Raw genomic sequence first — 114,624 nt, 5'->3', positions numbered from 1 at the left:
CAGGCTCTGCACTTGAGGTTCTTTCAGTATTTCTGAAGCTCGGATTGACGTCGTTCGGCGGCCCCGTTGCCCACATAGGCTATTTTCGCCGCGAGTTTGTCGAGCGGCGTCGCTGGCTCAATGACGAGACTTTCACCGATCTCGTCGGTCTCTGCCAGTTTTTGCCCGGACCGGCCAGCAGCCAGGCAGGCTTCTCCATCGGCTTGCTGCGGGCAGGCTGGCTGGGCGGGATCGCCGCATGGTGCGGGTTCACGCTGCCGTCCATCGCGCTCTTAATCGGCTTCGCGAGCCTCGCACCATCGCTGAGCGGTCCGGTCGGAAGCGGCCTGATTCATGGACTGAAGCTCGTCGCTGTGGCGGTCGTTTCGCAAGCCGTGTGGGACATGGCGCGCCGTTTGTGCCCTGATCATCGCCGGGCGAGTATCGCGCTCGTTACCATCGGTATCCTCGCCGTCCTGACGACTGTCTACGCGCAACTCATCGTGATCTTGATGGGAGCAGTGCTTGGCATAGCGCTGTGCCGAACGACCACGTCGGGAAGCGTCGCTGCGACCCATGAACACGCACAGGAGTTTCGTGTGTCGCGCGTGGCCGGTGCGATCGCGCTAGTCCTGTTCTGCCTGCTTCTTTTCGGGCTTCCAGCGTTGATGACGATCGATTCCACGCACGCGATCCGGGTGTTCGATGCATTCTACCGTTCGGGCGCACTGGTCTTCGGCGGCGGTCACGTTGTCCTTCCGCTTCTTCAGCAGGAAACCGTCGCCACGGGTTGGGTTTCGTCAAACGACTTTCTCGCCGGATATGGCGCCGCACAAGCCGTTCCGGGCCCGCTCTTTACCTTCGCGGCCTTTCTTGGCTGGATCATGACCGGCACACAGGGCCACGCCTGGGGAGCGTCGCTCGCGACCGCCGGTATCTTTCTGCCTGGTCTCTTGCTTGTGCTCGCGGCATTGCCGTACTGGCAGACGCTACGGAGCCGCCCGTCGATGGCTGCCATGTTGTCGGGTGTCAATGCGGCCGTTGTCGGACTGCTGGCCACCGCCCTCTACTCGCCGGTCTGGACGAGTGCCGTGCGCACCGAGCTCGACTTTGCAATCGCTGCCATCGGCTTTTTCTTGTTGACGCGCTGGAAAGTTCCGCCACTGGTCGTGGTGGCTGTCTGCGCGCTTGCCGGAATCGCGGAAGCAGTTCTTCATTGAGGTATTGACGTCGGCGAACGGAGTAGCTCCTTCGTCCTTACATTTTCACAGCCGACAGTTCCGCGGGGCGAGCGCGGCTTCGAGCTCGTCGATGCGGCGACTGGGTGCCGGCTGCAAAATGCTGACCGTCTCCGCCTCCGCCTCCGCTGCCCCGGAACCAAGGGGACACTCGAACAGCCCGTTTATTCCCCCTTCTCACTCAAATAAATTGCCGCCCTCGCGCGGAACAAAGAGCCACCCCTCGCTGTTTTGCTTTCGACGGCCGCAGCACACCGCAGCGACCCCGAACGGCGCGATTCGTCCAGCGAACCGGCCACGCAGGAGGAATCATGCACCGCGCAATCTATGTCGTCGACCAGAGTTTCTTCAGCTTCGGCTGTTTCTATCGCGTGGACCTGCGCAGCCGCAGCGGCCGCCTCATACAAACGCACTACGTGAAACTCAGCGACATCGCGTGGTGCTAGGACGCTTGCGGCGCAACCATCGATCACTTCAGGCCCGAGGAGACCCATCCCATGACCTACGCATACGCCCGCTTGCCGGACATCGTGCCATACGATGAATGGCTGAGAGGAACTTCCGCGCTGCTTCAGGTGCGCAGCGCGGCGCTGAGGAACCTGGACGAGCAGATCCAGCTATATCATCGCGATCGCACCGTCCATCAATTCCATCTTCTGGTGAGCGCGTTCGAGTTCTGGCAAGAATCGGCCGGCACCGGAGATGACTGGAAGAAAGTCTCGCGCAACGGACTGGACTACTTCACGTTGCTCGATCAGCAACTGCGCGGCGAGGGTGACTCCGACATTGCAGCGGGCGCGCAGGATTTCATGACGCCCGCACTCATCAACTCGCGGCTCGGCGTGCTGTATCTCTTCGGCAATCTGGACATCGAGGACGACACGTTCCAGGTGTTGCTCGAAGGTGCGTTCGAAATCACCAACGCAGGTCTCGGCCTGGCGCCCGATAGCAACGACGCCGCCTCGATCGCCAGCGACGTGATCGACAACAGTATCGTGCAGAAGTCGGCGTCGCTCGCGCTGGAACAGGTGCAGAAGAAGATCAGCAAGCGCAAGAACCCCACGCTCGTCGGTTCTTCACAGCTCACGACGTCCGACATCACGCTGCCTGCGTTGAGCAGCGCGGCGCGGCGTCTCCATGAAATCATTCGCGAGAAGGTCGGCGAAGGCGCCAGAAAGCTCTGGGAGATGATCCGCGAAAAAGTCGCGGATATCCGCAACGATCCTGCGGGCTTCGCGCTCGACACGATGCCCGGCCTCTTGCGCAAGCTCGTCGACCTCCTGTGCGGAAAGCTGCTCGCCACCCTTGCGCCGCTCATCGGCGCGGGCCTCGATCTCGCCAAGGGCATCGCCAATACCGTCGACAGCAGCATCACCAAGTATCGCGAGTGGGTGCAGGGCCGCGACGTCCAGCTCATCACCGGACACCCCGGCACCATTGTTGAGGCGATCAGGCGGGCGATGAAGCTCTCCATCGGCGCGGGCGTCTACGACATGGTCAAGGGCGGGGCGAGCCTCGGCCTGCAGTTCGCAAGCCAGGGGGCATCGACAATCGTGGATGCCGTCGTCTCCATCATGGAAACGCTCGCGAAGGTCATCTGGAAGATCGTCGAGATCAAGCGCATCAAGCGCTTCTGCCAGCAGGCGAAGGCGTACTGGGACGCGCGTATGCAACGCGACGCGCTGCATACGCGCCCGATCGCCTTCAACAACTGGTTCAAAGGCTACGCCGTGCCGATACCCGCGCTTTCGGTGCTCGCGCTCAATTCGGGCATCTGCGGCGACAAGATGCATTTCCTCGCAATGTTCAAGGACAACGAAACCATCGTTACGCAAGCGGAATTCACGGCCGGCTGCAAGTACATCGACGACCTCAAGGTCTGGGGATCGGGCTATCTGGGCGATGCGGGTTTCGCGTTCAAATCCGACAATGCGACGATCAAAGGGCTGCTCGCGCTCGCCGCGAGCCACACGGAAGTGCAGACCTGGGATCTGAGACTGCGCAAAGCCATCCTCGGTTTCCTGAACGGATAGCGGTTTCGGCCGCGACGTATCGGGCGCCTTCGCATTCGCGAAGGCGTTTTTTTCGCGCGTTTGCTTCCATTGGCCTGGCGAAAGATTTCTTTGGAATAGAAGCCGGCGCTCGGCTGTTTTCGTTGCAATCCCTTCACGTTCCGAGGCATCGACCGCGATGAACGCCAGAACCACGCTTCAAGCTCTGCGCATCGGCTTCGCCATTGCGTGTCTGTGCGCGCTTCAGAGCGCGCGTGCGGGCCAGTTCATCCTCGTGCCCGAAGGCACCGTCACGCTGATTCGTGCGACGACGGTGTTCGACGTCGATGCGCCCGTCGCGCTGGAGCAAGGCGATCTGCTCGCCACCGCGGCGCAGGGCAGCGCGCAGCTCGAAGCAGACGGCACGACCGTGGCGCTCGGCGCGGACACACGCATCGCGATCGATGCCGCGTCGGGCGGCGACTCGCTCGCGCTGCTCTCGGGCTGGATCAAGATCGCGCGCACGCGGGCCGATGCAACGCAATCCTTATCGATCGATACCGCCAGACTCGACGCCGCAATGCGCGATGGCGCGGCCGTGCTGCACGCGAGCCGCGACTCAACCTCGCTCTTCATCGAGACGGGCGCAATGACGCTCGCCCTGCCCGATCATGCCGACGTCCGTCAGCCGCTCGACGGCGACCATTACGCCGCGCGCGAAGCAGGCAAACCGCTCGACGTGAGCACGCGTCCGGCGCCCGCGTTCATCGCCGGAATGCCGCTGCCGTTTCGCGATCCGCTCGTTGCGCACTCCACGCCCGCGAAGGCCAGGCTCATCGTTGCGTCGCAGGGCCGTCCGGCAAGCTTCGCCGATCTCGCCGACTGGCTGACCGCGCCGCTCGCCATTCGCGGAGGATTCGTCGCGCGCTTCCGGCCGCTGGCGCAAGGCGAACCGTTCCGCTCGCAGATACGGCAAAACCTGCGCAAGCTTCCCGAATGGCGGCGCGTGCTGTGCCCGCCTCCCGCCATGCCGCGCCGGCGTCCGGCACTGCCCGTGCACGCGCAATCAACCGAGGTGGAGTCATGAGACTGTCGCTTGCCGTCAAGTTCAATCTGGTATTTCTCGCGGTTTTCGTGGTCGGCTTCGTGTCGGCCGGGTTCGCCGCGCGCGAACTGTTGCGCCGCGCCGCCATCGAAGAGACGGTGCAGAATGCGCGCGTGCTCATGGAGGCCGCGAGCGCGGCGCAGAACTACACCGCGACGCAGGTCACGCCGCTGTTGCAGACACAGCTCAAATACAGCTTCGTGCCGCAATCCGTGCCGGCGTTCTCGGCGGTCGAAACGCTGATGAGCCTGGAAAAGCACCTCGCGGGCTACTCGTATCGCTCGACAATGTTGAATCCGACTAATCCCCGCGACCGTCCATCGGACTGGGAAGCGGACGTGATCCGGCATCTGCACGACAAGCCCGAGCTCAAGGAAATGGTCGGCCTGCGCGATACGCCGTCGGGGCAGAGCCTCTATATCGCGCGCCCGAACCGCATCACCGACGCCGCCTGCATGGAGTGCCACAGCGTGCCGTCGCGCGCGCCGAAGACGCTCATCGACAAGTACGGCCCCGACAATGGTTTCAACTGGGCGATGCACGATGTCATCGGCGCGGATTTCGTCTCGGTCCCTATGGCGCTGCCGGTCGCGCGCAGCGACGCCGTGCTGCGCACCTTCCTCGCGTCGCTGCTCGGCGTATTCGTGCTGCTGCTGGTTGCGCTGAACGTCACGGTGCATCTGCTCGTCACCCGGCGCATCCGTGCGCTTTCGGACGCCGCCGACAAGGCAAGTCTCGGTCAGCTCGACGGCGCGGACTTCACCGAGCGCGGCCGCGACGAGATCGCTTCGCTCGCCGCCTCGTTCGCCCGGATGAAGACGAGCCTCGTCGAAGCCTTCAAGATGATCGAGGCATGAGGTGAACGCCGCCGCCATCGACCCGCCACGCACGCCGGCCATCACGCAGCTCGGCAAGTACCGCATCGAGTCGATGCTGGGCGCGGGCGCGATGGGCATCGTCTATCGCGCGTTCGATCCGCATATCGAGCGCCATGTCGCGCTGAAGACCGTCCGCCAGGAGCTGTTCGAAAGCGGCGAGCGGGAAAGCCTGAAGGCGCGTCTGCGCAACGAGGCGCAGGCGGCCGGGCGGCTCGTCCATTCGAATATCGTCGGCGTGTATGACTATGGCGAGACGGCGGACACGGCCTATATCGCGATGGAGCTCGTGAGCGGCCAGGGACTGAAGCAACGGCTCGACTCGGGCCGTCCGCTCGAAGTCGCCACCGCGCTCGACTGGTTCGCGCAACTGCTCGCCGCGCTCGGCTACGCGCACGCGCATGGCGTCGTGCATCGCGACATCAAGCCCGCGAATCTGCTCGTGAATGCGCAAGCGCGGCTGAAGGTGGCGGACTTCGGCGTCGCGCATGTCGAATCGTCCACGCTGACGCTGGCGGGCGCGATGATCGGCACGCCGAGCTACATGTCGCCGGAGCAGTTCACCGGCGAGCCCGTCGACGGCCGTTCCGATCTTTTTTCCGCAGCGATCGTGCTGTATCAGATGCTCACCGGGTGCCGTCCGTTCGCGGGCGCATCGCAGGCGGAGGTCATGCGGCAAGTGATGCACGATACACCGCGCAGGCCATCCGCGTGCAACCCGGCGCTGCCGCCCGCGCTCGACGACGTGCTGATGCGCGCGCTGTCCCGCAGCCCCGAGGCGCGGTTCCAGACGGCGAACGGGCTGCGGCGCGCACTCGACGACGCGACGGACGGCACGCCCCTCACCACGACGACCACGGCGGAAGACGACCGCACGATTCTGGAAGCGCAGGCGGTGACGCTCGCCTCCGGAACGGGCTCGTGGCGCGGCGACTCCCTGCCCTCGCTGACAATGTGGCCGGCCGCCATGCTCGCGCCGGTCGAGACTCAACTCGCCGCGCAGATCGGGCCGGTGGCGCGTCTGCTCGTGCGCCGGGCGGCGGCGCGCATTCCCGATGCGCCGGACCTGTCCGCGCTCGTCGCGCTGCTCGCGCCGCATGTTCCTTCCGACAAAGGCCGCGCGCAGTTCATCGCCGCGTTCGCGGACGGGTCCCGAGCGGGCATGTCCCGAGCGGGCACGTCGCGGGGATCGTCCCCGGCTTCATCGCTCGGCGAGGACGAGGTGCGGGCCGCCGCGCTCCGGCTCGCCGTTTATCTCGGCCCGATCGCGGCCATCGTCGCGAAACGCGAGGCGCCGCGCGCGGCCAGCCTGCGCGCGCTGCACGAGCGGCTCGCGGCGGCGATTTCCAACGAATCCGACCGCGCGCGTTTCGAGCGCGACGTCGGGCTCTAGCGACACGCACCCGACGGAGCACAACCGATGGAATCCGACACGACCCGCCTTGCTGCCTGCTCGGCGTTCGGCCTGACCGACGCAGGACGCACGCGCTCCGAGAATCAGGACCGCTTTCTGATCGATTCCGTGTCGAACCTCGTCGCGGTCGCGGACGGCATGGGCGGCCACGCATTCGGCGCGCGCGCCAGCGCAACCGCGCTCGAGTGCATCGCCGCGCGGCTCGCCACTGAGGCGATGCCGTGCGCTCACGCCGGCACGACGCTCGCCGACGATCCCGACGCCACCGTCCACGATGCCTCGGCGTGCGCAATGCGCGCCGCCGCCGACGCGCTCGACCACGCCAACGCGACCCTCCACGCAATGAATCTGCGCGAGCGCCTCGCGCAGCGCGCGATGGGCACCACGTTGACGGGCATCTGGCAGCCCGCCGGCCCGGCGCGGCTGATCTCGTTTCATGTGGGCGACAGCCGGCTCTACCGCTACCGCGACGGCGCGCTGACACAACTGACGCGGGACCAGACGCTTTATCAGCAGGCGCTGGAGCACGGCGCCATCGAGCACCTGCCGCCGCGCAACGTGCTGCTGCAGGCGCTGGGGCCGCTGCCGTCGATTGCGCCAGTCGTGGAAGCGCATGCCTGGCTGCCCGGCGACCGCTATCTGTTGTGCAGCGACGGCTTGCATGGCGAGGTTGCGCATCGCGAGATCGAAGCGGCGCTCGCGGCGATGACGCCGCACGACATCGGCGATGCGTGCAGGCGTCTGGTGGCGCTCGCGCTCGATGCGGGCGGCAAGGACAACATCACGGCGGTCATTGCGTGTTTCGACGGCGCTTAGTCCGCGCCGTTATCGGCACGGTCGAATAGCTTCGCGACGAACGCGGCATCGGGCAAGCCGACGCTCACGCGCGCCGACGCCGCGTGCCACCAGGCGCTCATTCCCGGCGCACCGGCGTGCTCAGGCATCGAAACGCCGCCTGCATCGTCCACATGCGAAAGCGCCAGCAATCCGGCATCGAAATCCGAGAGACACGCGCCCTTTTCGAGCGTCGCTAGCGCGAGCGCGCTGCAACGCGCGAACCACGCGTCGGCATGCGGACGCCATAACGGCCATGCGAACGGCTCGACGGGCGCGGCGATCGTGAGCGGAAAGTGACGGCCCGCGCTGTCGACGCTCGGCATCAGCACGCCCGCCCACCCGCTCTCCCCCAGCACGCCGCCGCCGAGCGCGAAGCACCACAGCGGCGCGGTCAGGTAGGCATCGAGCCATGCACGACCGCGCGCCGCGCGGCCCGCGAGCAGGCCCGCCTGCAACATCGCGTCCCAGGGCTCGACGAAGCACGCCGGAAGGCGCCGCGTCACGAAGTCGCCGTTGCCGCGCACCTTGCCGAAGCAACCGGCGACGCCCGGCGACGTCATCACAGATGCTCCGGACAACGGAACTGTTCGAGCGGCGCGCGCCGGAAAGGATTGACGACGCTCGTCGCATCCAGCTCGAACACGGCATGGCGTCCCGCGGAATCGAGCGTGAGACGGTAGCGGTCGGGCTGCGCGGTCGCTTCGAGTTTTCCCGCATCGAGCAGATGCAGGAGCGCCCACGGACCGCTCGCATCGAGCGGCGCGGTTTGCGTTGCAGAAGGCGGGGCGAATTGCGCGCTCGCGCGGCCCGTATTCTTGCCGCTCGGCCATTGCAGCAGCATCGACTGAAGACCGTCCGGCTTCAGCGCGAGCTGCTGCCCGTCAATGTCGAGATTCACCTGCGTCAGCGCCGGATCTAAAGACAGCGCTTTCACACGGAAGCGGATGGACATGTCGTGGCTGCCATCGTGAAAGAACGCGTCGCGGATCTGCGCGGCGCGCTGGAATTGCGCGAGCGCGTCGCGCGGCATGCCCGCCGGCGGCGTGCCGGCGCGCCATTGCCAGACCGGGCCGCTCGTATCGACCAGTGCGGCGAGATTCTTCTGGAAGAAGTCGTCGATGAGACCGCCCGGCGCGAACAGCTTGCCGAAGTCGTCGGCGGCGACGTCGCGGGTCGAAGCGCGCACGAACGGATAACGGCCATCGAGCGCGCGGCGGCACAACGGCCCGGCGCTCGCGTTCCACTGCGCATCGAGACGCGCGCGCTCGCCGCCTTCCACGAGCGCGGCGGCCGACGTGGCCAGCGACGCCACGACGGGCGTGAGCGGCGCCGGAGCCGTCTGGCTCGCGAGCCTCAGCTTGCCGAGCGCATCGCCGGCGGGCGCGGGCTGGCCGGTTCTGCGCGCGGCGTCGGCGGCGTCGAGATAGACGGCGGCGTCCTTGAGCGGCGCGAGCGCGCGATCCAGCGCCGTGGCGTCGCCCGGCTTGCCCGCGAGGTCGTGCAGCGGCTGGAAATGTTCATCGACGGGCGTGGCCGCGCCCTGCTTCGACGACGACGGATTCGCCGCGAGCGTCGTCTCGCGCGCCGCCGCGACGATGAACTTCCTGAGCGGCGATTCGGGCGCGGAAAGCTCGTTCGCGACACGCGCGCCATCTGCAAGCGCGGCGACGGGCACTGCGGTCACATCGTCGAGCAGGGCGTCCCATGCGTGGATATAAGCGTCGAAATAGCGCGCGTCGAGCGCGGCGCGCAACGCAGCGACGCCATCGGGCGTGAGCGCGGCATCGTCGTGGCCGAGCACCCACGCGTCTCTCGCGACATCGGCGAGCGCCGTATCGCGCAGCCGCAGATAACGCGCGTAGCCGGCGCTCGTGTACGCGCCCGCCACACCGGCCGTGAGCGGCGCGCCGCTCGCGCGCCTGAGCAGCAGCGGCGCGTTCGGCCCGGCCGCGGCGCTCACGCTGAATGCGGGCAGATTCGCCTGCGCCAGTTCGCCGTCCACCCGGTTGCCGATGCGCTGCGACAACGGCAATTCGGCCAGACGCGCGCGCGCCGCCTTGATGAGCGCGTCGTCGAGCGGCAGCGACGGATCGAAGCGCGTCTTGTCGAACAGCGCGGCGAGGTGGGCATCGAGCGCGCTTTTTTGCGACGCGCCTGCATCGCCCGCCAGCGCTGGAACCAGATGCGCGCGCAGCGCGGCGGGGTCGAAATGATGCGCGTCGCCGAGCATCAGATAGGCGCGCAAGGCTTCGTAGCGTGACGCATCCGGCATCGACGCATTGCCGTCGCGCAATTCCTGCGTGAGCCTGCCGACCGCGAGCGGCAACAAGGTCTGATCGAGCAGACGCCGATACGTCACGCGCGCCTCCTGCCCGAGCTTGTCGCCCTGATAGAGCCAGAGCCGCGTGAGCCACGGCACCGGCTTGCCGGCATCCGCGTAGCCGCCGGGCAGCGCGCGCGCCGCGTCGAGCAAGGGCAGCACCGCGAGCGGGTCCGCGGCCGCGTTCGCTTCGCGCGCCAGTTGCGCGACGTGCCCCGTCTGCTTCTCGAACTCGGCGACATAGGCGCGATTGCGCTGATAGCTCACGGCCATGCCGGCGAGCGCGAGCGCAAGCGTCACGCCGACCAGCGCGAGCGCGCCGCGCCGCAGCCACGCGCTGCACCGCTCGAAGCGCGCGTTCGCGCCAACCAGCCCGGATTCCGCGATCACCACGTCCTTGAGCAGGCGATGGATGAAATACGCACGCCCCGACGCGTCGCGGTTGTACCCGGCTTCGCGCCGCAGGCCGAGCGATTGCGCGATGGCGCTGATCGCGCGGTCGATCGGCCGGCCGTGCTGCGTGCCGCTCGTGAAGTACACACCGCGCAACAGCGGCGACGCCTCGAAGCGCGTGCCGCGAAACGCGCCGTCGAGAAAGCGCCCGAGCGCGGGCTGCAGCCCCGCGAACTGCTGCGCGAAGCCGTACACGCGCGCGCGCCGCTGCACGTCGGTTTCACGCTGCATGCGATGCAGGACGCGCGCCTGCAGCCGCGCGCCGAGCGCATCGAATTCGGTGGGGAATGCAGCGAGCGCCGCATCCGCGCCCGCGCCCGGCGACTCGTCGAGCGGGAAGGTGATACCCCAGACCTGATTGCGCTCCGCTTCGCCGAGGTCGTCGAAGAACTCGGTGAAGCCCGCCAGCAGATCGCACTTCGTCACGACGACATACACCGGAAAGCGCACGCCGAGCCGCTCGCTCAGCTCCGCAAGCCGGCTGCGGATGATGCGGATATGCGCCTCGCGCGCGGCATCGTCCTGGCGCACGAGATCCTCCGCCGAGACCGCGACGATGAGACCGTTCAGCGGCCGGCGCGGCCGGTACTTGCGCAGCAGTTGCAGAAAGCCTGTCCACGCGGATTGGTCGGCCCGGGCGTCGCTGTCCTGCGTCGTGTAGCGGCCCGCCGTATCGACGAGCACGGCGTCGTCGGTGAACCACCAGTCGCAGTGACGCGTGCCGCCGACGCCGCCGATCGCCTCGTCGCCGAGCTTCTCGCGCAGCGGGAAGCGCAGGCCCGAATGCGCGAGCGCCGTGCTCTTGCCGGTGCCCGGCGCGCCGATGAACATGTACCACGGCAATTGATACACCCACTGGCGCCCGTTGACGCCTTTCATGCGCGCCTGCCGCAGGATCGCGAGCGCCTGCTCGAAGCGCTCGCGCAGCACCGCGAGCTCCGCAGTGCCGGCCGCCGCCTCCTGCCCCTGCTCCGCCACGCCGCTCATGAAGCGCAGATTGACGAGCCGCGCGACGGCAAGGCGCGCGCCCACCGCCAGCGCCCACGCGGCGACGAGCGCGGCCATCGCGATCCAGCGGCCGCGCGGCGATTCGAGCGGCGCGTGTCCATTGAACGCGAGCAACGGCCCTTCGAACCACACGACGACCAGCAGCGCGAGCACTCCCGCGAGGGTGAGCCACTTTGGGGTCCTGATGAGCGTTCCTGCGAGCTTTTTCATCGATGTCTCCGTGGATGCTAATGCGTTACGACGACGCGCCAGGCGCGAGCAGCGTGATCTCCACGCGGCGGTTTTTCGCGCGGCCAGCGGGCGTGTCGTTCGGCGCGAGCGGCTCCGCGTCACCGCGCCCTTCAGCGGAAAATCGCGCGGGCACGCCGGTGAGCGAAGCGAGCATCGCGCGCACGCTTTCGGCGCGCGCCTGCGACAGATGCCAGTTCGACGGAAAGCGCGCCGACACGAGCCGCTGGTCGTCGGTGTGGCCCGTGACGACGACCCGGCCGGGCACGCTCTTCAGCGCCTCCGCGATGCGTCCGATCAATGCGTCGTAGGCCGGATCGAGCGTCGCGCTGCCGGAGGCGAACAGGTTGTCGCCGGTGATCGTCACGATGGAGCGGTCCGCCGTCTCGCGCACCGAGACCAGACCTTGCCGGATTTCGGGCGCGAGGAAGGTCGCGAGCGTCGCGGCAGCGGCGGGCATCGCGGCGGGCGCGATCACGCTCGCCTGCGCGGCGGGCCGCTCGCTCACGCGGATGCGGTTGAGCGCGTCGAACACCGGGTCGGACGTGCGGTTCAAACTCAGCGCGAGCGCGACGTGCGTCGCCACGACCACGACGCCCGCGAGCGCGGCGCAAATCCACGGCGGCATGCGCTGCCCGAGCGGCGTGCGCGCGCGCTCGGCCGGCCGCCAGTGCACCGACAGCTCCGTTTCGAACGCGCCGCGCCGCGTGCGGATGATGCGCTCCAGCCGCTCGCGCACGGATTCGAGCTGGCTGCGCCCGCCGTCGATCAGGCGATAGCGCCCTTCGAAGCCGAGCGACAGGATCACGTACAGCAGTTCGAGCACATCGACGTTGCGCGCCGGGTCTTGCGCGAGCCGTTGCAGGATCAGGAAGAAGCGTTCGCCGCCCGACGCTTCGTTATGGAAGGTCACGAGCAGGCTGCGGCTCGCCCAGACGCCGCTGCCCCACGGCGTGCCCGAGATCGCCTCGTCGATGCAGGTGCACAGGCAATAGCGCGCCGCGGCGAGCTTTTCCGTGTCGATGCCGCTCGCGCGCGCTTCGGCCTCGAAGGCGCGCACCATTCGCCCGAGCTCGGCGCGCAGCCCTTCGATATCGGCGATCGCCGCGCGCTGGCGCAGCGGCAGCGCCAGTTCGAGCAGCGGATTGGCCGCGCGCACGAGCGGGTTCAGGCCGGCGGCGACCGGCAGCACGGGCGCGCGGAGTTCGCGTGGCGCGGTTTCGCCGCGATCTTCGTCACGGACGCGCGCCGCCACGCGTCCGCCCGGCTGCGGAATCAGGATGGTGTCGTCCGGGTCGAAGCCGGCTTGCGGAAAGGTCGGTGCGTTCACGATGGATTCCTTCGTCGAATGGAGCCGGGCTTATGGACGGATCGCCCAGAACTCGAACTCGATGCCTGGAAAATCTCCCGCGACGTGCAGCGCGACGCCCGCCGAAGTCGCGAACTGCCGCCACAGCTCGCCGCCACGGTCCAGCTCGAAATAGGTGAAGCCGGCATGGAACGGCAACTGGCGCGGCGCGACCGGCAGCGCGCGCAGCGCGATGCCCGGCAGCTGGAGATTGACGAGATCGCGGATGCGCTCGACCGGCCCGAGCTTGGCCTGTTGCGGGAAGCCGTTGAGCAGCGCGGCGGGCGCGAGATCGGCCTTCACCGCGAGCACGAAGTTCGCGGAGGCGAACAGCTCGCGGTCCGGCACGATCGCCACGCGCAGGCCGTACTTGCGCTCCTCCAGCGCGATCGGCACGGCGTGCGGGTCCATTACCGAACTCAGCGCGCAGCGCAGCGCGTCGATGAGCGGCGTGAAGGTTTCGTCGAGCCGCTCGTGGCGATAGACCGGAAACGCGGCGGGACGCTTGCCCGGCTGACTGAAAGTCGCGAGCTCGCCCGCAAGCTGCAACACGTGCTGATGCAGATCGTGCGGATGCAGACCCGTGGTCGACGCGATCCCCGCGAACAGCGGTTCCGCCCGGTTGAGCAGCTGCAGCAGGAGGAAGTCGGCGATTTCGGCCGCGCCGGTCGCGGCGGGACGGGCCAGGCGCGCGGCGAGCGCATCGCCGCGCTGATGCATGAGACCCGCGAGCTCGTCGACGAACGCGGTGAGCCGCCGCGACACGCGATAGTCGAGGCAAGGCGGCGCATAGGCGGCATCGAGCACGATGCTGTTGTCCGCCCGCCGCTCGACGATGCGCGCAACCCCCAGCGACGTGTGCGCATGAACCACGTCCCGCTCGAACGCGAGCCGCAGCTGAAGCTTGCCGACCTGCACGAGCGCCGCGCCGTTCGCGCCGTCGTTGCTGTCGAGCACTTCGGTTTCCGCGATGCGGTGACGCGCGAAGCCGTCGCCGGCTTGCACCGCATGCGCGGCTTCCGGCACGCCATGACGCGCGGCGGGCAGCGCGAGCACCACCGTCAGATCGCGTGCGTCCTCGGGAATGGCGAGCGGCAGCGGCAGGTCATCGTCGGCGGGCAGGCGAAACGGGCTGCCGTCGGGCAGCACGCCGGCGCACGCGGTCAGCGCGATGCGGCCGAGCTTCAGTTGCTCGACGTCGATCGCAAGCTCCGAAAAGCCGAATGCGTAGGGACGCAGCGCGGCGCAGCGCGCGTCGATCTGCGCGCGCAGGTAGCGGTCGTGCTGCTGAAGATGCTGCGGCTGCAGCAGCATGCCCTCCGACCAGATCACCTTGTTGTTCCAGGACATCGTCGCCTCGCTTTTCGGTTGCTATCGGATTGAAGGGGCCAGCGGCATCGTGTCGGCGTGGCCGTTCGCCTGCCGCTCGTAGGCGTCGTTGAAGGCGCTGCCGCACAGCGCCCGGAGGTCGTCGGCGCTCGCGCGTTCCAGCTCGGCGTGCAGCGCGACGAGACGGTCCCACTGGCGCGCCTTGCGGCGCGCGGGCAGCCAGTCGAACCAGCCGCGCCGCGTGTCGGCGCGCGCGATCGCCTGCGGGTCGAAGCGGCCGAGCAAATGCTGCATGGCCGCGCGCGTGCCCGCGAGGACCGCGAGCTCGTGGCGGCGGATGTCGTCGAACGCGCCTTCGAGCGCGGCCTGCGCGGGCAGGTAGCCGGCGCTCGCGCCGCGCATCATCTGCGCGAGCGCGCCGTCGCCGTCGGGGAAAAACTTGAGCGGGTTGTTGTCGCGCTGGACCAGCATGGTCGTGTCGAGGCTGATCTCGCGCTTGAGCACCGAGCGCGACAACAGCACGTCCACCACGCCGCGCACCGCCGTGCGCAGCATCGCGCCGGCAAGACGCGCGATCTCGGCGGCATCGCGGGCGCCGAGCGCGGCGGCATCGACGCCCAGGCCGTCGAGCAGCGCCGCGAAGGCCGATTCGGCGCTGGCGTCATTCGCAGCGTCGATGCCCGGCGCTTTCGTGGCGTGGCGGGAAGGCGCGCCGAACGCTTCGCCCGACAGCGCGGCAGCCGGCATCGTGGCGCGCGGCGCGGGCCCGGGAATCGACACGGGCGCGGCGTTTTCGGCAGGCGCGAGGGCGACATCGTCCAGCGGATCGTAGTCGTTCGGAATCCCGCCCGCCGGCGCATGCGCCATCGCGCCGGCAGGCGGCACGTAGGCGAACTGCTCGGGCGGCACGTGATCGCTTTGCGACCCGGCGAACATCGCATGTCCATCGAGCCGGGACGGTACGTCAGACCCATCGCCGAGGGGATCGAAGCGCGGCCCCGGCAGCGGGGCATCCGCGAGCACCGCCGCGTGCGCGAGCGGATCGTGCGCGCTCGCCTGCAACAACGCGCACTCACCCGCGCTTGCGATATCGAGCGGATCGAAACCGCGTCGATCGTGCACGCCGAGCGGCGCTTCGAAGGCGGCGGCGCTTGCGCGCGCCATCGCCCGAACGCCGAGCCGATACGCGCCGATTTCCAGCCAGTCGCCATCGCCCAGGCGCGCGGGCTGACCGCTCGCGAGCGGCCGTCCGTTGTGCCGGCTCGGATTGCTGCCAAGGTCGGCGAGCCGCCAGCCGTCCTCCGCCCATTCGATCCGCGCATGCACGCGCGACACGGACTTCGCCGCATCCGGCAGCACCATCGTGTTGTCGGGGCCGCGCCCGATGGTCCCGCCCGCCGCGCCGAAGCGGCATACGAGCGGCGCATCGGGCGCGTTGCCCTGATACGTGTCGACCGTGAGCGTCAGATACATGGTGACTCCTCCGTGCGCGTTCATTTCGAGCCGTCGTCGGCCTGACGGGGCTCGGTGGGTCCATCGGGCGACGCGCTCGCCGCGCCCGCCCCGCCGCCACCGCCGCCGCAGTTGATCTGCACCACCGCGCCGTCGATCGTCACCCGCCCCGCCGTGCTGATCGCGATGCCGGATGACGAGAGCACGATGGTGTTGCCGCCCGCCTTGAGCGTGAGCACCTCGCCCGCCTCGATGGTGACGTTCGTCCCGCCCTTCACATCGACGTTAACACCCGCCCCCACCGAAATATTCGCCCCGCTCTTGTGTTGCGTATCGCCGCCGACATCGAGCGAATATTTGCCGCCGATGCGCACGCGCTGGCTGCCGCGCACGTTGTCGCTGCGCTCGCCGCCGCAGCGCACAAACTCGTCCTGCTCGACGATTACATGGCGCTCGCCGCCGATGCGCGTCAGCGCGTCGTGCTTCACCCAGGTCTCCAGATCGCGCTCGGCGTGGAAGAACAACTGCTCCGCGCCCTTGGTATCGTCGAAGCGCATTTCGTTGAAACCATTGCCGCCTTTCGTCGAATTGCTCTTGAGCGTGGTGCGCGCCATCTTCCTGGGCAGTTCGCAGGGCGGCGTTTGCGCGGCGTTGTAGACGCTGCCGATCACGAGCGGCTGATCCGGATCGCCCTCGATGAACTGCACCAGCACTTCCTGTCCGATGCGCGGCAGGAAAAACGCGCCATAGCCCTTGCCGGCCCACGGCTGCGCGACGCGCACCCAGCAGCGCAGCAGCGACTCGCGCGACGCCTCCGGTTGGAGCTGCTCCCAATGGAACTGCACCTTGATGCGGCCGTATTTGTCGGTATGAATCTCTTCGCCCTTCGGCCCGACGACCACCGCCGTCTGCGGTCCCGCGACACGCGCGCGCGGCGTGCTGCGCGCGGCGCGAAAACCGGCGTCGCGCGGCAGCGCCCGAAATTGGCAATCGAACACGGGCGGCCTGGCGTGCGCGTCGAGTGTAGAAAGATAGTCATCCGAATTGATCGCGTACTCGGCCGACACGATCAGATGCTCGCGGTTCTGCGACTCCAGCGGATGCCAGATCAGCCGCACGAGGCCGCCGGGCCAGATGGCGCGCGCCGTGGTGCGCGCGTTCACGCGCACGTTCGACGCCTGATGCGCCTCGGCATGCGCGCTCGCCAGACGCTCGGCGTCGGCGTGCTGCGTGTAGCCCGGCGCGTGCTCCTGCATCGCGTAGACGGCCGGGTCGAAGCGCGTAGTGCGCAGCGCGCGCGCGACCAGACCCTGCTGCGCCGACTGCGACGGCTTCTCGAAGTCGTAGTCGTTGATCTCGACGATACCCGCGGCCACTTCGCCGCCCGTGGACCATGCATAGATGCACGCGTGCTCGTGCGGCGCGGCCGGCTGCGGGCGAAACGGCAGCTCGGCGCAATACGGCGTCGGGCCGTGCGCCTGCGACGAATCGGCGAGGATCAGCCGATGCTTGCCGCCCTCATGCGCGATGAAGTAGTAAATGCCTTCGCGCTCCGCGAGCCGGCTCACGAAATCGAAATCCGTCTCGCGATATTGCGCGCAGTGTTCGAGGCTCGGATATGTCGCCGTGCATTTGTTCTCGAAGTCGATGCCATAATCCGCGAACACATGGCCGATGATCGCGGGCACGGTCATCCGGTGAAAGAAGCGGCAGTGCGATGCGCGCGTGAGCAGCCACAGGCGCGGGCGCACCGTCGCGCGATACATCGCCGGGAGATTGGGCTGCGCGCTCGCGGGCCGCGCCAGTTCGAACGCCGTGACGATGCCGTTGTACTCGCGCCTGCCGCCGGACGGAATCTCCAGCGACAGCGAGAAGTTGCTGCCGAGCATCTGCGCGATGTCGAGATTCGAGCGGTCGGCGAGCAGTTCGAGATCCCATTGCGCGAGCCGTCCGAGCTCCTCGCGCCCCCGCATGCGATACAGCACGAGCGCGTTCTCGCCCAGCGCGCAGGTCACCCGCGCGATGCGATTGGTATCGGTGAGCATCATGGCGGGCCTCGTCGTCAGGGAATCTGCGTTTCGCGCGTCGCCGGATTGGCGATCGTCACCACGCCGCCCCAGGTGCAGAGGCAAGTGGACACGTTGTCGAGCGACGGCTGATTGCCGAGCAGCACCGTGAGCGCGCCGGGCGTCCACGGCTCCACGGTCGCGGGCACGCAGGGCGCCGGCGTCGGCGTGCCGAACGCGGCGGCGGTGGCCGCGGCGACCTCCGGATTCGCCTGCGAGGTGCACATGCCGAACGGCATGATGTTCACGAGCGGAACGTGATCCATGATGTTCGCGGCGATCGACCCTTCGCAGCGAACCCGGTTGACGGGCAGGACGACGAGCGTCGACGGCGTCATGCCGAACGAGCATTGCAGCGTCGCGCCCATGCTGACTTGTTGTGGCATGGCTGGCTCCTTAATCGAACGAATAGATGAAGTCGCCGTCACACACGCCGACTTCGACTTTTCCGATGCTGCGGCCATTGACGAGACGGCCGAGGAATTCCGCGCTCACGCGCGGCAGCAAGGTGTTGGTGAGGATCGCGTCGATCATCCGGCCGCCGCTCGCGAGCTCCGTGCAGCGCCGCGCGATCTGGGCGACCACCGCGTCGTCGAAGACGAAGCTCACGCGATGCCGTTCCGCGATGCGCCGCCCGATGCGCGCGAGTTGCAGGCGGATCACGGCGTCGAGCATCGTGTCGTCGAGCGGGTAGTAGGGAATCACCGCGACGCGCCCGAGCAGCGCGGGCGGAAACGCTTCGAGCAAAGGTTCGCGCAGCGCTTGCGCAATCTCTTCCGGCGAGGGCGACGATGAAGACGACGAAGCCGCCCGCCCGCCGCCGCACAGATGCGTGAGGAGTTCGGTGCCGACGTTGGTCGTAAGCAGGATCAGCGTGTTGGAAAAGTCGATCTCGCGGCCCTCGCCGTCTTCCATGCGGCCCTTGTCGAAGACCTGGAAGAAGAGCTTGTGCACGTCCGGATGCGCCTTCTCGAATTCATCGAGCAGCACCACGCTGTACGGACGGCGCCGCACCGCCTCGGTGAGCACGCCGCCTTCGCCATAGCCGACATATCCCGGCGGCGCGCCCTTGAGCAGCGACACCGTATGCGCCTCCTGGTACTCGCTCATGTTCACGGTGATGACGTTGTCCTCGCCGCCATAGAGCGCCTCGGCGAGCGCGAGCGCGGTTTCGGTCTTGCCGACGCCCGAGGTGCCCGCCAGCATGAACACGCCGACCGGCTTGCAGGGATCGTCGAGGCCGGCGCGCGCGGTCTGCACGCGGCGCGCGATCATCTGCATCGCATGGTCCTGCCCGACGATGCGGCGGCTCAGCGTCGCGGCCAGATCGAGCACGCTCGCGGCTTCGTCGCGCACCATGCGGCCGACCGGAATGCCGGTCCAGTCCTGCACCACCGACGCGACCGCATGCGCATCCACGCCCGGCATGATCAGCGGCGCTTCGCCCTGACGTTGCGCGAGCTCATCGGTGAGCGTCTTCAGTTCGGCGAGCGTGTCCGAGGCTTCTGCGCGTTTCTCGATGTCGCGCCGCGCCGCGAGAATCCGCCCGACGAGCACGCGTTCCGCTTCCCAGCGCGCGGTGAGTTCGGCGAGGCGTGCGCGCTCGGCGTCGAGCCGGGCGGCGACATCGGCGGCGCGTTCCTGCGTGTCGATGCCGAGCGCCGCTTCGCGCGCCACGATTTCGCTTTCGGTTTCCCATGTCTCGATGCGCCGCTTCGCGTCGTCGATGGCGGGCGGCAGCGCCTGCTGACTCACCGCGACGCGCGCACAGGCGGTGTCGAGCAGACTCACGGCCTTGTCGGGCAACTGGCGCGCGGGAATGAAGCGATGCGAGAGCTTCACCGCCGCCTCCAGCGCCTCGTCGAGCACCTGCACGCCGTGATGCCGCTCCATCTTGCGCACGAGGCCGCGCATCATCGCGATGGCGTTCGCTTCGGAAGGCTCGGGCACCTTGACGACCTGAAAGCGCCGCGTGAGCGCCGGATCTTTCTCGATGTGCTTCTTGTATTCGACCCACGTCGTCGCGGCGATGGTGCGCAGCGTGCCGCGTGCAAGCGCGGGCTTGAGCAGGTTGGCGGCGTCGCCGGTGCCGGCCGCGCCGCCCGCGCCGACGAGCGTATGCGCCTCGTCGATGAACATGATCACCGGCTTGTCCGACGCCTGCACCGCTTCGATCACCTGCTTCAGCCGGTTCTCGAACTCGCCCTTCACGCTCGCGCCCGCCTGCAGCAGCCCGATATCGAGCGTGCGCACGACGGCGTCGCGCAACGCGGGGGGCACCTCGCCCGCGACGACGCGCTGCGCGAAACCTTCCACCACCGCCGTCTTGCCGACGCCCGCCTCGCCCGTGAGGATCGGGTTGTTCTGGCGGCGGCGCATCAGAATGTCGATGACCTGGCGAATCTCCATGTCGCGCCCGACGATGGGATCGAGCTTGCCCTCGCGCGCCTCGGCGGTGAGATCGACGGTGTATCGGGCGAGCGCGTCATTCTCCGCGAGCGGCGCGGCGTGTCCGGTGGAACCGGCGGGCCCTCCGACAGGCGCGGCCTGCCCTTCGGGCGAGCCGTCGAGCAGCGCGTCGAAGCGAGCGGAGAGCGCATCGAAACTGATCTTTTCGAACTGGCGCGAGAGCGCGTAAAGCGCATTGCGCAGGTTCGGCGTGCGCAGCATGCCGACCACGAGATGCCCCGTGCGCACCTTCACGGCGTCGAACATCAGCGAGCCTGCGACCCAGCCGCGCTCGACGGCTTCGTCGACTTGCGCGGAGATGTCGGAGACGGCCGTCGCGCCGCGCGGCAGGCGGTCGAGCGCGGCGGTCAGATCGCGTTCGAGCGCGGCCTCGTCCAGCTCGAAATGACGCACGAGGCGGCGCAGGTCCGAATCCGCCGCGAGCAGGATCTGATGCATCCAGTGCGCCAGTTCGACATACGGATTGCCGCGCAGCTTGCAGAACGCCGCGCCGTTTTCGATCGCGCGATAAGCAAGCGGGTCGAGCTTGCCGAAGAGCGCCATGCGGCTGATTTCAGTCATGAGGAGTCTCCTTGCGATGGCTCGCTCCCGCCTGCCCGGCGATCACGACCCGATGGTTGTCATGGACCGGCGCACCGCTCGTGAGCCAGGTGTTCCAGCCGAGGCGTGCGCCGTTTGCCGTGCTGCCTTGCAAACGCAGCGGGGGCACTTCATCGCGCTTCAGATGCAGCGCGACGTCCCAGTCGAGCGGATCGCGCACGTAGTTGCGGACCCAGTCGGCGAGCTTCGCAAGGCTCTTCCCGCCCGGCAGGAAGCGCGCGAAATCGGCATGGCGAAGCGGCCCGATCACGATCCGGAACTTGTGCTGGCAGTCCCACACCCGCGTGCCGACGACCGTCGATACGCCGAGTTGCGCGCCGCCCAGACGCGTGCAGGCCTCGTCCGGCAGCGCGATCCAGTGGCCGCGCCATTGCTCGATCGACACGTTCACGCCGAAGAAGCGCGCGAGGATCAGCCGCAGCCCGTCGGCATGGCGCGTCGGCGCGGCGAGCAGGCCCGCGAAGTGCCGCTTGGCGGAATCGGGCACGGCGTCGCGACCGGCGAGCGCCGGCGCGCCCAGGCCGAACAGGCTGCCGACGTAATCCGCGAAGCGATCCTCGCGCGGCCGGTCGGCGCTCACGACCGGCTGGGCATCGGCCCATGCGCGATAGAAGAGCGACAGCATCCGGTGATGGAACATGTCGAGAAAGCGCGCGAGCGTAGGATCGTTCGCGTTGCGGGCGCGCTCGCGCACATAGGCGGTCAGATGCGTCGGCAGCGGGCCATTCGGTCCGAGCAGGCCGAGAAAATTCACCGCGAGCCGGCCGGGCTGCCCGTCCTCGCCCGGAACGTAGTCGCCGAGCGTCGTCGGATGGAAGATCAGCTCCGGGTCCTGCGAGAGGCGCACGGCGTCGTCGCGCGCGGAAAGCGACCGGCCGAGCCGCGGGCGCTCCGCATGCGCCTGCTCGATCAGCCGCAGCGCCTGAAAGAAGTCGAAGCGTCGGGCGTCGCGCGCGAGCACGCCGTCGATGGTCAGAGCGTCGCGCATCGTCCGGTCCTCGCTGGCCAGTGCATGAGCGGACCACGCGCGAGCGACGCGACGTGGGTCTCGGTGAACGAATTGATCGACACGTACTGGGCGAAGAACCGCGCGAGCACCGCGCCGAGCAGGAACGCGCTCGCGCCCTCGAACGCGGCGTCGTCGAAGCGCAGCGTGATCGCGAGGCCGCGACCGAAGACGATCGGCCCGGGCGTCGGCAGGCGCCGCACGACCGGCTCGCAGGACACCGAGCGCAGCCCTTCCACCTGCCGGTGCGCTGCGGCGTCGTCGGCCGGACAGTAGATCGCGAGCAGCTCGCGCAGCGCGCAGGCGCCTTCCTGTGCGTTCGTATCGACGAGCGACGCGTAGTTGAGCGAAAGATGATCGAGCAGCCGCCATGCCGCCGGCCCCTCAGCGAACGATGGCAGCGGCCGGCTCGGGCCCGCGACGCAGCGCACCGCGGTGACGGGCGCTTCGGCATCGAGCGTGAAGTCGGTCGAGCCCGCGCCGATGGGCATCGACAGCGGCAAATCGCGATTCGTGCACCACGCGCTGATGCCGAGCTGACGCACTTCTGCGCCCTGCGGCGCGTTATGCGCATCGACCAGCGCGATGAAGGCTTCGCTGCCGAGGTAACTGCTGCGCGCGCCGTTCTGCTGCTGCCGCACCGACGCGCGTCGCGCCTCGCGACGCAGTTGATAGAACGCGCCGCCCTCGCCCGGCATGTCCAGATCCTTCGCGCAGTGGAACGGCCGGTATTGCATCTGCGCGTCCGCGCCCGAGCCGTAGCCGGTGACTTCGTCGATCTGATGGATCTCGTAGTCCATCGGACGCGTGCGATCGACGACGACGTGATACTCGAACTCCGTGTCCGACAGCGCGACGCGGTCGGTGCGGCGGCGAAACAGGTTGATGGCGGGCGTGCAGTCGAGCGCGAAGTTCGACGCATCGACGGCGCGTTCGAGCGACGCGTCGGCCTGATCGAGCAGGATCACGATCTCCGCTTCCTGGCCGCGGCAATGACGCAGCGCGCCGCGCAGTCCGGCCACTTCGACGAACATGAAGCGCGGCGCGAAGGCGAAATACTCCTGCAGCAGCCGGTAGCCATCGAAAGATTGCTGGCCGACCGGCAGAAGCGCCTCGTCTTCGGCGAAGCCGAGCGGCCGCAGCGCGGTCTTCGGCAGCACGGCGAGCGTGGTTGCGGCGCTCGCGCCGTTGCCCGGCTGCATCACCGCGACGCCGACGCAATGGGCGAGCAGACGCTCGTGGAGGCGCGCGGGCAGGCCGTCCGGGCCGCGCAGATAGAACGCGAGACGATCGAGCGAAAGACGGTCGAAGCCGAGCGCGCCGGTCGCGCGCAGCCGCAGGCGCAATCCCGCCCTGACGCCCTCGGGCAACCCCGGCGACGAGGCGCTGAGGGAACTCGCATGCGTGAAGAACTTCGCCTGCGCGATCTCGACCGGCCACAGCGTCAGCGCATGCGCGGTGCGGTATTCGCAGCGCGTCGACGCGGACTTGTCGAGCATGCCGCGCAGCGCCGTGTGTCGCGGCACGACGATGCCGTCGGCGCTCGCGGCGAGTTGCGGGTTCGCGTGATCCGCCTGAAGCTGGACGACCGTCATCGAAGGCGTCGGCGCCAGATAGTGCGGATAAGCCAGTTCCAGCAGATGCTGCGTGAAGCGCGGGAATTCGGCATCGAGCTTCATCTGCACGCGCGCGGCGAGAAAGCTGAAGCCTTCCAGCAAACGCTCGACATACGGGTCCGCGCATTCGACGCCGTCCAGCGCGAGCCGCCCGGCGATCTTCGGAAACGCGGCGGCGAATTCGCCGCCCATCTCCCGCACGTGCTGCAGCTCCTGGCTGTAGTACCTGAGGAACGCGGGGTTCATGCGTACTGCTCCCCGGCCGATGATCCGGCGCGAACGGTCGATGCGTCGGCGACCCGCACCTCGCACGCCTCGAGATCCAGTTCCGTGCGCAGGAACAGCCGCTCGGGATACGGCTGCGACCACATGTCGGCCTCGATCTCGAAACGGATCACGTGGCCGCGCGTCTTTTCCCGCGAATCGCCGATCGCCGTCACGCGCACCGATTCGCGCGCGAGCCGCGGCTCGAAGGCCCACAGCGCGTCACGGATCAGGCGCTCCAGCGTGCCCGCCGTGAGCGCGGCGACGTCGCGCCCCGCGAGATCCGGCAAACCGTAGTTCAGCACGGAGGTCGCGACGTGCGGCAGGTCGGCCGCGTCCGCGCCCTCCCCGAGACCGCTCGCGTTCAGGAGCCAGCCGATATCCCGCTGCACGCTGTCGCGCAGCGCACGCGCCGAGATCACGCGACGCTCGCGGGATTCATGACGCACGTGCGGTTCGAAATCGGAAAGGCGATCCAGCAACGACGGCTGCAAGCGGTCCCGGGCGGAAGATTCGGACATGAGCGGCTCCTTTCAGAACGAATACGCGGATACGACGAAGCTCAGGCGGCCTTCGCCGTCGGCAGCTTCGACACGAGCCGCAGCGACACCGTGAGACCTTCGAGCTGGTAATGCGGGCGCAGGAAGAACTTCGAGGTGTAGTAGCCCGGATTGCCCGGCACTTCCTCCACGATGACCTGTGCGTCGGCGAGCGGCTTGCGCGCCTTGGTGTCGTCGGAAGAGTGCGTCGGATCGCCGTCGACGTACTGGAGAATCCAGTTCTGCAGCCAGCGCTCCATGTCGTCGCGCTCCCTGAACGAGCCCAGCTTGTCGCGCACGATGCACTTAAGGTAGTGCGCGAAGCGGCAGCACGCGAACAGATACGGCAATCGCGCGGCGAGGTTCGCGTTGGCGGTGGCGTCCGGGTCTTCGTATTCGGCCGGCTTGTGCAGCGACTGCGCGCCGATGAACGCCGCGAAGTCGGAGTTCTTCTTGTGCACGAGCGGCATGAAGCCGTTCTTCGCGAGTTCGGCCTCGCGCCGGTCGCTGATCGCGATCTCGGTCGGGCATTTCATGTCGATGCCGCCGTCGTCGGTCGGGAACGCGTGCACCGGCAATCCCTCGACCGCGCCGCCCGACTCCACGCCACGGATGCGCGAGCACCAGCCGGACATCCTGAACGAGCGCGTGATGTTCGCCGCCATCGCATACGATGCGTTCGCCCACGCGTATTTGCTGCTGTTCGCGCCGGCCGTGTCTTCCTCGAAGTCGAACGCCTCGACCGGATCGGTCTTTGCGCCGTAGGGTGCGCGCGCGAGAAAACGCGGCATCGCGAGACCGACGTAACGCGAGTCTTCCGAATCACGCAGCGAGCGCCACGCGGCATGCTCGGGCGTCTGAAAGATCTTGGTCAGGTCGCGCGGATTGGCGAGCTCTTGCCACGATTCCATCAAAAGCGCGGCCGGGTCCGCGCCCGCGATGAACGGCGCGTGCGCCGCCGCCGCGATCTTCGCGATCTGCGTGAGCAGGTCCACATCGGGACCGCTGTGATCGAAGTAATAATCGGCGACGAGCGCGCCGTAGGGTTCACCGCCGAACTGGCCGTACTCTTCCTCGTAGAGCTTCTTGAAGAGCGGGCTCTGATCCCACGCGACGCCGCGATACTTCTTCAGCGTCTTGTGCAGTTCGGTCTTCGAGATGTTGAGCACGCGGATCTTGAGCGACTCGTCGGTCTCCGTGCTGTTGACCAGGTAATGCAGGCCGCGCCACGCGCTCTCGACCTTCTGAAAAGGCTCGCTGTGCAGGATCTGGTTGATCTGTCCGGTGAGCGCCTGATCGATCTGCGCGATGAGCGCTTCGATGGTCGCGAGGACATCGCCGGAAATCACGCCGGTTTCGCGCAATGCCTGCTCGGCGAGCGTGCGCACGGCATTCTCGACAGCGTCGCGGGCGCGATCGGACTTCGGCTTGAATTCCTTTTGCAGCAGCGCGGAGAAATCGTCGAGTTCGGGCGCCGCTTCCATCACGGCCGCGCGGGTCTCTTGCTGGAGGCTGAGATCGTTCATCGTGTCATGCTCCGGTGGCGGGTTGGGCTTCGTCGTCGTTCGGGCGAGGCTGGGCGGCGAGCGCCTTCATCAGCGCGGGCTCTTCCAGCAGGCGTGCAATCAGCGCTTCGGCGCCGGTCTTGCCGTCCATGTAGGTCAGCAGGTTCGCCAGTTGCGTGCGCGCTTCCAGCAGTTGCCGCAGCGGCTCGACCTTGCGGGCGATCGCGGCGGGCGTGAAGTCGTCCATGCTCTCGAAGGTCAGGTCGACCGCGACGTTGCCGTCGCCCGTCAGCGTGTTCGGCACCTGCACCGCGACGCGCGGCTTCATCGACTTGAGACGCTCGTCGAAGTTGTCGACGTCGATTTCGAGAAACTTGCGTTCGGCGGCGGGCGCGAGCGGCTCGGCGGGCTGCCCCGAGAGATCCGCGAGCACGCCCATCACGAAGGGCAGATTGACCTTCTTCTCCGAGCCGTAGACTTCGACGTCGTATTCGATCTGCACACGCGGCGCACGATTGCGCGCGATGAATTTCTGACTGCTTTCCTTGGCCACGATGTCCACTCCTTTGGGTTTTGCCTGAGTCGGGTCAGACGACCCCGCCCAGATGCCTGAATTGATGCGCGCCGTCCGGCGCGACGTCCTCGATGATTTCGATGAAGCTCTTGCCGACCAGCCTGCGGGCGCGCTGCAGCAACACCGGCAACGGACTCGACGGCTCGCATTCGGCGTAGTAGGCGCAGATCGCGTCGAGCGCGTCGCTCACGTCGCGTGCGCTCGCGATGCGCCGGGGCGTGGCGGGTCCCGTCGCGGCGGCGACATGCGCCGACGCACCGAAACCCGCGCCCTCTTCACTGCTGCTGGTCTCCATCGCGCTTCCCCGCTCCCCCGTGTCCGGACCGAACACCGCGATCCGCGCCGCCACGAACTCCCCGATGCGTTCGAGCGGCCTTGCGAGCGGCCCGAAATCGAGCGCGCGCGCCGGCCCCACGCGCCCGGTCAGCGCGCTCTCGATCTTCGCGAGCGAGGCCCGCGCCGACGAAAGCGCCTCGCACATCGCCCGCCCTTCGTCGATGCCGGCCTGCGCGAACGCTGCATCGATGGCCGCGAGCGTCGGCATCTCGTCGCCTTCGTAAAGCGGCGCTTCGCCCGCCAGCACTTCGAGATCGCGCAGCGCGAAACCCCGCTGACCACGCGGCGCGACAAAGGGCACGTCGCGCAGTTCGCCCACGATCCCCGCGCCATCGACGAGCGCCGACAGCGCATTGACCCGCGCGGTCGGATCGTCGCCGTCGCTGGCGTCGAGTTGCGGATGCACCCCGTTCCAGTGCTCATCGAGCAGCCCTTCGATCAGCGCGAGGCCGCGCGCGAGACCGGCGAAGCCCTCGCGCGCCATGCTCGAACGCGCGTAATGCACCGCCACCCGCAGATCGCGCGTGCGTTCGAGCAGGGTGATCGACAACTTGCGGGCGAGCATCCAGTCGGGCGGCGTCGCGGCAATCACGGTGCCGCCATACTGGGCGTCGGGCTTGCCGGCGATCGCCTCTTCCAGCGCCCGGAACTCGGGGCTGTACTCTTCGTCCTCGCCGCACGGGGCATCCGGTGCGAGGGCGGTAAGCCAGGCTTCGATTTCTGCGAGGTTCATGGCGATGTCCGCGACGAGCATGGAACGGAAGGCGGCCTATCAGGGCCGCGGCGACGACGACGAACGCGAGCTGGAGCTGGAGCTCGCGCTCGGGCTGGCGCCCGGGCCGGAGTCGCAATTCGCCGTGTTCTTCGGGATGTTCCATTTGCCGGTCACGACGCCGCCCTTCTTCGCGCCGTTGTTGTCCTGCGGCTGGTACTCCACGCAGAATTGCGCGAAGTTCAGCGTGATGTTCTCGGCGATCTGATCACCGCCGCCGGAACCCACCGAGTGACGGCTGATCAGCACTTCCTTGAGGGTGATCTTCAGATACTCGACAGGATCGTTACCGCCCGCCTTGCGCAGCGTGAGCACGGCCTCCGGCATGTGCACGCCCTGACAGCACGACTGCACGATAGTGGGCGAGCTTTTGTCGACGTACTTGCTGATCGTGAGGTCCTGCACCGATGCGGTCCCGGTGCCGCCGCCCGTGCCGGTGTGCGTCGTGCCCGTCTGCGAGCATCCCCACGACCAGCTCAGTACATCGATCTCATCGGTGTGGCCCACCGCCTGAGATTCACCCTTGATATCGCCCAGCTTGAGAAACATGTCGACAGCCATTTCAGTCTCCAAAAATTGCGCGCCCTGCGGCACTGGTAAGTTCGCGTCGCGTTGGTTCGCGAAGCGGGGTTTGCGAGCTTTCCGTTGATTACCCGCGTTACTTCGGATTGCGAATTGATTGAAATGCCTTGACGCGTTTTTTATCGCCACGCATCAGTCTGAACTCATCCGACGGCTCATTCGCCGAGCGCCTGCCGGATCGCCGCCGCGACGGCCCGCGTGTCGCCGCGCTCGCACAGCGCCGCCCAGTTCACGAGCGTGTCGCGACTCACGGCCGGCTTTTCGCAAAGCTGCGCAAAACGGTCGAGTGTCGCCGCCGAACCGGCTATGCTATGAAAACGTTCGCGTCCGATGCACGCGTCCAGCATGACCGCCATGCCTGCCTGCCGGGCCCGGTCGAGGAGGGTCTCCATGATCTGTCTCCTATTGCGTGATTCTGGTGGTTCGAGTGCGCTTCGATGCGCGATCCGTGACCCGAAAACAGCCGCCCCCGCCGGCTTATTCCGCAAAAAAACTCGAAAAAATCGTGGAATAGATTCGCGTCTGGAGTGTTGTCAATCATGAGCGCGCCCATTTCAGGAGCTGCCCCGATGAACGACGACGACCTGCCGACCGTCTTGCCGACGTTATTGCCGCGGCTCTGGCGATTCGCGCTGCGGTTGACGCAGAATCCGCACGACGCCGAGGATCTCGTTCAGCGGGCGTGCGTGCGGGCGCTGGAGCGGCGCAGCCAGCTTCAGCCGGGCACGTCGGCGCTGAGTTGGCTCTTTTCGATCGTGCATTCGACGTGGATGAACGAATTGCGCGCCCGTTCGATTCGTAATCGCGGGAGCATGGACTGGCAGGACGAGGAAATCGAACAGTTCGCCGATCCTTCCGGGCGCAATCCGGAGCTGGATTTGCTGCATCGCCAGGTGATCGACGCCGTCGAGGCCCTGCCCGAAGCGCAGCGCGTCGTGATGGTGCTGGTGGCGATCGAAGGTCTGAGTTATCGCGAGGCGGCCGAAGTGCTCGACGTGCCCATCGGCACGATCATGAGCAGGCTGTCGCGAGCGCGGCTGACGATCGGGCAGAAATTCAGCGTGCAGGCGCCGGCGTCGGCCAAAAAAGGAGAATCCTTATGATGAATGTCGATGATTCGCTGCTGATGGCCTATGTGGACGGCGAGCTTTCGCCGGAGCAGCGCGGGGAAATCGAAGCAGCGATTGCGCACTCCGACGAACTCGCGGAGCGGGTCGCGGCGTTGCAGGCCTCAGTGCTGCCGTATCGTGCCGCGTATGACCGGCAGACGGTGCCGCCCGTGCCGGAGAGCCTGACGCGCCGCATCGAAGAGCTCGTCAGCGTCAGCGCGCCGCAGGAGCGCAGCGCGCCGCGCGGTGGCAACCGGCGTTTTTCGATGCAATGGGCGGCTGCGGCGTTCGTCGCCGGTGCAATTTGCTCGGGCGTGCTCACGGGCTATTTCAGCGGCGTGAATCCGTTGAAGCCGGGTGTCGATCCCTGGGTGAAGAGCGTGGCGGAATACCAGGTGCTCTATGGACGCGACACGGTCGCCAATCTCCGGGAAGACAAAACCAGCACCGAACAGGTGATGGCCGATATCCATCAGCGCGACGGCATGCCGGTCGAAGTTCCGGATCTGCGTCAGGTTGGCTTGAAGTTCAAGCGCGTGCAGCGCCTGAATTACCACGACCGCCCGCTCATCCAGATGGTGTATCTGCCGGAGCGCGGCGATCCGGTGGCGCTGTGCGTGATCGAGGAAAACGAGAGCGATGCACCGGTGAAGTCGAGTCAGGTCGGTGAAATGAAGACGGTCACGTGGCGCGCGAACCGGCTCGCCTATGTGTTGCTTGCGAAAACTCCGTCGCTCGACTTGCAGGCGATCGGCAGCAGCATCGCCAATGGGAAGACCGCGCCGCTTTATAGCAGCGCGGATCGGGACTTGCGGCGCGATAGCTAGGCGGACGCGGGCGTGGCGCCGCACGCGTTCGTTGCGGCGAGATCGTCCGCGCCCGATGGCACGTTGGCCCCGTTGAACACGGGCGCCAGCCCCAGATGCTCGAGCATGCGGCCGAACGCTTCGAGCCGGCTCTTCACATAGGCGGCCGTATCCACATCGCCATAATCGTAAAACCCCGCGCCGTCGAGCAGGCCCTTGCGTGATTCGTGCATGTTGCTGCTGACGATCCGCGCTGGAAGGAAGCGCTCTCCTTTCTCCTTCGCAAGATAGTGCGAAGCATAGTAGAGAATGTCGCAGCCACCCCAGTCGATGAATTCGAGCAAGCCGAGCACCGCGAAGCGCAGGCCGAAGCCTGTGCGTATCGCCGTGTCGATCTCTTCAGCGCTGGCGACACCCTCCTCGACCATGCGCGCCGCCTCGTTCATGGCCAGCGCCTGGATGCGCGGAACGATATAGCCCGCCGAGGGCGCGCAGACGACGGGCGTCTTGCCGATCCTTTTCAGCAGTTCGACGAGTTGCGAAACCACGCCCGCGTCCGTCGCGTCGCTGCGGCTGACTTCGACGAGCGGCATCAAATGCGCGGGATTGAGCCAATGCGCGTTCAGCAGCCGGTCCGGATGCGTGACGATGCGCTGCAGGTCGGTCACCAGGAAAGTCGAGGTCGTCGATGCGATGATCGTCCTCGTGTCCGCGCACTCACCGAGCCACGCGAAGACGTCCCGCTTCGCATCGAGCACTTCGGGGACGGCTTCGAACACGACGCGCGCCTGACCGAGCGTACTCGATGCGCGCGCCCGGTCCACGATATCGATCCGGCTCAGCGCTTCGTCGGCCTGTTGTTGGGTGATACGGCCGAGCGCCGCCTGGGCGTGCAATTGCCTGGCGATTCCGTCGAGCGCCGAGCGCGCGAACGCTTCGCGCGCAATCGCGTCGCGCTCCTTGAAATCGATGAGCGTCGCGCGCAGGCCGGCGAACGCGAACGCAAGCGCGATGCCCTGCCCCATGCGCCCCGCGCCGACGACATGAACATGCCCGATCTGTGTCGCGTCCGTCATGACGTGATCCCGTCGTTGAGCAAGGCGGTCATCGCCTCGCGGGACAGCGCGGCGAGCCCGAAGCGTTCCAGCGTGCGTCCTTCGCCAAACAGATCGCGCTCGGCCACAGCGCTCGCGATGCTCAGCAAACCCTGCGCGACGGGCGTCGGCACCCCGGCGAAGCGCCCGCACGAAACGATGAACGACAACCCGAGCCGGGTGTCTTCGAGCATGTAGCGGTGCGCTTTCAGATCGATATGTTCGCGCCAGTCGCCGCTATCGGTCAGCTTGCCGTGCGCGCCTCGCCCGTACATCCATTCGTCGCCTTCGCTCGCGTAGTGATCCGCGAGCGGAAAATGCGGCGCGCCATAACCCAGCGCCTCGCGCACGGCCATTCGCTCGGCGTCGAGCGCGCTCGTCACGCGGCGAATGGAAGGCTGCGTGCCTTCATTGTGGATATCCCATGATTCGAAGTGTTCGAGCGGGCCCGCGTTCATCATGATGAGCGGCGGATGAATCACGGGACCGGCGTTCATCAAAGCCCCCGACAAGGCATCTTCGATCGGCTCGATGGAAGGATACGCATCCTTCAGCAGCGGCATGGCCCATTCGGCGGCCCGGGCGGGAAACACGCCCGTTGGCAGACGCGTCGCGTACGCGCTGATCACGACGTCGTTCTCGCCGTGCTTGCGCACGAGATACGGCAGCGTGCCGGTTTCGGCAAACGCCGCGCGGCTGCGATTGCCGGCGTCCGCCATGGCCTTCGCGAACACGTAACTGCCGAACGTGCCCGGCGGAAGATAGACCACGTGCCCGTCGCGCAAGTGCGGCGCGAGTTGCGGCGCGAGCGCGTCGTGCGTCACCGACGGCAACGGGATCACGATGAGCGACGCCGAGTTCGCCGCGTCCGCCAGATCATCGACGATGCGGATCGTGCCCGCGCCCGCGCCAACCGGCACGCGCCGGCTGCCGCGATAATCCCTCACGCGCAATTCGCCGAGCTCGCGCAGCCGCGCCGCCGCCGCCGTATTGCGCCGCCACCATGTCACCTCATGGCCCTTTTCGATCATGTCGATCACGGCGGCATAGCATCCGTGTCCACCACCCAACACGCTGACTTTCATTTTCGAGCCTCCTTGTGCAATGAAAACGAGGTTACGCCGACATGCAAAGCACGACGCATCGATACGCGCAACGGAGATTCAAATCGCGCAACATCGAGAACACGCGAGATACGGCGAAACGCGCGCAATGCGGGTGATTCCGTTCTTGCGCGGACATTTCGTCTCGCCCATCATTACGCTGGTTCAACGCACGCTCTGCAGACGTCACTCATGGAAATCGCCATCTCCCGCAACCATCGAAACAGGCTCGACGCATCGCACGCGCGCGAGGACATCGAGCGCGAAGTGGCGCAGTTGTTGTGTCCGCACCGCATGGAGATCGCGGGGCGTGGTCCTATGCGCGCGGAACTCTATGGCGTCGCGCTGCATCGCGCGAGTCTGCTGGAGCTTTGCTACGGGCGCGAGACCTCGATCGACGCGGGCGATCTCGTCGATCAATATCTGTTTCGCACGACGCTCGCCGGCCGTTGCGAACTGGAATCGGGCAACGACCGCGTATCCATCGGCGCGGGCGATCTGAGCGTGTCGTCGCCTACACGCTCGGCGCGCATTCACACGGATCGCGAATGCCGCAATCTGCTGCTGCGCATCGACCGTCAGGCGCTCGAACTCAAGCTCGCGGAGATGTTGCAGTCCACATTGCGCGAGCCGCTCGTGTTCGATTTGTCCATTCACCGCGCGCATGCGGGCGCGAGCGTGTTTCAGGGCACGTTGCGTTATCTGTGCGCGCTGTCCGGACAGATCGACGCGAGCGCGAAAGCGAGCGTGCTCGGTCGCGATCTCACCCAATGGCTGATGACGGTATTGCTCACGCAACTGCCGCACAGCTACAGCAATGCGCTTTCACGCGGGGCGCTCGCGCCCTTGCCTTCGCATGTGCGCCGTGCGCGCGACTATATCGATGTCCATCTCGGCGACCCGCTGCCGATCGAAACGCTCGCGCGCGAAGCCGGTGTCTCGCCGCGTACGCTGCAAAATGGCTTCCGCCAGTTTCTCGATACGACGCCCGCCGCCTATATCCGCGACCGCCGTCTCGAAGCCGTGCATGCCGCGCTGCGCGGCAACCCGTCGCGCGCGGTGACCGACGTGCTGATCGAGTGCGGCGTGAACAGCTTCGGGCACTTCGCGAAAGCCTATGCGCGCCGCTACGGCTGCCTGCCCTCGGCGACGGCGAGGCGCGCCGCATGACCCGCGCCATCGATCTGACAGCCGATCCGGATGACTTCACGGCGGCGAACGCGGATCCCGGCCAGCGCGCGTCGCAAGGCGGAGCGCTGCGCGTGCAGGACCTCGATCTCAATTTACTGAAGACCTTCCACGCCGTCTTCGACGAAAGGCATGTCGGGCGCGCGGCGTTGCGGCTCGGCGTCACGCAGCCGTCGGTGAGCCATGCGCTCGGCCGCTTGCGCCTGATGTTCCGCGACGCGCTTTTCGTACGCACCGGCGGCGGCGTCGAACCCACGCCGCGTGCGCAGCGTCTCGCGGCTTCGGTGGAACGCGCGCTCGACATCCTCCAGGACGTACTGGACGAAGGCGCGCTCTTCGTTCCCTCGAGCGCACGCCGCGTATTTCGGCTACATATGAGCGATTTCGCCGAGACCGCATTCCTTCCGACCTTGCTGCGCGAACTCGATCATCGCGCGCCCGGTGTCGTGATCGAAACCTTGCATGTCGAAGAAGGCCAGTTCAACGATGCGCTCGAATCAGGCCGCATCGATTTCGCCCTCGGGCACTTTCCACACGCGTCACCGCACTTTCATCGCAGCGAACTCCTGCACGAGCGCTACATGTTGCTGATGCCGCGCCGCGTCGCGGATCGACTCAGCCTCGATGCCGGTTTCGTGCTCGAACGCAACGCGCCTGACGCGCTGCGCTTCATCTCGATCACCTCGCATCCGCAGTCGATGGCGCTGCTCGAACGTCACGGCCTCACTTCGCGCATCCGCGCGGCCGTGCCCGACTTCATGGTCGTGCCCGCGATCCTGCAACGCTGCGATTACGCGCTCATCCTGCCGCGCACCGTCGCGCAGGCGTTTTCCGCGCCCGGCGAGACCGCGTCATTCGAGATCGCAGATGCCGCCACGTGGTCCGTCAACGCTTACTGGCATCGTCGCTTCGACGCCGATCCCGGTCATCGCTGGCTGCGTGCCCTGTTGATGGAACTGTTTCGCATCGGCTCACGCGAACCATTCGACAGCTGGCTCGCGGTGCCGCCCGAGGCCAGCGACTGATCCGCGCCGCGGCGTTCAGAACGCCGTCATCACGCCCGCCACGATCGAACTCGCCGTCGCGCCCGGCTTGCCGACCGGCACGCCGCCGCCCGCCGCGCCGTTGATCGTGAAGCTCGCGTGCGCGTTGTTGCGCACCATGGCGGCGCCCGTGTAGAGAACGGTGCGCTTCGAAAGCGGATAGTCGAGCCGCAATCCGTAAGAGTCCGCATTGCCGTCGCTATCCGCGATCTTGCGATAGTGCCCGTAACTCAAGAGCAGCGATGCACGACCTATCGGCATCGTCGCGCTCAATTCGAACAGGTCGTTATGCGGATTCGCGCTCGTGGCCGGAATCATCGACGCGACATCGGGACCGCCGCGATGGCGCAGCCATACGAACGAGGGCTTGATCACGCCGAAGTCGTATGAGATCGCGCCGAGCAGATAGTTGCCGGTGCCGGTCGGGCTCGTTGGCGTCAGCGTTGCCGGAGTGGACGTGCTGAACTTCTGCTGCATGTAGTCGATATCGATCGAGAGCGCGGCGTTCACGTAATTGAGGCCCGCGCCGTAAGTGTCGCCGAGCGTCGAGGGTTGATTCGCCGCGCCGTTCGCGCCACGCGCAGCCATTGCGCGGATCAGCAAGCCGGCGATTCGCGGTGACGTATAGCGCAGCGCGTTGTTCACGCGCAGATAAGATGGCCCCACGAAGTTGTTCGCCGCATTGCCCCACGCAAGCCCCGCGCCCAGACCAGGCAGGCTGTACGTGACCAAAGAAGTGTGCAGGATCGTATAAGTTTCGCCTGCCTGCAACCCACCGAAGGGGCCCGTCAGCCCGACCCACGCCTCGCGTCCAAATAACGCGCCGTTGTTGTTGAACTGTCCGTTCGCCGAGTTGAATCCGTTTTCCAGTTTGAAGATCGCGGCATAACCGCCGCCCATGTCTTCGACGCCTTTCAAGCCCCAGTTGGTCGCGAAAATATTGCCGCTGCCCATTCGCACGACGTGATCGGGACCAAAGTTCGCGTATTCGATGGATGTATCGACTCGTCCATAAAGCGTCACATTCGATTGCGCCAATGCAGGCAGCGCCGCCAACCCCAGCAGCGTTGCACACCACTTCCAGTTAGTCATTCGTCTCTTCCAGGCAGAGTTATTCGTTGACAACCTGATGCGATCGCGTCGCATGGTTGAGCAGTACATTGTTCGATTCATATAGGTCAGCGAACAAGGCCGAGTCTAGAAAGACGAAATTCGAGCGTCGATCAAACGCGCCGTATAACACTTATAGATTCGGTGCATGACAGCTCATGCGCCTGGTGCGATCGCGCTGTGAAGCTTGTTCTAAAAGGCTTTCACGTCCGCGTGCGTGAGCTTCGACCATGCGGATTCAGTAAGGCGGCGAAAGCAACGCGTGCATGGCGCTATGTGCGGGATATTTGTTCGCGTAGGCTGCTTTCCGACCAGCGCGTCCGATAAGAAACGAGGCGCGTGCACATCATCGATACCGGAGATACGGATGATCGCCCCAAACGCAACACAGCCCGACCGCAAGCGCTACACCTACGAGTGGTATGTCGTTTTGATCTGCATGCTTGCCTATGTGTTCTCATTCGTCGACCGGCAAGTGCTGGCGCTGATGATCGAGCCGATCAAGCGCGACCTGCATCTCAGCGATACGCAGTTCAGTCTGTTGCACGGCTTCGCATTCTCGCTCTTCTATGCGGTCATGGGCATGCCGCTCGCGTATCTCGCCGACCGCTTCGCGCGGCCGCGCATCATATCCATCGGCGTCGCGCTATGGAGCGTCGCCACGGCCGCGTGCGGCGTCAGTCAGAACTTCCTGCACATGTTTCTCGCGCGAATGAGTGTCGGCGTCGGTGAAGCAGCGCTCTCGCCGGGAACGTATTCGATGCTCGCCGATTACTTTCCGAAACATAAGCTCGGCCGCGCGGTCGCGATCTATTCGCTCGGCTCGTTCATCGGCGGCGGCATTGCATTTCTGATCGGCGGTTATGTTATTGCGCTGCTCAAGCATGCGACCACGTTCACGCTTCCTGTGGTCGGTGAAGTGCGCGCATGGCAGCTCACGTTTTTCATCGTGGGATTGCCGGGGCTGCTGGTGGCGCTGATCTTCATGCTCACGGTACGCGATCCGCAACGCAAGGGGCTCGTGAAAGACAGCACGGGCGAAGCGAAGCGCGTATCGACGGTGGATGCACTGCGCTTCATCGGCACGCATCGCAAGACTTTCTTTTGTCACTACCTCGGCTTCTCGTTCTATGCGATGACGCTGTTCTGCCTGATGAGCTGGACCCCGCGTTCTACATGCGCCGCTTCGGGCTCACGCCCGTGGAAGCAGGTTATACGCTAGGCACCGTGTTGCTGGTCGCGAACACGACCGGCGTGTTCTGCGGCGGCTGGTTCAATGACTGGCTGATGCGCAAGGGCAGAACGGATGCGCCCATGCGCGCCGGTGCGATCGGCGCGGCCTGCATGCTGATTCCTTCCGTCGCGTTCACGCAAGCGGGATCGTTGGGCGCATCTCTGACGTGGCTCGTCGCAGCGATGTTCTTCGCTTCGTTTCCGATGCCGACTTCCACGGCCGCCATGCAGACGCTCGCGCCCAACCAGATGCGCGCTCAGATTTCGGCGGTCTTCCTGCTGATCTCGAACCTCATCGCGCTCGGCGCGGGAACCACGATCGTCGCGCTCATTACGGACAAAGTGTTTGCGTCACCGGCCGCTGTGGGTCACTCCATGGCGCTGGTCAATCTCGTGGCCGCGGCGCTTGCGGCGATCCTGCTCGCTGTCGGATGCCGGCACTTTCGACGCAGCCTCGTCGATCAGGAAGCACAGTTGCATCAGGTTTCGCCGGCTGATGTTCGAAGCGCGGTGAGTTCGACCGCGCAGGCCGTTGACGCGTAGAAAAAGCGCAAGCGGCGGCGTGTCATTCCGACACGCCGCCGCCTCGAAGGGTCATACACGAAGCGCTTAAGCCCTCAAGCTTCAGCCGACACGCGAAGCCGATTGACGATCTGGTTATCCTTGCCCTGAACCATGGGCGTCAAATCGATGTTGAATTCGATTTCCTTATACGCATCGCTCTTGAGTCCGAGCGCGGTTCCACCCGTCTTCTCCACGACGTGCGGAATCAGATCCTCGCGCGTCGCGTAAGCGAAGTCGTCCCAGATGAGCGGATCGCCTTCGATATTGATCTGCGTCGTCAGCTTGCGGTACTTGTCGCTCGACGCAAAGAAGTGAACGTGTGCCGGACGATTGCCGTGGCGCGCCAGAACGTTCAACAATTGCTGCGTGGAACCGTGCGGCGGACAACCGTAGCCCACCGGCATGAGCGTGCGGAATTCGTACTTGCCGTCAGCGCCCGTTTTGACTGCGCCGCGCAAATTGAACTCGCTCTGTGCGCCTGTCGGGTCGAAGTGCGAATAGAAGCCCTTGGAGTTCGCGTGCCAGCATTCGACCACCGCGTCCGCTACGGGTTTGCCGTCCGGGCCTTTGACCGTGCCGCGAATGACGAGCGGCCCAGCGTCTTCATCCGGATTGACGTCGATCTTCGAGACGCCTTCACGCACCGTCGCGCCCGCAACGTACAACGGACCTTCGATGGTTCGCGGCGTACCCCCGTTGATGTCCGCCTCGCGGTCAGCCGCATCCATGCGAATGTCGAGATACTTCTCCAGGCCGAGGCCCGCGGCCAGCAAAGCCGCCTCGCCGTCCTGACCGAGCTTGTTGAAGTAGTTGACGCCGGCCCAGATTTCATCGGGCGTCATGTCGAGGTCGTCGATAGCCTTGAACAGATCGCTCAACAGGCGATGCGTGATCTCCTTCGCACGCGCATTGCCGTCCTGGCTTCCAAGGTTGGCCGCGGCCTTCAGCAATGCCTGAACTTCCTGCGTCTGGAATACTTTGACACTCATGATTGTTGTCTCCACTCGATATTGGGGGATGGTGATGCTGGCTCCAGACGCCTTGTGCGGCGCCTGCCGCCATGTTCAAGCGTCGTTGTCACGAACCGACGACGGATGGCGACACAACGGCGTCACCGAAATCTTCATGTACGGAAACAGCGGCAGCGCGATAAGAATGTCGTGCAGTTCCGCATTGCTTTCGACATCGAATACGCTGAAGTTGGCGTACTCGCCGGCAATGCGCCAGATATGGCGCCACTTGCCGCTGCGTTGAAGTTCCTGCGAATAGGCCTTCTCGCGCGACTTGATTTCGTTCGCGACATCGGCGGGCATATCCGCCGGGATATTCACGTCCATGCGTACGTGGAACAACATCGTTCATCTCCTCTTAGGCGTCGTCTGGATTACTTGATGACCTTCTTCAGCCCATCGCGGGTGAAGCGCCGGATCTTCTCGTCGTCGAGTTCGATTCCAAGGCCGGGGCCATTCGGCACGGTGAGTTCGAAGTCGCTGTAGTCCAGCGGCTTCGTCAGGATCTCCTCGGTGATCAACAATGGCCCGAACAATTCGGTGCCCCATTGCAGATTGGCGAAACTGGCGAACAGGTGCGCCGATGCAAGCGTGCTGACCGCGCCTTCCAGCATCGTGCCGCCATAGAGTTCGATACCGGCGGCATCGGCGATGGCGGCGACGCGCTGCGCGGCGAACAGGCCGCCGCTCTGTTCGATCTTGATCGCGAATACATCCGCACCGCCGTGCTTCGCGATCTCGAAAGCGCTCTCGGGGCCTTGCAGAATTTCGTCGGCCATGAGCGCGACCGGAAAGCGCCGCATCAGGCACGCCATTGCCGCCGCGGACGCCACCGGTTGCTCGACGAGCTCACAACCGGCATCGGCCAGCGCGGGAATGGCCCACGACGCCTGAGTTTCGCTCCAGGCCATGTTGACGTCGACGCGCACGGAAGCGCGGTCGCCCATTGTCTTCTTGATCTTCGCGACATGCCCGATATCCGTTCTGAGATCTTTCGCGCCGATCTTGAGCTTGAATATCCGATGTCGGCGCGCAGCCAGCATCGACTCGGCTTCGTCGATATCTCTTGCGGTGTCGCCCGACGCGAGTGTCCACGCAACTGGCAGGCGATCGCGGCGGCGGCCGCCGAGCAACTCGCTGACCGGCACGCCCAGACGCTTGCCGTGCGCGTCGAGCAACGCGGTTTCCAGCGCGCTCTTGGCAAAGTGATTGACCTTCACCAGCTTGCCGATATGCGCCATCAATTCCTGAATGCGCGTGGCGTCGCGGCCTATAGCAGCGGGTGCGAGATACGCGTCGATCGCGAGCTTCATCGACTCGGGGCTTTCCGGGCCATAAGCCATTCCGGCAATCGTGGTGCCCTCGCCCACGCCCACGACGCCGTCGCTGCAATAGACCTTCACGAGCATCATGGTCTGCCCGTACATCGTGGCGACGGAAAGCTTGTGAGGGCGAATCGTGGGCAAATCGACGAGAGAAGTTTCGATGCGTTCGATTGTCGTTGTGGTCATGGGGAGATAGATCTGAATCCTGTGAGCGATCACACGGTAATGAACGTCGAAACATTCGTCAAATAGATCAAATGTATTGGTCGATATCCATCCGGCTGATAACTCTGATCGCATCGACTCAGTTATCGCATCGAGCAAAGCAAGGGCACCCGCAACCCGTTCATGCACGCAATTCATATCGCGCATTTTTGGCCCGAATTTGACCGGCGCTTTATCGGCTCATATCGTTTGGCCCATGTCGCGCCGAAGTCGTCTCTCGTGTGACCGGCCCCGCTCAATGAAGCTCGCCATGAAGCGGCAACCACAACTCAGCGTTCCTCATCACCATGAATCCTGACGCCGTGAATTCCGATCTCAGCGTGCCGCGCGCATCGCAACGATCCGTCCGTCCCGCCAGCAACGTGCGCCGCGCGGTCACGACCGCCGTGCTCGGCCAGATCCTCGAGTGGTATGACTTCTTTCTCTATGGCACCGCCGCCGCGCTCGTCTTCGGCAAGCTGTTTTTTCCGGTCGGCAGCGATCCACTGACCGGAACCATCGCCGCGTTCGGCGGGTTCACCGTGGGGTTCATTGCACGGCCCATCGGCGGGGTTCTGTGCGGACATATCGGCGATCGCTACGGCCGCAAGGTCGTGATGATGCTGACGCTCCTCACCATGGGCACGGCAACGGTCCTGATGGGCCTGCTGCCCACGTATCAGCAAATCGGCATAGCGGCGCCCGTCATGCTCGTGCTGCTGCGCATCCTTCAGGGCCTGGCCGCGGGCGGCGAATGGAGCGGCAGCATTCTGCTCATCCACGAGAACGCGCCTCCCTCTAAACGCGGCGCGCTCGCGGCATGGAGTCCCTGCGGCGCGGCGCTCGGCTTCGTGTTGTCGACCGGTGCGTTCCTGCTCGTGCAGCAACTTTCGTCCACGGAGTTTCAAAGCTGGGGCTGGCGCATTCCGTTTCTCGCAAGCGCGGCGCTCGTCGCGCTCGGGCTGTGGATGCGGCGCTCGGTCGGGGAAAGCGCGGCATTCGCCGAGGTCAAGGCGACGCGCCATGAAAGCCGCATGCCCGTGATCGAAGTGCTGCGCCAATGTCCGCGCGAAGTATTGACGATCTTCGGCTTGCGCTTCGGAGAGGGCGGTGCGTCGTATATCTTCTTCGCCTTCACGATAGCGTACGGGCAGTTCCTCGGCATCAAATCGAGCTGGATACTCGGCGGTCTCACGATCTCCATGCTGCTGATGATTCCAGTCTCCCTGTTCTTCGGCCACGTCACGGACAAGGTGGGACGCAAGCCCGTCTATCTGGCCGGCGCCATCGCCATGGTGCTCGTCGCATGGCCCTACTTCACGCTGCTCGGCTCCGGCGAATACTGGAAGATCATCCTGGGCCTCGTGCTCGCCAACAGCCTCACGCTCGGCATTCTCGAAGGCGCGCAGCCGGCGTTCATCAGCGAAATGCTGCCCGTCCATCTGCGCTTCTCGGGACTGGGAATCGGCCGCGAGATTTCATCGGTCCTCGGCGGCGGTCTTTCTCCCATGATCGCCACCGCGCTGCTCGCGCACTATCGCAGCCCCGTGCCCGTCGCGTTTTATCTCGGGGCACTGGGCCTCATCACCGTCATCGCGACGCTGATCGCCCGCGAAACCTATCCCAGGGCGATGCGCGTCGCAGCGCGTAAGGAACGCGAATGACATCGCGCAACATCATCGATCACGAGGTAACACGCATGCACGCCGTTCAAACCGAAAGCCGCAGCGCCTGCACCGCCAGGGCGCATATCATCGACACGCAGAACGACTATCCGCGTTATGCCGGTCCGCTTTCGCTCGACGAGCTCATCGTCGAGGTCGAGCGACGTCGCGACGAGTTCGACGGGCTGTCACACGTCCCGCGCGACATGATCGGCAAGATGAAGCGCGCGGGCATCTTCCGCGCGAGCACGCCGAAGCGTTTCGGCGGCGATGCCCTGCCGCCGCCGCGATTTCTGGAAGTGCTGGAACGCATCGCCATCGCCGATGGATCGACCGCGTGGGTGGCGGCCTTTGGTTCGGCGAACACGTACCTCGCTTCACTGCCCGTCGAGACGCAGGCGCGCATCTACGCGAGCGGTCCCGATCAGGTTTTCGCGGGAGGCCTCTATCCGCTTCAAAAGGCAGCGCGCGCGCCGGGCGGCTTTCTGGTGTCGGGCCAGTGGCGCTTCGCCAGCGGCTGCAAAGGCGCGGACTGGATCGGCGTGGGCATCGGCGGCGCGCCGGGCGATGCAGGCGGCACGACCGCGGGCAAGCCATTCACCGCCGTGTTTCCCGCTTGCGAAGTGGAGATCGTCGACAACTGGAACGTGGTCGGCATGCAAGCAACGGGCAGCCACGATCTGCGCCTCAAGGACAAGTACGTCGACGAGCAATGGACCTTCGTGCGCGGCGGCGCGCCGATGATCGACGAGCCGCTTTATCGATACCCTGCCGTCGCTTATCAGGCGCAGGTGCATGCAGCCGTGAACATTGGACTCGCGCGCGCGGCGCTCGAATTGCTGAGCGGCATGTCCGGCGTCACGCAAACAACGACGGGCGCGCCACGGCTCGCCGATCGCGCCTACTACCGCTCGGGACTCGCGCAAGCCGAGGCGAAACTGCGCAGCGCGAGAGCATTCTTCTTCGAAGCGGCGGAAACGTCGTGGCGCACCATCCTGGCGGGCGATCCGATTCTGCCCGCCGAAGCGAACCTGCTCCGTCTTTCCGCCACGCACGCCGCGCACACTTGCGCCGAAGTCGTCATGGAGGCCTACAAGATGGCGGGCATCGGCGCGATCTATCGCGAAAGCCGCATGCAGCGTCTCGTGCGCGATTCGATCGTGGTCACACAGCACGCGTTCCTCGGAGAAGGCACGTATGACGCGGCCGGCGCACTGTTCGTCGGCATTCCGCCCGTGACGCCTTATCCCTGATTCGCGAGGAGCAATCGCCATGACGCACGACAACGCGCAGAACGACGCGCGCGCCCGCTTTCGCAACGCGATGGCCTCGCTGGGCGCGGCAGTGAACGTGATCACCACCGATGGCCCGCGCGGACGCAACGGCATCACCGCCAGCGCGGTCTGTTCCGTGACCGATTCGCCGCCGACCATGCTCGTGTGCATCAATCAATCGAGTTATGTGCATGACGTGCTGCACGAAAACGCCAACGTGTGCATCAATGTGCTGGGGGCGCACGGCGAGGCGCTGGCCCAGCTTTTCGCGGGCATGACCGGCTGTTCGATGCAGGCGCGTTTCGATCAATGCGCGTGGACGCCCGGGCATTCGGGCGTTCCGGTCCTCGATGACGCCATCTCGAGTCTGCAGGGGAAGATCGTCGACAGCAAACCGGTCGGATCGCACTCGGTGATCTTCGTTCAGATCGACCGGATAGCGAGCCGCGAGGAAGGCGACGGCCTGGTCTATTTCGGCAGGCAGTTCCATCATCTTCCGCGTGCGGGCGCATCCAGAAAGGCGGCATGAGCATGCAAGCGTGTCTCTTTCTCGCCGGCGCGCGCCCTCTTGCGAACGTCCATGCGTTGCGGCGTCACGCGGCGGACATTCACGGCCTGCGCCAGTTGATCGTGCATGAATCGATGGATCGCGCGGTCGATCCGCGCATCGCGGCGCCCTCGGACGCGCCTTCATGGGTGCTTCAGTGGTACTTCGACGAACTCGCCCCGGTCGAAGCCGCGCTTCGGGCGGAGGGCCCGATCGGGCGGGCACTCGATGCAGCGCACGACATGCGCGCGGAAGGCATCACTCAACAGGTCATGGCCGTGCGCACGCTGCGGCCCGCCGCCTTCACGCCCGCGAAAGAACACGATGAGCGATGCACTTATCTGGTCGAATACGAAGGACCGGCCGAAGACCTGAACGCATGGCTCGCGCACTATCTGCTGCATCATCCGCCGCTCATGCTGCAACTTCCCGCGCTGCGCGAACTCGAAATCTATACGCGCATGGATTGCACGAGCGGGCTGCGGTATGCACACGCCACGGCGATGCAGCGCAACAAGGTCGCGTTCGACGATGCCGGCGCGCTGGCCCGTGCCCTCGCCTCGCCCGTGCGGGACGCGATGCGTCGCGACTTTCACGCGCTGCCGCCTTATCGCGGCGCAAGTCCTCATTTTGCGATGCGCAGCACATACGGTAATCTCGCGGCAGACTAACCGGCCGTCGCGCGCCACGCGACCTGTTTGCGAGAGCTGCGCATGAACAAGTCGAACCTCGGCCTCGCCGATCTGAATCTCCTGCGGGTGTTCCTCGCCATCTGGGACTTGCGCAGTCTGACCGCAGCCGGGGATCGCCTTGGACTCACGCAGCCCGCGGTAAGCCATGCGTTGCGCCGGCTGCGCACGCACTTCGAAGATCCGCTCTTCGTGCGCACGCCCGGCGGCATGGTGCCGACGGATGCCGCATTCCGTCTTTATCCGCCGCTCGCACAGGCGTTTTCGCTCATCAACGAAGCGATGCAGCAGGTGGCGAATTTCGACCCCGCCAGCGCGCAACGCGTATTTCGCGTGTCGATGTCCGACATGTCGGAGTTCTATTTCCTGCCGCCCCTGATCGCCCTGCTCGATCGCGAGGCGCGCGGCATTCGCATCGAAGTGGCGAACATTCCGCTCGATTCGGTGAGCTCGGCGATGCGCGCGGGCGAGATCGATCTGGCGCTCGGCTATGTTCCCGGCCTCGATCCGGCGTGCGTGAGCCAGACGCTCTTTCTGGACGAGCATGTATGCGTCGTACGCGCCGGTCATCCCTTGCGCAAGACCAGGCCGAGCCGCGAAGACCTGAGCGCGCTGCGCTACGTCTACGCCAGCACCAATGCAACCGGGCATCGCATGGTCGAGCAATGGCTCGACGAGCTGAACCTGAAGCGGGAAGTCGTGCTGAGGCTTCCGCATTTCGTCGTCGCACCCGAGATCGTGATGAACACCGATCTCGCGGTCATCTTTCCGAAGAGCATCGCGAGACGCTTCAACCGGGGCAAGGCGTTTCGCATCCTGCCGCTTCCGTTCCCGCTGCCGCCCATCGAAATTCAGGTGCATTCGCACACACAATTCGCGGCGGACCCCGGCATCGCGTGGCTGCGCGAGACCATCCACGCGATGTTTCATCAGCCAGCGCCGTGAGCGACGCGCTGTACGCCAACGAGCCAAAAATCAATCCGACTGATGCACTGGGACGTTTTTAATCTATTTCTCTTATCGAGACCGCCGCGTTAATCTCGACGCATCGTCCCCAGGAAACACGTCGGAAGGCAATCATGCAAGCTCAAGCAATCAGAGTTCGGGTCGACGCCTTGTGCGAGGAAGCGCATGGCGTCCGGTCGTTCAGCATCTCGCGTCTCGATGGACGCCCTTTCGAACGCTACGAGCCGGGCGCGCATATCGACGTCACGAGCCCGTCGGGCGTGACGCGCCAGTACTCGCTGTGCGGAGACCCCGAGTGCCTCGAATCGCAAATCTTCGCGGTCAAAAAGGAAGACCAGTCGCGCGGCGGGTCACGCTCGCTTCACGAAGAGGTGAGCGTGGGCACGGAATTGTCGGTCGGCGCGCCGCGCAACCTGTTTCGACTCGAAGAGAACGCGAGCGAGCACATCCTGATCGGCGCGGGCATCGGCATCACGCCTCTGCTGTCGATGGCGTACCGGCTCGCCGCGCGACAAGCGCCCTTTACGCTGCACTATTTCGCGCGCAGCGAGGCGCACGCCGCGTTCATGAACCTGCTCACGCGCGAGCCGTTCGCGCGGCACGTGAAGCTGCATTTCAATGTGGAACCCGCGAACCTCGGCCCGGAACTCGCGGCATGCGTGAGCGACGCGGGCGACAAGGCGCACGTCTATACCTGCGGTCCCTCGCCGTTCATGGATAAAGTCGTCGAGACCGCGCAAGCGCTCTTGCCTGCGGAGGCTATCCATCTCGAACGTTTCAAGGCCGAGCCCGCCAGCGCGGAGGCTCCGTCGCTCGACAGCTTCGACGTGCAGCTCGCCAGCACGGGCCAGACCGTACACGTCGATGCGAAAACATCGATCGTCGATGCACTGGCCGCGATCGGCATCGAAGTCGACACCTCGTGCGGCGAAGGGGTGTGCGGAACCTGCATGGTCGATGTCGTGAGCGGCGAACCGGAACACAGGGACCATTGCCTCAGCAAGGCGGAACGTGCGAGCAACAGCGTCATCTGCTGCTGCATCTCACGTTCGCGCTCGCCCGTGCTCGTGCTCGACCTTTGATCCCGCGAAGCTCATCGCTTTTCGAAGTTCGCCAGAATTTCGGTCATCAGCTCGCGCATCCAGGCGATGCCTTCGTCTTCGTGAAAATGCTCGTGCCAGTGCATCGTCACAGCGGCCTTGGGTAGCTGCACGGGCAACGCGTAGATGCGAAACGCATCGCCTCGATTCAGGATATGCGCGAGCCGTTCCGGCAGCGTCGCGAGAAGATCGGTCGCGGCCAGCACATCCGGCACGGCGACGAAATGCGGCAGCGCGAGCGCGATGTTGCGTCCCACGCCTTGCGCCCGCAACGCGTCGTCCAGCGCATGATGGCTGTGCTCCAGCGAGCGCACCTGAACATGCGAGGCGGCGAGAAATTGCTCCAGCTTCAACACCTTCCCTGCCGGCAGATCCTTGCGCTTGCGCGTCATGCACACATACGATTCCTCGAACAGCAGGCTATGACGCGTGCGCGGCAGGAGCGTGGGCAAGTTGCCGACGGCGAAGTCCAGTCGGCTCGAACGCAATGCTTCTTCGATCTCCTCCACCGGATGCGGCTCGATGCGCAGCTTCACGCGCGGCGCCGCCCCTTGCAGTGCCGCGCAAAGCGCCGGCAAGTACGCCATTTCGCCCGCATCGGAGAGCGAGAGACGGAACGTGCGCGTGCTCGTGGCCGGGTCGAATCGTTCCGCATAGCGTAACGCCTGGCGCACCGTGTCGAGCGCGCGTCCCACTATCTCCGCAAGCTCGAGCGCGACGGGCGTCGGCTGCATGCCCGCCTTCGTGCGGATGAACAAGGTGTCGTCGAACAGAGTGCGCAAGCGCCCGAGCGAATAGCTCACGGCGGGTTGCGAAAGCGCGAGCCGTTCGCCCGCGCGCGTGAGGCTGCCCTCTTCCACGATGGCCTGAAACACACGCAGAAGATTGAGATCGATGTGGTCGATGGAAGTCATGGCGTCGTGGGTAATATCGGCCAGACTTATCCGGCCACCTTTTTTTAATCGATTTGACGCATGATCTTCTGAAAGCGAGACTGATGTCAACGAGAGGATGCGCTGATGTCGTGCCGCCATCCTCGTGTTAATCACTCAACTTTCCCACGAACACGATGAGCACGCCGACCTATCAAACCATCGACACGAGCGCCCTCGCGAAGCGGGCACAGGGCGATCGCGTCGCGCCTTCCCTGTACTACGATCCCGAGCTCTTCGAAGCCGAACTCGACCGCATCTTCTACAAGACGTGGATCTGGGTCGCGCATGAAAGCGAACTGCCGAAGCCCGGCGATTTCGTCACGACGACCATCGGCCGCCAGCCGGTGATCGTGGTGCGCGACAAGACGGGCGCCGTGCATGTGCTGCAGAACCGCTGCCGTCACCGTGGCGCGACCGTATGCGAAGAGCACAAGGGCAATGCGAAGGGCTTCACGTGCCCGTATCACAGCTGGTCCTATGCGCTTGACGGCACGCTGCGCGCGCTGCCTTATGGCGACGGCTACGAAGGCGTGTGCGAGAAAGGCGATCTGCCGCTCAAGAAGCTGCGCGTCGGGATTTATCAGGGTTTGATCTTCGCGAGCTTCAACGAAGGCATCGAGCCGCTCGAAGATTTTCTCGGCGGCGCGAAGCCGTGGATCGATCTGTTCATGAAACAGGGCGCGGGCTATCCGATCAAGGCCAATGGCGAGCACAAGTTCAAGTTCAAGGGCAACTGGAAGATTCAGCTCGAGAACACGACCGATCTTTATCACTTTCCCGTCGTGCACAAGTCGTGGATGAAGTCGATCGATGATGAGACCGCCGCGGTCATCACGAGCTTCATGACCAGCGACAAGGCTTTCTGCCGCTCGCTCGGCAACGGCCATAGTCTCGCGGTGCTCGTGCCGGAAATCGTCGATCTCGACCAGGACGACGGCTCGCCGCTGCCGGAACGCTTCGACGAACTGGCCGCGCAACTCGCCGAAAAACACACGCCTGAGGAAGTGCGCCGCATCGTGCGCTCGCTGATGGGCGTGGGCTTCAACCTGAATCTCTTTCCGAACCTCGCGCTTTCGATGGCGTTCTTCCGCGTGCTGCGGCCCATTTCCGCTGAGGAAACCGAAATTCGCCACGTCGCGCTGGCGATGGACGGCGGTCCCGAGGAAGCGAACCGCGTGCGCCTGCGCATTCACGAGCATTTCCAGGGCCCGTTCGGCTTCGGCAGCCCCGACGACGCCGAAGCATGGGAGCGCGTGCAACGCGGCTCGCATGCCGGTCCGGACGTTCCGATTCTCGTGAATCGCGGCCTGAATCGCGAAACGACGGCACCGAACGGAGAAAAGACCGCGCACGCGACGGATGAAACCGGCATGCGCGAAGCCTACAAGCAATGGCGCGCAATGATGGAGCAAGCATGATGGATGATCGCAACGCACTCTTCTCTCAACAGACTTTCGCGCGCGCGATCGAATTCATCTGGCGCGAGGCCGAACTGCTGGATCGCCGCGACTATCACGCGTGGCTCGAGCTGTGGGACCCGAAGGGCTTCTATGTGGTGCCGATCGATCCGAACGCGACCGACTTCGCCGCCACGCTGAACTATGCTTACGACGATCAGCACATGCGCCAACTGCGCGTGCAGCGCATGACCTCGGGCTATTCGGCGTCCGCATCCGACGCGGCCCGCACGGTGCGCACCGTGTCGCGCTTCACGCTGTCGAGCGATGGCGCGGACCTCGTCGAAGTGAAGTCCTCGCAGATCATCATCGCGTACAAGCGTGGCGTCTCGACCATCTTCGCCGCCGACCTCACGCACAAGATCAGCATGGCGAGCGGCGAGCCGAAGCTCGTCGAGAAAGTCATCCGCCTGATCGATTCGACCGAAGCGCTGAGCGCCATCGGCTTCCTGCTCTGATGATCGGGCGCATCGGCGCGCATGTGCGCCGATGCGCCCGTCTCTCCTGACACACCCATGCCAACACTCGAAGTCTATCTTCCTCAGGGCCACGCGGACGAACGCAAGGCCTCGCTGATTCAAGGCCTCACGCAAGCAACCGTCGATGCAATCGGCGCGCCCGCGGAGTCCGTGCGCATTCTGCTGTCCGAGCTGCCTGCGGCGAATATCGGACTGGGCGGCAAGCTCACGCCGGCCGCGCTGCCCGTGATCGTCGCGATCCTGATCGCGGGACGCACGGAAGCGCAAAAAGAAGCATTGATCGCCCATCTGTGCAGGACCAGCGCCGGGATACTCGACGTCCCCTTGCAGTCGACTCGCGTGATGATCAAGGACATTCCCAACACCGACTTCGGGCTCGGCGGCAAAACCGCCCGCGCGCTCGGGCGATAGCGCGCCGTCGCTAAGGATTTCTTTAGGCGGGTGGGTGATTTGCACCCGGCAGCATCGTCTCTTCCCAATTGTTCCTGCTTTTTTGCTTTCCTAGACTGGTGTCATCGGATGCGACCTGCATACCGCGCACCTTACTTCTCATCAAGACAATAAACGGAGACACCCCATGTCGCTCGCCGCTGCAATCAAGACAATGGACTACGCCGTCGAACCCGAGGCGCTCACGCTCGATGACGTCATCGCGGAGATCGCCCAGCGACGCGAGGAATTCGAGCGCCTCTCGCATGTGCCGCGCGATGTCATCGAGAAGCTGAAACGCGCCGGCATCTACCGCGCGGCCACGCCGAAGCGCTTCGGCGGCGATGCGCGCGCACCCGGCGAATTCCTCGAAATGATCGAGCGCATTGCGACCGCGGACGGCTCCGCCGCGTGGGTCGCGAGCTTCGGCAGCGCAAACCTGTATCTCGCCGCGCTGCCGGTCGATACGCAAGCCGCCATCTATGCAAGCGGTCCCGATCAGGTCTTCGCGGGCGGGCTCTTTCCCGTGCAGAACGCCGCGCCGGAAGCTGGCGGCTACCGGGTGAACGGCACGTGGAAGTTCGCGAGCGGCTGCAAGGGCGCGGACTGGCTCGGCGTGGGCATCGGCACGGGCAAGCCGGGCGAAGCGCCGGGCAAGCCGCGCACGGCCGTGTTCAGGCCGGCGCAGGTGGAGATCGTCGAGAACTGGAACGTGGTCGGCATGCAAGGCACCGGCAGTCACGATCTGCGCGTGACGGACCAGTTCGTGGCGGACGACTGGACCTTCGTGCGCGGCGGTACGCCCACCATCGACGAGCCGCTATATCGCTATCCGACCATCGCTTACGCCGCGCAAGTGCTCGCGGTCGTGAATCTGGGTCTCGCGCGCGCCGCGCTCGATGTCGCAAACAACATGGCCGGCGGACGCAAGACCACGACAGGCGCGCCGCAACTCGCCGATCGCGCCTACTACCGCATCGAGCTCGCCAAGGCGGAAGCGCAGTTGCGTTCCGCGCGCGCGTTCTTCTTCGATACGACCGACAGCGTCTGGCAGTCCATCCTCGCCGGCAACGAGGTCACGCCCGATCAGGTGAGCCTCTTGCGCCTCTCGGCAACGCAGATCGCGCGGGAAGGCGCCGAGGTCGTGAACCGTGCGTATCGCCTCGGCGGCACGATGGCAATCTATCGCAACCATCCGCTGCAGCGCCTCGTGCGCGACGCCATGGTCGTGACGCAGCACGCGTTCCTCGGCGAAGGCAACTACGACGGAGCGGGCGCCGTGTTCGTCGGCGTTCAGCCGATTCCCGGCTATCTGTGATCCCGCTCTCCAAGAATCTCGAAGACTCACTCAAGACAAAGGCAAACACCTCATGACCGATACCCGTAACCTGCCGCTGCGCGTGCTGTTCTGCTGCGGCGTCTCGCAAAACTTCTTCGACCTGCCGCGCGAACAGATCGGCGAAGTGTGGCAGGCCTACAGCAAGATGCTCAACGCCGTCGAAGCGATGGAAAACGTGCGCGTGCTCGGCGTGATGGATGACGACCGGCTCGTCGTCGGCAACGCGGATGGCGCGCCGTGGACGTTCTACATCATGGCCGATGTCGCCGATTTCGACACCGCGGTCGCCGTGTGCAATCTGTATCGCACGACCCCCGTCGGCGAATACAACCTGTGGCGCTACGGCAAGATCGAAGCGCGCGTGGGCCGCGCGCTGACCGTTCCGCCCATCGCCGGCAATAACGCGTGATCCGATGACCGCAATGAACGACTCGATCATCGCGAGCCTGCAGGCGCGTCTGCGCGCGCTCGAAGCGCAGAACGCGGTGCGCAAGACCATTGCGCGCTACATGGCGCTGTGCGACGTGCCCGCGCGCGCGCTCGAAGGCGAATCGCTCGCCGCGCTCTTCAGCGACGACGCCGTGTGGGAAGGCATCGGCCCGCAGTACGCGAACAAGTTCGGCCGGCTGCAAGGGCCGCGCGAGATCGTCGCCATGCTCGCTCGCTATCTGCCGCCCACGCCGCATTTCGCGACCAACGTGCACTTTCTCACCGCCGAGCACGTCGAAGTCGAAGGCGATACGGCGAAAGGCCGCTGGATCATGCTGCAGGCCTCCGGCTATGTCGATGCGAAAGCGGAGCTCATCGCGGCCCGTCTCGAAGTCGACTTCATGCCCTCTCCGCACGATGAATCGACGTGGCTGATCCGGCACTTCCGCACCGAGCGCCTGTTCGACGCGCCGTGGCACGTGAATCCAGTCAAAGGAATGTCTACATGAGCGCCATTCTGCAAACGCTCGATCTCGGCGCTCGTGACAATGCGAACGCGCCCACGATCGCGATCAAGGACAGCATCGACATCGCCGGATATGCGACGACCGCCGCCAGCCGCGCGCTCGCCGACTCGCCGCCCGCCCGCGAGCACGCCGAAGTCGTGCAGCGGCTGCTCGACGCGGGCTGGCGCATCACCGGCAAGACCAACATGCACGAACTCGCGTTCGGCATGACCGGCATCAACGACTTTTGCGGCACGCCGCGCAATCCGCAGGACGAGACGCGCATTCCGGGCGGCTCGTCGAGCGGCTCGGCGTCGGCGGTCGGCCAGAAGCTCGTCGATGCCGCGCTCGGCACCGATACCGGCGGTTCCATTCGCGGTCCCGCTGCATGCTGCGGCGTGTTCGGCCTCAAGCCGACGTTCGGACGCGTGTCGCGCAAAGGCGTCGCGCCTCGTGAGACCTCACTTGATTGCGTCGGTCCCTTCGCGCGCGACATGAACACGATCATCGACGTCATGCTGGCGATCGATCCTTCGTTTCAGGTCGGCCGCGCGCGCCGCGATGCATCTTCGGCACGCGTGGCGTTGCTCGACGTGGACGCAGATGAGGCGATCGCGCGCGCGGTGGCCGCGGCGGTCGGCACCGCCGGACTCGCATCGCGCAAGTTCAGACTGGAATCCATGAAGGATGCATTCGCGGCAGGCCTCGCGGTCATCAACGCGGAGACATGGCGCGCGTTCGGCCATCTCGTGGACAGCGGCAAGCTCGGGGGCGATATCGAAGGCAGATTGCGTGCCGCGGCGAATACGACGGATGCCGGCCTGGAGGCCGCCGAGCGCGTGCGGCGCGCATTCACGGACGAAGTGGACCGCACGCTCGAAGAAGCCGATGTGCTCGTGCTGCCGACCATGCCCGCCCTGCCGATCACGATCGATGCGGCGCGCGCCGGGACATCGGTGATCGGCATGTCGTCGCTGATCCGGCCTTTCAACCTGAGCGGACATCCCGCGCTGACGCTGCCCGTCGCCATCGAGGGTTCGATGCTCAAGGCCGGGTTGCAGATCGTCGGGCGCAAGGGAGAGGATGAGAAGGTATGCGCCGTGGCCGCGCACATCGAAGCGATGCTCGTCAGCCACGCATCGAACGTATAAGGGAATCGAGAGTATGTCAAAGAGAATCGTACTGGTTACCGGAGCCGCGAGAGGTTTGGGCGCGGTCGTCGCGCGGCGCTTTCACGAGGCCGGCTACAAGGTCGCATTGGCCGATATCGCCGTCGAGGCCGCGCAGGCCGCGGCCCGCGATCTGAGCAGCGACGGTTCGAGCGCATTCGCGCTGAAGTTAGATGTCACGTCGAAAGCCGATTTCGAAAGCGCACGCGATACCGTGCTCGAGCGCTGGGGCGCAATCGATGTGCTCGTGAACAACGCGGGCGCGTCGAAGGTCATTCCGGTCATGGAGATCACCGCCGAGCAGTTCGATCAGGTCATCGACGTGAATCTGCGCAGCGTCTTGTTCGGCTGTCAGGTATTCGGTCAGCACTTTGCGGCCAGGGGCGTCGGGCGCATCGTGAATATCGCGTCGCTTGCGGGACAGAACGGCGGCTCCGCCACGGGCGCGCACTATGCGGCCGCGAAAGGCGGCGCCATCACGCTCACCAAGGTATTCGCGCGAGATCTGGCCGCTCAGGGCGTCACGGTCAACGCGATTTCGCCGGGCCCGCTCGATCTGCCGATCGTGCATGAGAGCGTTCCTGCGGACAAGCTGGAGAAGGTCATCGCCGGGATTCCGGTGGGCAGGCTGGGGTCCGCTGCCTACATCGCGGATGTCGCGATCATGCTGGCCGCGCCCGACGCGTACTTCGCCAATGGCGCGTGCTGGGATATCAACGGCGGCCTGTTCATGCGCTAAGAAGGAGACTCCGACATCATGTCCGCCAACCCCAGTCAGATTCAAACCGAAATCGACCCCGTGCGCCAGCAGTTCCGGCAGGCGATGGCTCATCTCGGCGCCGCGGTCAACGTCATCACGACGGCGGGCCCGCACGGCCAATGCGGAATCACGGCGAGCGCCGTGTGTTCCGTCACGGATGCGCCGCCGACCTTGCTCGTCTGCCTGAATCGATCCAGCGCGATGCACGCCGTGTTCGACGGCAATCGTCATGTTTGCATCAACGTGCTGCCGGCGAGTCTGGAAAGTATCGCGCGCCACTTCGCCGGCCTCACCGGACTCTCGATGGAAGAACGCTTCCAGCTTCCGGTATGGGATGAGGGCCGGAACGGCGTGCCCGTGTTGCGCGGCGCGCTGGCGAGCTTGCAGGGAAGAATCGTCGAAGCGAAGGATGTGGGCTCGCACGCCGTGATGTTCGTGGAAACGACCGACGTCAAGGTGCGTAACGACGGCGACAGCCTGATTTACTTCGACCGCAACTTTCACCGCGTTCCGCGGGTCTGGAAAGCGTAAAACGACTCTGCCCACGGCGTCGTTGGTCGTTTGACCTATCTTGCATGTTCCTTACGAATGCAGCAAAATCCATCGTCTCGACGCACTTGACGATGGATGATGAAGACAGACCTGCCTGCGGGTTCAAAGAAGCGTGCCGACGACAGACGCGACCCGCCCACGGATCATGAGCGGACGCTGACCGGGCGCGGACGGGAAACCTTTGCGCGCGTCCTGGAATGCGCGACCGAAATCGTCACGTCCGAAGGATACGGCGCATTGACCATGCGAAAGCTCGCGACGAGCGCCGGCATGTCGCTTTCGAACGTGCAGCACTATTTCAAAACGCGGGAAGACGTGCTGGAGGCGGTCATCAAGGAAACGATGGCCCGATACGTGACAGACGCCTCGCGCTTCCTCGACGACTCCAAGGCGCCGCGCGACCAGCTCGAATCCGTCGTGCGCTTTCTCGTGAACGACATCAAGAAGCCGCGCGTGCAGAGTCTCTTCGGCGCTTTCTGGGCGCTCGCTCAAACGCATGATTTCGCCAGAAGCCTCATGGACGACATGTACGTCGCCGAACGCAAGCTGCTCGCACAATTCGTCAGGCGCGTCAATCCCGCGCTGGATGCGAGCCAGGCGGTCCGCCGGGCCGCATTGATCGGATGCCAGATCGAGGGGCTCATGCTGCTCATTCCCCAGCGCAATCGCTTTCCCTCGGATATCCGCGGCATCGAGGACGAACTGGTGCAAGCCGTTCTCGGCCTCGCGATGGCTTAGATCTTCAGAAGGCGTGCTTGATGCCGATCCGCACGGCCGATTGAGCAGACGTGCTTGAATTTGCGCCCAGCCCCGCTTCCGCCTGGGCGCCGAAACCGTGATCGTGTGCGAGCGTGGCGACCGCGTAGACATCGGTGCGCTTCGAAAGAAAATAGTCCACCGCACACGTCACCTGATTGGCCGACCCCACGCCGCCATTGCGCTTCTGATACTGAAAACCTCCTCCGACCTGTAGCGCGGAATCGAACTGATAGGTCGCGCCCAACTCATATGTGTTCGCGCGTGGGCTGCCGTCCGTAGTCTGCCAGACGGTCGACGCCAGCCCGAAAACGCGCAGCGCGCCGAGCGCGTACGCCATGCCCCCCACGATGTCGTGAATATTCCCGCCCGCGGCAATGTCCTTCTGCCCGAAGTATCCCAACGACGCACTGAACGCGCTGTTGTCGTAGGTCATCACGAAGCTCGATGACGAACGCTTCGCGACCGATCCGGGCACGTTTCCTAATCCGTACATCGCGCCCCCGGAGAAACCACCGACGACAGGCGTGACGTACTTGACCGCGTTATCGACCTGAAGTCCCCAGACGCGGTTGTCCAGCACGTATCCCCCTGCGGCGTTCGCGGGGAGACTCCATCCGAACAGGCCCGCAGGCGTATTAGCGCCGATCGCATAGGCAGGCATGACGTCACCGACGAGGTCGTACTGCCGGCCGAGCGTCACCGTCCCCCAAGGACCGCCAACGCCCACGTATGCCTGCTGCCCAAAGGCCGTTCCGGCGACAAGATTCCTGCCGTCCGAAGTCTGAAAACCGCTCTCCAGACGAAACGTGACGAACGCGTCGTTGCCGAGGTCTTCGCGGCCCAGCATTCCCCATCGTTCCGGAACAGCGACGCCGGACTGTAGCTGAACGGCAGCGCCCGATCTATCGCCGCTGGCGACATTGTTGGTGTAGGTCACGCCAGTGTCGAGGAGCCCGTATAGCGAAACCGACGACTGCGCCGACGCGGGACCACTGCCAGCCGCCGCGAGAAATGCCGCAAGGAACGGACAGAGACGGCAAGGTTTCATCTGGCACTCCATGACATTGATGGTGAGGAAAGTTCAAAACCAATAGACCGAACGGGGGCAACGACGATCCGGAGGTTATAGGTCGATTGACCTTTTAGTCAAACTATCGACGGCTGGTGAAAACACCTACGCCTGGCCCACGCGATGCTTGGCGCATTGAAGAGACGGGCTTGTGCTGCGTTTTTCGAGGTATTTCTAGGCACTCTCAACCGAAGAACAATTGTCGGATTTCGCTCAGATCACTTGCAAGGTCGAAATTGTCACTATATAAGGTCATTTGACCTATTTACGACAACTGGAGATAGTCATGAGCATTGGTGACAACCCGGCGGGCGCGCGCAGACGGTTTCTGGCCGGCGCGGGCACTACCCTCGCCGCCGGAGCGATCGCGCCTCTCATCGCGCGCGCGGACGATTCGTCCCGCCGCTCAAGCCCGAAGGGCAGAACGTCGTACGACGTAATCGTGGTCGGCGGGGGCTTCGCCGGACTGGTGGCGGCGAGAGATTGCGCGCAGAAGGGCATGAAGGTTTTGTTGCTCGAAGCGCGCACGCGAATCGGTGGGCGGACCTTCGTGAGCCAATATCACGACCATCAGGTCGAACTCGGTGGTACCTGGGTGCATTGGGCGCAACCCTATGTCTGGGGTGAGATCAACCGCTATGGCATGAAGCTCGCGGAAACGCCGGGGGCATCGCCTGAATCGTTTGCGTGGCGAACGGACGACAAAATCCGCACAGCGGATGGGCAGAAGGCCTTCGCCATGCTCACCGAAGCCATGACCAAGTTCTGCGACGTCGACGGACAACTCGGCCGCACGGTCTATCCGCGCGCGCCGGAGCCGCTGTTCAACGCGGAGCAGGTCCGCAAGTACGATCAGATGACCCTCAACGACCGGCTTGCGCAGATCAACCTGAATCGTGACCTCGCGGATCTGCTGGCTCCGCAATACACGATCAACGCGCATCGTGATCCCGGCACGGGGTCGCTGGCCGAACAACTTCACTGGTGGGCGCGCGGCGACTTCGACATCGGGCTGCTCTTCGACCGATGCGGACACTACAAGATCGCCGAAGGCACCAGCGGTCTTGCGGGCGCGATACGCGATGACGCCGACTTCGACCTCAACCTGGGTTCACCGGTCAAAGCCATCGCCCAAAAGGGCGGCAAGGTCTCTGTCGTCACCGATCGCGCAACGTACTCGTGCGGCGCGGTCATCTGCGCGGTCCCGGTCAACACGCTCAAGAACATCAGGTTCGAGCCCGGTCTGAACGCGGCGAAACGCTCCGCATCGGCGGTGGGCGTCGCCGGCACAGGCAACAAGTGCTATGTCCACATCAGGCAGAAGGTGGGTGTCTGGATGGGTACGGCGCCCTACCCTTATCCGATCACGCTCGCCTTTACCGAGCAGGAACGCGACGACGGAACGCTGATCGTCTGCTTCGACGCCGCGGGCGCGCTCGACGTCAACGATCAGTCCGCCGTGCAGACTGCGATACGCGGACTCATTCCGGGCGCCGATGTGGTCTCCGTGATCTCCTACCCGTGGACCGCCGATCCCTATTCCCAGGGAACCTGGGCGTTCTACCGTCCAGGTCAGTTGACCCATAACTTGACCGGTCTGCGCGAGCGTGAAGGAAATGTCTTCTTCGCAAGCTCTGACAGCGCCATGCTCTGGCGCGGCTTCATCGACGGTGCAATCGAAAGCGGCGCACGGACGGCGACGCAGGTATTTCAGACACTCAATGTGAGAAGCAAGGCATGACACTCGTTAAAGCTGCTAGATGGTTCTCTTCCGTGCTCGTCGCCGCATCGGCGGTTGCGTCCGCCGCCACGCCCGATGATCAGTCCGTCTCGCTCGGACATCACCAGTTCGAATCGTCGTGCGCGATGTGTCACGCGGTCGAAAAGTCGAAGGGCAATATCGTCGGCCCGAATCTGGCCGGAGTGGTCGGACGAAAGATCGGGAAGCTGTCCGGCTTCCAATACAGCGCAGCGCTCAAGGATTCAAAAGGCGCATGGGACGAAGCGTCGCTCGATGCTTTCCTCAAGAATCCTCAAGCCGCTCAACCCGGCACCGCAATGCCATTTGCGGGCATCAGGAACGATGAGGATCGCAGAGCCCTGATCACCTATCTGAAAACCGCGCGCTGATCGCATTCTGTGACCACCGCCGCGCCGTACTGGAGTTCGCGCGGCACCAACATGAGGAAGATGCAATGTTGAAGAACGCTTCTCGCCATTTCAGCCGTGCGGCCTTGTTTTCCGCGCTCGCGCTTTCGACCGCGAGCGCATTCGCCGGCTCGTCGCAAGCCGATTTTCGGCCGCGTCTGGACAAGATCGAAACATCGTGGAAGGCACAGGATGCCGACGCGGTGGCCTCTGTTTATAGCAAGGACGCGATCGTCACCGGCCAGGATAGCCCCGACGCCGCAAAAGGCCGTGCAGCGGTCTCCGCGAAAGTGAAGGAGCTGATGGCGGGCGCCAGGTCCACGAAGATCTCGATCTACGACACGCAGGTCCTGAGTGATCGTTCGGCGCTCACATGGGTGACCTGGGACGTCGAGCCCAAGGATTCGCAGGAAAAGCCTTTCTCCACCAAGAGCCTCTTCGTGTGGAAGAAGGTTGGAAACGAGTGGCTCATCGTTGCCGATATGTATGCGCTCGGACCGATGAGCGCGAAGTAAGGCGCCCTTTCGCCGATCGATGGGGACGTCGTGCGTCACGCGGCCGTCGCGTTGCGACGGTCGCACATCGAACAGCCAAATCTCTTTCACACCTCGAGGCCACCCGGCATGACTGCCTATCAGACACTGAACTTCATCGACGGAAAACTGCGTCACCCGCGTGAGGAAGCCTATTTCGAAAAGGCCGAGCCTGCCACAGGCGAGACCATCTCTCGCGTTTGCGATTCCACTGCACACGACGTCGAGGATGCCGTCGCGGCCGCGCGCGCCGCGTTCGACACGGGTCCGTGGTCGTCCATGCCCGGTGCCGAGCGCGCCGGCTTGCTGATGCATCTTGCAGACCTGCTACAGGCGAATGCGGAGGCATTGGCGGTTACCCAGGCGCGAGAGCAAGGGCGTCCTCTCGCTGAATCGACGATGATGGACCTTCCCCTCGCCGTGGACACGCTGCGCTATTTCGCGGGCTGGGCAGACAAGCTGGAAGGACGCTGCATTCCGACCGCCGGTTACATGGGCAAGCCAACGCTGAACTACACGACGATGGAGCCGGTTGGCGTCGCGGCGCTCATCATCCCGTGGAACGCGCCACTGATGATCTGCATCTGGAAGCTCGCACCGGCGCTGGCGGCCGGTTGCACGGTCGTCATCAAGCCATCCGAAGAAGCGCCGCTGACCATATCGGCGCTCGCGCCCTTGCTGATCGAAGCGGGCTTTCCTCCTGGCGTCGTGAATATCGTGAATGGACGCGGGCCGTCGGTCGGACGCGCCCTGGTCAACCACGACGGCGTGGACAAGATCAGTTTCACCGGGAGCACCGGAGTCGGCAAGACAATCGCGGCGGATGTCGCCGGCAGCTTCAAGAAACTGACCCTCGAACTGGGCGGGAAAGCACCGCAGATCGTCCTGGCGGACGCCGACATCGAAGCAGCCGTGGCAGGCGTGGCGATGGGCTTGTTCGTGAACCAGGGACAAACGTGTGCGTCAGGGTCCCGTGTATTGGTGCATCGTGCTGTAGCCGGTCAGTTTGCCGAGCGTCTGGCTGCCGCCGCAAAAGCCGTGTCTCTCGGAGACCCGCTGTCCCCGTCCACGACGATGGGCGCGCTGATCAATCAGGCACACAAGGATCGCGTACTCCGCTATATCGGCATCGGAAAGGAAGAAGGGGCCCGGTTGATTGCCGGTGAAGAGCCGGTTCCCGGAAAAGGCCATTTCGTGCGCCCTGCGATTTTCGTGGACGTGCGCAACGACATGCGAATCGCCCAGGAGGAGATCTTCGGTCCGGTCGGAATGATCATTCCCTTCGATTCCGCCGAGGAAGCCGTAGCCATGGCCAACGACGTCGAGTTCGCCCTCTCGGCGACAGTCTGGACGCGCGACTTGTCCGCTGCTCATCGCATGGCCTCGCAACTGAAGGTTGGCGCGGTCGCGATAAACGGATGGAGCCCGCTCGATGCCCGGCTGCCGTGGGGCGGCTTCAAAAATAGCGGCTCGGGACATGATCTGTCACAGACGTCCCTTCTCTCGTATCTCCGGGAGAAGGTCGTCACCGCTGTTCTGTAAGTCACGGACTCGACGAAAGTCGCGACCAGTCACGCGGCCGGTCACGGCCGGCCGCTCCTTTCTGCAAAGGCGCGAGAACTCGGACCGGCGCGCGGCCATCAGCGGCAGGAGCGAAACCACGCCCACGCCTCATTCATCGAGGCCCGCGCGCATATTTGCCGCACTGATACCCCTGGCTCTTTTCTGCCGATTTGACGCAGCTATCGCCCGAATCGACACTGAGCGACATGCGAAGCCTTTCAGAAGGCGCGCGCTCCTACGGTCACCCAGGCAAGAGAATATGTCCACCCTTCAATCTTCTCCCACGGCCGAACGCAACGCGACGATGCCGGATCGTGCGCTCAAACGTATCGTCGTTGCGTCGGTCGCGGGCAATGCGATGGAGTGGTACGACTTCTTCGTCTACGGCACCGCCGCCGCGCTCGTCTTTGGTCAGTTGTTCTTTCCTGCCAATGCCGATCCGCTGATCGGGACGCTCGGCGCATTCGCCGCCTTTGCGATGGGTTTCGTAGCGCGGCCGCTCGGCGGCATCGTGTTCGGGCATATAGGCGATCGATACGGACGCCGCGCATCGCTCGTGTGGACCTTGCTCATCATGGGCTTCGCAACCTTTGGCATCGGACTGTTGCCCACTTACGATCATGTCGGCCTGTGGGCTCCGGCGGCCCTCGTCGGACTGCGCCTGCTGCAAGGCATCGCGTCGGGCGGCGAATGGGGCGGCGGCGTGCTGATGATCAGCGAAAGCGCGCCGCCCGAAAAGCGCGGCTATTACGCGGCGTGGAGCCAGCTCGGCGTGGGCGGCGGATTCGTGTTGTCGTCGGCGGCGTTCCTCGGCGCACAAGCCCTGCCGCACGAGCAGTTCATCTCGTGGGGCTGGCGGCTGCCGTTTCTCGCGAGCATCCTGATCTTCGCGCTCGGCGTGTACATTCGCCACAACCTGCCCGAAAGCCGCGACTTCGAAAACGCCGACAAGGCGGGCAAGACATCGCACATGCCGGTCGTGGAAGTCATCAAGCGTCACCCGAAAGAGATTCTCATGGCGATGGGCCTGCGGGTGGCGGAAAACGGCGGCGCGTACATCTTCCTGGCCTTCTCGCTCGTCTATGGCAAATTCGCCGGCATCCCCAATTCGACGATGCTCACCGGCGTCATGCTCGCGATGAGCGTCGAAATGATCGCGATGCTGTTGTGGGGAAAGCTCTCCGACCGTATCGGCCGCAAGCCCGTGTACATGATCGGCGCGGTGTCGCTCGCGGTCATGGCGTTCCCGTTCTTCTGGCTGCTCGATACGCATTCCACGCCGCTCATCTGGCTGGCACTGGTGCTCGGCACCACGGTCTGCCACGGCGCGATGATCGGGACGCTGCCCGCGCTCGTCGGCGAACTGTTCAGCACCGAAGTGCGCTATTCGGGCGTGGCGCTCGGACATGAGGTAGCGTCGATCTTCGCGGGCGGCCTGTCGCCGCTGATCGCGACGGCGTTGCTCTCGCGCTATCACGCTTACTGGCCTGTGGCTGCATTTCTTATCGTGCTAGGTCTTGTCACCGTCGTGACGTTGCAGTTTACGCATGAAACCCGTCAGCGGTAAATCAACTTTTTCTCGACGGGCGTTTGCACTGCGTCCGTCGTGCGAATGCGTCCGCATCCATACCGCGGACAAGGCGTGAAACCGTCTGCCGATCAATATCCCTGCGAACGCTATGTGGCCGTCCGTCTTCCCGGCACGCTTGCGCGGGCAGCGCCTGGTCCGACCTGAAGCACCAAAGACCCGCACGCAAGCCCGAGGCCAACGCCACACACGCCCGGCCATTGCCATACGCTCCACGCCCAAATGCCCAGCAACGACCCGAGCGCACCGCCCGCGAAGCGAATCGTCATGTAGAGCGTATTGATACGGCTCATCGCATCGACGTTAAGGCTCATGCTGCGAGCCATGTTAGCGACGTGTCCGCTTTGCAGCCCGAAATCGAGAAGAATCACACCTATGACAAGCCCGGCCATGGCGGAACCCGCCAGTGCAAAGATCGCGAAGTCTATGAGGAAAATTGCGGAACTCGTCAAAACGACAAAACGTGGATTCCATTTATCGATGAGTTTTCCCGCTCTCGTCGAGGCAAGCGCGCCGACCACGCCTACACGCCCGAACAGACCGGCGGCCTCACTGCCGTAATGCGCATCCATGCTGCGCAAATGAAATGTGAGTGTGACCCAGAAAGCGCTGAACGCAGCGAACTGAAGCGCCGCGATCGCCGAGGTCCGGCGCACCAGGGCCTCTTTGCGAATCAGCGTCCATAGCGAACTCATCAGGCGGCGATACGTGCCCGACCAGGCCGGCGTCGCGCGGGGCAGCATGCGCGACAGCACGGCGGCCGCGACCAGCATCGCCGCCGAGGAGAGCCAGTATTCGGTCCGCCATCCGAAGTGTTGGGCGATCGATCAGAAGATTGCGCGCGACACCAGGATGCCGGTCAACAACCCGAACATCACGATCCCGACCGCTTCGCCGCGCCAGGCTCGAAACGCTTAGCAGCTCGCGCAGCATCGAACGTCGCTCGAGCTTGTCGCCCAGCGGAACGAAGAGCAGAAGGCCGAGTGCATAACCCGCCTGCGTGGCGACCGATGGCGTACCCGCTTCGAGCTCGGTGGTGTGAAACGCGAGCGCGAAATCGTCGAGCAACGGCTGGTTATAGTAGTTGTTCGCGACCACGACGCCGGCAGCGCCTGCCATAAGCCATCGTGCACCCGCGTGGCAGGTCGCGGAGCACTTCGAGTCGGGCCGCCTGCGGCCCGTGCTCGATAAGTTCGCACCGCCCGCAACGCCCGTCCACGTGCTGTTCGAACGCGTGAAACTGTCGTCGCCGAAAATCCGGACCTTCGCCGACTACCTTATCGATCAGTGGCCAAGCGGTTGACAGGCTTCGGCGACGGCGCGCATCCGAGCCGTCGCGACTGATGGCCTAACGGATTTAAACATAGACCTTGCCGCCTTCGCCCGGAATCGCTCATTTGCCCACTTCGCGGGCGATGTCGCCGCGCGTTTCGACTTCGACCGAGGATGGGTGTCTACCGCGATCCGTCACAGCCATGATTGGAAGAAACGGTGGCGGCTCGCGTCCGACACGCTGACGTCAAGCGTTCCCGAGTGCCTGATGCAGATCGGCAAGCAGGTCGTCGATGTGTTCGATCCCGACAGATAACCGGATCGTCTCCTTCGTGACACCGGCCTTCTTCAATTCGTGATCGGACAATTGACGATGCGTCGTCGAAGCCGGGTGTGTCGCGAGCGACTTGGCGTCGCCGATATTCACAAGCCGCGTAAAGAGCTTGAGCGCGTCCTGAAAACGAGCGCCGCCTTCGAATCCATCCTTGATGCCAAAAGTGAGCAAGCCCGGGACTTTCCCGCCGAGATACCGTTTCGCCAATTCATGATCGGGGTGACTTGCAAGACTTGCGTGATTGACCCACTCGACCTTCGGATGGGACTGCAAGAACTCGGCAATCTTTCGCGCGTTATCGACGATTCGATCAACGCGCAAGCCCAGTGTCTCGATACCTTGCAGAATCATGAACGCATTGAAGGGCGAGATCGCGCCACCCATGTTTCGCAACGGAACGACTCGCGCCCGGCCGACATAGGCTGCGCGCGCGAAAGCCTCCGTATAGACAACGCCGTGGTAACTCACGTCAGGCTCGGTGAGCCTGCGGAAGCGCCTGGCATGTTGCTGCCAGGGGAAGTTGCCCGAGTCTACGATGGCGCCTCCCAGGCTAGTTCCGTGGCCGCCGAGATATTTCGTGAGTGAATGCACGACGATGTCCGCCCCATGCTCGATCGGACGCAGGAGATAAGGCGACGGTACGGTGTTGTCGATGATGAGCGGAATACCGTGCGCATGAGCGATCTCGGCCAGCGCCGAGATATCGGTGATGTTCCCCAGCGGATTTCCGACCGACTCCGCGAAGATCGCCTTGGTTCGCTCATCGATCAGCGACGCGAACGCGTCCGGATCACCCGGATCCGCAAACCGCACCTGAATGCCCGACAGCGGAAACGTGTGCGCGAACAGGTTGTACGTGCCGCCGTATAACGTACTCGACGAAACGATGTTGTCACCCACCTCGGCGATCGTCTGGATCGAGGCCGTCACGGCGGCGAGACCGGAAGCCATCGCCAGCGCTCCGACTCCGCCTTCCAGCGCGTTCACGCGCTGTTCGAGCACGTCGACCGTCGGGTTCATGATGCGCGAGTAGATGTTTCCCTTGACCTTCAGATCGAAGAGGTCGGCGCCATGTTGCGTGTCATCGAACGCGAAGGCAACGGTTTGATAGATTGGCACGGCGACTGCCCGAGTGGTCGGATCGGGCGTGTACCCGCCGTGCACAGCAATCGTATCCAGCTTCCAGTTCGGATCGTGATTACCTGTCATTCTGTTTATCTGGTTAAGTGAAGAACGTTTTTGTTCAAGAGGCCGGGAGCTCGCGGCGCCATACCGCGCCGCGAAGCCCCTGGATCTCACTTCACAGCCAATTCCTGATCGACTCGACGACCGCCTTGCGCGAGATGCCGTAACGGTCCTGAAGGACAGGCAGCGACCCCGCATCGAGGAATTGATCGGGCAGACCGATATGCCGGAATCGAGGCGCATGCTCCGCGCGAATCAGGGCGCCCGCGACCGCCTCGCCCAGACCGCCGATGACCGTATGATTTTCGGCAACCACGACCAGACGATCACCCCGGGACGCTTCGCGCACGATGGTTTCCTCATCCAGCGGCTTGAGCGTCGGCACGTGCAGGACGGCGACATCGACGCTATCACGGCTCAGTTCCTTGGCTGCGTCCAGTGCGCGCATGGTCATGAATCCCGTCGCGATAATGAGAACGTCGCGGCCGTCGCGAATCAGCTTTGCCTTGCCGAGCTCGAACTTGTAGCCGTACTCGTCCAGCACCAGCGGCACGTTCCCGCGCAGGATTCGCGAATACACCGGCCCATGATGGCTGGCGATCGCCGGAACCATCTGCTCGATCTCCAGCGCATCGCACGGGTCGATGACCGTCAGATTGGGCATGGCGCGGAAGATGGCGAGGTCGTCCGTCGCCTGATGACTCGGACCGTAGCCCGTGGTCAGCCCCGGCAACCCGCCGATGATCTTGACGTTCGAATCCTGCTCGGCGATGCCCTGCGAAATGAAGTCATAGCATCGACGCGCCGCGAAGGTCGCATACGTGGTGGCGAACGGAATGAAGCCCTCCTTCGCCAGTCCTCCTGCCGCCGTCGCCATCAACTGCTCGGCCATGCCCACCTGATAGAAGCGGTCCGGATACGCCTGCGCGAAGATATGCATGTCCGTGTACTTCGCGAGGTCGGCGCTCATGCCCACGACCTCCGGCCGCTCGTCGGCCAACGCGACCAGCGCCTTCCCAAACGGTGTGGCGATCGTGCGATGCCCTTCGTCCACCGACGAAGCGATGATGGCGGGCGCGCCGGTCGATTGCGTTTCGCTGCGCCGGTCGAGTTCTGCTGCTACGGTCGTGTTCATGCTGCAGCTCCTTGTGCTTCAAGTCGCTCGAATGCTCGTTTCCATTCGGGCGCTTCGAGTCGGATGAAGTGATTTTTCTCGCGCGCTTCCAGAAAATCGACGCCCTTGCCCATCTTCGTGTCGCAGATGATGATGCGAGGCACCGGCTTGTCATGGTGACGGGCATTGTCGAAGGCCAGGACGAGCGCGTCCAGGTCATTGCCATCGACACGTTGCACGTAAAAGCCGAACGATTCGAACTTCTCGACAATCGGTCCCGTGGGCATGATCTTCGTCGACGGGCCATCGGCCTGTACGCCGTTGAAATCGACAATGCCGATGATATTGTCGAGCCCGTACGCGCTCGCTACCGTCGCGGCTTCCCACGTCGGGCCTTCGGCCAGTTCGCCGTCGCCCATCAGCGTGTACACGAACGACGCCGAATTCTTGCGCTTGAGGCCCAGCCCCATGCCAACCGCCATGGGCAGCCCGAGACCGATGGAACCGCCCGACATCTCCGCACCCGGCGTGTAGGACGTCATGCCCGACATCGGCAGGCGACTGTCATCGCAACCATAGGTCACCAGTTCTTCCACCGGAAAATAGCCGGCTTCCGCAAGGACGGAATAGTGCGCAATCGCGTAATGCCCCACCGACAGCAGAAAACGGTCGCGTTCCTCCCACTCGGGTTCGTCGGGGCGCACGTTCATCGCGTGCAGATAGGCCACGGCGAGCACGTCCGCTACGCCCAGCGCCTGCGCGACGTATCCTTGCCCCTGAACTTCCGCCATCGTGATCGCGTTGTGGCGAATGCGATGAGCGCGTGAAGCCAGTGTGCGAATCAGATCCGGAGGTTGAATCGTTGCCGTACTCATTAGTCATCCTGTTTAGTTGATATGCTGATCGACCCGGAAAGACACTTGCAAACCGGCCCGGGCGCGGAATCAGTTCAGGTTGGGAGAAAGCCAGTCGAGAGCCAGGGAACCACCGCCACCACGATCAGGCCGATGACCAGCGCCAGCATGTAGCCGACGATCGGGCGCATGCCTTCATCGGGATGGACTTTGCTGATCACGCACGCCGAGTAGTAACCCACACCGAAGGGCGGCGCGAACAGACCAACGCCCATCGCCAGCACGACCACCATCGCGTAATGGACTTCGTTGATGCCCAGACCTTGCGCGATGGGAAACAGCAGCGGTCCGAACAGCACGATGGCCGGAATGCCTTCGAGCACGCTCCCGAGCAGAATGAAGGCGATGATCGAGATGGCCATGAAGGCGGGTGCGCCGCCCGGCACGTTGTGCATGGCGCGTGCGAGCATGGTTGAGAAGCCGGACTGTGTAAGCGACCACGCCATGCCCGTCGCCGCCCCGATAATGAGCAGGATGGCGCCCGTCAGCGACGCGGTCTCGATCAGCATCGGATAGAGCCGCTTCAGGTCGAAGCGACGATAGAACAGGATGCCGATGACCACCGAATACACGATACCGATCGTGGAGACTTCGGTTGCCGTCGCAATCCCTTCCACCACCGCGACGCGAATCACGAACGGCAGCGCGAGCGCCGGCACGGCGACCGCGAGCGTGCGCAGGATTTGCCCGCGCGACGCCCGTTCCACCTTCGACGTGTCGTCCTTGCGATAACGCCACCAGACCAGAGCGCACAACGTTATGCCGAGAATCACGCCCGGCAGCAGACCGCCGGTGAAGAGCGCGGATATGGACACCCCCGTGACCGAGCCGATGGTGATGAGCACGAGACTGGGAGGAATCGTCTCGGTCTGCGCGCCGGTCGCGGCAAGCAGCGCAACCAGATCGCCCTGCTTCGCGCCGCGCTTCTTCATTTCAGGGAACAGCACCGGTGCGACGGCGGCCATGTCCGCCGCCTTCGATCCGGAGATGCCGGAGACCAGATACATCGCGCCGATGAGCACGAATTGCAGGCCGCCACGGACGTGCCCCAGAAGACTGCCGAGGAACGCGACCATCGCCCGCGCCATGCCTGTCATCTCCATCAGCAGTCCAAGGAGGATGAACAGCGGAACCGCGAGAAGAATGATGTGGCTCATGCCTTCGTCCATGCGGCCGACCATGATGACGACCGGCATCGAGGTGGCCTGGCTGAGATAGCCGAAGGTCGCCAGTGCGAACGAGAATGCGATGGGAACGCCGCTCAGTACCATCAGCGCCACGAAACCGACGAAGAAGATCAGCAGGTTCGCATTTCCGAGACCGTGCAGCGCGGGTTGCGCGAGCACGACCGCGCCTGCAATGAGCACGATCAGAAAGGCCGCGCCCGCGACCAGCTTCCAGTTGCCGACGCGCGCGAGGCGCAACATCGCCACGATGCCCATGAGCGCGCATCCGACGGGCATCGCCGCAGCCCGCCACGCGTCGGAAATTTCCAGCGCCGGCGTGGTGATGAACGCCTGCTCCGAGGCGAACTCGTAGGCAGAGGATGTGAACACGGCGAGAAACGCCAGCGGCGCCGCGATGGCCACCACATCGAGGAATGCGCGCGGACCCGGCTTCATCCTGCCGACCAGCGCCGTCATGCGCATGTGCGCGCCTCGCTGCAATGCGATGACGGACCCGAGCATGGCAAGCCAGATGAACAGGATGGACGCCAGTTCGTCGGACCAGACCAGCGGGCTGTGAAACACAGCCCGGCTGACGACGCCCGCGAACAGAACCGCCACTTCCGCCAGCACGAGTACGGCCGCCGGCACTTCGACCAGCGGCGTCAGCACCGTCTGGCACATGTCCAGCAAACGCCTTCCCGACGGATGATCCGCCGGCATGATTGGCAAGGTTCTCTCTTCCATTTCACTCTCCTGGCAGTCAGGTCAGAGGGTACGGCTCGCGCCCTTCTCGAGGAGCGCCCACGCTTCATCGCCGAACTTGCCCTTCCATTCCTTGTAGAAACCGGACGCCTGCAACCTGGACTGAAACGCCGCCGGATCGACGCTGTTGAACACGGCGCCTTTTGCCGTCAGGTCCTTTTCCAGCGATGCATTCAGGGAGCGGATGTCATCCCGTTCCTTGAGCGTGGCGGCCGCAATCTGCTCCTCGATCACCTTGCGAACCTCCGGCGGCAGCTTCTGCCAGGCGGCGCGGTTCGCGAGAAACCAGAATCCATCCCACATGTGATTGGTCTTGGCGACGTACTTCTGCACCTCGTACAGCTTGGCCGAATTGACCGTGACGAGCGGATTCTCCTGACCCTCCGCGATCTTGGTCTGCAGCGACGAATACAGTTCGGAGAAGTTGATCGTCAGTGGCGCGGCGCCGAAGCCCTGGAACATCGACGTCCACATCGGCGAAGGCGGGACCCGGATCTTGAAGTTCTTGAGGTCGTCCGGTGTCTGGATGGCGCGCGTCGATGAGCTGATCTGCCGGTAGCCGTTATCGAAAATCTTGGGAAAAGGGTACAGACCGCTGCGCTCGATCTGCGCGCGCACGTAGGCGCCAAGCGGACCGTCCATCGCCGCCCAGACATTGTCGTAGCTTGGAAATGCAAACCCGACGCCGCTGATGGCCGCCTTCGGAACCAGCGTCGACAGAATCATCGGCGAGAGCGTGAAGAAGTTCAGCGCGCCCGCTCGCAGTTGCGCCAGCATGTCGGTGTCGCCGCCGAGCTGACTGTTCGGGAAGACCTGCAGATCGACCTTTCCTCCCGTTTCCTTGCGAATTGCTTCGGCTGCCTCCGTCATTCTGACCGTCAGCGGATGCGTCGCCGGGCAATTATTGGCATAACGAAGCGTGAAATCTGCTGCGTAGACGCGCGTGTGCTTGAGGATGGCGGGAAATGCGATGGCGGCGCCTGCCGTGAGTTTTAGGGCCGTACGGCGGTTCATGGTTTGCACGATGTCTCCTTGTTTATGTAGCTGCTGTTACTCAATGCCCCCGCCAGTTGCGCGGATGCCGACAAGTCCCGGACGGTCCGTGCTGAACCGTGGCAGATCGAAAGCCGTGACCGGCGGAGGTTTCTGCACCGGCGCACTGACTTGCACCAGACAGGATTGCGCAGCGCATCCCTGCGACAACTCCGACGCCGGGATATCCGCCGTCAGCACATTCGGATTACCGTGCTTGTCGCGACCGCTTCCGGGCTCCGGGTCGTACCACGCACCCGTGGACATGCGCACCACGCCGGCCATGATCGCGTCGGAGACGACCGCGCCAGCGAGACAGCGCCCCCGCGCGTTGAAGACTTCCACGATGTCGCCCGTCGCGATGCCGCGTTGCGCCGCATCGGACGGATGCATGTAGATCGGCTCCCGGCCCGCGAGCTTTCCGCCGGCGCTCAGCGGACTGCCGTCGAGCTGGCTATGCAGCTTGTTGCGCGGCTGATCGCTCAGCAAATGCAGTGGGAAGTCCGCTGCCTGCGGCGCGCCGAGATACTCGACGGGAGGAATCCAGCACGCGTGTCCGGGGCAATCCCGCAAGTCGAACGAGGCGACAGTTTGCGAATACAGCTCGATGCGGCCGGACGGCGTATTGACCGGCGCAGCCGACGGATCGCGGCGAAATTCGTCGAGCATGACGACGGAGCGCGCCCGATCATGCAGATCGACGAGACCGCGTTCCCTGAACGCGTCGAACACGGGCAGGTCGATGCCCGCCGACGCGTAGCGCTCGCGCGTGTCGTCGTACATGTGTTCGAGCCACTGCGCCGGGTCCCGATTTTCGGTGAACGCTTCAGCCACGCCGAGTCGTGCGGCAAGCTGCGCGAACACCGTGAAATCGTCGCGCGCCTCGCCGACCGGCTCGGTCATTTTCGCCATCCAGAGAAGAATCGCTTCCTGCGACGCGTAGCCGAGGTCGTCCCGTTCGATCGAAGTCGAGATCGGCAGGACGATGTCGGCGTGTCTGGCCGTCGCCGTCCAGTACTGCTCGTGGACCACGATGGTGTCCGGCTTGCGCCAGGCCTCGAGAAAACGGTTGATGTCCTGATGATGATGAAACGGGTTGCCGCCGGCCCAGTACACCAGACGGATGTCGGGATAGCGATATTGCTTGCCGTCGTATTGAAAGGGCTCGCCCGGCTTGAGCAGCAAGTCCGCGATGCGCGCGACCGGTATGAAATCCTTCACCGCGTTGCGGCCCTGTGACAGCGTGGGCCCGCCGAGCTTCTCATGTGGCGTGCCGACCGTGTTGAGGCAGCCGTAGCCTACGCCGAAGCCACCGCCCGGCAAGCCGATCTGTCCCAGCATCGCCGCGAGCGTCACGACCATCCAGAAAGGCTGCTCCCCGTGATGCGCGCGTTGCAGCGACCAGGCGACGTTGATCACCGTGCGGCAGCGATGCATGCCCAGCGCCAGGTCCTGGATGACACCGGACGGCACACCCGAGATGCCTTCCGCCCACGCGGCCGTCTTGGGTACGCCGTCCGTCGCGCCGACGAGATATCGTTCGAACTCGTCGTAGCCCACGCAATGCGTCGTAAGGAACGCGACGTCGTGCAGTTTGCGCCGATGCAACTCGCTCGCGATGCCGAGCATCAACGCGGTATCCGTGCCAGGACGGCACTGAATCCATTCGACGGGTCCGCCGGTTTCGATGTTGTCGGAGACGGGGCCGATGTTGATGAACCGCACGCCGGCTTCGCGCATGGCCTTCAGTCCGGCCGACACCCGATGACGGCCCACGCCGCCGGGCGCCGACTGGGAATTCTTCGCGGGCACGCCGCCGAATGAAACAAAGAGCTGACAGTGTTCGGCCAGCACGTCCCAGGAATGGTGATAGCTGATCAGTTCGTTCATGCCGTCGACGACATGCGGCATGATCACGTGCGCCGCGCCGAGGCTATACGAATCCTGATGCCGCACATAGCCGCCGATCATGTTCAGGAACCGATGAATCTGGCTCTGCGCATGATGAAAGCGGCCCGCGCTGCCCCATCCGTAGGAGCCGCCGAAAATCGCCGAATTGCCGAACCTCGCGCGGACCCGGTCGAGTTCCTGCCCGACGAGATCGAGCGCTTCGTCCCACTCGACTTCCACGAACGCTTCCCGCCCGCGCAGATGCGTCGACGTTCCGGCGCCGCCTTCGAGCCAGCTCTTGCGGATGGCGGGCCTGCGTACCCGCAGATCGCGCAGTTCGCGCGCGGTCTGATGGACACCGATCGGTGAGGGGTCCGGATCGTTCGCATACGGGCGCAAACGAAGCGCGCCGGTGCCGTCCTGTTCGCCCTCGTAGATGCCCCAGTGCGAAAGCGTGAAGCGCTTCATGCCACGCGTCCTTCATCTGCGCGCAGCGACTCTTCCAGGAAGAGTTCGAAACAGATGAGCACCGGATTGTCCCCGCGCACGACACGTCCCTGATGGACCCTGCCACGCGGGTCGATCAGCGCAACGTCGAGCGTAGCCCGAGGCTCGCCGCCTTCGTCCTTTACTTCGCCGTCGAGAACCAGTATCTCGGTTGCGATGTCATCGACCGGATCGGCGTTCTCGAAGCGCGCCCCGACGATGCTGCCCACGCTGCCCCGGATCCTGGCGGCGCGAATGCCGTTGATGCGGCATGCTGCTTCAATGCCCTGTGACAGATCCTCGTTCGGCCGGATGCGCGCGACAATTCCCTTGCGGCCATCGCGGCTCGCCGTGACGTTGGACACGGGCGGCGCTTCGACAGGCTGAAACAGCGTGAAGTTGGTCTCGGGATCGTAGTCGGCGCGCATCAGCGCGTTGGCGATGCCCCATGCCTTTGCAACCGATCCCCGGGCGACGGTCACCTGATCCGAAAAAATATGGCCGCCCTGCATCGCGCCGTCCGCCCCCTTCCACAGCGCGTGACAATGAATGAAAGGCTTCCCTTCGCGCTCGCCGACCGTCGCGCATGCAAGTTCGATATACAAGGGCGTATCGATGCGGTGCGGCTCGCTGTAAAACGCCACGTGCTGATCGTCCTTCGGCGGCGCGGGCCGCACGAAATGCAGGCAGTCGAGCGAGAGGCCTTCCATGCGCACGGTGGCGGCGGCGATGCCCGCGGCCCTCAGAGGATCGAGCAAGGCGTCGCGCAGGCTCTGGCCCGGCTCCAGTTCGAATGTGAGCGTCAGCGCCTCGCCGGCGACCGACTGAATCCGCTCGGGATCGGCGGCGCCGGGATGTTTGAGGATACGAGAGTCGGCTTTCAAGGCTTCTCCAGGCAGTCGATCTTTGGTGTCTGATTGCGATGGCAAAAAAAGAGACGTTGCTTCGTGCGCGTTCGGCGGCACGCTCAACCGCTTCGCCGGCCCGTCGAAGAAAGCCCGGACGCGGCCTCCGTTCGACGTTCGTCGATGCGTTGCCTGAGACGTGCTTCGACCGCACGCGCTTCGTTCTGCAACAGTCTGACGAGCTTCCCCTGCCGGTCCTCGCCCAACCGGTTCTCAATCGCGCCGATCGACAGCGCGGCGCACGGTTCGCCAACCTCGTTACGAATCACGATACCGAGCCCCCATGAGCCCGGATGCACGAGCCCGCGGTGTGTTGCATAGCCGCGCTCGCGCGTTTCCTTCACGAGTTCCCTCAGCTTCTCGCTCGAAATAGCCGGATAGTGCTCGCGATAGCTCGGCTCGCACGCAGCGAGCACTTGTTCGACTTCCGCGTCCTCGAGCGCCGACAGAATCGCGATGGCACCCGCCCCCACACCGAGCGGATGCCGGTCACCGACGGACAAGACCTGAGCGCGCACGGGATAGGTGCCCTCTTCGCGATGCACGCAGACGCCATAGTCGCCACGGCGAACCGTCAGAAACGCGGTGTCCTCGGAGGCGTTGGCGAGCCGCACGACACTGCCGACCGCCACGCTATGAATGCCGAAGCGTTCCGCCGCGAGTGTGCCCAGCACATAGCTTTCGCAACCCAGGTGATACCGCTTGCTATCCGGGTCCTGCTCGACCATGCCCGCCCGCACCAGCGCTCCCAGCAGTCGATGCACGGTGGGTTGCTTCAATCCGCTTTGCGTGACGATCTCGCGCAATGGCATTCCCACCCGGCTATGAGCCGAAACCAGCATCAGGACGTTCATTGCGCGATCGATGCTTTGCGCGCCGTCTCGCTCGATCGGAATGGGCGCATCGGACTCATTCATCGGGCCGGTTATCAGTTTCGCGATTTTGCTCATTTAAACTCCACATTGTGGATTTACTAATCGCCTGCAATTATTCGATTTACTCCATATTGTGGAGCCAAAAACCCCTTGCTTGTCAGCACTTTAAAGCAACTATGCGCCTGCTGAGTACTGCTCGTTTACGCCTACTATCCACAAATTAATAGGCGATATAACCTTCGATCCGTAAATGCAGGGTCCATTTAATCCATATTGTGGAGTTTCAGACAACCAAGGGGCGTGAATATGAGCGACGGGCCACTTTCCGCGTGTTCGCTCGCAGGAAAAACGGTTCTGGTTTTTGGCGCCGGCGGACCGGAGGAAGGCTGGAACAATGGCAAGGCGGCGGCCGTTGCCTATGCGCGTGCCGGCGCACGGGTGTTCTGCACCGACGTGGAGGGCGAGCTTGCCCGGCGCACGGCACAGAACATCGCGAAGGAAGGCGGACAGGCGCTCGCCGCCGCCGCGGATGTCACGTCATCGGACTCCGTTGCGGGCGCTGTGCACGCAATGCTCGAAGCATGGGGACGCATCGACGTCTTGCACAACAACGTCGGCGCGACGCATATGGGCGGCCCGGTCGAGCTGACCGAAGCCGCCTTCAATGCGTCGTTGAACCTGAATCTGGGTTCGGTCTACCGCACGGCGAAGGCCGTGCTGCCTCACATGATCGAACAAGGAAGCGGCGTGGTGATCAACATCTCGTCGCTGGCCTCGCTCGGCTGGACCGGCTATCCATATTTCGCTTATTCGGCCGCGAAAGCGGCGGTCAATCAGGCGACCGTCGCCATCGCCATGCAGCATGCTCGTCAAGGCATCCGGGCCAATTGCGTGATACCGGGCGCGATCGATACTCCGTTGATCTATGCGCAAATCGCCCGGCAATATTCGAGCGTCGAGGACATGATCGCCGCGCGCAACAGGATGGTGCCGATGGGTCATATGGGCGATCCCTGGGACATCGCGAATGCGTCGGTGTTCCTTGCCTCCGATATGGCGAAGTTCATTACCGGCGTGTGCCTGCCCGTCGACGGCGGACAAAGCTGCGCTCTCGTTCCCTTGGGCTAGTCGCCTGAGCATGCAGATAACACAACCTATATCCAGGAGGGCGTTTTCGATGATCGACGCGGCTCATCCCGATCGCGTGGCGGTCGTAACCGGTGCGGCAGGCGGATTGGGCGGGGCGATCGCCACGCGGCTCGCGGCCGATGGCTTCACCGTCGTAGCGACCGATCTCACGCTGGCGGCGGCGGAAACGGTGTCGTCGGAGATTATCCGGCTCGACAAACGAGCGTTCGCTCTCGAGTTGAATGTCGGCGACGACGATTCGATCAAGGCATTCTTCGAAGCGCTCGATGCGCGCGTCGGACGCTGCGATGTACTGGTCAATAACGCCGGAATCGCCGGTCTGCATTCGTTCACCGAATTTCCGCTGGACCATTTCAGACGCATCATGGAAGTGAACGTCACCGGTCCGCTCGCACTGGCGCAGCAGGCCGCGCTGCGCATGCGGCCGTTTGGCTGGGGACGAATCGTCAACATCGCATCGGTGAGCGGCATACGCGCCGGTGCGGGACGCACGGGCTACGGCACATCCAAGACTGCGATGATCGGACTGACGCGGCAGATGGCCATCGAGCTCGCGGAATACGGCATCACTGCGAATGCGGTCGCGCCCGGCCCTGTTGAAACGACGCTCACCCGCCAGCACTCCGCGGAAGCGCGCAACGCCTACCTGCGCCAGGTGCCAATGAAACGGTACGGTCTTCCCGAGGAGATCGCGGCGGCAGTCGCCTTCTTCGCATCCCGGGAATCGAGTTTCATCACAGGTCAAACGCTCTCGGTGGACGGTGGCTTTGTCGCGGCAGGTATTCTCGACGCGTGACGCGTGACGAGCGGACATATTCGTACATTGCATGACGGACAAGCCGGCGCTACCATCGATTCGCCTGCTCGCGCGTCAGGTTCGCGACCTTCCCGGCAGGCTGCGCGATCTTGTCGACAGCATGACAGCGCGGCCACCGGAGCGGCGTCGGCTCTACCAGCAGCGGCGATAAATCGATTCACCACCGATTTCATCCGCCATGGAGGCGCTCATGCCGCGCCGCGCACCTTCGTTTTCACTTCTCTCCGCCGCCTTTTCTTCAGGCGACCGTAAGGGTTTTCTCGTCCCGCGTCTGGTTCCGCTTTCGCTCCTGCTGCCGGCCGCGCTCGCATGCGCCGCGCCGCCCTTGCCGAAAGGCGGTGCGTTCGTCGCGGGCAGCGGCTCGATCAGCGGTGGCGGGCAGTCGTTGACGATCAACCAGACGTCCTCGCGTGGCGTGATCGACTGGCGCAGCTTTTCGATCGGCAATGGCCGCGTCGTCACCTTCGACAACGGCAGCGGCGCGACCCTCAACCGCGTCACCGGCGGCGATCCTTCGGTGCTTCTCGGGCATCTCGATGCGACCGGCAGTGTCTGGCTGATCAATCCGCAAGGCGTGCTCGTCGGGCCGACAGGCGTGGTCGCGACAGGCGGTCGCTTCGTCGCGTCGGCGCTGGACGTCTGCAACAACGCCTTCATGCAAGGCGGCGCGCTCACGCTGTCGGGCGGCGGGAGTGGCATCGTCGTGAATCTGGGCCAGATCGGATCGAGCGGCGGCGATGTCTTCCTCATCTCGCGCACGCTCGCGGCGAATCTCGGCAGCGTCGACGCGGCGCAAGGCAGCGCGGAACTCGCGGCGGGCAAGCAGGTGCTGCTGCAGGACGCGGCGGGCAGCCAGCAGGTTTTCGTGCAGACGGGCAGCGGCGGCGCCGTGCTGAACGCGGGCGCGATCCGCGCGGCGCAGATTAGTCTCCAAGCGGCCGATGGCAACGTCTACGCGCTCGCGGGCAGCAGCGCGGCGATCCGCGCGACGGGCACCGCCACGCGCGACGGCCACGTCTGGCTCGTCGCGGATTCGGGCGCGATCCACGCGAGCGGCGACATCGCGGCGACGAACGTCAACGGCAGCGGCGGCACGGTCGAAACGCGTGGCGGCACGCTCGATGTCAGCGGCGCGACGGTCACGGCCGGAACGTGGAAGCTCGGCGCGCCGACGTTCACGCTCGGCGCAAGCAACGCGGGTGCGGTGTCGCGCAGCCTGGGCGCGGGCACGTCGGTGGACGTGGAAACCTCGACTGGCGATCTCGCCATCGACGGCAACGTGCTGTGGAACGGCACGGCGGCGCTGACGCTCGGCGCCGCGCACAGTCTGACGATCGCACCGAATACGACGATCGCCAACACCGGCAGCGGCGATCTCACGCTGCGCGCGGACAGCGGCGCGATCGACAACGGCGGGAGTATCGCGAATGACGGCACGATCGACTGGTCGAAAAGCACGGGTATCGTCACTGCGCTCTACGACATGAACGGCAGCTACGCCCCGGGCACGCTGCTCGCGAACGGCGCGTGGACGGCGGCGCCTTATAGCGGGCTCGTGACGCAGATCACCGGCTACAGGCTCGTCAACAATCGCGCGGATCTGCAGAACATCGAGCAGGATCTCGCGGGCAACTACGCGCTCGGCAAGGATATCGACGCGAGCGGGACGACAGTGTTCAATCCGATCGGCTCGATGCCCGGCCAGAATGCGGCGTCGGGCGCGCCTTTCACGGGACAGTTCGACGGCATGGGCCACACGATCGACAAGCTGACGCCGGTCGGCCTGGCCTACGGACCACAACTCCCTTACGGGCAAGGCACCAGCGACGCGATGGGCCTCTTCGGCGTGGTCGGCGCGAAGGGCGTCGTGCGCAACGTGAAGATCACGAACGGGACCATTTACGTGGGATCGTCGATCGGATCGTTCGGGCTCCTGGTGGGCGTCAATTACGGGCTCGTGACGTATTCGTCGAGTTCCGGCAGCATCTCCGACGGAATCATCTACGGCGCCGCCACCGATGGCGGTCTCGTCGGTAGCAACTACGGCACGGTGGAACGCTCGTCGAGCAGCGCGTCGATCAGCACGCAGGGCAGCGCGGGCGGGCTCGTCGGCGACAACTACGGGACCATCGCGCAGTCGTTCGCGGACGGCTCTCAAGGCCGCGGCTCGCACGGCGGCACGGGCGGGCTCGTCAGCGGCAATGCGGGGCTGATCACGCAGTCGTACGTGACCGGTTATACGGCGGACGGCGGTCTCGTCGATACGAACGATGCGACGGGCGTCATCGATGAATCGTTCGCGGCCAATCTCGTCGGCGGACCCGGCCAGCCCCCTGGCTCCTACCGCGGCGGCGCGGCCGCGTGGAACTACGGCACAATCCGCGACAACGTCTACTGGGACAAGACCGTGACGACGCAAGCGCACGCGTTCAGCGTCGGGAACGGCCCCGCGCCGCCCGACAGCAACGGTCTCACGACACCACAGATGAGCACGCCGTCGAGCTTCGCGGGATGGAACTTCGGTCCGGGCGGCGCGTGGGCGATGCCCGCGGGCGCGACGCATCCGGTGTTGCAGTGGCAGCAGGCGCAGTGACACTCGCGCAGAAACCATTGCCCGCTCACGCGGCAAGCATCTCAGGCGCTGTCATTGGTTCGTTCGATGTTCAAGCGAATGACGCGGCTCCACCTGCTTGACATAGTGTCGGTCCGGGATGGAGCCGTGAGCGCAGACCTGCCTTATTCACGTGACCGGGCAACTCGTGCCCGATCAACGCGGGCAGAACTTCGACCACAACCAATAACTCCTGCTCTCTGATCCCGGTGTCATAACCCATCAGATTGAGCATGTGCACCAGATCCTCGGTGCAGGCGTTCCCGCTGGCGCCCGGTGCATATGGGCATCCGCCGAGACCGCCGAGCGACGAACGCGATTTTCCGGTCCGTATCGATGAACTGCTTTTCGTTCTGAAAGCTGGCACGACGTGCGCTGCACGAGCTCGATGAAATCGCCGTGCACATGCGCGAATACGAAGTCGGTATTCGCGGCTTCGTCCGCGTACACGCGAATATCTCGGCAATCACTCAGTTCTTGCCGGACGACATCAAGAAGTTCCTGAGCGAGTATCCGAATATCCAGGTGGATCTGGAGGAAAAGATCACGTCGGCCGTGACCAAGTCAGTGGCTGAAAACGCGGCGGATGTCGGCATCTTTTCAGGCGACGCCCCCGATCAGGAGGTGGAGGTTTTTCCGTATCGCGAGGATGTGCTGGCGCTCGTCGTTCCGGCCGACCATCCCTTGAAAGCGCGTGACGGTTTCAGGTTTGCGGAGACATTGAACTACGACTTCATCGGCTTGCACAGGGGCAGTTCGATCAATCGCGTGCTGGCCTCCGCTGCCAACGAAGAAAAGCGCAACTTGAAACTGAAGGTCCAGTGCACGGGGTTTGACGCGTTGTGCTTCATGGTCAACTCCGGACTCGGCATCGGGATCCTGCCGCTGGAACTGGCTCGACGGTACTCGGTGATGTTCGACTTCCGGATCATTCAGCTTTCTGAGGCGTGGGCGCGGCGCAAGATTCAAATCTGCGTTCGCTCGTTTGAATCGCTGCCGACTGCTGCAAAGCTCTTCGTCAATCATCTCCGGACAGAATCGGGTTCGACCTGAAGCAAGCAACGCCCGCTTCGGATCGGTCGGGTCTTTCGCCGGACGACGGGAAATGAGCTCAGAGGACCGTCAGACGGCGCTCCGCAGCGTCGTGGGGATTCGCGCGGGTCGTTGCGGCTCGCGCGATTTCGAGCCGGTTGCCACCGCGCGATTTCGCGCTGTAGAGCGCGCGATCCGCGGCGGCGAGCACTTTCGCCAGCGTGTCTTCATCAGTCCCGAAGCGCGCCATGCCGACGCTCACCGTCGCCTCGATCTCCACGCCGCCCGCCGTGCGCGTGACCGTCTGCGCGAATCGACGGACAACGGCTTCGGCCAGATCTTTCGCGCGGGCGCTTTCGTGCCCCGGCAACAGCGCGGCGAACTCTTCCCCACCGATGCGCGCCAGGATCACATCGCGTCCGAGCACGCTACGCAGAATCCTGGCGAAGGACTTCAGCACTTCATCGCCGGCTTCGTGGCCGAAGCGGTCATTGATCGCCTTGAAGTGGTCGAGGTCGAGCGCGAGACAGGACACCGGCGGAAAGGCGTTGCTTTCGCGGATGGCGCCTGCCCCTTCTTCGAAGAACCATCGGCGGTTGCCCAGACCAGTGAGGTAATCGGTCTGCGATTCGCGTCGCAGATCGGCGTGGGCCTCGTCGCGCGCGAGGCGCAGGAGCGTCATCGGCAGGATGACGGAATAGAGCACCCCTTCGTACATCGTCGCCTGGCCGAAGATCGCCAGCAGATGCGGTCCGAACGATGCCGCCAGCCACGGCAGAATGGCGGCCCTGAACGCGTAGAAGAGCGCGTGAGCGCCCGTGATGGCCACGGCGAGGTTGCGCGACTGCTTCCATTTCGAATCGCGCGTGCCGAGGAGTTCGCGCGCGGTCAAGCCGCACACCACGGCGATGGGAATGGCGCTAATGTACGCCCACATGACCGCCTCGCCGCGCGTGCCCGCGATGGCCCAGGCGAGTGCGAGCATCGACACGATACTGAGGGACATCCGCCCGTAGCGGCGTCCGTTCAGGAGCGCGACACCTTGCAGATTCAGCAGATACCCGCCGACGATGATGAGATTCGCCAGCGCGGAGCCCACGACGCCGGGAAGGCCGGGCACGTTATGCCGGATCGCGGCGGTGGCGCAGCCAAGCGCGAGCGTGGCGTAACCTGCCGCGAGCACGCCGAGTTCGCGTCTGCGCCGCGGATACGACCGGCGTTCCCAGAGCGTCAGGCCGCTGCTGGCGAGAAGCGTTCCGATCGCTAACAGATAAAGGGTAATGAGGTCGATACGCATGCGCTCGCTGGGCGTTCTCCCAGCCGAAGACGAACTGACATGACTCGTTTACGGCAGTGAAGCCAGAAAATTGAGGCCGTCATGCCGATTCGGGATGACGCGCTCAGGGTTGACGGTCGTCGTTGTCAAGGACGCTTTCGAAGCACTTCATCGTGTTCGAACGGAACGAGGCCGGGGACGGAGGAATGGAGAGGCATGAGTACTTTCGACACTGAAGAGACATCCGGTGTTCTCGATAGTCGACGCCCAGCAAGCGCCGAAATATAGACCTTCGCAAGGTCGCGCAGCGCACGGTTAAAGGAATCGCCCTTCGTGTCGTTAACAGCAAAAAAGGCTCTATGGAAGCGAAATTGTACTCAGCGGATGGGCGTCTCACGTTCTTTTCGAAGCCGAATGCAGCACTGGCGGTGACGACGCTGCTACTTGCTGCCGTTGATCTGGGATGGGGCCTTGCAGGGGAGTGGTCGATAGCGGGGCACGGAGTAGCGCTACATCTTTTAGGCGCGCTTGGCTTGCTGTCCCCGCTTCTTTTCGAGCGATATCGGCGTGACGAAAAAATAAGAATCGCGCTGACTTGCTCCTCGCTGTTTATTTTGTTCGCCATGACAGCGTGCTTTTTCGGCTATCTCTTGGTCAGTACAAACGCGCCGTTAGTCGATAATACGTTGGCTGCATGGGATCGCGCACTCGGCTTCGACTGGCCCCGAGTGTATCTGTGGACGAAGCATCGGCCTCAATTGAGCCACGCGCTGGCATTGGCCTATTCGAGCGCGTTTCCTCAAATTGCCGTGGTTATCATTTATCTGTCATTCACCAAACGACAGGAGCAACTCGCAGAATTTAATGCGGCAATGATATTCTCCTATCTCATAACAAGCGTTGTTTCCGTTTATTTTCCTGCCGCGGGCCCTGCAAAATTCTACCAAGAAGTTGTGCATGCTGACGTATCACTTCTGAGTCACTTCGAACCTCTGCGAGACGGGACGCTAAGAATCTTCGACCTGCGGTCCGCACAGGGTCTGGTTTCGATTCCGTCTTTCCACACGATAATGGCCATATTGCTGGCATATGCGATGCGACGGACGCGGATATTTCCAATATTTCTTATTTTGAATATTGCAGTTATTCTCTCGACACCGACTCAAGGTTCGCATTATCTCGTTGACTTGATTGCGGGCGCGGCAACCGCAATGACGGCAATTGCGCTGTTGCGTAATCGCAGCCTGTTGTCTTTGAGACTGTCGCTCGAAAGGGATAACCTCATGCCACCGCACGGATAGGGTGGTTGGCGATTCGCCGCTCGTTGTCAGAGCACTCATCTATGATTCAATGCGATGAGACATACCGTGAATCCGGGTCCGCTTCCGGCAACGCGAAATGCTGCTTCATCCGCCGCAGTTCTTGCGAAGGCGTGCCGCCAAAGAGCCGCTTGAACTCGCGGCTGAACTGCGAGGCGCTCTCATACCCCACCTGCGCACTCGCCGCGGCGGCGGTCATTCCCTGCCGCGCCATCAATAGCCTCGCCTGATGCAGACGTGTCGACTTGATGTACTGCAGCGGCGAGGTCTTCGTGGCCGCCTTGAAATGCATATGAAACGACGGCACGCTCATGGTCGCTTCCCTGGCGAGCGTTTCGATCGTCAACGGTTCGGCATAGCTCGAATGTATCTTGCGCAGCACCCTGGAAATCCGCCCGAAGTTTCCATCGAGGTTGAGCGCCGCACGCATCGAACCACCCTGCTCTCCGATAAAGACTCGAAAGTAAATCTCCCGAACCAGCGAAGGCCCCAATAGCGCGGCTTCGAGCGGATCGCGCATCGCATCGAGAAACCTCAGCATGGTTTCGCCGAGCGCCAGATCGAGCCTCGTCGTGGCCATGCCGCCCGGCTCGCCCGGCACCACGCCGTTGCGCTCGTCGATCTGCAGCAGCACGTCGGCGGCAAGCGTCGGATCGAGGCGCGCGTACACCGCGAGCAAAGGTTCGGCGGCGGTGGCGTCGGTCTCCATGGAGAACGGCAGAGGCAAGGCGACGGCCAGATAGTGCTGCGCATCGTAGACGTACACCTTGTCGCCGAGATAGCCGCGCTTGCGGCCTTGCGCGATGACGACGATACCAGGCTCGTACAGCACCGGCGTGCGCGTCAGCGGGCGGTTCGATCGCAACAGCCGCATGTCCGGCATCGGCGTCGCGTTATAGCCTTCGTTCGGCGCCAGTTCCAGCAGCCGGCGCACCATCGAAGCGTGCACCCGAGCCAGTGCTTCGTCTTCGGTTTCCATTACGGGCATTGCGGGAGAGCGATGCGTTTTCATGCTTCGTGCTCGACAGAGGCGATAGAGGCGTGTTCATAGGATCGGGCAAGCTTCGCAGACGATCACACGTTCTCGTCCGGTCACGACGCCCCTAGCATTCGATCATGCATCCGCATGCGTGAATCACGCTGCGTCCATGCGCTGAGAAGGTTCACCTACTTCGGAGAATAAAGCATGATCGATGTACTCAATCCCGCCGACGGCACCATCGTCGGGCGAGTCGAACATCATTCGGAAGCGCAGGTGCGAGCGGCCATCGACCGCACATGCGCGGCGTTCCCGGCCTGGTCGCGCGCCCTCGCGCGTGAGCGAAGCGATCTGCTGCGCAGATGGTTCGACCTCGTCAGTGCCGACAAGGCCGCATTCGCTGAACTCATGTGCCGCGAGAACGGCAAGTGCCTGTCGGAAGCCTTCGGCGAGATCGAGTATGGGCTCGGCTTCATCGAATGGTACGCGGAGGAAGCCAGGCGCGTGTACGGCGACACCATCCCGACCCACGCGAAAGACGCGGCGGTGATCGTCACGAAAGAACCAGTCGGGCCGGTCGCGTCGATCACGCCCTGGAATTTCCCGTTCATGATGATCGCGCGCAAGGTGGCGACCGCGCTTGCAGCGGGTTGCACGATCCTCCTGAAGCCTGCCGAGGAAACCCCGCTCACCGCATACAGGCTGCTCGAATACGCACGCCGCGCCGGCATTCCGGAAGGCGTGTTCGAGATGGTGACCGGCGATCCGGTGCAGATCGGCAAGCTGATCACCGACGAGCCGCGCATCAGGAAGATCTCGTTTACGGGTTCGACCGCGGTCGGCAAGCTGCTCGCCGCGCAGTGCGCCGGCACACTGAAAACCATGACGCTGGAACTGGGTGGAAATGCGCCGTTCGTGGTCTTCGACGACGCCGATCTCGACGAAGCGGCGAAAGCGCTCGTGTCCGCGAAGCTGCGCAACAGCGGCCAGGTCTGCATCTCGCCGAACCGCGTGTATGTCCAGGCGAACGTGCACGATGCGTTCGTCCAGCGCGTCAAGGCGCTCGTCGAAGCCATTCCCGTCGATCAAGGGCTGCAGGAACGGTTCGTCGTCGGTCCGTTGATCAATCGTGCGGCCATCGACAAGGTCGGCCGGCTCGTCGACGATTCCCGCAGGCGCGGCGCCGAGGTCGTGCTCGGCGGACATCCGCACGCGAAAGGCGGGCTCTTCTATGCGCCCACCATCCTCGTCGATGTCTCGGACGACATGCCGATCGCCTCGACCGAAATATTCGGCCCCGTCTTCCCGATCTATCGCTTCTCCACCGAAGCCGAAGTCATCGCGCGCAGCAACGACACCGAATACGGTCTCGTCGCCTATGCGTTCACTCGCGATCTCGGACGTGCATTCCGACTGTCGCGGGAGCTCGAGGCAGGCATGGTGATTCTGAATTCCGGTTCGGTCGGAACGGCTTCGGTGCCGTTCGGCGGCGTGAAGCAATCCGGATACGGGCGCGAAGGCAGTCATCATGGAATCGAGGAATATGTGCACGTGAAATACACGCTGATGAGCAGTCCCGCCTGAACGACACGAGGCGCGACATCGAAATGCCGCGCCTCGGACGTCGCTGGATCAGCGCACCGGCAACCGGGCCGAGTCCGCAGGGCTCGCGCACTGGACTTCATGATTGCGCTGACGGATGAGCCGATCCTGCCTCAGCCCCCAGAAGAACGTGACGGCAAGACAGGGCAACAGCGACACGATGGAATAGCCCACGCCCGCAAGCGGATTGCCTGTCAGGTTGACGAGGGAAAGACTGATCAGCGGAAGGAACCCGCCGAACAGCACATTGCCGAGTTGTTGCGACAATCCGAAGCCCGTGGTCCGGCTCTGCGGCGGAAAGCATTCGGCGATGAACGCCGGCAACGGCGCCATGATCATCGCCGTCAACACGGCCAGCAACGCGATGAGCAGCGTCACCGCGGACCAGCCGCCCGCAAGCGCATGCGCCCTGATCCCCGCGAAAGCCGGATACGCTGCAAGAATCCAGAGCACGATGCCGATCAGCATGACACGCGCGCGGCCGATCGCGTCGGACAACCGGCCGAACACCGGATAGAGCGGCGCGGCGACGACGATCGCCACACCGAGGCACAGGTTCGCGCGCGAAGGATCGACCTTCAACACGTTCTGCAGGAAGTACAGCATGTAGACGATCGACGTATAGAGCGACACGGACGTTCCGCCCTGGGCGCCGAACATCGCCACCATAATCGCCTTCCACGACGTCGCGCTCGACAAGGTGTCCTGCAGCGGCGATTTCGACAGACGGCCCGCCCGCTTCATCTCCGCGAATACGGGCGTTTCGGTCATGCCGAGGCGAATCCATGTCGCCACCGCGACGATCGGCGCCGAAATCAGGAACGGGACGCGCCAGCCCCAGGATTCGAATGCCGGGGCATCGAGCGCGAACTTCAGTGCGGACACGATCGCCAGCGCCAGCAATAGCCCAACGCTCGCGGTGCTCTGCAGCACGCTGGTCGCCATGCCTTTGCGGCCCGCGGGCGCATGCTCCATGACGTACACCACCGCGGAGCCGTATTCGCCGCCGAGCGCAACGCCTTGCACCACGCGCAGCATGATCAGCCCGAGCGGCGCGAGCGCGCCGGCCGCCGCGTAAGTCGGCAGACAACCGATTCCCACCGTCGCGATACCCATGATCGCGAGCGTGATGACGAACGTCTTCTTGCGTCCGATCCGGTCGGCCATCGGGCTGAAGATGATCGTGCCGAGCGGCCGCGCGACATATGCGATGCCGAACGTGGCGACACCCGCCATCGCGGCGACGGTCCGGTCGGTCGAAGGAAGGAACAGGTGCGTCAAGGTCGATGTCAACGCAACATAGACAAAGAAATCGTAGTACTCGAGCATCGTTCCGAGGCTCGATGTGGCGATGATTCGCAGCATGCCGGGCTTTCGATTGCGGGCGCCGGAAGTCGGGGTCATGGTTGTCTCCTCCGATTCAGTTTGTGAGGCCCCGCGTTAAGGACGCGGCAGCCCTGTCGGTGCATCACACGTGTGCGCGCTTTTTCGCCGCCTGCTGCTCGAGAAACCGGTCGACAGCCTCTTTGTGCTCGCGGCCGCACAGGAGAATGGCCTGCATGCTTGCCGCCATGTCGAGCGTCGTCGGGAGCGAAGCGTCGGCCGCTTCGCGCACGAGCCGCTTCGCCATGCGCAACGCCGTCGGCGGATTTCGCGCGATGTGTTTCGCCAGCGATCGGGCCTCGGTATCGAGCGCCTCCTGTGGCACCAGCTTCGAGACAATGCCGATGCCCAGCGCCGCTTCGGCATCGATGAACTCGCTGGTGAGCGTCAGCTCGAGCGCCTTCGCGTAACCCACGATGCGCGCGAGAAACCACGATCCGCCGATGCCCGACACCAGCCCGAGACGCAGGAAGCTTTCCGCGAACACGGCCTTCGTGCTCGCCACGCGGATATCGCACATCAGCGCGAGATCGCAGCCCGCGCCGACCGCCGCGCCATTGACCGCGCATACCGAGGGCACGTCGAGACCGTTAAGTGCGCGCGTGATCCGGTGCAGGCTGCGAAGCAGGCGATCGCGCACTTCCTCGACGCCGCCGCTCATGAGATCGCTGCCGCTCTGCATGTCCTTTACGTTGCCACCCGTGCAGAAGTGCCGCGATGACGACCGCAGCAGCACGCAGTGCACGTCGCGCCGGTCGTTGACCTGCTCCAGCACGTTCGACAGCGCCTCCGTCATCGCGACATTCAGCGCATTGCCGTCGCGCGGGCTGTTGAGCGTGAGCGTAAGCACGCCGGCATCGACCGACGACTCGACCAGTGAACCGGCTTCGTTTGCATGAACTGACACAGTGAACGTCTCCTCTTTGTTTCGTTCGCTTCGGACATCGCGGCGCTCATGCGCTCACCTTGTGGTCGTAGTCGCTGGTCTCGGTCGGGGCGCGGCCCACGCGGATCACGCCTGCATTCAGCAGTCCGGCGATTTCGCTTTCGGCGAAGCCGTATCGCCCGAGCATCTGCAGCGTGTGCTGGCCCGTCAGCGGCGCGGGCAGGTCCGGCGCGGCCGGGCGGTCGGATGGCCCGAGCGCGAAGCGATGCATGCGCATCGTGCCCGCGACCGGATGATCGATCGTCTGCGCCAGCCCGCACTCGGCATATTCCGCAGATTCGACGACATCGCTGTAAGTTGCGACCGGCGCGCAAAGAATGTCCCGCGCCGCGAGCCGTTCCATCCACTGCGCCGTGGTCCGTTCGACGAAGCGCGCGGCGAGCAGGTGATGCAGGACCGCGCGATGGCGCACGCGGTCGTCGTTGGTGGCGAATCTCGGATCCGCTTCGAGCGCAGGCGATGCGAGCACCTCACATAACGCGCGCCACCGCTCCGGATGGTAGGCGACGACCATCATCCAGCCGTCCTCGGTCGGGAACGCTTCGTTCGGACACGCATATGGCGCGGCACTGCCGGTCTTTTCCGGCTCGCGTCCGGACGCGAGAAACGCGGCGAAGCCGATCTGCTGCAGCATCAGCGTCGCGTTGTAGAGACTCACGTCGAGATGCTGCCCGCCACCGCCCGTGCGGACCTGATGCAACGCGCCAAGAATCGCGATCGACGCGAGATAGCCGCCCATCATGTCCGCAACGGGGATGGGGACTTTGAGCGGCTCGGCGTGCGTCGTGCCGAGCGTGCTCATCAGACCGCTGACGGCCTGAATCACGCCATCGACGCCGGGCCGCCGGCGATTCGCGCCCGTCTGGCCGAACGCGGAAATCGAGCAGTAGACGAGCCGTGGATTCAGTTGCAGCAACGCGTCGAAGTCGAGTCCCATCGACGCCATCACGCCCGGCCGGAAGTTCTCGACGAGCACGTCCGCCTCCCGCACCATGCGGCGAACGGCGTCGCGCCCGGCGTCGGTTTTCAGATCGATCGCGACGCTGTACTTGTTCCGGTTGACGCTGATGAAAGCCGGGCTTTCGCCGTTGATCCACGGCGGCCCGATAAGCCGCCCGATTTCGCCGTCGGGCGGCTCGATCTTGACGACGTGCGCGCCGAGATCGGCGAGCGTCATCGAGCAGACCGGTCCGGCGAGGACATGCGAGAAGTCGATCACCCGCACGCCGTTGAGGCTGTCTCTTGGCATTTCTGATTGTCCTGTCTCGTGACCCGCCACCGCAGCGAATCATGCCGACGAGATTACGTACTCGTCGGCCTCCTGGACAATCGACAATTTGGAAACGAGCCTTTGACTTTTTGTTAAAGGGTCGGCGGCTCGCGAGCGCTATTCGTTGAGCAGCGTGAGGAGCCATTGGCGGAAAATCTTCAGCGCGTCCGACTGCGGACGTCCCGTCGGCCATGCGAAGTAGTAAGTGTGATGCCCGCGATCGAGCTCGAACGAAAACGGCGCGACCAGGAGCCCGCTTTCCAGCTCGCCGCGCACCAGCGCCTTCTGCGCAATGGCTACACCGTGCCCTTCTATGGCCGCCTGATACGCGAGCAGCGACGTTTCGTAGCGCATCTCGCGACGCCGCGCGTTCAATGGAAGACCCGCTGCCTTCAGCCACAGCGTCCAGTCTTCCGGGCGCGCGAGCGTGTGCAGGAGCGTTTCACCCTGCAGTTGCGAGCGCGCCTTGACTTGCCTCGAAGGCGACGCGACCGGCACCAGTTCGTTCGCGATCAGACGTTGCACGCGCAGTCCGGGCCATTTGCCGTCGCCAAGCTGGATGCCGCCGTCGATGTCCTCACGCGCGAAGTTCAGCGGAGCCGGGGATGTCGTCAGTTGCACGTCGATGTTTTCGTGCAACCGGTGAAAGCTCGCGAGACGCGGAATCAGCCAGCGCACCGCGAAGGTCGCGGGCGAGCGGATCTTGAGCACGCGCGTGCGCCGCTCGGAAGAGCGCAGGCTGTCGGTGGCTTCGCGCAGCGCTGCGAACAGCGGCATCAGTTCCGCCAGATACCGCGCGCCCGCCGAGGTCAGCTCCAGCCGTCCTTTCACTCGCTCGAACAGATCGACGCCGAGGTAGGTTTCGAGCGTGCGCACCTGCCGGCTGACGGCCGCAGGCGTGACGGCCAGCTCGTCAGCAGCTTTGGAGATGCTCAACAGGCGTCCCGTCGCCTCGAAGGCTCGCGTGGGATTCAGCGGGGGCAGCGCACGTCGCTCCATAGTCTGTCCGTGTAGAGATCTGCACGGATTGTGGCGCGAAATGCCCGAAGAACAAATGGAACAGCGCAGAAAAAAGGAGCCGCCTGGAGGTCCGGCTTGTCTCGTTGGGCCTATCGAGGCTCGCTCATCAGCGACGCTTCCGGCTCGCGCGCCGACACGTTGGCGAATACGAGCAGGACCACGCTCAGGAAGCACAGCGCGGCCACTGCGAGAAAGCCCGCATTGGGGTCGTGGAGCAGCGCATCGGCGAACGCCTTCACCTGCGGCGACAGAAACGCGCCCAGATTGCCGATCGACACGATGAACGCGATGCCGCTCGCCGCGCCCGTGCCCGCGAGATAGCGCGTGGGCAAACTCCAGAACACCGGCTGCGAGGCCGTCAGTCCGGGCACCGCGATGCAGCACGCGAGCACCATCAACCACGGATTGCTGATCCAAGCGATCGATGCGAGCGCGAGCGTGCCGGCCAGCACCATCGCCAGTGCGACGCGCCGGTGATTGTCGCGCCGGTCGGCGTACACGGTCGCGATGCGCGTCGCGAGCGCCGAGCACAGCCACGGCACCGCGAGCAGCAGGCCAATGCTGAAATCCACCTTGCCGCCCATGACCGACGCAAGCCGCGCGGGCAGATAGAACGTCAGCGGCGCGGTGCCCACCTGAATGAAGAAGTACACGCCGATGAAGACGAGCACCTTCGCGTCCTTCAGCACACCCAGCGCCGAATGCCGCACTTCGTGCAGCTTGCCGCGCTCTTCGGCGTCGAGCACGGCGCTCAATGCACGCTTCTCGTCTTCGTCGAGCCACTTCGCGTCACGCGGCCGGCTGTCGAGATAGAAGAACGCGACCACGCCCGCGATCGTCGCCGCGAGCCCTTCGACCACGAACATCAGTTGCCAGCTGGTGAGACCGAACAGGTCGTGCACCGTCAGCAGCCAGCCGGAGAGCGGACTGCCCAGCACCAGCGACATCGGCACGCCGAGATAGAAAAGCCCGGTCGCGCGCGCACGCTGGCGCGCCGGGAACCAGTACGTCAGATACAGCAGCACGCCGGGATAGAACCCCGCCTCGCACACGCCGAGCAGGAAGCGCAGCACGTAGAGCGTCGTGGGCGTGTGCGCGAACATCATCGCGGCGGAGACGATGCCCCACGTCACCATGATGCGGCTGAGCCAGACGCGCGCGCCCACGCGCTGCATGACGAGGTTGCTCGGCACCTCGAACAGCGCATAGCCGATGAAGAAGATGCCCGCGCCGAGCGCGAACGCCGCGTCGCCGATTCCGGTGTCGGCCTGATACGCGATCTTCGCAAAGCCGATGTTGGCGCGGTCCAGAAACGCCAGCACCAGCATCAGGCAAAGGAACGGCAGGAGCCGCACGCTCGCCTTGCGCACGGCACGCTCGAGCGGTGACGCCTGCTCGCGGGAAGAAGTCATGGCCTTGTCTCCGTCGTTGGTTTGCTCGCGGAAAACCCTGATCGACACTGCGCGCATCGAGCCGCCATCATTACGCATATAAACGATGCATTCACCTAGGTAATTCACCAATGCGTTTCGCACACCGCTCATGACCATCAGACTGAAGGGTATGACCTGGGATCATCCGCGCGGCTACGATCCGCTCGCGGCCTGCTCGGCGCAGTGGCAAGCGCGCACGGGCGTCGAGATCGCGTGGGATCGCCGCTCGCTGCAGGACTTCGAATCTTTTCCCGTCGATGAACTCGCGCGCAACTACGATCTGATCGTCATCGATCATCCGCATGTCGGGCAGGTGACGCGCGAAGGCTGTCTGCGTCCGTTCGACGACGCGGCGCCGGCAAGCATCGAACGGGGCTCGGTCGGCGCTTCGTATGCGAGCTATCGCTGGCAAGGGCGGGTATGGGCGCTGCCCATCGACGCCGCGACGCAGGTGCTCGCGTGGCGGCAAGACCGGCTCGGGGCCGCGCCCCGAACGTGGGACGAGGTGATGACGCTGGCGAAAGCGGGCCGCGTCGCGCTGCCGATGCGTCCGCCGCACTCGCTGATGTGTCTCTATACGCTCACCGCACAGCTTGGCGCACCCGGCGCGGTCGAAGGCCCCGAGCTGTTCGAGCGCGACACCGCCTCGCGCGCGTGCGACTACCTGCGTGAGTTGACGAGTCACATCGACCCGCGCTGTTTCGACGAAGACCCGATCGCCGTGTACGAGCGCATGGCGCAACCCGATGCGCGCATCGACTGCGTGCCGCTCGTCTACGGCTACGTGAATTACGCGTGGGCCGGTTTCAGGCCGGTGCGTATTGCGTTCGGCGACATGCCGGTGTTCGACGGCGGCGCGCCGGCCGGCTCGGCGCTGGGCGGCACGGGCATCGCGGTATCGGCGCGCGGCGCGCACCAGGACGAAGCGCTCGCGTTCGCGCTGTGGGTTGCGGACGAAGCGGCGCAGCGCGGTCCGTTCGCGAGCGCGGGCGGCCAGCCGGGACACGCTGCGGCATGGGAAGACGACGCAGTCAACGCCGCATCCGGCGACTTCTACCGCGCCACGCGCGCGACGCTGGACGGCGCCTGGGTCAGACCACGTCACGACGGCTACATGGCTTTCCAGGCAGCGGCGTCGCAGCGGCTCAATCTCGGCCTGCGCGCGGAAGATCGGGCGAGCGCGATCGTCGACGACCTGAACCGCCTGTTCCGCGAGAGCCTCGGCGCATGAGCGCGCCGCTCGCGGGACTGCTGGTCCTCGATCTCGCGCAGTTCCTTTCCGGGCCGTCCGCCGCGCTGCGGCTCGCGGATCTGGGCGCGCGCGTCATCAAGGTGGAGCGTCCGGACACGGGCGACATCTGCCGCACGCTCTATCTGACCGATACCGAAGTCGCCGGCGACTCCACGCTCTTTCACGCGATCAACCGCAACAAGGAAAGCGTCGCGCTCGATCTGAAAGATGCGCGCGATCTCGCGGCGCTGAAAGGACTGATCGCGCGCGCGGACGTGCTGATCCAGAATTTCCGGCCCGGCGTGATCGAGCGGCTCGGACTCGGCCACGAAGCGGCCCGCGCGCTCAATCCGCGTCTCATCTACGCGAGCGTGTCCGGCTATGGCGAAACGGGACCGTGGGCGCACATGCCGGGGCAGGATCTGCTGGCGCAATCGCTGTCGGGCATCGCCTGGCTCAACGGCCATGAAGGCGAGGGGCCGGTGCCGCTCGGCTTGTCGATCGCGGATATCCAGGCAGGGCACATCCTGACCGAAGGCATTCTCGCCGCGCTGGTGCAACGCGGCGTCACGGGGGTGGGCGCGCGGGTGGAGACGAGTCTGCTGGAAGCGCTCATCGACTTGCAGTTCGAGATGCTGACGACGTATCTCAACGATGGCCGCCGCCAGCCGCAGCGCGCGGGATATCGCAACGCGAACGTGTATCTCGCCGCGCCCTACGGCATGTATCCGACCGCCGACGGCTATCTCGCCCTCGCGATGATGCCGCTCGCGCAACTCTCCGAGACGTTGCCCTTGCCCGCGCTGCGCGCCTACGACGAGCGTGACGCTTTCACGCAGCGCGACGAGATCAAGCGCCTGATCGCGGCCGAGCTGCTGCGGCATCCCACCAGTTACTGGCTCGCGCGCCTGTCTCCCGCCGACGTGTGGTGCGCGGAAGTGCTCGACTGGCCGCGTCTCATCGAAAGCGAGGCGTTCAGGCGGCTGGGCATGCTGCAGACCGTGGGGCGCGACGCGGGCGCGGCGGTGCACACGACGCGCGGCCCGCTGCGCATCGATGGACAGCGCGCGGGCGGCTCGCGCGGCGCGCCGCGCGTCGGCGAACATAGCGCGAGTGTGCTGAAAGAATTCGGCTTGAACTGAGCTACTCGATGGACGCCGGAATCGGCTGCGCCGGCGAGTCCTCGCTGCGATAACACGCCTCCACGAGCGCCATCGTCTTCCACGCGTCCGCGACATCCGAGACGAGGCGCTCGTCCTCGCCACTCGCGTAGCGCTGCACGTTGGCCATCGTGCCGATGAACGCATGCGGGAACCACGCACCCGACAACGCAATCTGCATCCACTCGCCGCCGCGCGCGCAGTACCACAACTCGTCCGCCTCGCCTTTCGGGTAGTCGAGCAACGCGCCGAGCTTCACGATGAGCACGCCGTCGCGTCCTTCGAAGCGAAAACTCGCGTCCTGAAAGCGCCGCCCGAAATCGTGGTGATGATTCAGGGACAGCGTGCAGCGCAGCGTCCGGCCGTAATCGAGGATCGCGCTCGTGCGCGTATCCGCGAGTCCGCTGCCGGGATACGTATAGCCGCGCGCCATCACGCCGCCCGGCTCGCCGACGAGCGCGCGGATCAGATCGAGATAGTGGATCGAATGCGAGACGACCTCGACGCGCCGGTCCGCCTTCAGATGCGGAAACAGATGCCACGGCGTCGCGAGATTCAGATGCACTTCGACATCGACGAGTTCGCCCGTGAGACCCTGACGCAACGCATCGCGCACCGCGAGCATCATCGGCGCGAAGCGAAGCTGGAAGTTGACCGCCGCCTTCAGCCGGCGCGCTTCGCACAGCGCACGCAGTCGGCTCGCCTGCGCGAGATCGAGGCCGAAGGGTTTTTGCAGCAGCACCGCCGCGCCTTCGGGCACGCGCTCGACGATCGCCGCATGCGCAGCGGCGGGCGCGGCGATATCGAAGACGGCGTCGCGCGCATCGAACGCTTCGTCGAGCGACGCGTACACCTGCGGAATCGACCAGCGTTCGGCGACCTCGCGCGCGCGCGATGCGTCGAGATCGAATACGCCGCGCACCTCGAAACCCGCCACGCGATACGCGGGCAAATGCGCGTCCTGCGCGATGCCGCCCGCGCCGATCAGCACGATCGGCTTCGGTGCGGCGGGCATCGGCCAGCTTTGTTGAAGCGGGTTCATCGCACGATCTCCCCGATTTGCGATTGCGCGGCGGCGAGCAATGCTTCGGCGGGCTCGTCGCTGTCGATGGCGCGCGCGAGCATCGCATCGATCACATGGGAGATTTCCGCGAGCCGGGCATGACGCGGCAGCTCGCGGGCGTCCCGATGCAAGGTCTCCAGTTGATGAAAGAACGGAATGCGCGCGTTGACTTCGGCGTCGCGCCAGGTCGAAATGCGCGTGCCGATCGCGCCTTCGAGCGTCGTCAGGCGATCCATCGGCGCGCTCGCGCAATGGCGCATGAAGCGCCACACGAGGTCCTTGTGGCGCGAGCCCGATGCCATGGCGAGCATCCAGAACACGTTCAGCGACACGCTCTTTCCCCGCGGCCCGCGCGGGATCGGCGCGACGCCCACGTTGCCCCGGACGCGGCTGTCAGCGGCGGTCTGCGCATACGCCGCGAAGCCGAACCAGTTGACCATCATCGCGACCTCGCCCGCGGCGAACATGAGACCGGAGCGCACGCTGTCGATGGCCTGTGGATCGGGCGCGAGCGCACGGGTATCGCGTGCGAGCGTGCGGATGAAATCGAGCGCATCGCGGGCGGCGTCGCTTTGCAGCGCGGGCGCGCCTTCCTTCGTGAACAGCTCGCCGCCGCGCGTCCAGACGTGAATGCAGAAATCGTAGAAGCCGTTGTGGCCGTCGGGAAAGAGCGCGAGCGCCGTGCCGTTCACGCCACCATCGGGCGCATGCAGAAGGCGCGCCATCGCGACGAATTCGTCCCACGTCGCGGGCGGCTGCACTCCGGCCGCATCGAACAGGTCCTTGCGATACACGAGGCATTCGGGGCCGTCGTGATACGGCAGGCCCCAAAGGCCATCGGCGAAACTTTGCAGCCCGAGCAGCGACGGGCTCCACGCGTGCGGAAAGTCCTCGATCGGCGTCTTCGCCTGAAACGGCAGCAGATTCTCGACGAGCCCGAGCGCCTGCACCTGCGCGATCCAGTCCGTCGACAGGAACGCCAGATCCCACGCGCCGCTCGCGAGCTCGCGCCGGCCGATCAGCGCATCGTGCAGCGGATTCAGGTCCATCGCCTCGATCTCGATGCGGGCGTCCTCGCCCGTCTTCGATACGAAATCGTCGAACTGCTTCACGATGCCGCTCTCGAACGGCCCGAACTGCCGCACCGCGACGCGCAGGGTAGTGGTCAAACCGGATCTCCCTTGATGATGCCAGCGGATTGCCCGATCGCCCGCGCGCATTGTTGCAGCGCGGGCAGCACTGCTTCGAGCGTCGGTCCTTCGCCCTTGCGGCGCAGCGTCGCCATGACGAGCGCCGCCTTCACGCGCGATTCCGGCGAGCCGACGAGCACGCCCAGATCGATGCCGCTTTCGAACCACTCGCCCTCGCTCCATTCATAGCCTTGCGCGCGGATGCGTTCGAGCCGCTCCCGCAGGCTCTGCTTTCCCGCGGCCGACAGCTGACGATGCGCCGGGTCGCGCCTGAGCAGCGCGGCGGTTTCATCGTCGGAATGATTGGCGAGCAGCACGCGGCCCGACGTCGTGCCCGCGAGCGAATGCAGCGAGCCCACTTCCACCGACAGACGGAACGGCTTCGGGCTTTCCTCCTGCGCGATCACCATCACCTGATGACCATGCAGCATCGACAGATGCAGCGACTCGCGCAGTTCCGCCGCGAGCGCGCGCATGTGCGGCGCGGCGACGCGCAACAGCCCCTCATACGGAGAATGCGTGCGGCTCAGTTCGAACAGCTTGAGCGTGAGCGCATACGCATTCGAGCCGGAATCGCGCCACAGATAGCCGCGCGCCTCGAGACAAGTGAGCATGCGGAACAGCTCCGGCGGCTGGCGATTGAGCGCGCGCGCGAGTTGCGCGCGGGTCATCGGCACGCCTTCGGCGGCGAGGTATTCGAGGATGTCGAGCGCTTTTTCGACGGCCGGGACCGAGTAGTTCGGCTTGCTGGCCGTGCCCTGCTCTTCATCGGCTTCGAGCGCGATGTCGTCAGACGTGGCTTTCGTGCGAGGCATGAGAAGTCCCTTAACGTGTCCGCGCGCGACGGCGGGACCCTCCCACGGTGTAGATCGCGGCGGCGGTGACGACGACCGTGCCCTCGATCACGCCCTGATAGTTCGCGCCGAGGTTCAGGATGTTGAACCCGTTGGTGAGCGTGAACAGCAGAAGCGCGCCGACGAGCGTCTTGATCACGCTGCCCGCGCCGCCATACAGCGACGTGCCGCCGAGAATCGCCGACGCGATGACGGTCAGCTCCGCGCCTTGCAGTGCCGTGGGATTGATCGCGCCGAGCCGGCTGCCGAACAGGATGCCGCCGAAGCCCGCCGCCGCGCTGCAAAGAATGAATCCGGCCATTTTATAGCGCCCGACGTTGATGCCGGACAGGCGCGCGGCTTCGGCGTTGCCGCCGACCGCATAGAGCCGCCGCCCGGTGCTCGTGAAGGTCAGCACGAACCAGACCAGCGCCGTGAACACCGCCATGTAGACGACGGGCTTCGCCACCGCCAGCCGCGCGCCGCCGAGCCAGCCGAGCGCGAGCACGGCCGCGCCGCCGATCAGCATGCCGAGTACGGCCGGCGCTTTCGCGCCGAGCGCACCTTGCGTCTTGCGCGCGCGCATGACGAGCAACACGCTCGCCAGCATGAGCACGACGCCGAGCAGCACGAAGAAGTGCCCGAGCGGCACCCGGCCCGACTCGAACACGCGCATCGCGGCGATCGCATCGACGGATTCGACCGAGAGCGAACGGCCATCGGTGACGATCAGCACGATGCCGCGTATGGCCGTCAGCGTGCCGAGCGTGACGATGAACGCGTTGATGCCGAGCAGTTGCACGATCGCGCCGTTGAGCACGCCCGCGAGCACGGCGACGAGCATCGCGACGAGCGCGGCTGGCACGAAGCCGATGGAATCCGCGAGCCCGATCATGACCGCCGCCGACAGCGCCGCCACCGACGCCACCGACAGATCGAAGTTGCCGGTGATGAGGATGACGGTCATCGCCACGGCCATGATGGCGATCAGCGATGACTGATACAGCACGTTCGTCACGTTAACGAAGGAGAAATAGTTGGGCCGTCCGGTGTACGCGGTCACCGCCGACAGCACGAGCACCAGCAGGATGAGCGCGTAGTACACGCCCATCTCGCGCAGGCCGAAGATGCGGCGCCAGTCGGCTTTCGCGCAGGCGCGGGCCTGCGTTCTGGTCGCGGCGTCGCTGGAAGAAACGGGATGCCTGTTGGAAGTCGAAAAGTTCATGTCGGTTCGCCCGATGTCGCGCTGTCTTGAGGAGTCGCGGCGTGAGCCGTCGCGCCGCGTCCGCCCGCGAGCAGGATCAGTTCGTGTTCGGAGGTGTCCCCCGCCATGCGCGTCGTGACGCATGCGCCGTCGCGCATCACGACGATCCGCTCGCTCACCGCCAGCAGTTCCTCGAATTCCGACGACACGATGATCACCGCCTTGCCGGCCGCCGCGAGCTCGCGCACGAGCAGCAGAATGTCCGTCTTCGCGCCGATATCGATGCCGGCGGTAGGTTCGTCGAGCAGGAAGACCTTCACGTCGCTGAAGAGCCACTTCGCGATGGTCACCTTCTGCGCGTTGCCGCCGCTCAGTTCGGTGACGAGCACATCGGGCGACCCCGCCTTGATCTGCAGCCGCCTGATCGCGTCTTCGCCGCGCTTCGTCTCGCGTTCGCGCGAAGGCAGCCAGCGCCGCCATGACACGCCTTCGAGCGCGGGCAGCGTCGTGTTGCGCCAGATCTCGAACAGCGGCACGAGGCCCTGGCGCATGCGGTCTTCCGGCACGAGCGCGACGCCCGCCGCGACCGACGCGCCCGTCGAGCGGCGGATCGGCCTGCCGGTCACGCGCACGTCGCCGGTGGCGGCCGTATCCGCGCCGAAGATCGCATGCAGCAACTCGCTTCGGCCCGAGCCGAGCAGCCCCGCTATGCCGATCACTTCGCCCGCCGCGACGGTCATCGAAACGGGTGCGAGCTTGCCCGGCGACGCCAGCTCGCGCACTTCGAGCAGCACCGGCGCATCCGCCGCGCGCGGCGGGGGCGCGGCGCGCTCCAGCGCGACGATTTCGCGGCCCGCGATCGCCTCCGCGATGCGCGATTCGTCGAGTTCGTCCGTGTTCGCGTGCATCACCGCGACGCCGTCGCGCAGCACGGTCACGCAATCGGTGAGCGAGATCACTTCGTCGAGAAAATGCGAGACGAACAGAATCGCCTTGCCTTCCACCCGTGACAGATGCCGCACCGTCTGATAGACGATCTCGCGCTCTTCGTTGGCAAGCGACGCGGTCGGCTCGTCCATCACGATCAGTTCCGCGCCGGTCCCGAGCGCCTGAAAGATCGCGACCATCTGCCGCTCGCCGATCGACAGGTCGCCGACGAGCGCATCCGCATCCAGCCGATAACCCACGCGCTCGCACAGTTCATCGAAACGCGCGCGACACGACGCGTCGCGCCGCCAGCGGCCGGAATCGCCGAGAAAGACGTTCTCGAGCACGGACAGCGTGGGCACGAGCGGAATATGCTGATGGATGGTCGCGACGCCCATTGCGTTGGCCGCTCTCGGACTCGACCATTGCACCGCTTCGCCGCGCCACACGATGCGTCCGCCCGACGCTGAAAACGCGCCGGAGAGGATCTTGATGAGCGTCGACTTGCCCGCGCCGTTCGCGCCGAGCAAGCCGTGCACCTTGCCCCGTTCGACGTCGAGATCGACGCCGCGCAGCGCGACGGTCCCGTTCGGGAAAACCTTCTCGACGCGCTCGAAACGCAGCAGCGGTTCCATCATCACCATTGCGGCACGCAACTCGCGAGATTCGCCTTGGTGATCGGCGGCGTATCGTAGGCGACGAACGCGGCCTTCGAGACGCTCTTCTTCGTCACCGTGCCGTACAGCGCGTTGAACGCGAGCTTGCCGATTTCCTCGGGCTTGTAGCAGACCGTGCCGGTCACGTCGCCGACCTTGATCGCGTTGATCGCGAGCTTCGAGCCGCCCATGCCGATGAGCTTCGCGTTCGCGCTCGCCGTGCGCACCGCGAGGGCGCAGCCGACCACCATGTCGTCCGATTGCGCGAAGAACAGGTCGACATCGGGATGCGACGCGAGAATGTTCTGGCAGGTGGACTCGCCCTTCTCCGAGGTCCAGTCGCCCGGCTGGGACGCGACGATCTTGTATTTCGCGCCGGCCTTGTCGAGGCCCTTTTTGAAGCCTTCCGTGCGCTGCTGGACTTCGGCGTAACCCGCCGCGCCCTCGACGATCGCGATGTTCGCCACGCGGCCCTTCGGCAGCATGGGCGCGGCCATTTCGCCGGCCTTTTCGCCGGCCGTCACCTCGTCCTGCGTGACCAGCGCGGACAGTTTTTCGTAGACCTGCTTGATCGGCCGCTTGTGCGGATCGCCGATCTCCGATGCGACGCCGACCGTCGGAATGTCCTTCGCCGACGCACGATCGACCCAGCCTTGCGCGACGGTCGAATCGAGCGGCATGATCGCGATGCCATCGACCTTCTGCGCGATCAGATCATCGATATCGTTCGCCTGCTTCTGCACGTTGCCCTTCGCGTCGAGCACGACCGTCTTCACGCCCGCCTGCTTCGCCGCGCTCTCGAAGCCCTTCGCGATGGCCGCCGCGAACGGATAGCTCAGGCCGACGCTCGAATACCCGAGCGTGACCTCCTTCGCGCCCGCCGTGCCCGACGCGCAGACGAGCGCGACCGCGCCCAGCGTCCCGATGATCTTACGCATTGACGTCTCCTGTTTGTGCTGCGTGTGCGGGTCGTGCGCCCGCTCATGAAGGAACGGCTAATCGTGGCCGGGTTTGCGCCGCTCGACGAGATACAGGTGATCGCACACGAGCACGGTTTCGCCGCGCTGATTGGCGATATCGATCCGCTCGACGACGACGCCGTGCGTGTCGCGCTTCGGATGCGCGCGCTTTTCCGTGATGCTCGCCGTGACCGTGATCGTGTCGCCAATGAACACCGGCTTCACGAAGCGCACGCGGTCATAACCTGTCGACATCGCGCGCGGATTGATCGTGTTCGCTGTCATGCCGATTCCCACGCTGAAAACGAGCGTGCCGTGCGCAATGCGCTGCTTGAACTCCTGTGTCGCGCACCATTCGGCGTCCATGTGATGCGGAAAGAAGTCACCGGTCTGTCCCGCGTGCATCACGACATCGGTTTCGGTGATCGTGCGTCCGAACGTCCGGCGCGAAAAACCGGTCTCGTAGTCTTCGTAGAACTGTTCCTTGATCACTGCGCGCTCTCCGCTGCGTGGTTGCCGAGCGCGAACGCGGCGGCGATTTCATTCGTGTGCTCGCCGAGCGCGGGCGCCGCGCGCGACGACTTCAGCACCGCGCCGTCGATGCGGATCGGGCAACGCAGCGTGGTCAGCGCATCGCCCGCTGTCGTCTCGATACGCTGCGTCATGTCGAGCGCCGCGAAGCCCGCGTGCTCCATCAGCTCTTCGTAATTCAGCACACGCGCGCACCAGATATCGGCCGGTTCGAGCACCGCGAGCCATTGCACCGCCGTGCGCGTGCGCAGATGGGTGCGCAGCACCGCCTTGATGTCGTCGCGCCGCGCGAAAGCGAGCGACGGCTCCGCGTAGGCTTCGAGCGCGGGGCATTCGAGCAGGCGCGCAAGCTGCGCGATGGGCGCCATTGCGATCGCGAGATGACCGTCCGCAGTCTCGAAGATGCCGTAGGGCGCCGCGCCGTAGACGCTCGCGTTGTTCACCTCCGAGCGCTTAGGCAGCGCGCCGTCACCGCGCAGGTAGGCGGTGATCTGTTCGAACTGCACGTCGAGGATCGACTCCATGAGGCTCGCCTCGACGCGCGCGCCTCGCCCCGTCACGCCGCGCCGCACCAGCGCCGCAAGCACGCCCTGCGCGAGATGCGCTCCCGTCACGATATCCGCGATGGAAATCCCGACCGGCACCGGCCCCTGGCTCGCATCGCCTGAAAGCCAGGTGATGCCCGAGAGCGATTGCGCGAGCAGATCCTGACCGGGCTTGTCGCGCCACGGACCGGTTTCGCCGTAGCCCGTGACGTTCGCGTACACCAGCCGTGGATTCATCTCGCGCACGACGTCGTGGCCGAGCCCGAGCCGCTCCATCACGCCGGGGCGAAAGTTGTGGATCAGCACATCGGCGCGCGCGACGAGCGCCTTCACACGCTCGAGATCGCCGGGCCGCTTGAGGTCGGCCGCGAAGCTGCGCTTGTTGCGATTGATGGTGTGGAACAGGACGCTGTCGCCGCCGAGCAACTGATCCGAGATGCTCAGCTGACGGCACAGGTCACCGCCTTGTGGACGCTCGATCTTCACGACGTCCGCGCCGAGGTCCGCGAGCCTCAGCGAACAGGACGGACCGGCCAGAAACTGGCTGAAATCGACCACCAGCAAGCCTTCCAGCGGCATGGGATCGGTGTCGGCGGGCATTCGCGCGGTATCTTCGACGGGCATGTCATTGATCGCTGAATCGTTCATGCAGGAACTATATGTTTGCAGATGAACGACTTCAATCTAGGGATTTCCCGTGGCGCGGCAGGCGCGCCGGCCTGCCGGCGACCGGCGCTCGTCCGGGTCGCCGCCCTGATCCGAGACTCTTACTCTCGCGAAACGACTAAAGAAGGGTGCGTGCATGCCGTTAACGGCATGCACGCATGACAGGCAACAAACCGACAGAAGTTCACTGATGACGACATTGAATCTAATCGTGCCGTGCTTCAACGAGGAAACTGCGCTGCCGGAAACCTCCGTTCGGCTGCTCGCCCTTCTCGAGAGTCTGGTCAGGAAGGGCGTGGTCAGCGACGCGAGCATGGTGACGTTTGTAGACGACGGCTCACACGACCAGACATGGCGCTTGATCGAAGCCTTTCACGCGACGAACCGCCGTGTGAACGGGATCAAGCTATCGCGCAATCGCGGGCATCAGAACGCACTCCTTGCCGGACTCATGACAGCGCCCGGCGATGTCCTTATAAGCCTCGATGCCGATCTTCAGGACGATATCGAGGCTATTCCACACATGCTTGACAAGCATCGCGCCGGAGCGGACATCGTCTACGGCGTGCGGCACAAAAGAAACACCGACACGCTGACCAAGCGCTTGACCGCGAAGGCCTACTACTGGCTCTTGCAAAAGCTGGGGGCCGAGATCACGCCGGGACACGCCGACTTCCGTCTGATGAGCCGCCGCGCAATCGAAGCATTGCGCAGCTTCAAGGAAGCAAACCTCTTTTTGCGTGGCACCATCCCCATGCTGGGTTTCCAGAGCGCGGTGGTCGAATACGAACGGCAAGCTCGCCTCGCGGGCGAGAGCAAGTACTCGTTTGCGAATATGTGCGCGCTCGCGTTTGACGGCATTACGTCCGTTACCGCAAGGCCACTTACCTGGAGCACACGTGTCGGCGCTGCGATCTCTATCGCATCGGTCTGCTTCGGACTATGGGCCCTCGCCGTTCACTTCTTCACCAACCGTGCATTGCCGGGCTGGACCTCCATCGTCGTTCCGATGTACTTTCTCGGCGGCATTCAGTTGCTCTTTCTTGGCGTCATCGGCGGGTACGTATCGAAGATCTACACAGAGACCAAGCAGCGTCCCCATTTCATCATCGAAAGGACGCTGATCGCGTCGATGCGAGAACCCGCCCGCACCGTGCGTCCGGTCGGTGAACACGAGGCACTGACAGCAGGCGCAAGAAACCCATGAGCATACCGCCGCTCGGCCTTGATTCGATCAAAGGGCTCGCTATCCGCGAGCGCGGCGTCCCGCCGATTGCTCGCATACTGATCGTGGTGACGGTACTCATGGGCATGGGGCTATTCTGGGTTGCGCCACGCTTGCCCTTGTGCGACCTGCCACAGCATGCAGGTCAAGTTGCACTGTTACGCGATCTGATCGCCAATGCGTCGCCTTGGGAATCAGTCGTGCGTGTCAACTACTTCACGCCCTATCTCACGGGTTACGGGTTGGCACTGCTGCTCAGCTATGCGATGCCGATCACAACGGCGTTCAAGGTTCTTCTGAGTGCTGCGTATCTCGCGTTCGTCGGCTCCCTCATTTTGTTGCGGAAGCATTTCGGCGGCGACGAGCGACTCGATTGGCTTTTCTTACCCAGTTTCTTCGGCTTCGCGTTTTCCTGGGGCTTTGTGACCTTTCTCGTTGCGGCGCCCATTGGAATTCTGTTCATTCTTGTCGCCGACCGCTATGCTCAAAAGCCGGACCTGCGCCGCGCATTCGGTCTGGTCGCGATTGGCGTGTTGTTGTTCTTCTCACACGGGCTCGTGTTTCTGTACGCATGCGCTGCCGGCGCTCTCGCCCTTTACTTTCAGCAGCGACGACTGTCGGCGGCTCTGCGACATATCGGACCGTTCGCGCTGCTCGCGTCGCTCGCCGCCTGCTACGCGCTCTTCACCTATGAGAACGATCCCCTGCTGGTATTGAAAGGCTATTTGCCTCACACGATCTGGGGGGCGCCGTTGCTGCGACCGTTCAATTTCCTGCGCCTGTCGCTAACATCCGATCAGAGGGTGACCCAATACCCGCTGCTCGTACTGCTCGTGGCTATCCTGTTCGCCGCGCCAACGTTACTCGGCGCCCGGATCAACAGGCATGCACGCTCAGCCATTGCGCCGTGCGTGGTCGTCGTCGGCGTGTTCGCATGTGCGCCGAGCGTCGCGATGAAGACTGCGTTTCTTTACGAGCGCTTTGGCTTGTTCGTCTTGCCGGCCTACGCACTGATGTTTCGCGCTCCCGACGCGCCAGCAGCGAATGGACAATCTGACCGTCTTGCGCCGCGCACCAGATCGCCGATATTCGAAACTGCGGCCATGCTTCTGCTGGCGGCGGGCTGTTGGGTGTTTCTGGCCTGGGAGGCCGGACGGATAGAGCGCTTCGCGGCTGAAAGCGCACCGTTTGAAACCATCCTCGATTCGATGCAGCCCGGACAACGCGCGTTGAGCCTGGTGTTTCAAAGGAACAGCGAGGCGTTCGACGACGAAAATTCGTACAGCCATTACCCGGTCTGGTATCAGGCCGAGCGGCATGGATTTGTCGACGTGAACTTCGCCTGGTATCTGCCTCAGATTGCGCGGTTTCGTTCCGGAGAGCTGCCGGCCGTTTCCCCTTCTTTCGAATTTCATCCCGGGGCGTTTGACTGGAATCGCGATCAAGGCCGCCGCTACCGCTATTTTGTTGTTCGCAGCAAGATGCGACTGCCTCCAGAGTTCCTGGCCAATCGCGAGTGTGACGTACAACTGATCCGCACCGCCGGTGAGTGGTCGCTCTACGAACGCAAGGAATGCCAACGAAAAATAATGTCTTCGCTGAAGTGAGCAAACCCTGGCCACGAAGCACTTTCTCGCCGCGCGCGCCTCGCCCTCGCGGGCAAGGTGCGCGACGCATGGCGCTCACGCACCGCTTGAACAGGACGAGTGCGATCCTGGCGCAATCTGCCTTAATCGATGCGATAAACCCATTCAAGCGGATCGGCGAGCTTGCCGCGCTGGATTCCGGTCAGCTGCGTGCGGATGCGTTGTGTCAGAGGCCCTTCTTCCCCGTTGCCGATCTGAAATTCTCCAGCCGCATGGCGAACCTCGCCGACCGCGGTGACGACAGCAGCGGTCCCACAAGCGAACACCTCGCGGACACGGCCGCTCGCGGCGTCTGCACGCCATGCGTCGAAAGCATAAGGCGTTTCGTTGACTACGATGCCTTCACGCCTGGCGAGCTCGATGATCGAAGCCCTCGTGATGCCCGGCAGGATAGTGCCGGACAATGGCGGCGTCGTCAGCGAGCCATCGTCCATGACGAAGAAGAGATTCATCCCTCCCATCTCTTCGATCCACTTGTGTTCGGCGGCATCGAGAAAAACCACCTGATCGCAACCTTTGGCCGCGGCCTCGGTTTGCGCGATCAGGCTGGCAGCATAGTTGCCGCCGCATTTGGCCGAGCCCGTTCCCCCCGGCGCCGCGCGAGTGTATTGGTCGGACACCCAGACGGCAACCGACGTCTTGCCTGCCTTGAAATACGGACCCACGGGGCAGGCGATGACGCAGAAGACGTATTCGTGTGACGCGCGCACGCCGAGAAAGCTCTCCGAGGCAAACATGAACGGACGCAGATAGAGACTGCCATCGCCGCCAGGCACCCAGTCCCGGTCTACCTTGACGAGCGATTCCACTGCCTCGACGAAGAGCGCTTCCGGGAGATCCGCCATGGAAAGACGCGCTGCCGAGGCACGAAACCGCTTCGCATTCTCGAAGGGGCGGAACAGCGAGATCGAGCCGTCCTCGCCGCGATACGCCTTCATGCCTTCAAAGATTTCCTGCGCATATTGCAGCACGGCGCAGGCGGGATCGATCTGAAACGGCCGGCGAGGCTCGACTTTCGCATCGTGCCAGCCAAGCGTGTTGGTCCAGCGCATCGTTGCCATGTGATCGGTGAACACCCGACCGAATGCGGGGTTTGAAATGCTCGCTACGATCTGATCGTGCGGAGTCGGGGTCGCGGTGGTGGAGACGGAAAATTGCGTAGGCATATCGGTTTTCATACTTTCATTCGACCAATGACAAAACGGGTCTCGCCAGACTCGCACGGCGACCCGCGATGGATTGAAATGGAGAAGAGCGAACGCGGAGGCGTTCGTCTCCCTGGGGCTGACGTTTTCGACGGCATCTAGTCTTCGGCCCGCGCCATTGCCATTGTGCTCTAACCGCGAAATGGCGGCGTACGCGAAGACTCGCCGACGCCCGTCGTCAGAGCGGCGAACCGGTCGCATCCGCGACCTTGCCTTGCTGCGACAAAGCGACGATTGCGTCGTCGGATACGATTGCTTCCTGATCGGCGAGCGCCTTGAAGCGAACGAACGCCGCATTCAGTTCAGCTTCGCTGTCGATCTCGACTCCCAGCTCCTGCAACCTCTGCTTGAAGGCACTTCGACCAGACAGCTTGCCGAGCACGATCTTGTTCGCGCTCCAGCCCACGTCTTCCGCGCGCATGATTTCGTAGGTGTCGCGCGCTTTCAGCACGCCGTCCTGGTGGATGCCCGATGCATGTGCGAACGCATTGGCGCCCACTACCGCCTTGTTCGGTTGCACCGTGAACCCGGTGATCTCCGACACCAGCCGCGAGGCTTCGACAATCTGCGTCGTGTCCACGCGCACATCGAGGCCGAAGACATCCCGTCGCGTCCTGACTGCCATCACGACCTCCTCGAGCGCCGTATTGCCCGCGCGCTCGCCGAGGCCGTTGATGGCACATTCGATCTGCCTGGCCCCGCCCGACTTGACGGCCGCCAGCGAGTTGGCAACGGCCAGGCCGAGATCATCGTGACAGTGGACCGAAAAGACCGCCCTGGCGGAATTGGGAATGCGTTCACGAAGTTCGCGGATCAGGGCAGCGTAGCCATCCGGAACCGCATAGCCGACCGTATCGGGGACGTTGATGGTGGTCGCACCTTCGTCGATCACGCCTTCTATCACGCGACAGAGAAAGTCGAGGTCGGAGCGGCTGCCGTCTTCCGGCGAGAACTCCACGTCATCGGTATAACCGCGCGCCAGACACACTGCGCGCCGCGCCTGTTCATAGACCTGATCAGGCGACATGCGCAGTTTCTTTTCCATGTGCAGCGCGGATGTGGCGATGAAGGTATGAATGCGCGAACGGCTGGCCGGCTTCAGCGCCTCGGCGGCTCGCGAAATGTCACGCTCGTTCGCCCGCGCCAGAGAACAGACGATGCTGTCCTTCACCTCGCTGGCGATCGCCCGAATCGCCTGGAAGTCGCCTTCGGAACTCGCTGCAAAGCCTGCTTCGATCACGTCGACGCGCATGCGCTCGAGTTGTCGGGCGATGCGAAGTTTCTCTTCTTTGGTCATCGACGCGCCCGGCGACTGTTCTCCATCGCGCAAGGTCGTGTCGAAAATGATGAGTCGGTCTGACATGCCAGTCTCCTGTGGGGAACGGCAAATGCGTTGATCAGGGAATGGGTGGTAACCCTTCCTGCCTGTCGTGACGCTGGATCACAGCGCCTGACCGCGCGATTATAGCGAGAGATGCCGCGGGCAAATCTAGGGTCAACCCGCGTCCGACGAAGTGAAAGTCGCGCTGGCATTGATCCGCGAACGCCGCGGATTTCCGCTGCGCCCGCGAAGGTAACGCATCCGTTTGCTTCGCCCTCGTCGCTACTCCCCGCGCGCCAGGCTCGCCGCAACCGCCTCATCCGCGCACTGCCGCAAACCCTGAATCAGGCGCGCTCGCGGCGACGCGCGTTGCCACACCATGCCGAAGCGGCGCGGCTCCGTCTGAATCGGCAGAGCAAGTCGCGCGACCGAAAGCGCCGACGTCATCGGCGAGACGATGTCGGGCACCAGCGAAACGCCCAGGCCCCGGTCGACCATCATCGCGATCGCCATCAGCGCGTTCAGCTCGAAAATCTCACGCGGCACGATGCGTGCTGCGCGCAGGTACTGATCAGCCTGCTTGCCGCCGCCCAGCGTGCGGTCGTAACGGATGAACGGCTCGCGCCGCAGCAGTTCGTGCGGATCTTCGTTCGCAAGCCGCGCGGGCGCGAGGACGACGAGGGGCTCCTCGCGCAGCAGATGCCAGTCATAGGCCTTCGGCAGCGCGAATGCAGGATGCAGACAGATGGCTACATCGAGGTCGCCGCGTTGCAGCGTGTCGTACAGCTCCATCGACGTGCCCGCGCGAATCAGCAGCTTCGCGCGGGGAAACTCGCGTGCGAAGTTGGCCAGCACATCGGGCAGCAGGCTCAGGAGCGCCGTCGTGATCGTGCCGATGCGCAACTCGCCCGTCGCTTCGCCTTCGACCGCACAGGCCTTCAAATCGGCGAAATCCGCGACGAGACCTCGCGCCCGCTCGATCACGCGATGCCCCGCCTCCGTCGGAATCACGGTGCGGCCGGCGCGCACGAACAGCGTGGCGCCCAGTTCGCGTTCGAGCGCGGACATTTGCTGCGCAATGGCCGCGGGCGTCACGCCGACGCGCCGCGCCGCCTCGGCCATCGATCCGGTATCGACGACGAGTAGCAGATTGGCGAGGAATGCCGTATCCATCGGATAGATTTGCTTTCGTTTGAAGATAGACGCGGATAGTTTATCTAAAACATGAGCGTCCGTAGACTGGTCGGCATATCAAAAAATGGAAGGGAGACGCATGAGAAGCAAGCTCTTCGTGCCGGCCTCGCGCCCGGAACTCTTCGCCAAGGCGCTCGCGAGCGACGCCGACGCCCTCTCGTTCGATCTGGAAGATGCCGTCGCGCCCGAGCGCAAGCCGCAGGCGCGCGCCGACCTGCGCGCCCTGCTCGCCACCGACGACGCGCTCGCCAGCGACAAGACGCTCATCGTGCGCGTCAACGCGCTTTCGACGCCGCATTTCGCCGCCGATATCGATGCAGTCGCGCGCGCTGGCGTATCGCTGATCAATCTGCCGAAACCCGAGCATCCCGACGATGTGCGCGTCGCGGCGGAAACCCTCGAAGCCGCCGAGCGCGCGAACGGCGTCACCGCGCCGATCGGTCTGCTGCTCAATGTGGAGTCGCCGCGCGCGTTGCGCATCGCGGCGGAACTGGCGCTGGCGCATCCGCGCGTAGCGGGCCTGCAGCTCGGCCTCGGCGATCTGTTCGAGCCGCTGTCCATTGCGCGCCGCGAAACGGCCGCGATCCAGCAGGCGATGTTCGCGCTGCGCATTGCGGCGGGTGAAGCGAACGTGTTCGCCTGCGACACCGCGTTCGCCAACATCAAGGACGCGGACGGCTTTCGCGCCGAAGCGCGGATGGCGCGCGCGTTCGGTTTCATCGGCAAAAGCTGCATTCATCCGAGCCAGATCGCGATTGCGAACGAGGTGTTCCGTCCATCCGATGAAGACATCGCGCATGCGGTGCGTGTGGTCGTTGCGGCGCGCGACGCGGATGCGAAAGGCATCGGCGCGTATGTGGTGGACGGCAGGATGATCGATCCGCCCTTCGTCGAGCGCGCGCGCATGCTCGTCGCGGACGCGGCGCGGCTGGGTCTGCTCACCGAAGAACAGCGCGCCTCCACGGGAATTTGAAAGGAGAAGGATTCATGGAACAGAACGCTGGTCGCGGCGGACCGCTTTCCGGTGTGCGCGTGCTCGACCTGAGCGCCTATATTGCCGGTCCCTACGGCTGCACGCTGCTCGCGGACCAGGGCGCGGAAGTCATCAAGATCGAGCCGCCCACGGGCGATAACCTGCGCAAGTACCCATCGACGCTGGAAGCGGAAAGCCGCGCGTTTCTCGGCGTGAATCGCGGCAAGCGCGGACTCGTGCTCGACCTGAAGCAACGCGAAGCGCTCGATGTGCTGATCACACTCGTGAAAGAAGCGGACGTGCTCGTGCACAACTTTCGCCCGAGCGTGCCCGCGCGGCTCGGCATCGCGTACGAGCAACTGCGCGAGATCAATCCGCGTCTCGTCTATTGCGCGGTGACGGGTTATGGCGAAACCGGCCCGAACAAGGACAAGGCCGGCTACGACCAGGTGCTGCAAACGATGACCGGCATGTGCACGCTGCAAGGTCCGGCCGATGGCCCGCCCGAGGTTCTCTACGGGTCCGTCGTCGACTACTACGCGGCGTCGCTGGTTGCTTCCGGCGTGTCGTCGGCGCTGTTCGCGCGCGAGAAGACGGGCGCAGGGCAGTATGTCGGCGTCTCGCTGTTGCGCAGCGCGCTCACGATGCAGTCCGCGCGCATGATCTGGGCCGACAGCGAACCGAAGGACGTCGGCCGCGACATGCGTTCGGGCGGCATCACGGGCATTCATCCGACGCGCGAAGGTCATCTCTATCTTTCCGCGAACACGCCGCATTTCTGGAAGTCGCTATGCGAACTCACCGGCCTCGAAGCGCTCGCGACCGATGCGCGTTACGACAGCGTGCGCAAACGCGCGATCCATCGCGACGAGATCGTGCCGCAACTGCACGCGGCGCTCGCGCAACGCACGGCGCTCGAATGGGAAACGCTTTTCGGCGACGCGGTTCCCTGCGCCGCGGCGCGCAGCGTCGAAGACATGTTCGACGATGCGCAAGTGCTCGCCGAGGACATGGTCGCGCGTTTCGACTATCCGGGCGTGGGCGCGTATCGCGGCTTCAAGCATCCGGTGCGCTTCGGCGCGACGCCGCTGCCGGAGCCGTTCGCCGCGCCCGCCTTCGGCCAGCACAGCGAAGCGCTGCTGCGCGAAGCCGGCTTGAGCGATGAAGAAATCGAAGCGTTGCGCGCGAAACGCGCGGTGCTTTGAATGGAGAGCCTTCGCGATGAAATGCGATTCCCATATCCATATCTATGCCCGCGCGTTCCTGAAGCCGGGCGACGCGCAAGTCTTCGTCGAGAACGCCGATGTCGATGCGTATCGCAAGGTGCAGGCGCGCATCGGCACGGAGCGCGCGGTAATCGTCACGCCGCGCGTGTACGGCACGGACAACGCCGTGACCGTCGATGCGATTCGCCAGCTCGGCATCGACAATGCGCGTGGTGTCGCGGTGCTCAATCCCGATGTCACCGACGCTGAACTCGATGCGCTCGACAAGGGCGGCATTCGCGGCATCCGCTTCACGCTCTATACGGCGAAGAACGCGGCGGTCGGCTTCGACATGGTCGAGCCGCTCGCGCGGCGCGTCGCGGAGCTTGGCTGGCATGTGCAACTGCACTGGACGGCGGAGCAGATCGTCGAGCACGAAGCACTGTTGCAACGGCTGCCCGCAACGATGGTCTTCGATCATCGTGCACGCCTGCCGCTGCAAGACGGCGTCCGGCACGCGGCGTTCGACATCGTGCGCGATCTCGCAGATGCGGGCCGCGCGTGGATCAAGCTCTCCGGTCCTTATCTCGACTCGGCGGCGGGCCTCGACGGCGCTTACGCCGACATCGCGCCAATGGCGCGCGCCTGGGTTCAGGCCGTGCCCGAGCGCCTCGTGTGGGGCAGCGACTGGCCGCACGTGACGGAGAAGCACAAGCCCGACGACGTCTTTCTCCTCGACCTGCTCGCCGAATGGGCCGACGACGAAGCGACCCGCGAGCACATCCTCGTCACGAATCCCGCCGTGCTCTACGGCTTTGCGATCTAAAAGAATAAAACCCTCAGGAGACACAGCATGAAATCCGCTGCCGCGCCCTCGCCCGTGCGCAAGACACGCTTCACGGAAGCGACCATCCGGCTCTTCGAGCGCACCATCCCCGACCCGTTCGTCCTCGCGATTCTGATCACGGCGATCGTCGCGGCTCTGTCGCTGATCTTCGCGCCGCACGCAAGCGTGCCGAAGATGATCGGCGGCTGGTACAAGGGCTTCTTCGACATCTTCACGTTCGCGTTCCAGATCACGCTCGTGCTCGTCACGGGCCACGCGTTCGCGCACGCGCCGCCCGTGCAGCGCATGTTCAGGGCGCTCGTGTCGATCGCGCGCACGCCGGCGCAGGCAGCCACGCTCACCTTCGTGCTCGTCGCGGTGACGTCGTTCTTCAACTGGGGCATGGGGCTGGTCGTCGCGGCGCTGCTCGCGCGTGAAGTCGCGAAGCGCATGCGCGTGGATTTCGCGTGGATCGTCGCTGCGGGTTTCTCGGGATGGGTCGTGTGGGCGAGCGGCATTTCGAGCTCCATCGCGCTCGCGCAATCCACGCCGGGCAGTTCGATGAACGTCGTGCAGAAGCTGACGGGCGCGGTGCTGCCCTTCGGCGAAACCGTATTCACGCGCTTCAATCTCGTGCCGACGCTCGTGATGCTCTTCGCCATGCCCTTCGTGCTCGCGTGGCTCAAGCCGCGCGATGAAGACGCCGTCGTGCTCGACACCGAAAAACATCCGGATGCGCCGGCGCGCAAAAGGCCCGAAGGCAAGCTGAGCTTCGCGCGCTGGATCGAGCATTCGTGGATCGGCAGCGCGTTCATCGGCGCGGTCGGCGTCGCGCTGATCGTGCTGACGCAGTTTCAGCACATCGCGTTTTCGGGCGTGAATGCGGTCATCTTCGTGATGTTCATCGCGGGCGTGATCCTGCACGGCTATCCGCTCGCGTATGCGGACGCGATCAAGAACGCCGCGAAGCAGACCGGCTCGATGATGCTCCAATACCCGCTCTACGGCGGCATCATGGGCATGATGGACGCCACCGGCCTGCCCGATGTGATCTCGCACTTCTTCATCGCGATCTCGAACGCGCACACGCTGCCGTTCTGGAGCTATGTGTGTTCGGTGATCGTCACCTTCTTCATCCCGAGCGGCGGCGGACACTGGGCCGTGCAGGGACCGTTCGTCGTGCCCGCGGCCGTCGCGCTGCACGCGTCGGTGCCCGCCACGACGATGGCCGTCGCGATGGGCGAGCAGGTCTCGAACATGATGCAGCCGTTCTGGGCCGCGCCCGTCGTCGCCATGGCGGGCGTCGGCGTGCAGCGCGTGCTCGGCTTCACGGTGACGACCTTCGCGGTCGGGCTGATCGTGTATGGCGCGGCGTTGCTGATCTTCATCTGACGTGCAATGAACGGAGACCGATCGATGAAGTCCTCTGCACAATCCATCCGTCAAGACCAGAGCACGGGCCTCAAGGAACGCTGGTGGCGCGTGTTCGACGTGCGCATCGGCGCACTGCCCCTGCCGGTCTATCTGGTGCTGATCGCCGTGCTCGCCGCGATGAGCGCGCACGGCAAGCTCGCGTCCGACCTGCCGACAGGCATCGCGCTGGTGGCGGTCGGCGGCTTCACGTGCGCGGAGCTCGCCAAACGCATCCCGTGGATCCGCCACATCGGCGCGACCTCCATCTTCGCGGCGTTCATTCCGTCGATGCTGGTCTACTACGAGCTGATGCCCGCGCCTGTCACGAAAGCCGTGACGACGTTCACGAAGCAGTCGAACTTCCTGTATCTGTTCATCGCGGCGATCATCGTCGGCAGTGTGTTGAGCATGGACCGGCAGACGCTCGTGAAGGGCTTTGTGCGCATCTTCATTCCGGTGGCGAGCGGATCGGTCGCGGCGGCTGTCGTCGGAACCGCGGTCGGCACCGTGCTCGGACTCGACATGAAGCACGCGCTCTTCATGGTCGTCGTGCCGATCATGGCGGGCGGCGTCGGCGAAGGTGCGTTGCCGCTTTCCGCGGGGTATGCGCAGATTCTCGGCGTCGAACAGGGACCGCTTTTCGCGCAAGTGCTGTCAGCGGTGATGCTCGGCAATATCGCGGCAATCTGCTGCGCGGGCATGCTGAGCTATCTCGGCACGCGACGCCCGCATCTCACGGGCAACGGGCGTCTGACCGTCGCGCAAGACGACGACGTGGGGAGCGCGCAGTCCCCGTCGTTCGAATTCGACGTGAACTCGGTCGCCGCCGCGGGTGCGACGGCCATCGCGCTGTATCTGCTCGGCGTATTGAGTCATCAGTATTTCGACTGGCCCGCGCCTGTGGTGATGCTCGTGCTCGTCGTCGCCGCGCAGTTCTTTCAGCTCGTGTCGCCACGTGTGCGAGGCGGCGCGCGCTTCATGTATGGCTTCTTCTCCACCGCCGTCACCTATCCGCTGATGTTCGCGATCAGCGTCGCGATGACGCCCTGGGGCGAGATCGTTACCGCGTTTCACTGGGTCAACATCGTGACGGCCGTCTCCACCGTGCTCACGCTCACGCTGACGGGCTTCTTCGTCGCGCGCCGCATGGGGATGTATCCGGTGGAAGCGGCCATCGTGAACGCGACGCATAGCGGGCTGGGCGGCACGGGCGATGTGGCGATTCTGACCGCCGCCAACCGCATGGAGCTGATGCCGTTCGCGCAGATCGCGACGCGCATCGGCGGCGCGATCACGGTCATGATCGCGCTCGCGGCCTTCGCATGGCTGCGCTGAACCACATCGTGCGATCGCCGGGCCTGCGTTACTCGTAGCGCCGCGCTTCGTGCATCAGTTCCGGCTTGCCGATGATCGCGTTCAGGCTCTTTCCACGGCGCGCTCGTGCCGTGCTCGCGCAAGCTGCCTTAGAAGCCTTGCAGCGTATGAGCCACCGCGCGCGCCGCGCCGCCGGGAAAGATCACGATGCGAAAGCCGCGAGCAGGCCGCATCCATCTGCGCGGCCGAGCGCGGTGCTTCGATAAACAGCGCATCGACGCTCGCTTCCAGATAGCGTTCGGCGCGTTCGAGCGCGGCATCGAGACCTTCCACCGCGAGCGCATCCGTGCGGGCCAGAATCAGCGTGTCGCGACGCGCAGCTTGCCGCACATCCCCGCGACAGGGATCACGCTCTTGCCGTCGAGATGATCGCAGCGCTTCGGGAACGTCTGATCCTCCAGCTCGCCTTCGATCATGTCCTTCGCGGTGACGCCGCGCGCGAGACGTCCGTGCCAGCGCATGCGCGACGTCTGCGGCACCTTTACCCAGATCTGCCCCGACACCGCGACACCCGGCATCTCCGTGCTGCCAATGCCGAACATATACGCGCCGAACGCGCCGCCGACGCAGAACATGTCAGGCCGCACATGTCCGTGCTCGGGCAGCACGACATGACAGATGCCGACGCTGTCGTACACGTGCGGCAACTGCTTCTGCGCGTCCCAGTCGCGCGCGATGCGCACGATGCGGCGCGATTCGTCATCGGCTTCGGGCACGATCTTCGACGCATCCCAAAGCAGCGCGCCGAGTTCTTCGAGCATCGGCTTCAGGCGGCGCGAACCGCTCGAATCGTGGAACATCGCGAGATCGACGTCGCAGGTGACGATCTCTCCCACCGCGACTTCGGCGCAA

At 64.6% G+C, this 114,624-nt stretch carries 100 protein-coding genes and 4 pseudogenes (1 of these 104 cut by a window edge); 50 read left to right on the top strand and 54 right to left on the bottom strand.

Annotated features, from left to right (window positions below):
- The 7 genes from chrA to AWB79_RS21995 all read left to right on the top strand — a co-directional run.
- Positions 1-1,199, top strand: partial view of a chromate efflux transporter gene (gene chrA, locus AWB79_RS22020; protein ID WP_061169546.1) — the 3' portion only. It extends 34 nt beyond the left edge of the window; only the last 1,199 of its 1,233 coding nucleotides appear in the window; the start codon falls outside the window, past its left edge; its stop codon occupies positions 1,197-1,199.
- Between the two features lie 329 nt (positions 1,200-1,528).
- Positions 1,529-1,663: a hypothetical protein gene (locus tag AWB79_RS40840; RefSeq protein ID WP_269767989.1), complete on the top strand. Its 135-nt coding sequence runs from the start codon at positions 1,529-1,531 to the stop codon at positions 1,661-1,663.
- A 51-nt stretch (positions 1,664-1,714) separates the two neighbouring features.
- Positions 1,715-3,250, top strand: a complete 1,536-nt coding sequence (locus tag AWB79_RS22015; protein WP_061169545.1) for a hypothetical protein — start codon at positions 1,715-1,717, stop codon at positions 3,248-3,250.
- Between the two features lie 157 nt (positions 3,251-3,407).
- The gene (locus tag AWB79_RS22010; RefSeq protein WP_061169544.1) at positions 3,408-4,295 is read left to right on the top strand and encodes a FecR domain-containing protein; all 888 of its coding nucleotides are present in this window, start codon (positions 3,408-3,410) and stop codon (positions 4,293-4,295) included.
- Positions 4,292-5,170, top strand: coding sequence for a Tll0287-like and HAMP domain-containing protein (locus AWB79_RS22005; protein ID WP_061169543.1), 879 nt, complete (start codon positions 4,292-4,294; stop codon positions 5,168-5,170). Before AWB79_RS22010 ends, AWB79_RS22005 begins: the two co-directional genes overlap by 4 nt.
- Position 5,171: 1 nt before the next feature.
- Positions 5,172-6,581, top strand: a complete 1,410-nt coding sequence (locus tag AWB79_RS22000) for a serine/threonine-protein kinase (protein WP_061169542.1) — start codon at positions 5,172-5,174, stop codon at positions 6,579-6,581.
- 27 nt (positions 6,582-6,608) lie between these two features.
- Positions 6,609-7,418, top strand: coding sequence for a PP2C family protein-serine/threonine phosphatase (locus tag AWB79_RS21995; RefSeq protein WP_061169541.1), 810 nt, complete (start codon positions 6,609-6,611; stop codon positions 7,416-7,418).
- Here the strand turns inward: AWB79_RS21995 and tagF are convergent.
- The 16 genes from tagF to AWB79_RS21915 form a co-directional block, all read right to left on the bottom strand.
- Positions 7,415-7,999, bottom strand: a complete 585-nt coding sequence (tagF, locus tag AWB79_RS21990) for a type VI secretion system-associated protein TagF (protein WP_061169540.1) — start codon at positions 7,997-7,999, stop codon at positions 7,415-7,417. The two genes, AWB79_RS21995 and tagF, sit on opposite strands and share 4 nt — an antisense overlap.
- Entirely contained in the window at positions 7,999-11,430 is a 3,432-nt protein-coding gene (gene tssM, locus AWB79_RS21985; protein ID WP_061169539.1) for a type VI secretion system membrane subunit TssM, read from the bottom strand. The genes tagF and tssM overlap by 1 nt, the downstream gene beginning before the upstream one ends.
- A 25-nt stretch (positions 11,431-11,455) precedes the next feature.
- Positions 11,456-12,778 carry a type VI secretion system protein TssL, long form gene (gene tssL / locus AWB79_RS21980; protein WP_061169538.1) on the bottom strand — a complete coding sequence of 441 codons (1,323 nt, stop codon included), beginning with the start codon at positions 12,776-12,778 and terminating at the stop codon, positions 11,456-11,458.
- Positions 12,779-12,808: 30 nt separating this feature from the next.
- Positions 12,809-14,146, bottom strand: a complete 1,338-nt coding sequence (gene tssK / locus AWB79_RS21975) for a type VI secretion system baseplate subunit TssK (protein WP_061169537.1) — start codon at positions 14,144-14,146, stop codon at positions 12,809-12,811.
- A 21-nt stretch (positions 14,147-14,167) separates the two neighbouring features.
- Positions 14,168-15,598 carry a type VI secretion system-associated FHA domain protein TagH gene (gene tagH, locus AWB79_RS21970; protein WP_061169536.1) on the bottom strand — a complete coding sequence of 477 codons (1,431 nt, stop codon included), beginning with the start codon at positions 15,596-15,598 and terminating at the stop codon, positions 14,168-14,170.
- A 20-nt stretch (positions 15,599-15,618) separates the two neighbouring features.
- Positions 15,619-17,625 (bottom strand): type VI secretion system Vgr family protein, encoded by a 2,007-nt coding sequence (locus AWB79_RS21965; protein ID WP_061169535.1) that lies wholly within the window; start codon positions 17,623-17,625, stop codon positions 15,619-15,621.
- A 14-nt stretch (positions 17,626-17,639) separates the two neighbouring features.
- Entirely contained in the window at positions 17,640-18,029 is a 390-nt protein-coding gene (locus AWB79_RS21960) for a DUF4280 domain-containing protein (RefSeq protein ID WP_061169534.1), read from the bottom strand.
- A gap of 10 nt (positions 18,030-18,039) precedes the next feature.
- Entirely contained in the window at positions 18,040-20,673 is a 2,634-nt protein-coding gene (tssH, locus tag AWB79_RS21955; protein ID WP_061169533.1) for a type VI secretion system ATPase TssH, read from the bottom strand.
- Entirely contained in the window at positions 20,666-21,700 is a 1,035-nt protein-coding gene (tssG, locus tag AWB79_RS21950) for a type VI secretion system baseplate subunit TssG (protein WP_061169532.1), read from the bottom strand. The genes tssH and tssG overlap by 8 nt, the downstream gene beginning before the upstream one ends.
- Complete coding sequence (gene tssF / locus AWB79_RS21945; protein WP_061169531.1) at positions 21,685-23,580, bottom strand: type VI secretion system baseplate subunit TssF; 1,896 nt, start codon at positions 23,578-23,580, stop codon at positions 21,685-21,687. The genes tssG and tssF overlap by 16 nt, the downstream gene beginning before the upstream one ends.
- Positions 23,577-24,119: a type VI secretion system baseplate subunit TssE gene (gene tssE, locus AWB79_RS21940; protein WP_061169530.1), complete on the bottom strand. Its 543-nt coding sequence runs from the start codon at positions 24,117-24,119 to the stop codon at positions 23,577-23,579. Before tssE ends, tssF begins: the two co-directional genes overlap by 4 nt.
- Before the next feature lie 41 nt (positions 24,120-24,160).
- Entirely contained in the window at positions 24,161-25,663 is a 1,503-nt protein-coding gene (gene tssC / locus AWB79_RS21935; protein WP_061169529.1) for a type VI secretion system contractile sheath large subunit, read from the bottom strand.
- 4 nt (positions 25,664-25,667) lie between these two features.
- Positions 25,668-26,195, bottom strand: a complete 528-nt coding sequence (gene tssB, locus AWB79_RS21930) for a type VI secretion system contractile sheath small subunit (protein ID WP_061169566.1) — start codon at positions 26,193-26,195, stop codon at positions 25,668-25,670.
- 34 nt (positions 26,196-26,229) lie between these two features.
- Positions 26,230-27,285, bottom strand: coding sequence for a type VI secretion system protein TssA (tssA, locus tag AWB79_RS21925; protein WP_096031589.1), 1,056 nt, complete (start codon positions 27,283-27,285; stop codon positions 26,230-26,232).
- 39 nt (positions 27,286-27,324) lie between these two features.
- Positions 27,325-27,885: an Hcp family type VI secretion system effector gene (locus AWB79_RS21920; RefSeq protein WP_269767988.1), complete on the bottom strand. Its 561-nt coding sequence runs from the start codon at positions 27,883-27,885 to the stop codon at positions 27,325-27,327.
- A 176-nt stretch (positions 27,886-28,061) separates the two neighbouring features.
- On the bottom strand, positions 28,062-28,298 hold the full coding sequence (locus tag AWB79_RS21915) for a hypothetical protein (protein ID WP_157695822.1): 237 nt from the start codon (positions 28,296-28,298) through the stop codon (positions 28,062-28,064).
- 177 nt (positions 28,299-28,475) lie between these two features.
- Between AWB79_RS21915 and AWB79_RS21910 the strand changes: the two genes are divergently transcribed.
- Complete coding sequence (locus AWB79_RS21910; RefSeq protein WP_061169526.1) at positions 28,476-29,009, top strand: RNA polymerase sigma factor; 534 nt, start codon at positions 28,476-28,478, stop codon at positions 29,007-29,009.
- Positions 29,006-29,842, top strand: coding sequence for an anti-sigma factor family protein (locus AWB79_RS21905; protein ID WP_232470962.1), 837 nt, complete (start codon positions 29,006-29,008; stop codon positions 29,840-29,842). The genes AWB79_RS21910 and AWB79_RS21905 overlap by 4 nt, the downstream gene beginning before the upstream one ends.
- Here AWB79_RS21905 and AWB79_RS21900 read toward each other — a convergent pair.
- Complete coding sequence (locus AWB79_RS21900; RefSeq protein WP_061169525.1) at positions 29,839-30,897, bottom strand: 3-hydroxybutyryl-CoA dehydrogenase; 1,059 nt, start codon at positions 30,895-30,897, stop codon at positions 29,839-29,841. The two genes, AWB79_RS21905 and AWB79_RS21900, sit on opposite strands and share 4 nt — an antisense overlap.
- Positions 30,894-32,000, bottom strand: a complete 1,107-nt coding sequence (locus AWB79_RS21895) for an NAD/NADP-dependent octopine/nopaline dehydrogenase family protein (RefSeq protein ID WP_061169524.1) — start codon at positions 31,998-32,000, stop codon at positions 30,894-30,896. Before AWB79_RS21895 ends, AWB79_RS21900 begins: the two co-directional genes overlap by 4 nt.
- A 210-nt stretch (positions 32,001-32,210) precedes the next feature.
- On the opposite strand from AWB79_RS21895, the gene AWB79_RS21890 reads away from it, so the two are divergent.
- Together AWB79_RS21890 and AWB79_RS21885 are read left to right on the top strand one after the other, a co-directional pair.
- Complete coding sequence (locus AWB79_RS21890; protein ID WP_061169523.1) at positions 32,211-33,188, top strand: AraC family transcriptional regulator; 978 nt, start codon at positions 32,211-32,213, stop codon at positions 33,186-33,188.
- Positions 33,185-34,231 (top strand): LysR family transcriptional regulator, encoded by a 1,047-nt coding sequence (locus tag AWB79_RS21885; protein WP_082862428.1) that lies wholly within the window; start codon positions 33,185-33,187, stop codon positions 34,229-34,231. The genes AWB79_RS21890 and AWB79_RS21885 overlap by 4 nt, the downstream gene beginning before the upstream one ends.
- Before the next feature lie 15 nt (positions 34,232-34,246).
- Here AWB79_RS21885 and AWB79_RS21880 read toward each other — a convergent pair whose 3' ends face one another.
- Positions 34,247-35,341, bottom strand: a complete 1,095-nt coding sequence (locus tag AWB79_RS21880) for a porin (protein WP_061169522.1) — start codon at positions 35,339-35,341, stop codon at positions 34,247-34,249.
- 385 nt (positions 35,342-35,726) lie between these two features.
- On the opposite strand from AWB79_RS21880, the pseudogene AWB79_RS21875 reads away from it, so the two are divergent.
- Positions 35,727-37,135: pseudogene (locus tag AWB79_RS21875) on the top strand (spinster family MFS transporter).
- Positions 37,136-37,209: 74 nt separating this feature from the next.
- On the opposite strand, the gene catA reads toward AWB79_RS21875, so the two are convergent.
- The 3 genes from catA to AWB79_RS21860 all read right to left on the bottom strand — a co-directional run bounded on the left by catA (position 37,210) and on the right by AWB79_RS21860 (position 39,677).
- On the bottom strand, positions 37,210-38,145 hold the full coding sequence (gene catA, locus AWB79_RS21870) for a catechol 1,2-dioxygenase (protein WP_061169521.1): 936 nt from the start codon (positions 38,143-38,145) through the stop codon (positions 37,210-37,212).
- Between the two features lie 75 nt (positions 38,146-38,220).
- Positions 38,221-38,511: a muconolactone Delta-isomerase gene (gene catC, locus AWB79_RS21865; protein WP_061169520.1), complete on the bottom strand. Its 291-nt coding sequence runs from the start codon at positions 38,509-38,511 to the stop codon at positions 38,221-38,223.
- 29 nt (positions 38,512-38,540) lie between these two features.
- Entirely contained in the window at positions 38,541-39,677 is a 1,137-nt protein-coding gene (locus AWB79_RS21860; RefSeq protein ID WP_061169563.1) for a muconate/chloromuconate family cycloisomerase, read from the bottom strand.
- A 326-nt stretch (positions 39,678-40,003) separates the two neighbouring features.
- Here AWB79_RS21860 and AWB79_RS21855 point away from each other — a divergent pair, with 326 nt between their 5' ends.
- The 6 genes from AWB79_RS21855 to AWB79_RS21830 all read left to right on the top strand — a co-directional run bounded on the left by AWB79_RS21855 (position 40,004) and on the right by AWB79_RS21830 (position 45,917).
- Positions 40,004-41,359, top strand: a complete 1,356-nt coding sequence (locus AWB79_RS21855) for an MFS transporter (RefSeq protein WP_061169519.1) — start codon at positions 40,004-40,006, stop codon at positions 41,357-41,359.
- 35 nt (positions 41,360-41,394) lie between these two features.
- Positions 41,395-42,612 (top strand): acyl-CoA dehydrogenase family protein, encoded by a 1,218-nt coding sequence (locus AWB79_RS21850; protein WP_061169562.1) that lies wholly within the window; start codon positions 41,395-41,397, stop codon positions 42,610-42,612.
- Between the two features lie 19 nt (positions 42,613-42,631).
- Positions 42,632-43,162 (top strand): flavin reductase, encoded by a 531-nt coding sequence (locus tag AWB79_RS21845; protein ID WP_061169518.1) that lies wholly within the window; start codon positions 42,632-42,634, stop codon positions 43,160-43,162.
- 2 nt (positions 43,163-43,164) lie between these two features.
- Complete coding sequence (locus tag AWB79_RS21840) at positions 43,165-43,851, top strand: ethyl tert-butyl ether degradation protein EthD (RefSeq protein ID WP_198399074.1); 687 nt, start codon at positions 43,165-43,167, stop codon at positions 43,849-43,851.
- Positions 43,852-43,893: 42 nt separating this feature from the next.
- Positions 43,894-44,814, top strand: coding sequence for a LysR family transcriptional regulator (locus tag AWB79_RS21835; protein WP_061169517.1), 921 nt, complete (start codon positions 43,894-43,896; stop codon positions 44,812-44,814).
- Positions 44,815-44,948: 134 nt separating this feature from the next.
- Complete coding sequence (locus AWB79_RS21830; protein ID WP_061169516.1) at positions 44,949-45,917, top strand: PDR/VanB family oxidoreductase; 969 nt, start codon at positions 44,949-44,951, stop codon at positions 45,915-45,917.
- An 11-nt stretch (positions 45,918-45,928) separates the two neighbouring features.
- Here AWB79_RS21830 and AWB79_RS21825 read toward each other — a convergent pair whose 3' ends face one another.
- Entirely contained in the window at positions 45,929-46,849 is a 921-nt protein-coding gene (locus AWB79_RS21825) for a LysR family transcriptional regulator (protein ID WP_061169515.1), read from the bottom strand.
- A gap of 155 nt (positions 46,850-47,004) precedes the next feature.
- Between AWB79_RS21825 and AWB79_RS21820 the strand changes: the two genes are divergently transcribed.
- The 10 genes from AWB79_RS21820 (at position 47,005) to AWB79_RS21775 (ending at position 54,728) form a co-directional block, all read left to right on the top strand.
- Entirely contained in the window at positions 47,005-48,288 is a 1,284-nt protein-coding gene (locus AWB79_RS21820; protein ID WP_061169514.1) for an aromatic ring-hydroxylating oxygenase subunit alpha, read from the top strand.
- Positions 48,285-48,785, top strand: coding sequence for an aromatic-ring-hydroxylating dioxygenase subunit beta (locus tag AWB79_RS21815; RefSeq protein ID WP_061169513.1), 501 nt, complete (start codon positions 48,285-48,287; stop codon positions 48,783-48,785). Before AWB79_RS21820 ends, AWB79_RS21815 begins: the two co-directional genes overlap by 4 nt.
- A gap of 57 nt (positions 48,786-48,842) precedes the next feature.
- Positions 48,843-49,217 carry a tautomerase family protein gene (locus tag AWB79_RS21810; RefSeq protein WP_061169512.1) on the top strand — a complete coding sequence of 125 codons (375 nt, stop codon included), beginning with the start codon at positions 48,843-48,845 and terminating at the stop codon, positions 49,215-49,217.
- Between the two features lie 166 nt (positions 49,218-49,383).
- The gene (locus tag AWB79_RS21805) at positions 49,384-50,553 is read left to right on the top strand and encodes an acyl-CoA dehydrogenase family protein (protein ID WP_061169511.1); all 1,170 of its coding nucleotides are present in this window, start codon (positions 49,384-49,386) and stop codon (positions 50,551-50,553) included.
- A 52-nt stretch (positions 50,554-50,605) separates the two neighbouring features.
- Positions 50,606-50,983 carry a hypothetical protein gene (locus AWB79_RS21800; protein WP_061169510.1) on the top strand — a complete coding sequence of 126 codons (378 nt, stop codon included), beginning with the start codon at positions 50,606-50,608 and terminating at the stop codon, positions 50,981-50,983.
- Between the two features lie 13 nt (positions 50,984-50,996).
- Positions 50,997-51,512: a nuclear transport factor 2 family protein gene (locus AWB79_RS21795; RefSeq protein ID WP_061169560.1), complete on the top strand. Its 516-nt coding sequence runs from the start codon at positions 50,997-50,999 to the stop codon at positions 51,510-51,512.
- Positions 51,509-52,660: an amidase gene (locus AWB79_RS21790; protein ID WP_061169509.1), complete on the top strand. Its 1,152-nt coding sequence runs from the start codon at positions 51,509-51,511 to the stop codon at positions 52,658-52,660. Before AWB79_RS21795 ends, AWB79_RS21790 begins: the two co-directional genes overlap by 4 nt.
- Positions 52,661-52,673: 13 nt before the next feature.
- Positions 52,674-53,417 (top strand): SDR family NAD(P)-dependent oxidoreductase, encoded by a 744-nt coding sequence (locus tag AWB79_RS21785; RefSeq protein WP_061169508.1) that lies wholly within the window; start codon positions 52,674-52,676, stop codon positions 53,415-53,417.
- Positions 53,418-53,435: 18 nt separating this feature from the next.
- Positions 53,436-53,969, top strand: a complete 534-nt coding sequence (gene hpaC, locus AWB79_RS21780) for a 4-hydroxyphenylacetate 3-monooxygenase, reductase component (protein ID WP_061169507.1) — start codon at positions 53,436-53,438, stop codon at positions 53,967-53,969.
- 96 nt (positions 53,970-54,065) lie between these two features.
- Positions 54,066-54,728 (top strand): TetR/AcrR family transcriptional regulator, encoded by a 663-nt coding sequence (locus AWB79_RS21775; protein WP_061169506.1) that lies wholly within the window; start codon positions 54,066-54,068, stop codon positions 54,726-54,728.
- 4 nt (positions 54,729-54,732) lie between these two features.
- Here AWB79_RS21775 and AWB79_RS21770 read toward each other — a convergent pair whose 3' ends face one another.
- The gene (locus AWB79_RS21770; protein WP_061169505.1) at positions 54,733-55,797 is read right to left on the bottom strand and encodes a porin; all 1,065 of its coding nucleotides are present in this window, start codon (positions 55,795-55,797) and stop codon (positions 54,733-54,735) included.
- 307 nt (positions 55,798-56,104) lie between these two features.
- Here AWB79_RS21770 and AWB79_RS21765 point away from each other — a divergent pair, with 307 nt between their 5' ends.
- From AWB79_RS21765 to AWB79_RS21745, 5 genes are all read left to right on the top strand, one after another.
- The gene (locus AWB79_RS21765; protein ID WP_061169504.1) at positions 56,105-57,559 is read left to right on the top strand and encodes a flavin monoamine oxidase family protein; all 1,455 of its coding nucleotides are present in this window, start codon (positions 56,105-56,107) and stop codon (positions 57,557-57,559) included.
- Positions 57,556-57,948: a c-type cytochrome gene (locus AWB79_RS21760; RefSeq protein ID WP_063963521.1), complete on the top strand. Its 393-nt coding sequence runs from the start codon at positions 57,556-57,558 to the stop codon at positions 57,946-57,948. The genes AWB79_RS21765 and AWB79_RS21760 overlap by 4 nt, the downstream gene beginning before the upstream one ends.
- Before the next feature lie 65 nt (positions 57,949-58,013).
- Positions 58,014-58,481: a YybH family protein gene (locus tag AWB79_RS21755; protein WP_061169502.1), complete on the top strand. Its 468-nt coding sequence runs from the start codon at positions 58,014-58,016 to the stop codon at positions 58,479-58,481.
- A 108-nt stretch (positions 58,482-58,589) separates the two neighbouring features.
- Positions 58,590-60,041, top strand: a complete 1,452-nt coding sequence (locus AWB79_RS21750; protein ID WP_061169501.1) for an aldehyde dehydrogenase family protein — start codon at positions 58,590-58,592, stop codon at positions 60,039-60,041.
- Between the two features lie 280 nt (positions 60,042-60,321).
- Complete coding sequence (locus tag AWB79_RS21745; RefSeq protein WP_061169500.1) at positions 60,322-61,629, top strand: MFS transporter; 1,308 nt, start codon at positions 60,322-60,324, stop codon at positions 61,627-61,629.
- 110 nt (positions 61,630-61,739) lie between these two features.
- On the opposite strand, the gene AWB79_RS21740 is transcribed toward AWB79_RS21745, so the two are convergent.
- Positions 61,740-62,423 carry an MFS transporter gene (locus AWB79_RS21740; RefSeq protein ID WP_232470961.1) on the bottom strand — a complete coding sequence of 228 codons (684 nt, stop codon included), beginning with the start codon at positions 62,421-62,423 and terminating at the stop codon, positions 61,740-61,742.
- Between AWB79_RS21740 and AWB79_RS40525 the strand changes: the two genes are divergently transcribed.
- A complete protein-coding gene (locus AWB79_RS40525) occupies positions 62,392-62,568 on the top strand; it encodes a hypothetical protein (RefSeq protein ID WP_232470965.1) in 177 nt (58 codons plus the stop codon). The genes AWB79_RS21740 and AWB79_RS40525 overlap by 32 nt on opposite strands.
- Before the next feature lie 166 nt (positions 62,569-62,734).
- Positions 62,735-62,953, top strand: coding sequence for a type 2 periplasmic-binding domain-containing protein (locus AWB79_RS38395; protein WP_232470960.1), 219 nt, complete (start codon positions 62,735-62,737; stop codon positions 62,951-62,953).
- Between the two features lie 216 nt (positions 62,954-63,169).
- Here the strand turns inward: AWB79_RS38395 and AWB79_RS21735 are convergent, their stop codons facing one another.
- The 8 genes from AWB79_RS21735 to AWB79_RS21700 all read right to left on the bottom strand — a co-directional run bounded on the left by AWB79_RS21735 (position 63,170) and on the right by AWB79_RS21700 (position 73,663).
- A complete protein-coding gene (locus AWB79_RS21735) occupies positions 63,170-64,465 on the bottom strand; it encodes an O-acetylhomoserine aminocarboxypropyltransferase/cysteine synthase family protein (protein WP_061169499.1) in 1,296 nt (431 codons plus the stop codon).
- 91 nt (positions 64,466-64,556) lie between these two features.
- Entirely contained in the window at positions 64,557-65,576 is a 1,020-nt protein-coding gene (locus AWB79_RS21730; protein ID WP_061169498.1) for a transketolase family protein, read from the bottom strand.
- Positions 65,573-66,430, bottom strand: a complete 858-nt coding sequence (locus AWB79_RS21725; protein ID WP_061169497.1) for a transketolase — start codon at positions 66,428-66,430, stop codon at positions 65,573-65,575. The genes AWB79_RS21730 and AWB79_RS21725 overlap by 4 nt, the downstream gene beginning before the upstream one ends.
- 74 nt (positions 66,431-66,504) lie before the next feature.
- Positions 66,505-68,358 carry a TRAP transporter large permease gene (locus tag AWB79_RS21720; protein ID WP_198399073.1) on the bottom strand — a complete coding sequence of 618 codons (1,854 nt, stop codon included), beginning with the start codon at positions 68,356-68,358 and terminating at the stop codon, positions 66,505-66,507.
- Positions 68,359-68,403: 45 nt separating this feature from the next.
- Complete coding sequence (locus AWB79_RS21715; RefSeq protein WP_061169495.1) at positions 68,404-69,414, bottom strand: TRAP transporter substrate-binding protein; 1,011 nt, start codon at positions 69,412-69,414, stop codon at positions 68,404-68,406.
- Positions 69,415-69,450: 36 nt separating this feature from the next.
- A complete protein-coding gene (locus AWB79_RS21710; RefSeq protein ID WP_082862427.1) occupies positions 69,451-71,790 on the bottom strand; it encodes a molybdopterin-dependent oxidoreductase in 2,340 nt (779 codons plus the stop codon).
- Positions 71,787-72,692: a PCC domain-containing protein gene (locus AWB79_RS21705; protein ID WP_074169410.1), complete on the bottom strand. Its 906-nt coding sequence runs from the start codon at positions 72,690-72,692 to the stop codon at positions 71,787-71,789. Before AWB79_RS21705 ends, AWB79_RS21710 begins: the two co-directional genes overlap by 4 nt.
- 83 nt (positions 72,693-72,775) lie before the next feature.
- Positions 72,776-73,663: an IclR family transcriptional regulator gene (locus AWB79_RS21700; RefSeq protein WP_061169494.1), complete on the bottom strand. Its 888-nt coding sequence runs from the start codon at positions 73,661-73,663 to the stop codon at positions 72,776-72,778.
- Positions 73,664-73,894: 231 nt separating this feature from the next.
- Between AWB79_RS21700 and AWB79_RS21695 the strand changes: the two genes are divergently transcribed.
- From AWB79_RS21695 to AWB79_RS21685, 3 genes are all read left to right on the top strand, one after another.
- Positions 73,895-74,716, top strand: coding sequence for an SDR family NAD(P)-dependent oxidoreductase (locus AWB79_RS21695; RefSeq protein WP_061169493.1), 822 nt, complete (start codon positions 73,895-73,897; stop codon positions 74,714-74,716).
- Positions 74,717-74,765: 49 nt separating this feature from the next.
- A complete protein-coding gene (locus AWB79_RS21690) occupies positions 74,766-75,533 on the top strand; it encodes an SDR family NAD(P)-dependent oxidoreductase (protein WP_061169492.1) in 768 nt (255 codons plus the stop codon).
- Positions 75,534-75,744: 211 nt separating this feature from the next.
- Positions 75,745-78,147, top strand: coding sequence for a two-partner secretion domain-containing protein (locus tag AWB79_RS21685; protein ID WP_082862432.1), 2,403 nt, complete (start codon positions 75,745-75,747; stop codon positions 78,145-78,147).
- A 70-nt stretch (positions 78,148-78,217) separates the two neighbouring features.
- Here the strand turns inward: AWB79_RS21685 and AWB79_RS40520 are convergent.
- Positions 78,218-78,475, bottom strand: a pseudogene (locus AWB79_RS40520) (hydroxymethylglutaryl-CoA lyase); the annotation flags it as partial.
- Positions 78,476-78,570: 95 nt separating this feature from the next.
- On the opposite strand from AWB79_RS40520, the gene AWB79_RS21680 reads away from it, so the two are divergent.
- Positions 78,571-79,218 (top strand): LysR substrate-binding domain-containing protein, encoded by a 648-nt coding sequence (locus AWB79_RS21680; RefSeq protein WP_096031586.1) that lies wholly within the window; start codon positions 78,571-78,573, stop codon positions 79,216-79,218.
- 58 nt (positions 79,219-79,276) lie between these two features.
- Here AWB79_RS21680 and AWB79_RS21675 read toward each other — a convergent pair whose 3' ends face one another.
- On the bottom strand, positions 79,277-80,494 hold the full coding sequence (locus AWB79_RS21675; protein WP_061169491.1) for a GGDEF domain-containing protein: 1,218 nt from the start codon (positions 80,492-80,494) through the stop codon (positions 79,277-79,279).
- A 338-nt stretch (positions 80,495-80,832) separates the two neighbouring features.
- Here AWB79_RS21675 and AWB79_RS21670 point away from each other — a divergent pair, with 338 nt between their 5' ends.
- On the top strand, positions 80,833-81,774 hold the full coding sequence (locus tag AWB79_RS21670) for a phosphatase PAP2 family protein (protein ID WP_061169490.1): 942 nt from the start codon (positions 80,833-80,835) through the stop codon (positions 81,772-81,774).
- A gap of 46 nt (positions 81,775-81,820) precedes the next feature.
- Here AWB79_RS21670 and AWB79_RS21665 read toward each other — a convergent pair whose 3' ends face one another.
- Positions 81,821-82,804 (bottom strand): AraC family transcriptional regulator, encoded by a 984-nt coding sequence (locus AWB79_RS21665; RefSeq protein WP_082862425.1) that lies wholly within the window; start codon positions 82,802-82,804, stop codon positions 81,821-81,823.
- Positions 82,805-82,978: 174 nt separating this feature from the next.
- On the opposite strand from AWB79_RS21665, the gene AWB79_RS21660 reads away from it, so the two are divergent.
- The gene (locus tag AWB79_RS21660) at positions 82,979-84,355 is read left to right on the top strand and encodes an NAD-dependent succinate-semialdehyde dehydrogenase (protein WP_061169488.1); all 1,377 of its coding nucleotides are present in this window, start codon (positions 82,979-82,981) and stop codon (positions 84,353-84,355) included.
- Positions 84,356-84,403: 48 nt separating this feature from the next.
- Here AWB79_RS21660 and AWB79_RS21655 read toward each other — a convergent pair whose 3' ends face one another.
- The 5 genes from AWB79_RS21655 to AWB79_RS21635 all read right to left on the bottom strand — a co-directional run bounded on the left by AWB79_RS21655 (position 84,404) and on the right by AWB79_RS21635 (position 90,404).
- Positions 84,404-85,777 (bottom strand): MFS transporter, encoded by a 1,374-nt coding sequence (locus AWB79_RS21655; RefSeq protein ID WP_061169487.1) that lies wholly within the window; start codon positions 85,775-85,777, stop codon positions 84,404-84,406.
- Between the two features lie 64 nt (positions 85,778-85,841).
- Positions 85,842-86,663 (bottom strand): enoyl-CoA hydratase-related protein, encoded by an 822-nt coding sequence (locus AWB79_RS21650; protein WP_061169486.1) that lies wholly within the window; start codon positions 86,661-86,663, stop codon positions 85,842-85,844.
- 46 nt (positions 86,664-86,709) lie between these two features.
- Entirely contained in the window at positions 86,710-87,951 is a 1,242-nt protein-coding gene (locus tag AWB79_RS21645; RefSeq protein WP_061169485.1) for a CaiB/BaiF CoA transferase family protein, read from the bottom strand.
- Between the two features lie 138 nt (positions 87,952-88,089).
- On the bottom strand, positions 88,090-88,971 hold the full coding sequence (locus AWB79_RS21640; protein ID WP_061169484.1) for a LysR substrate-binding domain-containing protein: 882 nt from the start codon (positions 88,969-88,971) through the stop codon (positions 88,090-88,092).
- A 110-nt stretch (positions 88,972-89,081) separates the two neighbouring features.
- Positions 89,082-90,404, bottom strand: coding sequence for an MFS transporter (locus AWB79_RS21635; RefSeq protein ID WP_061169556.1), 1,323 nt, complete (start codon positions 90,402-90,404; stop codon positions 89,082-89,084).
- Between the two features lie 130 nt (positions 90,405-90,534).
- On the opposite strand from AWB79_RS21635, the gene AWB79_RS21630 reads away from it, so the two are divergent.
- Entirely contained in the window at positions 90,535-91,656 is a 1,122-nt protein-coding gene (locus AWB79_RS21630) for an ABC transporter substrate-binding protein (RefSeq protein ID WP_061169483.1), read from the top strand.
- Positions 91,653-92,798, top strand: coding sequence for a CaiB/BaiF CoA transferase family protein (locus AWB79_RS21625; RefSeq protein ID WP_061169482.1), 1,146 nt, complete (start codon positions 91,653-91,655; stop codon positions 92,796-92,798). The genes AWB79_RS21630 and AWB79_RS21625 overlap by 4 nt, the downstream gene beginning before the upstream one ends.
- Position 92,799: 1 nt before the next feature.
- Here AWB79_RS21625 and AWB79_RS21620 read toward each other — a convergent pair whose 3' ends face one another.
- The 8 genes from AWB79_RS21620 to AWB79_RS21585 are packed head-to-tail and all read right to left on the bottom strand — an operon-like array spanning position 92,800 to position 101,348.
- On the bottom strand, positions 92,800-93,858 hold the full coding sequence (locus AWB79_RS21620; protein WP_061169481.1) for a Gfo/Idh/MocA family protein: 1,059 nt from the start codon (positions 93,856-93,858) through the stop codon (positions 92,800-92,802).
- Positions 93,855-95,048, bottom strand: coding sequence for an ABC transporter substrate-binding protein (locus AWB79_RS21615; protein WP_061169480.1), 1,194 nt, complete (start codon positions 95,046-95,048; stop codon positions 93,855-93,857). The genes AWB79_RS21620 and AWB79_RS21615 overlap by 4 nt, the downstream gene beginning before the upstream one ends.
- Positions 95,045-95,884 carry an IclR family transcriptional regulator gene (locus AWB79_RS21610; protein WP_061169479.1) on the bottom strand — a complete coding sequence of 280 codons (840 nt, stop codon included), beginning with the start codon at positions 95,882-95,884 and terminating at the stop codon, positions 95,045-95,047. The genes AWB79_RS21615 and AWB79_RS21610 overlap by 4 nt, the downstream gene beginning before the upstream one ends.
- A 10-nt stretch (positions 95,885-95,894) precedes the next feature.
- Positions 95,895-97,127, bottom strand: coding sequence for an ABC transporter permease subunit (locus tag AWB79_RS21605; RefSeq protein ID WP_198399070.1), 1,233 nt, complete (start codon positions 97,125-97,127; stop codon positions 95,895-95,897).
- Positions 97,124-98,671, bottom strand: a complete 1,548-nt coding sequence (locus tag AWB79_RS21600) for a sugar ABC transporter ATP-binding protein (protein ID WP_232470959.1) — start codon at positions 98,669-98,671, stop codon at positions 97,124-97,126. The genes AWB79_RS21605 and AWB79_RS21600 overlap by 4 nt, the downstream gene beginning before the upstream one ends.
- Positions 98,671-99,627 (bottom strand): sugar ABC transporter substrate-binding protein, encoded by a 957-nt coding sequence (locus tag AWB79_RS21595; protein WP_061169477.1) that lies wholly within the window; start codon positions 99,625-99,627, stop codon positions 98,671-98,673. The genes AWB79_RS21600 and AWB79_RS21595 overlap by 1 nt, the downstream gene beginning before the upstream one ends.
- Positions 99,628-99,684: 57 nt before the next feature.
- A complete protein-coding gene (locus AWB79_RS21590; RefSeq protein ID WP_061169476.1) occupies positions 99,685-100,140 on the bottom strand; it encodes a MaoC family dehydratase in 456 nt (151 codons plus the stop codon).
- Positions 100,137-101,348 carry a CaiB/BaiF CoA transferase family protein gene (locus AWB79_RS21585; RefSeq protein WP_198399069.1) on the bottom strand — a complete coding sequence of 404 codons (1,212 nt, stop codon included), beginning with the start codon at positions 101,346-101,348 and terminating at the stop codon, positions 100,137-100,139. Before AWB79_RS21585 ends, AWB79_RS21590 begins: the two co-directional genes overlap by 4 nt.
- Before the next feature lie 232 nt (positions 101,349-101,580).
- Here AWB79_RS21585 and AWB79_RS21580 point away from each other — a divergent pair, with 232 nt between their 5' ends.
- Both AWB79_RS21580 and AWB79_RS40125 read left to right on the top strand, forming a co-directional pair.
- Positions 101,581-102,597 (top strand): glycosyltransferase family 2 protein, encoded by a 1,017-nt coding sequence (locus AWB79_RS21580; protein WP_063963520.1) that lies wholly within the window; start codon positions 101,581-101,583, stop codon positions 102,595-102,597.
- Positions 102,594-104,222 (top strand): glycosyltransferase family protein, encoded by a 1,629-nt coding sequence (locus AWB79_RS40125; protein WP_063963519.1) that lies wholly within the window; start codon positions 102,594-102,596, stop codon positions 104,220-104,222. Before AWB79_RS21580 ends, AWB79_RS40125 begins: the two co-directional genes overlap by 4 nt.
- Positions 104,223-104,344: 122 nt before the next feature.
- Here the strand turns inward: AWB79_RS40125 and AWB79_RS21570 are convergent, their stop codons facing one another.
- The 3 genes and pseudogenes from AWB79_RS21570 to AWB79_RS21560 all read right to left on the bottom strand — a co-directional run bounded on the left by AWB79_RS21570 (position 104,345) and on the right by AWB79_RS21560 (position 107,960).
- On the bottom strand, positions 104,345-105,439 hold the full coding sequence (locus AWB79_RS21570; RefSeq protein WP_061169475.1) for a branched-chain amino acid aminotransferase: 1,095 nt from the start codon (positions 105,437-105,439) through the stop codon (positions 104,345-104,347).
- A gap of 250 nt (positions 105,440-105,689) precedes the next feature.
- Positions 105,690-106,829, bottom strand: a pseudogene (locus tag AWB79_RS21565) (2-isopropylmalate synthase); the annotation flags it as partial.
- A 240-nt stretch (positions 106,830-107,069) separates the two neighbouring features.
- Positions 107,070-107,960, bottom strand: a complete 891-nt coding sequence (locus AWB79_RS21560) for a LysR family transcriptional regulator (protein WP_061169474.1) — start codon at positions 107,958-107,960, stop codon at positions 107,070-107,072.
- 100 nt (positions 107,961-108,060) lie between these two features.
- Between AWB79_RS21560 and AWB79_RS21555 the strand changes: the two genes are divergently transcribed.
- The 5 genes from AWB79_RS21555 to AWB79_RS21535 are packed head-to-tail and all read left to right on the top strand — an operon-like array spanning position 108,061 to position 113,733.
- Positions 108,061-108,954 (top strand): HpcH/HpaI aldolase/citrate lyase family protein, encoded by an 894-nt coding sequence (locus tag AWB79_RS21555; protein ID WP_061169473.1) that lies wholly within the window; start codon positions 108,061-108,063, stop codon positions 108,952-108,954.
- A gap of 14 nt (positions 108,955-108,968) precedes the next feature.
- Complete coding sequence (locus AWB79_RS21550) at positions 108,969-110,159, top strand: CaiB/BaiF CoA transferase family protein (protein ID WP_061169472.1); 1,191 nt, start codon at positions 108,969-108,971, stop codon at positions 110,157-110,159.
- 16 nt (positions 110,160-110,175) lie between these two features.
- Entirely contained in the window at positions 110,176-110,985 is an 810-nt protein-coding gene (locus tag AWB79_RS21545; protein ID WP_061169471.1) for an amidohydrolase family protein, read from the top strand.
- Positions 110,986-111,012: 27 nt separating this feature from the next.
- Positions 111,013-112,377 (top strand): short-chain fatty acid transporter, encoded by a 1,365-nt coding sequence (locus AWB79_RS21540; RefSeq protein WP_061169470.1) that lies wholly within the window; start codon positions 111,013-111,015, stop codon positions 112,375-112,377.
- Between the two features lie 24 nt (positions 112,378-112,401).
- Entirely contained in the window at positions 112,402-113,733 is a 1,332-nt protein-coding gene (locus tag AWB79_RS21535) for a 2-hydroxycarboxylate transporter family protein (RefSeq protein WP_061169469.1), read from the top strand.
- 81 nt (positions 113,734-113,814) lie between these two features.
- On the opposite strand, the gene AWB79_RS21530 is transcribed toward AWB79_RS21535, so the two are convergent.
- Complete coding sequence (locus AWB79_RS21530; protein ID WP_061169468.1) at positions 113,815-114,102, bottom strand: hypothetical protein; 288 nt, start codon at positions 114,100-114,102, stop codon at positions 113,815-113,817.
- Positions 114,103-114,182: 80 nt separating this feature from the next.
- Positions 114,183-114,614 (bottom strand): annotated as a pseudogene (locus AWB79_RS21525) (aconitase family protein); the annotation flags it as partial.
- Between the last annotated feature and the right edge of the window lie 10 nt (positions 114,615-114,624).

Source organism: Caballeronia hypogeia (assembly GCF_001544875.2).
Taxonomy (GTDB): Bacteria; Pseudomonadota; Gammaproteobacteria; order Burkholderiales; family Burkholderiaceae; genus Caballeronia; species Caballeronia hypogeia.
Note: the sequence above shows the minus strand (reverse complement) of the source record. Positions and strands in the feature narration are given on the sequence as shown.

Coding starts and splice junctions, on each gene's coding strand:
- tssC (WP_061169529.1), bottom strand. CDS start 25,663: ATGAACGATCTCAGCCTCCAGCAAGAGACCCGCGCGGCCGTGATGGAA.
- hpaC (WP_061169507.1), top strand. CDS start 53,436: ATGTCCGCCAACCCCAGTCAGATTCAAACCGAAATCGACCCCGTGCGC.
- AWB79_RS21860 (WP_061169563.1), bottom strand. CDS start 39,677: ATGACCACAACGACAATCGAACGCATCGAAACTTCTCTCGTCGATTTG.
- AWB79_RS21750 (WP_061169501.1), top strand. CDS start 58,590: ATGACTGCCTATCAGACACTGAACTTCATCGACGGAAAACTGCGTCAC.
- AWB79_RS22015 (WP_061169545.1), top strand. CDS start 1,715: ATGACCTACGCATACGCCCGCTTGCCGGACATCGTGCCATACGATGAA.
- AWB79_RS21840 (WP_198399074.1), top strand. CDS start 43,165: ATGCAAGCGTGTCTCTTTCTCGCCGGCGCGCGCCCTCTTGCGAACGTC.
- AWB79_RS21675 (WP_061169491.1), bottom strand. CDS start 80,494: ATGCGTATCGACCTCATTACCCTTTATCTGTTAGCGATCGGAACGCTT.
- AWB79_RS21825 (WP_061169515.1), bottom strand. CDS start 46,849: ATGACTTCCATCGACCACATCGATCTCAATCTTCTGCGTGTGTTTCAG.
- AWB79_RS21620 (WP_061169481.1), bottom strand. CDS start 93,858: ATGAACCCGCTTCAACAAAGCTGGCCGATGCCCGCCGCACCGAAGCCG.
- AWB79_RS21700 (WP_061169494.1), bottom strand. CDS start 73,663: ATGAGCAAAATCGCGAAACTGATAACCGGCCCGATGAATGAGTCCGAT.
- AWB79_RS21765 (WP_061169504.1), top strand. CDS start 56,105: ATGAGCATTGGTGACAACCCGGCGGGCGCGCGCAGACGGTTTCTGGCC.
- AWB79_RS21745 (WP_061169500.1), top strand. CDS start 60,322: ATGTCCACCCTTCAATCTTCTCCCACGGCCGAACGCAACGCGACGATG.
- AWB79_RS21610 (WP_061169479.1), bottom strand. CDS start 95,884: ATGCCTCGCACGAAAGCCACGTCTGACGACATCGCGCTCGAAGCCGAT.
- AWB79_RS21775 (WP_061169506.1), top strand. CDS start 54,066: ATGATGAAGACAGACCTGCCTGCGGGTTCAAAGAAGCGTGCCGACGAC.
- AWB79_RS21855 (WP_061169519.1), top strand. CDS start 40,004: ATGAATCCTGACGCCGTGAATTCCGATCTCAGCGTGCCGCGCGCATCG.
- AWB79_RS21735 (WP_061169499.1), bottom strand. CDS start 64,465: ATGACAGGTAATCACGATCCGAACTGGAAGCTGGATACGATTGCTGTG.
- AWB79_RS21895 (WP_061169524.1), bottom strand. CDS start 32,000: ATGAAAGTCAGCGTGTTGGGTGGTGGACACGGATGCTATGCCGCCGTG.
- AWB79_RS21880 (WP_061169522.1), bottom strand. CDS start 35,341: ATGACTAACTGGAAGTGGTGTGCAACGCTGCTGGGGTTGGCGGCGCTG.
- AWB79_RS21550 (WP_061169472.1), top strand. CDS start 108,969: ATGGAACAGAACGCTGGTCGCGGCGGACCGCTTTCCGGTGTGCGCGTG.
- AWB79_RS21665 (WP_082862425.1), bottom strand. CDS start 82,804: ATGAAAACGCATCGCTCTCCCGCAATGCCCGTAATGGAAACCGAAGAC.
- AWB79_RS21640 (WP_061169484.1), bottom strand. CDS start 88,971: ATGGAGCGACGTGCGCTGCCCCCGCTGAATCCCACGCGAGCCTTCGAG.
- AWB79_RS21585 (WP_198399069.1), bottom strand. CDS start 101,348: ATGCCCGTCGAAGATACCGCGCGAATGCCCGCCGACACCGATCCCATG.
- AWB79_RS21655 (WP_061169487.1), bottom strand. CDS start 85,777: ATGACCCCGACTTCCGGCGCCCGCAATCGAAAGCCCGGCATGCTGCGA.
- AWB79_RS21605 (WP_198399070.1), bottom strand. CDS start 97,127: ATGAACTTTTCGACTTCCAACAGGCATCCCGTTTCTTCCAGCGACGCC.
- AWB79_RS21995 (WP_061169541.1), top strand. CDS start 6,609: ATGGAATCCGACACGACCCGCCTTGCTGCCTGCTCGGCGTTCGGCCTG.
- AWB79_RS21555 (WP_061169473.1), top strand. CDS start 108,061: ATGAGAAGCAAGCTCTTCGTGCCGGCCTCGCGCCCGGAACTCTTCGCC.
- AWB79_RS22010 (WP_061169544.1), top strand. CDS start 3,408: ATGAACGCCAGAACCACGCTTCAAGCTCTGCGCATCGGCTTCGCCATT.
- AWB79_RS21540 (WP_061169470.1), top strand. CDS start 111,013: ATGAAATCCGCTGCCGCGCCCTCGCCCGTGCGCAAGACACGCTTCACG.
- AWB79_RS21905 (WP_232470962.1), top strand. CDS start 29,006: ATGATGAATGTCGATGATTCGCTGCTGATGGCCTATGTGGACGGCGAG.
- AWB79_RS21690 (WP_061169492.1), top strand. CDS start 74,766: ATGATCGACGCGGCTCATCCCGATCGCGTGGCGGTCGTAACCGGTGCG.
- AWB79_RS21660 (WP_061169488.1), top strand. CDS start 82,979: ATGATCGATGTACTCAATCCCGCCGACGGCACCATCGTCGGGCGAGTC.
- AWB79_RS21545 (WP_061169471.1), top strand. CDS start 110,176: ATGAAATGCGATTCCCATATCCATATCTATGCCCGCGCGTTCCTGAAG.
- AWB79_RS40525 (WP_232470965.1), top strand. CDS start 62,392: ATGCGCGACAGCACGGCGGCCGCGACCAGCATCGCCGCCGAGGAGAGC.
- AWB79_RS21725 (WP_061169497.1), bottom strand. CDS start 66,430: ATGAGTACGGCAACGATTCAACCTCCGGATCTGATTCGCACACTGGCT.
- AWB79_RS21890 (WP_061169523.1), top strand. CDS start 32,211: ATGGAAATCGCCATCTCCCGCAACCATCGAAACAGGCTCGACGCATCG.
- catC (WP_061169520.1), bottom strand. CDS start 38,511: ATGTTGTTCCACGTACGCATGGACGTGAATATCCCGGCGGATATGCCC.
- AWB79_RS21920 (WP_269767988.1), bottom strand. CDS start 27,885: ATGGCTGTCGACATGTTTCTCAAGCTGGGCGATATCAAGGGTGAATCT.
- AWB79_RS21595 (WP_061169477.1), bottom strand. CDS start 99,627: ATGCGTAAGATCATCGGGACGCTGGGCGCGGTCGCGCTCGTCTGCGCG.
- AWB79_RS21630 (WP_061169483.1), top strand. CDS start 90,535: ATGACCATCAGACTGAAGGGTATGACCTGGGATCATCCGCGCGGCTAC.
- AWB79_RS22005 (WP_061169543.1), top strand. CDS start 4,292: ATGAGACTGTCGCTTGCCGTCAAGTTCAATCTGGTATTTCTCGCGGTT.
- AWB79_RS40125 (WP_063963519.1), top strand. CDS start 102,594: ATGAGCATACCGCCGCTCGGCCTTGATTCGATCAAAGGGCTCGCTATC.
- AWB79_RS21710 (WP_082862427.1), bottom strand. CDS start 71,790: ATGAAGCGCTTCACGCTTTCGCACTGGGGCATCTACGAGGGCGAACAG.
- AWB79_RS21785 (WP_061169508.1), top strand. CDS start 52,674: ATGTCAAAGAGAATCGTACTGGTTACCGGAGCCGCGAGAGGTTTGGGC.
- AWB79_RS21910 (WP_061169526.1), top strand. CDS start 28,476: ATGAACGACGACGACCTGCCGACCGTCTTGCCGACGTTATTGCCGCGG.
- AWB79_RS21740 (WP_232470961.1), bottom strand. CDS start 62,423: ATGCTGGTCGCGGCCGCCGTGCTGTCGCGCATGCTGCCCCGCGCGACG.
- AWB79_RS21815 (WP_061169513.1), top strand. CDS start 48,285: ATGATGGATGATCGCAACGCACTCTTCTCTCAACAGACTTTCGCGCGC.
- AWB79_RS21685 (WP_082862432.1), top strand. CDS start 75,745: ATGCCGCGCCGCGCACCTTCGTTTTCACTTCTCTCCGCCGCCTTTTCT.
- AWB79_RS21600 (WP_232470959.1), bottom strand. CDS start 98,671: ATGATGGAACCGCTGCTGCGTTTCGAGCGCGTCGAGAAGGTTTTCCCG.
- AWB79_RS21900 (WP_061169525.1), bottom strand. CDS start 30,897: ATGACGGACGCGACACAGATCGGGCATGTTCATGTCGTCGGCGCGGGG.
- AWB79_RS21885 (WP_082862428.1), top strand. CDS start 33,185: ATGACCCGCGCCATCGATCTGACAGCCGATCCGGATGACTTCACGGCG.
- AWB79_RS21570 (WP_061169475.1), bottom strand. CDS start 105,439: ATGAAAACCGATATGCCTACGCAATTTTCCGTCTCCACCACCGCGACC.
- AWB79_RS21580 (WP_063963520.1), top strand. CDS start 101,581: ATGACGACATTGAATCTAATCGTGCCGTGCTTCAACGAGGAAACTGCG.
- AWB79_RS21820 (WP_061169514.1), top strand. CDS start 47,005: ATGAGCACGCCGACCTATCAAACCATCGACACGAGCGCCCTCGCGAAG.
- tagH (WP_061169536.1), bottom strand. CDS start 15,598: ATGTATCTGACGCTCACGGTCGACACGTATCAGGGCAACGCGCCCGAT.
- catA (WP_061169521.1), bottom strand. CDS start 38,145: ATGAGTGTCAAAGTATTCCAGACGCAGGAAGTTCAGGCATTGCTGAAG.
- AWB79_RS21535 (WP_061169469.1), top strand. CDS start 112,402: ATGAAGTCCTCTGCACAATCCATCCGTCAAGACCAGAGCACGGGCCTC.
- AWB79_RS40840 (WP_269767989.1), top strand. CDS start 1,529: ATGCACCGCGCAATCTATGTCGTCGACCAGAGTTTCTTCAGCTTCGGC.
- AWB79_RS21965 (WP_061169535.1), bottom strand. CDS start 17,625: ATGATGCTCACCGATACCAATCGCATCGCGCGGGTGACCTGCGCGCTG.
- AWB79_RS21560 (WP_061169474.1), bottom strand. CDS start 107,960: ATGGATACGGCATTCCTCGCCAATCTGCTACTCGTCGTCGATACCGGA.
- AWB79_RS21830 (WP_061169516.1), top strand. CDS start 44,949: ATGCAAGCTCAAGCAATCAGAGTTCGGGTCGACGCCTTGTGCGAGGAA.
- AWB79_RS21625 (WP_061169482.1), top strand. CDS start 91,653: ATGAGCGCGCCGCTCGCGGGACTGCTGGTCCTCGATCTCGCGCAGTTC.
- tssF (WP_061169531.1), bottom strand. CDS start 23,580: ATGAACCCCGCGTTCCTCAGGTACTACAGCCAGGAGCTGCAGCACGTG.
- AWB79_RS21720 (WP_198399073.1), bottom strand. CDS start 68,358: ATGCCGGCGGATCATCCGTCGGGAAGGCGTTTGCTGGACATGTGCCAG.
- AWB79_RS21835 (WP_061169517.1), top strand. CDS start 43,894: ATGAACAAGTCGAACCTCGGCCTCGCCGATCTGAATCTCCTGCGGGTG.
- AWB79_RS21770 (WP_061169505.1), bottom strand. CDS start 55,797: ATGAAACCTTGCCGTCTCTGTCCGTTCCTTGCGGCATTTCTCGCGGCG.
- AWB79_RS21730 (WP_061169498.1), bottom strand. CDS start 65,576: ATGAACACGACCGTAGCAGCAGAACTCGACCGGCGCAGCGAAACGCAA.
- tssM (WP_061169539.1), bottom strand. CDS start 11,430: ATGAAAAAGCTCGCAGGAACGCTCATCAGGACCCCAAAGTGGCTCACC.
- AWB79_RS21790 (WP_061169509.1), top strand. CDS start 51,509: ATGAGCGCCATTCTGCAAACGCTCGATCTCGGCGCTCGTGACAATGCG.
- AWB79_RS21810 (WP_061169512.1), top strand. CDS start 48,843: ATGCCAACACTCGAAGTCTATCTTCCTCAGGGCCACGCGGACGAACGC.
- tagF (WP_061169540.1), bottom strand. CDS start 7,999: ATGACGTCGCCGGGCGTCGCCGGTTGCTTCGGCAAGGTGCGCGGCAAC.
- AWB79_RS21760 (WP_063963521.1), top strand. CDS start 57,556: ATGACACTCGTTAAAGCTGCTAGATGGTTCTCTTCCGTGCTCGTCGCC.
- tssH (WP_061169533.1), bottom strand. CDS start 20,673: ATGACTGAAATCAGCCGCATGGCGCTCTTCGGCAAGCTCGACCCGCTT.
- AWB79_RS21635 (WP_061169556.1), bottom strand. CDS start 90,404: ATGACTTCTTCCCGCGAGCAGGCGTCACCGCTCGAGCGTGCCGTGCGC.
- tssE (WP_061169530.1), bottom strand. CDS start 24,119: ATGTCCGAATCTTCCGCCCGGGACCGCTTGCAGCCGTCGTTGCTGGAT.
- AWB79_RS21915 (WP_157695822.1), bottom strand. CDS start 28,298: ATGGAGACCCTCCTCGACCGGGCCCGGCAGGCAGGCATGGCGGTCATG.
- AWB79_RS21645 (WP_061169485.1), bottom strand. CDS start 87,951: ATGCCAAGAGACAGCCTCAACGGCGTGCGGGTGATCGACTTCTCGCAT.
- AWB79_RS21695 (WP_061169493.1), top strand. CDS start 73,895: ATGAGCGACGGGCCACTTTCCGCGTGTTCGCTCGCAGGAAAAACGGTT.
- AWB79_RS21850 (WP_061169562.1), top strand. CDS start 41,395: ATGCACGCCGTTCAAACCGAAAGCCGCAGCGCCTGCACCGCCAGGGCG.
- AWB79_RS21845 (WP_061169518.1), top strand. CDS start 42,632: ATGACGCACGACAACGCGCAGAACGACGCGCGCGCCCGCTTTCGCAAC.
- AWB79_RS21755 (WP_061169502.1), top strand. CDS start 58,014: ATGTTGAAGAACGCTTCTCGCCATTTCAGCCGTGCGGCCTTGTTTTCC.
- tssK (WP_061169537.1), bottom strand. CDS start 14,146: ATGTCCTGGAACAACAAGGTGATCTGGTCGGAGGGCATGCTGCTGCAG.
- AWB79_RS21960 (WP_061169534.1), bottom strand. CDS start 18,029: ATGCCACAACAAGTCAGCATGGGCGCGACGCTGCAATGCTCGTTCGGC.
- tssA (WP_096031589.1), bottom strand. CDS start 27,285: ATGAACCTCGCAGAAATCGAAGCCTGGCTTACCGCCCTCGCACCGGAT.
- AWB79_RS21795 (WP_061169560.1), top strand. CDS start 50,997: ATGAACGACTCGATCATCGCGAGCCTGCAGGCGCGTCTGCGCGCGCTC.
- AWB79_RS21805 (WP_061169511.1), top strand. CDS start 49,384: ATGTCGCTCGCCGCTGCAATCAAGACAATGGACTACGCCGTCGAACCC.
- AWB79_RS21680 (WP_096031586.1), top strand. CDS start 78,571: ATGCGCGAATACGAAGTCGGTATTCGCGGCTTCGTCCGCGTACACGCG.
- AWB79_RS21670 (WP_061169490.1), top strand. CDS start 80,833: ATGGAAGCGAAATTGTACTCAGCGGATGGGCGTCTCACGTTCTTTTCG.
- AWB79_RS21800 (WP_061169510.1), top strand. CDS start 50,606: ATGACCGATACCCGTAACCTGCCGCTGCGCGTGCTGTTCTGCTGCGGC.
- tssG (WP_061169532.1), bottom strand. CDS start 21,700: ATGCGCGACGCTCTGACCATCGACGGCGTGCTCGCGCGCGACGCCCGA.
- AWB79_RS21715 (WP_061169495.1), bottom strand. CDS start 69,414: ATGAACCGCCGTACGGCCCTAAAACTCACGGCAGGCGCCGCCATCGCA.